General features: G+C 37.5%; 100 protein-coding genes (1 of these 100 running past the window's edge). 40 read left to right on the plus strand and 60 right to left on the minus strand.

Going from position 1 to position 115,343, the window contains the following annotated elements; genetic code table 11:
- Positions 1–88: 88 nt before the first annotated feature.
- The 8 genes from BUA89_RS17405 to BUA89_RS17440 all read right to left on the minus strand — a co-directional run bounded on the left by BUA89_RS17405 (position 89) and on the right by BUA89_RS17440 (position 7,436).
- Positions 89–880: a helix-turn-helix domain-containing protein gene (locus BUA89_RS17405; RefSeq protein ID WP_072961321.1), complete on the minus strand. Its 792-nt coding sequence runs from the start codon at positions 878–880 to the stop codon at positions 89–91.
- A gap of 29 nt (positions 881–909) precedes the next feature.
- On the minus strand, positions 910–1,884 hold the full coding sequence (locus BUA89_RS17410; protein WP_072961324.1) for an SDR family oxidoreductase: 975 nt from the start codon (positions 1,882–1,884) through the stop codon (positions 910–912).
- Positions 1,885–1,897: 13 nt separating this feature from the next.
- On the minus strand, positions 1,898–2,809 hold the full coding sequence (locus BUA89_RS17415; RefSeq protein WP_072961327.1) for an oxidoreductase: 912 nt from the start codon (positions 2,807–2,809) through the stop codon (positions 1,898–1,900).
- Between the two features lie 88 nt (positions 2,810–2,897).
- Positions 2,898–3,653, minus strand: a complete 756-nt coding sequence (locus BUA89_RS17420; protein ID WP_072961330.1) for an SDR family oxidoreductase — start codon at positions 3,651–3,653, stop codon at positions 2,898–2,900.
- 85 nt (positions 3,654–3,738) lie between these two features.
- The gene (locus tag BUA89_RS17425; protein ID WP_072961334.1) at positions 3,739–4,182 is read right to left on the minus strand and encodes a carboxymuconolactone decarboxylase family protein; all 444 of its coding nucleotides are present in this window, start codon (positions 4,180–4,182) and stop codon (positions 3,739–3,741) included.
- A gap of 66 nt (positions 4,183–4,248) precedes the next feature.
- Entirely contained in the window at positions 4,249–4,824 is a 576-nt protein-coding gene (locus BUA89_RS17430; RefSeq protein ID WP_072961337.1) for a Crp/Fnr family transcriptional regulator, read from the minus strand.
- A gap of 633 nt (positions 4,825–5,457) precedes the next feature.
- Positions 5,458–6,642, minus strand: coding sequence for a hypothetical protein (locus BUA89_RS23335; RefSeq protein ID WP_083531725.1), 1,185 nt, complete (start codon positions 6,640–6,642; stop codon positions 5,458–5,460).
- A 353-nt stretch (positions 6,643–6,995) separates the two neighbouring features.
- Complete coding sequence (locus BUA89_RS17440; protein WP_072961340.1) at positions 6,996–7,436, minus strand: nuclear transport factor 2 family protein; 441 nt, start codon at positions 7,434–7,436, stop codon at positions 6,996–6,998.
- 419 nt (positions 7,437–7,855) lie between these two features.
- On the opposite strand from BUA89_RS17440, the gene BUA89_RS17445 reads away from it, so the two are divergent.
- Positions 7,856–8,257, plus strand: a complete 402-nt coding sequence (locus BUA89_RS17445) for a winged helix-turn-helix transcriptional regulator (RefSeq protein WP_072961343.1) — start codon at positions 7,856–7,858, stop codon at positions 8,255–8,257.
- A gap of 585 nt (positions 8,258–8,842) precedes the next feature.
- Here BUA89_RS17445 and BUA89_RS17450 read toward each other — a convergent pair.
- The gene (locus tag BUA89_RS17450; RefSeq protein WP_072961346.1) at positions 8,843–9,775 is read right to left on the minus strand and encodes an NmrA/HSCARG family protein; all 933 of its coding nucleotides are present in this window, start codon (positions 9,773–9,775) and stop codon (positions 8,843–8,845) included.
- A gap of 71 nt (positions 9,776–9,846) precedes the next feature.
- On the opposite strand from BUA89_RS17450, the gene BUA89_RS17455 reads away from it, so the two are divergent.
- Positions 9,847–10,197 carry a winged helix-turn-helix transcriptional regulator gene (locus BUA89_RS17455; RefSeq protein ID WP_072961349.1) on the plus strand — a complete coding sequence of 117 codons (351 nt, stop codon included), beginning with the start codon at positions 9,847–9,849 and terminating at the stop codon, positions 10,195–10,197.
- Positions 10,198–10,633: 436 nt separating this feature from the next.
- On the opposite strand, the gene BUA89_RS17460 is transcribed toward BUA89_RS17455, so the two are convergent.
- Positions 10,634–10,963, minus strand: a complete 330-nt coding sequence (locus tag BUA89_RS17460; protein ID WP_143152375.1) for a helix-turn-helix transcriptional regulator — start codon at positions 10,961–10,963, stop codon at positions 10,634–10,636.
- Positions 10,964–11,953: 990 nt separating this feature from the next.
- On the opposite strand from BUA89_RS17460, the gene BUA89_RS17465 reads away from it, so the two are divergent.
- The 4 genes from BUA89_RS17465 to BUA89_RS17480 all read left to right on the plus strand — a co-directional run bounded on the left by BUA89_RS17465 (position 11,954) and on the right by BUA89_RS17480 (position 15,748).
- Positions 11,954–12,145, plus strand: coding sequence for a hypothetical protein (locus BUA89_RS17465; RefSeq protein WP_072961355.1), 192 nt, complete (start codon positions 11,954–11,956; stop codon positions 12,143–12,145).
- 20 nt (positions 12,146–12,165) lie between these two features.
- Positions 12,166–13,962: a fibrobacter succinogenes major paralogous domain-containing protein gene (locus tag BUA89_RS17470; protein WP_143152376.1), complete on the plus strand. Its 1,797-nt coding sequence runs from the start codon at positions 12,166–12,168 to the stop codon at positions 13,960–13,962.
- A gap of 53 nt (positions 13,963–14,015) precedes the next feature.
- Positions 14,016–14,648 (plus strand): hypothetical protein, encoded by a 633-nt coding sequence (locus tag BUA89_RS17475; protein WP_072961360.1) that lies wholly within the window; start codon positions 14,016–14,018, stop codon positions 14,646–14,648.
- Between the two features lie 446 nt (positions 14,649–15,094).
- On the plus strand, positions 15,095–15,748 hold the full coding sequence (locus BUA89_RS17480; RefSeq protein ID WP_143152377.1) for a hypothetical protein: 654 nt from the start codon (positions 15,095–15,097) through the stop codon (positions 15,746–15,748).
- Positions 15,749–16,245: 497 nt separating this feature from the next.
- Here the strand turns inward: BUA89_RS17480 and BUA89_RS23340 are convergent, their stop codons facing one another.
- Together BUA89_RS23340 and BUA89_RS17490 are read right to left on the minus strand one after the other, a co-directional pair.
- The gene (locus BUA89_RS23340; protein ID WP_072961366.1) at positions 16,246–17,148 is read right to left on the minus strand and encodes a hypothetical protein; all 903 of its coding nucleotides are present in this window, start codon (positions 17,146–17,148) and stop codon (positions 16,246–16,248) included.
- Positions 17,099–17,428, minus strand: coding sequence for a hypothetical protein (locus tag BUA89_RS17490; protein WP_072961369.1), 330 nt, complete (start codon positions 17,426–17,428; stop codon positions 17,099–17,101). The genes BUA89_RS23340 and BUA89_RS17490 overlap by 50 nt, the downstream gene beginning before the upstream one ends.
- Before the next feature lie 267 nt (positions 17,429–17,695).
- Here BUA89_RS17490 and BUA89_RS17495 point away from each other — a divergent pair, with 267 nt between their 5' ends.
- Genes BUA89_RS17495 through BUA89_RS22785 form a run of 4 tightly spaced genes read left to right on the plus strand, consistent with a single transcriptional unit; the run spans position 17,696 to position 23,355 of the window.
- Entirely contained in the window at positions 17,696–18,919 is a 1,224-nt protein-coding gene (locus BUA89_RS17495; protein ID WP_072961372.1) for an ATP-binding protein, read from the plus strand.
- 3 nt (positions 18,920–18,922) lie between these two features.
- The gene (locus BUA89_RS17500) at positions 18,923–20,002 is read left to right on the plus strand and encodes a hypothetical protein (protein ID WP_072961374.1); all 1,080 of its coding nucleotides are present in this window, start codon (positions 18,923–18,925) and stop codon (positions 20,000–20,002) included.
- Positions 19,995–21,866 (plus strand): metallophosphoesterase, encoded by a 1,872-nt coding sequence (locus tag BUA89_RS17505; RefSeq protein WP_072961377.1) that lies wholly within the window; start codon positions 19,995–19,997, stop codon positions 21,864–21,866. The genes BUA89_RS17500 and BUA89_RS17505 overlap by 8 nt, the downstream gene beginning before the upstream one ends.
- A 10-nt stretch (positions 21,867–21,876) precedes the next feature.
- Positions 21,877–23,355, plus strand: a complete 1,479-nt coding sequence (locus tag BUA89_RS22785) for a hypothetical protein (protein ID WP_083531727.1) — start codon at positions 21,877–21,879, stop codon at positions 23,353–23,355.
- A 175-nt stretch (positions 23,356–23,530) separates the two neighbouring features.
- Here the strand turns inward: BUA89_RS22785 and BUA89_RS17515 are convergent, their stop codons facing one another.
- The 15 genes from BUA89_RS17515 to BUA89_RS17585 all read right to left on the minus strand — a co-directional run bounded on the left by BUA89_RS17515 (position 23,531) and on the right by BUA89_RS17585 (position 48,765).
- Positions 23,531–24,253 carry a hypothetical protein gene (locus tag BUA89_RS17515; protein ID WP_143152378.1) on the minus strand — a complete coding sequence of 241 codons (723 nt, stop codon included), beginning with the start codon at positions 24,251–24,253 and terminating at the stop codon, positions 23,531–23,533.
- Between the two features lie 15 nt (positions 24,254–24,268).
- Complete coding sequence (locus BUA89_RS17520) at positions 24,269–25,696, minus strand: hypothetical protein (protein ID WP_072961383.1); 1,428 nt, start codon at positions 25,694–25,696, stop codon at positions 24,269–24,271.
- 294 nt (positions 25,697–25,990) lie between these two features.
- Complete coding sequence (locus BUA89_RS17525) at positions 25,991–26,608, minus strand: hypothetical protein (RefSeq protein ID WP_072961386.1); 618 nt, start codon at positions 26,606–26,608, stop codon at positions 25,991–25,993.
- A 92-nt stretch (positions 26,609–26,700) separates the two neighbouring features.
- The gene (locus BUA89_RS17530) at positions 26,701–28,563 is read right to left on the minus strand and encodes a UvrD-helicase domain-containing protein (protein ID WP_072961388.1); all 1,863 of its coding nucleotides are present in this window, start codon (positions 28,561–28,563) and stop codon (positions 26,701–26,703) included.
- Complete coding sequence (locus tag BUA89_RS17535; protein WP_072961391.1) at positions 28,556–30,547, minus strand: ATP-dependent nuclease; 1,992 nt, start codon at positions 30,545–30,547, stop codon at positions 28,556–28,558. The genes BUA89_RS17530 and BUA89_RS17535 overlap by 8 nt, the downstream gene beginning before the upstream one ends.
- A 197-nt stretch (positions 30,548–30,744) precedes the next feature.
- Positions 30,745–34,731, minus strand: a complete 3,987-nt coding sequence (locus BUA89_RS17540) for a protein NO VEIN domain-containing protein (protein WP_143152379.1) — start codon at positions 34,729–34,731, stop codon at positions 30,745–30,747.
- Between the two features lie 1,099 nt (positions 34,732–35,830).
- Positions 35,831–36,925, minus strand: a complete 1,095-nt coding sequence (locus BUA89_RS17545; protein WP_072961396.1) for a hypothetical protein — start codon at positions 36,923–36,925, stop codon at positions 35,831–35,833.
- A 230-nt stretch (positions 36,926–37,155) separates the two neighbouring features.
- Positions 37,156–37,722, minus strand: coding sequence for a hypothetical protein (locus BUA89_RS17550; protein WP_072961399.1), 567 nt, complete (start codon positions 37,720–37,722; stop codon positions 37,156–37,158).
- Positions 37,723–37,909: 187 nt separating this feature from the next.
- Positions 37,910–38,500: a hypothetical protein gene (locus BUA89_RS17555; protein ID WP_072961403.1), complete on the minus strand. Its 591-nt coding sequence runs from the start codon at positions 38,498–38,500 to the stop codon at positions 37,910–37,912.
- A 47-nt stretch (positions 38,501–38,547) separates the two neighbouring features.
- Positions 38,548–39,000 carry a hypothetical protein gene (locus tag BUA89_RS17560; RefSeq protein ID WP_072961406.1) on the minus strand — a complete coding sequence of 151 codons (453 nt, stop codon included), beginning with the start codon at positions 38,998–39,000 and terminating at the stop codon, positions 38,548–38,550.
- A gap of 468 nt (positions 39,001–39,468) precedes the next feature.
- A complete protein-coding gene (locus BUA89_RS17565; RefSeq protein ID WP_072961409.1) occupies positions 39,469–40,005 on the minus strand; it encodes a hypothetical protein in 537 nt (178 codons plus the stop codon).
- An 84-nt stretch (positions 40,006–40,089) separates the two neighbouring features.
- Entirely contained in the window at positions 40,090–40,569 is a 480-nt protein-coding gene (locus BUA89_RS17570) for a hypothetical protein (protein ID WP_072961411.1), read from the minus strand.
- A 223-nt stretch (positions 40,570–40,792) separates the two neighbouring features.
- On the minus strand, positions 40,793–41,494 hold the full coding sequence (locus BUA89_RS17575) for a hypothetical protein (protein ID WP_072961414.1): 702 nt from the start codon (positions 41,492–41,494) through the stop codon (positions 40,793–40,795).
- Between the two features lie 4 nt (positions 41,495–41,498).
- Positions 41,499–48,278, minus strand: coding sequence for an RHS repeat-associated core domain-containing protein (locus tag BUA89_RS17580; RefSeq protein WP_083531728.1), 6,780 nt, complete (start codon positions 48,276–48,278; stop codon positions 41,499–41,501).
- Between the two features lie 16 nt (positions 48,279–48,294).
- Complete coding sequence (locus BUA89_RS17585; RefSeq protein ID WP_072961421.1) at positions 48,295–48,765, minus strand: hypothetical protein; 471 nt, start codon at positions 48,763–48,765, stop codon at positions 48,295–48,297.
- Positions 48,766–49,199: 434 nt separating this feature from the next.
- Here BUA89_RS17585 and BUA89_RS17590 point away from each other — a divergent pair, with 434 nt between their 5' ends.
- From BUA89_RS17590 to BUA89_RS17610, 5 genes are all read left to right on the plus strand, one after another.
- Positions 49,200–49,889 (plus strand): hypothetical protein, encoded by a 690-nt coding sequence (locus tag BUA89_RS17590; protein WP_072961424.1) that lies wholly within the window; start codon positions 49,200–49,202, stop codon positions 49,887–49,889.
- A gap of 143 nt (positions 49,890–50,032) precedes the next feature.
- A complete protein-coding gene (locus BUA89_RS17595) occupies positions 50,033–50,761 on the plus strand; it encodes a DUF4262 domain-containing protein (protein ID WP_072961427.1) in 729 nt (242 codons plus the stop codon).
- A gap of 121 nt (positions 50,762–50,882) precedes the next feature.
- Positions 50,883–51,266: a DUF2750 domain-containing protein gene (locus BUA89_RS17600; RefSeq protein ID WP_072961430.1), complete on the plus strand. Its 384-nt coding sequence runs from the start codon at positions 50,883–50,885 to the stop codon at positions 51,264–51,266.
- 50 nt (positions 51,267–51,316) lie between these two features.
- Positions 51,317–51,775, plus strand: coding sequence for a DUF695 domain-containing protein (locus tag BUA89_RS17605; protein WP_072961434.1), 459 nt, complete (start codon positions 51,317–51,319; stop codon positions 51,773–51,775).
- Between the two features lie 210 nt (positions 51,776–51,985).
- Positions 51,986–52,162, plus strand: coding sequence for a histone H1 (locus BUA89_RS17610; protein WP_072961438.1), 177 nt, complete (start codon positions 51,986–51,988; stop codon positions 52,160–52,162).
- A 220-nt stretch (positions 52,163–52,382) separates the two neighbouring features.
- Here the strand turns inward: BUA89_RS17610 and BUA89_RS17615 are convergent, their stop codons facing one another.
- Complete coding sequence (locus BUA89_RS17615) at positions 52,383–52,799, minus strand: NAD(P)H-dependent oxidoreductase (RefSeq protein WP_072961441.1); 417 nt, start codon at positions 52,797–52,799, stop codon at positions 52,383–52,385.
- 107 nt (positions 52,800–52,906) lie between these two features.
- Between BUA89_RS17615 and BUA89_RS17620 the strand changes: the two genes are divergently transcribed.
- On the plus strand, positions 52,907–53,287 hold the full coding sequence (locus BUA89_RS17620; protein WP_072961444.1) for a winged helix-turn-helix transcriptional regulator: 381 nt from the start codon (positions 52,907–52,909) through the stop codon (positions 53,285–53,287).
- A gap of 52 nt (positions 53,288–53,339) precedes the next feature.
- Here BUA89_RS17620 and ligD read toward each other — a convergent pair whose 3' ends face one another.
- The 3 genes from ligD to BUA89_RS17635 form a co-directional block, all read right to left on the minus strand.
- On the minus strand, positions 53,340–56,048 hold the full coding sequence (gene ligD / locus BUA89_RS17625) for a DNA ligase D (RefSeq protein WP_072961448.1): 2,709 nt from the start codon (positions 56,046–56,048) through the stop codon (positions 53,340–53,342).
- 59 nt (positions 56,049–56,107) lie between these two features.
- Positions 56,108–56,278 (minus strand): DUF3606 domain-containing protein, encoded by a 171-nt coding sequence (locus BUA89_RS17630; protein ID WP_083531729.1) that lies wholly within the window; start codon positions 56,276–56,278, stop codon positions 56,108–56,110.
- Positions 56,279–56,396: 118 nt separating this feature from the next.
- A complete protein-coding gene (locus tag BUA89_RS17635; RefSeq protein WP_072961453.1) occupies positions 56,397–56,990 on the minus strand; it encodes a Crp/Fnr family transcriptional regulator in 594 nt (197 codons plus the stop codon).
- Between the two features lie 269 nt (positions 56,991–57,259).
- On the opposite strand from BUA89_RS17635, the gene BUA89_RS17640 reads away from it, so the two are divergent.
- Positions 57,260–57,538 (plus strand): hypothetical protein, encoded by a 279-nt coding sequence (locus BUA89_RS17640; protein ID WP_072961456.1) that lies wholly within the window; start codon positions 57,260–57,262, stop codon positions 57,536–57,538.
- 317 nt (positions 57,539–57,855) lie between these two features.
- Here BUA89_RS17640 and BUA89_RS17645 read toward each other — a convergent pair whose 3' ends face one another.
- The 3 genes from BUA89_RS17645 to BUA89_RS17655 form a co-directional block, all read right to left on the minus strand.
- Positions 57,856–58,344: a hypothetical protein gene (locus BUA89_RS17645; protein WP_072961459.1), complete on the minus strand. Its 489-nt coding sequence runs from the start codon at positions 58,342–58,344 to the stop codon at positions 57,856–57,858.
- Positions 58,345–58,557: 213 nt separating this feature from the next.
- Positions 58,558–59,280: a hypothetical protein gene (locus BUA89_RS17650; RefSeq protein WP_143152381.1), complete on the minus strand. Its 723-nt coding sequence runs from the start codon at positions 59,278–59,280 to the stop codon at positions 58,558–58,560.
- Positions 59,281–59,306: 26 nt separating this feature from the next.
- Complete coding sequence (locus BUA89_RS17655) at positions 59,307–59,747, minus strand: hypothetical protein (protein ID WP_143152382.1); 441 nt, start codon at positions 59,745–59,747, stop codon at positions 59,307–59,309.
- Between the two features lie 668 nt (positions 59,748–60,415).
- Between BUA89_RS17655 and BUA89_RS17665 the strand changes: the two genes are divergently transcribed.
- The 9 genes from BUA89_RS17665 to BUA89_RS17705 all read left to right on the plus strand — a co-directional run bounded on the left by BUA89_RS17665 (position 60,416) and on the right by BUA89_RS17705 (position 66,340).
- Positions 60,416–60,829, plus strand: coding sequence for a single-stranded DNA-binding protein (locus tag BUA89_RS17665; protein ID WP_072961471.1), 414 nt, complete (start codon positions 60,416–60,418; stop codon positions 60,827–60,829).
- 61 nt (positions 60,830–60,890) lie between these two features.
- Entirely contained in the window at positions 60,891–61,964 is a 1,074-nt protein-coding gene (locus BUA89_RS17670) for a DUF932 domain-containing protein (RefSeq protein WP_072961474.1), read from the plus strand.
- Positions 61,965–62,063: 99 nt separating this feature from the next.
- A complete protein-coding gene (locus BUA89_RS17675) occupies positions 62,064–62,474 on the plus strand; it encodes a hypothetical protein (protein ID WP_072961477.1) in 411 nt (136 codons plus the stop codon).
- A 30-nt stretch (positions 62,475–62,504) separates the two neighbouring features.
- Positions 62,505–62,873 (plus strand): hypothetical protein, encoded by a 369-nt coding sequence (locus BUA89_RS17680; RefSeq protein WP_072961480.1) that lies wholly within the window; start codon positions 62,505–62,507, stop codon positions 62,871–62,873.
- Entirely contained in the window at positions 62,860–63,414 is a 555-nt protein-coding gene (locus BUA89_RS17685; protein ID WP_072961483.1) for a PRTRC system protein E, read from the plus strand. Before BUA89_RS17680 ends, BUA89_RS17685 begins: the two co-directional genes overlap by 14 nt.
- Before the next feature lie 17 nt (positions 63,415–63,431).
- On the plus strand, positions 63,432–63,650 hold the full coding sequence (locus BUA89_RS17690) for a PRTRC system protein C (protein WP_072961486.1): 219 nt from the start codon (positions 63,432–63,434) through the stop codon (positions 63,648–63,650).
- A gap of 16 nt (positions 63,651–63,666) precedes the next feature.
- Entirely contained in the window at positions 63,667–64,812 is a 1,146-nt protein-coding gene (locus BUA89_RS17695) for a hypothetical protein (RefSeq protein ID WP_143152383.1), read from the plus strand.
- Between the two features lie 11 nt (positions 64,813–64,823).
- Positions 64,824–65,531 (plus strand): PRTRC system protein B, encoded by a 708-nt coding sequence (locus BUA89_RS17700; RefSeq protein WP_072961705.1) that lies wholly within the window; start codon positions 64,824–64,826, stop codon positions 65,529–65,531.
- Complete coding sequence (locus tag BUA89_RS17705) at positions 65,528–66,340, plus strand: PRTRC system ThiF family protein (protein ID WP_072961489.1); 813 nt, start codon at positions 65,528–65,530, stop codon at positions 66,338–66,340. Before BUA89_RS17700 ends, BUA89_RS17705 begins: the two co-directional genes overlap by 4 nt.
- 664 nt (positions 66,341–67,004) lie before the next feature.
- Here BUA89_RS17705 and BUA89_RS17715 read toward each other — a convergent pair.
- From BUA89_RS17715 to BUA89_RS17730, 4 genes are all read right to left on the minus strand, one after another.
- Positions 67,005–68,024, minus strand: a complete 1,020-nt coding sequence (locus BUA89_RS17715) for a DUF4365 domain-containing protein (RefSeq protein WP_072961496.1) — start codon at positions 68,022–68,024, stop codon at positions 67,005–67,007.
- A gap of 173 nt (positions 68,025–68,197) precedes the next feature.
- Entirely contained in the window at positions 68,198–69,193 is a 996-nt protein-coding gene (locus tag BUA89_RS17720) for a leucine-rich repeat domain-containing protein (protein WP_072961500.1), read from the minus strand.
- A gap of 177 nt (positions 69,194–69,370) precedes the next feature.
- Positions 69,371–70,054 carry a hypothetical protein gene (locus BUA89_RS17725; protein WP_072961503.1) on the minus strand — a complete coding sequence of 228 codons (684 nt, stop codon included), beginning with the start codon at positions 70,052–70,054 and terminating at the stop codon, positions 69,371–69,373.
- A gap of 124 nt (positions 70,055–70,178) precedes the next feature.
- Positions 70,179–71,912: a helix-turn-helix domain-containing protein gene (locus BUA89_RS17730; RefSeq protein WP_072961506.1), complete on the minus strand. Its 1,734-nt coding sequence runs from the start codon at positions 71,910–71,912 to the stop codon at positions 70,179–70,181.
- Between the two features lie 375 nt (positions 71,913–72,287).
- Here BUA89_RS17730 and BUA89_RS17735 point away from each other — a divergent pair, with 375 nt between their 5' ends.
- The 3 genes from BUA89_RS17735 (at position 72,288) to BUA89_RS17745 (ending at position 73,510) form a co-directional block, all read left to right on the plus strand.
- Positions 72,288–72,578 (plus strand): hypothetical protein, encoded by a 291-nt coding sequence (locus BUA89_RS17735; RefSeq protein WP_072961510.1) that lies wholly within the window; start codon positions 72,288–72,290, stop codon positions 72,576–72,578.
- A 128-nt stretch (positions 72,579–72,706) separates the two neighbouring features.
- Positions 72,707–73,150 carry a MauE/DoxX family redox-associated membrane protein gene (locus BUA89_RS17740; RefSeq protein ID WP_072961513.1) on the plus strand — a complete coding sequence of 148 codons (444 nt, stop codon included), beginning with the start codon at positions 72,707–72,709 and terminating at the stop codon, positions 73,148–73,150.
- 102 nt (positions 73,151–73,252) lie between these two features.
- Entirely contained in the window at positions 73,253–73,510 is a 258-nt protein-coding gene (locus BUA89_RS17745) for a hypothetical protein (protein ID WP_072961516.1), read from the plus strand.
- A 47-nt stretch (positions 73,511–73,557) separates the two neighbouring features.
- On the opposite strand, the gene BUA89_RS17750 is transcribed toward BUA89_RS17745, so the two are convergent.
- The 5 genes from BUA89_RS17750 to BUA89_RS17770 form a co-directional block, all read right to left on the minus strand.
- Positions 73,558–74,997 (minus strand): TlpA family protein disulfide reductase, encoded by a 1,440-nt coding sequence (locus BUA89_RS17750; RefSeq protein WP_072961519.1) that lies wholly within the window; start codon positions 74,995–74,997, stop codon positions 73,558–73,560.
- A 24-nt stretch (positions 74,998–75,021) separates the two neighbouring features.
- Entirely contained in the window at positions 75,022–76,383 is a 1,362-nt protein-coding gene (locus BUA89_RS17755; RefSeq protein WP_072961522.1) for a RagB/SusD family nutrient uptake outer membrane protein, read from the minus strand.
- Between the two features lie 10 nt (positions 76,384–76,393).
- Positions 76,394–79,951, minus strand: a complete 3,558-nt coding sequence (locus BUA89_RS17760; protein WP_072961525.1) for a SusC/RagA family TonB-linked outer membrane protein — start codon at positions 79,949–79,951, stop codon at positions 76,394–76,396.
- Positions 79,952–80,087: 136 nt separating this feature from the next.
- A complete protein-coding gene (locus tag BUA89_RS17765) occupies positions 80,088–81,248 on the minus strand; it encodes a FecR family protein (RefSeq protein WP_072961528.1) in 1,161 nt (386 codons plus the stop codon).
- Positions 81,249–81,319: 71 nt separating this feature from the next.
- Positions 81,320–81,904: a sigma-70 family RNA polymerase sigma factor gene (locus BUA89_RS17770; RefSeq protein WP_072961531.1), complete on the minus strand. Its 585-nt coding sequence runs from the start codon at positions 81,902–81,904 to the stop codon at positions 81,320–81,322.
- Between the two features lie 76 nt (positions 81,905–81,980).
- On the opposite strand from BUA89_RS17770, the gene BUA89_RS17775 reads away from it, so the two are divergent.
- The 5 genes from BUA89_RS17775 (at position 81,981) to BUA89_RS17795 (ending at position 87,841) form a co-directional block, all read left to right on the plus strand.
- Entirely contained in the window at positions 81,981–83,111 is a 1,131-nt protein-coding gene (locus BUA89_RS17775; protein ID WP_143152384.1) for a hypothetical protein, read from the plus strand.
- Positions 83,112–83,235: 124 nt separating this feature from the next.
- A complete protein-coding gene (locus tag BUA89_RS17780) occupies positions 83,236–84,333 on the plus strand; it encodes a ComEC/Rec2 family competence protein (protein ID WP_072961538.1) in 1,098 nt (365 codons plus the stop codon).
- Complete coding sequence (locus tag BUA89_RS17785) at positions 84,326–85,435, plus strand: trypsin-like peptidase domain-containing protein (RefSeq protein ID WP_072961541.1); 1,110 nt, start codon at positions 84,326–84,328, stop codon at positions 85,433–85,435. The genes BUA89_RS17780 and BUA89_RS17785 overlap by 8 nt, the downstream gene beginning before the upstream one ends.
- Complete coding sequence (locus BUA89_RS17790; protein ID WP_072961544.1) at positions 85,422–85,928, plus strand: hypothetical protein; 507 nt, start codon at positions 85,422–85,424, stop codon at positions 85,926–85,928. The genes BUA89_RS17785 and BUA89_RS17790 overlap by 14 nt, the downstream gene beginning before the upstream one ends.
- Positions 85,916–87,841, plus strand: a complete 1,926-nt coding sequence (locus BUA89_RS17795; RefSeq protein WP_072961547.1) for an AAA family ATPase — start codon at positions 85,916–85,918, stop codon at positions 87,839–87,841. Before BUA89_RS17790 ends, BUA89_RS17795 begins: the two co-directional genes overlap by 13 nt.
- A 100-nt stretch (positions 87,842–87,941) precedes the next feature.
- Here the strand turns inward: BUA89_RS17795 and BUA89_RS17800 are convergent, their stop codons facing one another.
- The 3 genes from BUA89_RS17800 to dinB form a co-directional block, all read right to left on the minus strand.
- Entirely contained in the window at positions 87,942–88,517 is a 576-nt protein-coding gene (locus tag BUA89_RS17800; RefSeq protein WP_143152385.1) for a hypothetical protein, read from the minus strand.
- A gap of 181 nt (positions 88,518–88,698) precedes the next feature.
- Positions 88,699–91,749 carry a DNA polymerase III subunit alpha gene (locus tag BUA89_RS17805; protein WP_072961554.1) on the minus strand — a complete coding sequence of 1,017 codons (3,051 nt, stop codon included), beginning with the start codon at positions 91,747–91,749 and terminating at the stop codon, positions 88,699–88,701.
- 9 nt (positions 91,750–91,758) lie between these two features.
- Positions 91,759–92,907, minus strand: a complete 1,149-nt coding sequence (dinB, locus tag BUA89_RS17810; protein ID WP_072961557.1) for a DNA polymerase IV — start codon at positions 92,905–92,907, stop codon at positions 91,759–91,761.
- A 139-nt stretch (positions 92,908–93,046) separates the two neighbouring features.
- Here dinB and BUA89_RS17815 point away from each other — a divergent pair, with 139 nt between their 5' ends.
- On the plus strand, positions 93,047–93,766 hold the full coding sequence (locus BUA89_RS17815) for an XRE family transcriptional regulator (protein WP_228420611.1): 720 nt from the start codon (positions 93,047–93,049) through the stop codon (positions 93,764–93,766).
- A 16-nt stretch (positions 93,767–93,782) separates the two neighbouring features.
- On the opposite strand, the gene BUA89_RS17820 is transcribed toward BUA89_RS17815, so the two are convergent.
- Positions 93,783–94,985, minus strand: coding sequence for a hypothetical protein (locus BUA89_RS17820; RefSeq protein ID WP_072961564.1), 1,203 nt, complete (start codon positions 94,983–94,985; stop codon positions 93,783–93,785).
- A gap of 94 nt (positions 94,986–95,079) precedes the next feature.
- On the opposite strand from BUA89_RS17820, the gene BUA89_RS17825 reads away from it, so the two are divergent.
- The 5 genes from BUA89_RS17825 (at position 95,080) to BUA89_RS17845 (ending at position 103,591) form a co-directional block, all read left to right on the plus strand.
- Complete coding sequence (locus BUA89_RS17825) at positions 95,080–95,634, plus strand: RNA polymerase sigma factor (protein WP_143152387.1); 555 nt, start codon at positions 95,080–95,082, stop codon at positions 95,632–95,634.
- 94 nt (positions 95,635–95,728) lie between these two features.
- Positions 95,729–96,565, plus strand: coding sequence for a FecR family protein (locus BUA89_RS17830; RefSeq protein WP_072961571.1), 837 nt, complete (start codon positions 95,729–95,731; stop codon positions 96,563–96,565).
- Between the two features lie 146 nt (positions 96,566–96,711).
- Complete coding sequence (locus BUA89_RS17835) at positions 96,712–99,774, plus strand: SusC/RagA family TonB-linked outer membrane protein (RefSeq protein ID WP_072961574.1); 3,063 nt, start codon at positions 96,712–96,714, stop codon at positions 99,772–99,774.
- Between the two features lie 11 nt (positions 99,775–99,785).
- Positions 99,786–101,147, plus strand: a complete 1,362-nt coding sequence (locus BUA89_RS17840) for a RagB/SusD family nutrient uptake outer membrane protein (RefSeq protein WP_072961578.1) — start codon at positions 99,786–99,788, stop codon at positions 101,145–101,147.
- Positions 101,148–101,149: 2 nt separating this feature from the next.
- Positions 101,150–103,591, plus strand: a complete 2,442-nt coding sequence (locus BUA89_RS17845) for an alpha/beta hydrolase family protein (protein WP_072961582.1) — start codon at positions 101,150–101,152, stop codon at positions 103,589–103,591.
- A 40-nt stretch (positions 103,592–103,631) separates the two neighbouring features.
- Here BUA89_RS17845 and BUA89_RS17850 read toward each other — a convergent pair whose 3' ends face one another.
- From BUA89_RS17850 to BUA89_RS17910, 13 genes are all read right to left on the minus strand, one after another.
- Positions 103,632–103,886, minus strand: coding sequence for a DUF6520 family protein (locus BUA89_RS17850; protein ID WP_072961585.1), 255 nt, complete (start codon positions 103,884–103,886; stop codon positions 103,632–103,634).
- A gap of 24 nt (positions 103,887–103,910) precedes the next feature.
- On the minus strand, positions 103,911–105,440 hold the full coding sequence (locus BUA89_RS17855; protein ID WP_378158223.1) for a MauE/DoxX family redox-associated membrane protein: 1,530 nt from the start codon (positions 105,438–105,440) through the stop codon (positions 103,911–103,913).
- Between the two features lie 144 nt (positions 105,441–105,584).
- A complete protein-coding gene (locus BUA89_RS17860; RefSeq protein ID WP_072961589.1) occupies positions 105,585–106,340 on the minus strand; it encodes a helix-turn-helix domain-containing protein in 756 nt (251 codons plus the stop codon).
- A 260-nt stretch (positions 106,341–106,600) separates the two neighbouring features.
- Entirely contained in the window at positions 106,601–107,065 is a 465-nt protein-coding gene (locus BUA89_RS17865; protein ID WP_072961593.1) for a DUF3872 domain-containing protein, read from the minus strand.
- A gap of 12 nt (positions 107,066–107,077) precedes the next feature.
- Positions 107,078–107,611, minus strand: a complete 534-nt coding sequence (locus BUA89_RS17870) for a conjugal transfer protein TraO (protein ID WP_228420615.1) — start codon at positions 107,609–107,611, stop codon at positions 107,078–107,080.
- Between the two features lie 31 nt (positions 107,612–107,642).
- Positions 107,643–108,527 carry a conjugative transposon protein TraN gene (gene traN / locus BUA89_RS17875; RefSeq protein WP_072961599.1) on the minus strand — a complete coding sequence of 295 codons (885 nt, stop codon included), beginning with the start codon at positions 108,525–108,527 and terminating at the stop codon, positions 107,643–107,645.
- Positions 108,528–108,549: 22 nt separating this feature from the next.
- Complete coding sequence (traM, locus tag BUA89_RS17880; RefSeq protein WP_072961603.1) at positions 108,550–109,905, minus strand: conjugative transposon protein TraM; 1,356 nt, start codon at positions 109,903–109,905, stop codon at positions 108,550–108,552.
- Entirely contained in the window at positions 109,886–110,173 is a 288-nt protein-coding gene (locus BUA89_RS17885) for a hypothetical protein (RefSeq protein WP_072961712.1), read from the minus strand. Before BUA89_RS17885 ends, traM begins: the two co-directional genes overlap by 20 nt.
- Positions 110,174–110,210: 37 nt before the next feature.
- Entirely contained in the window at positions 110,211–110,834 is a 624-nt protein-coding gene (traK, locus tag BUA89_RS17890; RefSeq protein ID WP_072961606.1) for a conjugative transposon protein TraK, read from the minus strand.
- A gap of 6 nt (positions 110,835–110,840) precedes the next feature.
- Entirely contained in the window at positions 110,841–111,857 is a 1,017-nt protein-coding gene (traJ, locus tag BUA89_RS17895; RefSeq protein ID WP_072961609.1) for a conjugative transposon protein TraJ, read from the minus strand.
- Between the two features lie 11 nt (positions 111,858–111,868).
- Positions 111,869–112,501: a DUF4141 domain-containing protein gene (locus BUA89_RS17900; protein ID WP_072961613.1), complete on the minus strand. Its 633-nt coding sequence runs from the start codon at positions 112,499–112,501 to the stop codon at positions 111,869–111,871.
- Between the two features lie 30 nt (positions 112,502–112,531).
- Positions 112,532–115,045: a TraG family conjugative transposon ATPase gene (locus tag BUA89_RS17905; RefSeq protein ID WP_072961616.1), complete on the minus strand. Its 2,514-nt coding sequence runs from the start codon at positions 115,043–115,045 to the stop codon at positions 112,532–112,534.
- Positions 115,029–115,343, minus strand: partial view of a DUF4133 domain-containing protein gene (locus tag BUA89_RS17910; RefSeq protein ID WP_072961619.1) — the 3' portion only. 30 nt of this gene lie beyond the right edge of the window; 315 of the gene's 345 nt are visible here — the last part of the coding sequence; the start codon falls outside the window, past its right edge; it ends in the stop codon at positions 115,029–115,031. The genes BUA89_RS17905 and BUA89_RS17910 overlap by 17 nt, the downstream gene beginning before the upstream one ends.

Below are 115,343 nucleotides of genomic sequence, written 5' to 3' on the forward strand. Positions count from 1 at the left end.
CAATTTGATACATTTTAAAGTTAACAGACAAGCTTACCCTGTTAAAGTGATAGGCAAATAGTTTTTCAGAATATTCTCTGATTTCGATTTAAAATTTGTTTGCTACCTCATTTGGTGTTTTTCCGAACTCTTTTTTGAACGCAAAAGAAAAATGCGAAAGATCTTCAAAACCTACTTCCAGATATACCTCGCCCGGCCGTTTGGATTGCTCAGCAATTTGAAAATAGGCTTCCTGCAATCTTTTTTTCTTGAGCCAGATTCCGGGCGTGGTGCCAAAAGCTCTTTGGAAATCCCGCTTGAATGTCGATAGGCTCCTGCCGGTAAAAAATGCAAATTTCTCCAGACTGAGGTTAAATCTAAAATTTTTGTTCATATACTCCTTTAAATTGATCTTATCTGGGACAGAGAAATTAAATAGAATATCGACCAGATCAGGATTCGATCTGAGTAGGATCATAACTAATTCCTCCCTCTTTATGTCAGCGAAATCGGCACTGATGTCCAGGTCTCCCGTATAATAGGGCTCCAGCGATGTGATAAAATTATTTATGAGATTGTTTTCCGGTATAAAAATGTATGAATCCCCACTAGCCGATGGCTTTACTTCATACACATGCCGTTCTAGGAACCTTCTCAGGAAGGCTTCATCAAGGGTAATGATAATTTTTTCAAATGCATCATTATCCTTGTATTTGGTATAACGTACCAAATGATTTTTGCGGGCGATACAGTACTCACCCGGTTGTATTGAGTAGCTTTTTTCGCCATCATAAGCCTTCATAGTCCCCTTCAATAAGTACAGGAAGTAGTTTTCCGTTATATAATTCTCGGGCGAAATCTCCGGGCCAAGATGGCAGGATTGGATGTTGTTAACTTTCATAGTCTACCAAATATACTGATCTACGCAGATTAATTCTTGGGATCAGCGATCTTATAACTGTCCACACTTGCAAGTATTGCTTCCTCTTTGGAACGGGGATGCCAGTCCAGTATTTCTACTGCTTTTCTGTTTGACATGACCGTATACTGGTCTGCCGGAGTTGGCTGCATGGCAGCGATTTTTTCGGATAGCTGCGGCCGCTCCTTTCTGATCAACTGTGCCACATCATAAAAACTCATCACTCCTTCCGATGTCGCAAGGAATCGCTGCCCCGCAGCTTGGGGATGCAGCATAGCCTTGATGTGGATATCGGCGACATCGCGCACATCCACCACGCCGAAGGTAAAAGGCGCATTTTCCGTGATCAGCCCATCTATAATTCCCTTGATGACCGTATCCAGTGAAGCTGATGAAATTCCGCCCAGAATGGGACCAAAAATTCCAACAGGATTGATGACCGTTAGTTCCATTGCTGTGGTTTCATTCTTCATAAATTCCCAAGCAGCCTTTTCTGCTATTGTTTTTGATTTTATATAAGCCTGGATCGGTGCATTCTCATCAGTCCAGTCCAATTCTGTAAAAACATGATTTTTGGCTTCGATGCTATAACCGATCGCAGCAAAGGAGGATGTGAGCACCACACGTTTAACGCCCGCTTTATTTGCGGCTCTCAGGGCTCTCAAGGTACCTTCTTTTGCGGGGATGATAAGTTCATTTTCATCTTTGGGCTGCTCCGCTACAAATGGGGATGCTACATGCAGCACATAATCACATCCCTGTGCAGCTTCATCCCAACCACTATCGGAGAGTAGGTCGGCCTGATAAAAAGAGAGCTGATCAAAAGTACTGATACCGCCTTCGCTCAGGGCATCCAATATCTCATTTTTTCGGGAAAGCGTGCGCAGCGTGGTTCTCACCGTAAATCCCTGCCCAAGTAATGCAAGAATGGTATTTATTCCTAAAAATCCGGTACCTCCGGTTACTAAAACTGTCTGATTGTTCATATTGGATTGGATCTTAAAATTTATAGGTTAACTGTATTGCGTTTTCGGCAAATTCCCAGAGCATTCCCGCAAGTGCTTCATCGTTCATTGCGGCAGTACTGTGACCGGAAAGAGCGGGATACCCGGCGTATTCTTTTTCGCCGTCCGGACCGTAGAATTTACCGCCTATAACTGATGGATCTGTGGCTGCAAACAGACTTGGCAGGGCTCCCTGCCAAGGATTCATCACCTGATCGAATGCGGCAAACATACCTTCCAGACTCTCTCCCGGGATATTCCGCTGTAGGTCGGTCCGCGTGACTCCAGGATGTGCGGCAACAGAAATGGCTGATAAACCGGCCTTCTTGAATCGCCTATCCAGCTCATAGCTGAACAGGATATCCGCCAGCTTGCTAACCGCATATTCACGCCATTCATCATAGCCTTTTTCAAGTCTGAGATTGTCAAAATCTATGCCGTCCACTAAAGTTGCCGCACCACTGGAAAGGGTGACTACCCTTGCCTGCGGAGCCTGCTTGAGCAGCGGCAATAAATGTCCAGTCAGCGCAAAATGACCAATAAAGTTTACACCGAACTGCAGTTCAAATCCATCATCCGTTTTAGATTTTGGTGGAACCATTACACCAGCATTGTTCACAAGCAGATCAAGTTTCGAATGCTTTTGCGCAAACTTTTCTGCAATTTTTTTAATATTGTCCAGATTGCCAAGATCGAGCACCCCATAGTCCAACTCTCCTTTCGCTACTGTCTCGGACTGAATTTTTTGAATGGCATTTTGGGCCTTCTGTTCATCTCTTGCGGCAATGGTCACGCTCGCGCCTGCTCCATACAGTGCCTTTGCGGTTTCAAACCCGATACCGGTGTTTGATCCGGTAACGATCACGGTCTTTCCTGATAGATCAGGTATATTATTTATTGTCCACATAACCCTTTGTTTTTATTCTCCTACAAAATTCGTGGAATAGCCCTTATGGAGTTTTGTTGTGGAGTTCAAATTTTCTTTGTTGTGAAGGTCAGTCCTGTCGGTTATTTTCTTTAAGCCACTCTCTCCAGCTGCTGCTTTCCTTTTTGCTGTTCTGAGTGGTCAGACTTCCATTGCGGAATGTTTTTCCAAGTGTACCCCAGATTGGCAAATTGAGCACAAAACGTTTTTTGTTTTTTTGTATCATCCATTGTTTTGCCAGCTCTTCTAGGGTATGGACCTCCGCCCCACCGATCTCATAGGTTTTATTGGACGCGCCATCCAAGGATAACCGGTAAAGTTTTTCGGCGACAATTGCTGTTTCTATCGGTTGCAGCAGGATCCTTTTGGGGAGCAGGCCGATCGGGTATTTTAAAAATGTCGAAAGTATCTGATCAATAAATTCATGGAACTGCGTTGCCCTTAAGATAGTATAGGGTATACCGGATCGTTTCACCGCTTCTTCTGATCCCAGCTTCTGCCTGTAGTAAGCAAAGGGAACTTTATCGGTACCAACGACAGAAATATAAATCAGATGGACTTTGGAATTTGGGTCAATTGCGCCGAGCAGGTTCTGGGTGGCTTCTGTATCACGTTTTAAGTCCGTCGCCAGATGAAAAATGATTTCCTTGCCGGATACCGCCTCTTTGATTCCCTTGTTTTCCAGCAGGTCTATCACAACGACATTTTGCTTTCCCGCTCTGTTCTGACGGCTGGCGATGGTATACTGCACGTTGTTTTCTTCCAGTACTCTGACGAGGCTTTTCCCGAGATTTCCGGTTCCTCCGGTGATCAAAATTTTCGACATGGTTATATGATTTAGGGGTTATTGGGTAAAGGGAGCTAATGAAATACTTCTGGTCATTTTCCTCAGCTCCCCGTAGGCCTGCACATTAATCTTCTATTTGCAGATGGGTGCTCAACGCAATCCGGTTCCAACCATTGATGGTCACGACAAGCATGATGATCTGCGCGATCTGGTTTTCGGTGAAAAATTCGGACGCCTTGCCGTAGGTTTCCTCGCTCAGTCCGCTATGGTGGATAAGGGTAATCTCCTCAGTCATCGCAAGGATGGTCTGCTCCTGTTCTGTAAAGAATTTTGTTGCTTCTCTCCAGGCACTTAGCAGGAAGATACGTTCAGGGGTCTCTCCATTTTTGATGGCATCTTTGGTGTGCATGCTGATACAGTAAGCACAGTTGTTAATCTGCGATGCACGGATTTTGACTAGCTCTTTTAACGTTTGTGAGATATCAATTTTTGAAAGATAACCCTCCAATCCTAACATTGCTTTGAATGCCTGTGGTTCCGTCGTGCTGATGTTGATTCGTTTTTCCATTTTTCTTTTTTTTAATTTTGATACTACAAAGTTGGAAAAATGTGAACCGGAAAAACTTAAACGGGTTTAAGAAAAATTTTTTTTTCGGATTTCGCTGAGGTACTCGGGTGTAAAACCCAGATAGGAAGCAATGAGATATTGGGGTACCCGCTGCAGAAATGCAGGTTGGTTCTTAAGGAACTGGCGGTACAGCTCTTCCCTGGAATGCTCGTAAAGCATCTTCACGCGCATCTGTGCTGCGGCATAAGCTTTCTGGTACACCATCCTAAAATACCTTTCCATGACCGGATGCTTTTCCAGTAGATCATCGTAGGCTTTCTGGCGGATAATCAGGACCTGCGACGCCTGTACGGACTGGATGTAAAACTCTGTTGGCGTTTGATTGATGTAGGAGAACGTCTCTGTCATCCACCAGTTTTCTATCGCGAATTCCGTGGTCTGCTGAACACCTTTTTCATTGATGAAGAATTTCCTCAGGATACCTTCCAGTACGAAATAGCTCGCTTTGCAGACCTGGCCCTCGGTCAACAGGTTTTCCTTTTTCTTCAGCGTCTGCATCTCAAAATATCCGGCTATAGCCTCAAATTCCCCATCGGAAACGGTTATAAATTTATTGAGGTGTTTTTTGAACTGTTCAAGCATTATCTTAAGTCTGTCTTCATCGTGATCAGTGCCTTTAAGATAACAAAAAATAATGTATTTGTTATGGTTTTATGCGCTTAGGTTTAGAGATAATAAAAACGAACATCATGACACTTTATCCTTAGTTCACTGAAGATAATTGCTGATTTAGAATTGTTGGAATTACTGCTTTCGGATAACAAAATTAAACATCCAATGGACAATTATTTTAATTCAACACATACAAAACGACTATGACTTTTCAAAGTTTCCTAATATTTTGATGTGAAGAAAATCCATTATATAATTAAAATGATCCATTTTTGAATAGTGCATAAAAATCCAAATTTGCAGCAGACAAAATTGATATTTAAAACTAAAAAATTTAAAACATGTCTGTATCCGATTTATTTAAGCCACTAATGGATTGTCATAGAATCGACGACCGTTTTATTGGGATAATCAAAAAGATATTTGCCTATTTTATCTTAAAGGTAGATTTTACAGAATTCCTCAAATCAAAAAAATTAGAGTAAAACTAAAATCAATAAAAACTGTTTTAGTATTACTTTTCATAAAATAGGTTAATATGGTAGAAAGCCTTGGGTTCCCAACCTAGGGCTTTTTCATGAATAAATTCATCAGAGTAATGTTTTACTTCTTCTGGATGACAATCCCGCCGAACCGTGCTTCCTGAGCGGTGAACTCTTTACCATCGATCAGGCAGAGGCATTCAGCTTTAGAATCATCTTCTCTGAGTACATTTCCGTCAATATCTTTATAAACGATCTTCAGTCCGCCGGACAGGTCTGTATTGTAAAATTCAAGGAGCATACCGTCCTGACTGTATTTATCTTTCGATGAACAGATGCTGCAGATATATTTGGGGTAACGTGGATTATATCTCACTTCTTTTGTGCAGTTTGAACAGAACTGTTTGACCTCCCCTGGTTTTAGGTCTTGATGGATAAAAACTTTTTCCCAGCCATAGATTTTTTCAAGCTGCTCATAACTTAGCTTTTTTTCTTTTTTTAAGCTGTTGAAAGTTTCGAGCACTTTCCTGGAAAGCACAAAGGGCTGGAAAGATTCTTGCTGTTCAATACTTAGTGCCCTGAACCAATTTGGGTCTGTTGCAATTTCTTTCCAGAAATCTTCAATACTTAAAAAGGTGCTAAGGTATGCCGGAATATTTTCTGAGTCTTTGCCGTTTAGACTGTATCTGAGGATTTCAAAATGCGTTCCGGTATGGATCAGTTTATAGCAGTAAAACTCATCGAAAAATGAAATGATCGGTTCATCTTTCTTTAGAACAGCTTTATGAATGGATTCAAGATCAGATAAGCTTAATTTTTCCGCCTCATTGAGCTGAGATTCCTGTTTCAATTTTAAAGTGGCATAATGTCTTTTCAGCAGATTCTCTCTCCTGTCCGCTGTAAAAGCAAGGGATTCTCCTGAGCTTATCAGCGTTCCCATCTTTGTATCATAGAGCTTTTCAGCAAAAAAATCATTATTCCTCTGTTTATCATGGATCCTTTGGGAGATCAGCCGCAATTTTCCATCGGGACTGTAGGATTCATTGAGGCCATAGTCAAAGTACTCCTTATAATCATCGCTAAAAAGAATCTGCAGTGATTGCAGATTTATAAGATACTGCTTTGTTTCAGGCTGTACTCCGGATTTTAAACGATCTTCCTTGCTCTTGATGGTACTGACTACAAGAAGTCCCGACTCAAAATCTATAAAACTCTGCAGGATCTCCCAGCCTTTATCAGGAGAAAGCTCAAAATTACCGTACTGGCATTTCCTTGGTCTGAAAAAGGTACTTTTTAGGATTTTCATGATAGCTTGTTTGTGCAAAAATAAAAAGAACTTTATTAGGGCGCCCCCTTCGGGCGGGCTTTTCCTTCCAATCTTTTCAGCATGAAAAGGATTTCCATTGCAATCCCTGACGCAATAAAAAAATACTTTAATAATTTTTTTAACTGTTATGGTTAAACTTAAAAACGCGCGCTAATGAGCTTATACTTTAATAGAAAAATCAGGCTATTTAAAATATTGAAACTCCCTTACAAGTCGATAAAAGCCAATCGCACACCTTAAAGTGTGCGATTGCTTGAAATGTTGCTTACAATTTAAATTATAGGCAGTACCGTAGAAAATCGACTTTTGAATTTCCTTACTGCTCAGGCAACTTATCCGTTGAATGGTCTTGATTCAATGATCAAGAAATGACCCACTCTATCTTTAATCACCCATTTCCCCTCACGCTTAACATAGTAATCCTCGCATTTTACGCTGTAGTCCGACAAGATATCCTTCCCTTCTACTTCCCTTACCATTTTGATCTGGCTGAATGATATACCCCTCGCCGTATCACCGTCGATATTGACCGTGTGCTGTCCGTTTAAGGTAAAATAGGTCTTGACCTGAGCGGCATGCATATTGAAATCCCGCTCCATATTATCCCTTCCCGATACGTCGGCAACCAGATTTCCGCCCATATACACCTTATAGGTAACATCCTCGGCAAACAGCTGCATGACCTCTGCAATTTTCCACTCATCGCTCAAATAGGCATAATTGTCGATTAGATCTCTCAGCTCCTGTTTTTCTTTTAAAATTTCTAGTGTCATAATGAATTGTATTTATTGTTATAAAATTTGTTTTCGTATGATTTTTAAATTCAATTTTTTCTCTTCAGAAAAGGTGTTATACTTTCATTTTAGATCGGTTCCTTTTCTTTGTTTTTAATGATTGCGCATCATTTAGACTTTTATCGTTTTTACTGTCTGATGGTTCAAAAGTAGATTATATCGGGTCTTATTTCATGACTTGTTACCTAAAGGTTAGTGGCTAATAAATAGGTTATAAAAAAGCTTTGATTATGGCACTGAGTGTAATAAAACGGTTATAAAGCCTTTCCAAAGGTGTCAGAGGCTAAGATTTATTGGGCTACTTTAAAAGGACTATATGGAAGAATTATGGTAAATTTGCTTACAATTTATTAGTAGTTACCAAAAGGTTATTTGCTAATATTTAAATAATTAACAGCATGGAAATGAAACAACCTGGTCAAATAAATGCGGAAAACAAGGAGTTCACGGATGAATGCCACACCATAATGAATGCAGTCAGTGATACGCTGTACGTAGTCGGTGGAAAATGGAAACTGATGATCATCATCGCCATGGCAAGGGGAAACAACCGTTTCAGCGAACTGCAAAAACAGGTCAAAGGTATTTCAGCAAGGGTACTGTCAAGTGAACTCAAGGAACTTGAACTTAATGGTTTTATCGTAAAGAAAGTATCTGTGGGCTATCCCGTACTGATCGAATACGAGCTGCTACCGTACAGTCATACACTTGAAGAACTTGTTGGCGCAATGACCAGATGGGGAATCCAGCACCGGGCGAAAATAAAGAGCGAAAGGTCTTCCGGTGGTAAAAGGGAGTAAATGTTAATATTTGATACTTCTTCAGGCGAAAAAGCATTGGGGCAGATTGTCAGAAAGTATTTGTGGAATGTTGTCTCTGCTATTATTTTTTGAGAATCGAGAACCAGTTAGGTGCACATATCTGGAAGATCAGAATCAACAAAAAGGGAAATTCCAGGATACCTAAAACGCTTTCTATGACGGCCTTTTTCGCTGTAAGGAATGATCTGCCACAATTCGGAAATCTTAGGTCCAGATATATGAACTATCAACATTAAAATGTAGGGCCTGGTTTCCGTTTAAAAAAGCTGTTAATTATATTTTGTTTTATTTTCTCTGAAAAAAAGCAATATGCCTGTGATTCAGTTTTACTGACGCAGGAATGCTATTAGTATGTTTTTGATAGTATATATAGCGTAAGACCATCTTACCAATTAAGGAAATTTCTCGTCTTATCTTAGCTCTTCATTGGAAAGCGTTAGTTTAACTACAATATTGTAATAGCTACATCACAACTTCAAAAGTACGCGTGAGCAAAACTAAGCAGTAATAGATCGTCGGATCAAAGTCGCGACAATCTATACCCAAAGCAATTTGTCTATAGTTTTATTTTAATTCACTATAAATTGTTTGAAGTTGCTCTTTATTACGTTCTAAGAAGGTTTTGAGCGATTCGGGCTGAATGCCAAAGTCTGAAATTTCCTGAGGATTTACCTGATAACCTTCAGCATTTTGCCAGAGATAGGAATCGATACCATATTTAAACAAACCGCTGGCGAGGGCTTCTTGCTGGGTTTGACTGATGGCCTCAAATCGTTTGCCCACAACAGAGGACAGCACCTCAGCAACTTCTGTCATCGTTAATTTATCACCTGTGATGGCAAATTCTTTTCGGTTAAATTTCTCCGGCTGCGCGAATGCTTCAGCAGCGAAACGTCCTATATCATTAGGAGAAACCCAATCTATTTTTGTTTCCGGAGCAATCGGAGTTATTATTTTTCCTTGTGAAATGGTAGGGAACATCACGTCAGTCATAGGCGGAAGTAAATTGATCATGATAAAAGGCGGTTTGATGATTGTCCAGTAGGTAAAGCCTGCTGCCTTAACAGTCTCAATCGCAGCGGCTTTTTCTTCCCAGTACAATGGCTCCCAAACGCCCTTGTCCCAGTCGACAAAGTTTGCATGATCTCCGGCACGTGCAACTGAAGTATGTACGATCTGTTGTATTCCTGCGGCTTTCGAGGCTGCAATGAGATTATTTGCGTGGCGCGTTTCCTCACCCTTATTTCCTGGATGGCTTCCCATTTGTACAGAAAACACACCCGTTGCACCTTTAGCTGCATTGGTCAAACTTTGTGGGTCATCGAATGTAGCTTCTATGAGTTCTACGTTTTTTTTAGCTAATGCTTTTGCTGCTTCACTGTTTTTATCTCTGACGATTGCCCTTACTGCAATGTTTTTAGCTAATAATGCTTCTACAACTGCTCCACCCTGTGTTCCGGTGGCACCTGCTACTAGTATTAATGGTTTATTGTTCATATCTGTTCGATCATATTTTTTTGTAAATTTACGATGTAATTGGTTTATAAAATATACCAGTTACCTAAAGGATGCCAGATATACAAAACGATAAAGCAACGACTGAACAGCAGATACGACATTTGCAGGATACGCTATATGTGATAAATGGGAAGTGGAAGCTGCCTATACTGGTTGCTGTCCACGAAGGGAATACTCGCTTTCGCGACATACAGCGGAGCGTTGGTGGAATTACTACTAAAGTTTTATCTAAAGAACTTAAAGATCTGGAGCTGAATAAGCTGGTGCTACGCAAGGTTTATGACACCTCTCCCCCTAGCGTTGAATATACGACTACTTCATACTGTGATACCTTACACAACATGATCGCTGAAATGATTGATTGGGGTAAAAACCATCGAAATAAGATAAAAGAGGATTAATGTAATCCATTATATGCTCCCTGATAGGTGTAATACTTGCCAGGGATTTTTTTATTGGACGTGTGCCTACTTGCACCGCGCTTTCCGTTTCAATTCCTCGTACTTGCGGGCTTTCTAATTCAATCGCTCACGCGAATTCCAACTTTTATCAAATATCTCGTGTTTTTGAAGACAGTACCTTTCCGCTATATCTTTTGCCGGGCAAAAGGATGCCGCTTCTATCGCTAACGAAAAGAATAATTGTACTGAATGACTGTAAATCGTAGGCTCAGATTATGGTTGAAAGCATGGAGCAGGAACGTGTAGAAGCATCCATGGAAAAAGCCACCAAGCAGGCTGCTTTCAATTTAAAAAATTCAAAATTCCATGATTTTAATGGTCTTTCAAATTTTCATTTTTTAAAGGAAGTCCTATAAATAGCCTAAAAATAACCTACTTATTCTTGAATAAGTGCGCGCATCCACATATTAAAATCCAAATCAGACGGGATATTCAACTTTTTCCTTAATCTATTTTTTCGAACCTGTACAGCTCGCACTGTAACAGACGTAAATTCAGCAATGTTTTTAGTGGTGAAATTGAGAAACGCCATTGCACAGAACTCTAATTCACTACTTCGCATTTTAGGATTTATTGCTAGTAATTCTTTAAAAAATTTGGGATATAGTTCATTAAACAACGTTACAAATTCAACATTGTTATTTTTTGCCAAGGTAATTAAATCTTTGTATTTATTTGAATCCATTTTGCTTGTTGTTTTTTTCATAGTAGCTAAGTCTCCTATCATGTTCTTTCGATGACTTATATCCTCGATTGAGAATTTTATTGAAATAAATATTCGGCCCTAGCTAGTTAAACGTAAACCACTTTTATTAATCAGCGCGCCACTCCGATCTATTTCCATGGGACCTCCATGTGAAAAAGAACTTCTAATAAGTTATTTAAAATCAACGGCTAAAGTCTTAAGAGACAATAACACTGTATCATTACTTGCACTTAATGTATACCTTTATTCAACAAACAAATATTGATAATTTGGCTTAAGAATTATAAAATGGAGATCTCACATTAACACCACAGTAATATCACATTTATTCAGAACTTTCTTGTGAGATCATTATTAGGACTCAGATAGCTATTTGACCGCCGGGTTTTAATTTCGAGACTGATAACCAAAGCAACAGATTTAATGTTCAGAGTCGGTAGTTCTAATTTCAATGAGTCAGTTGACGTTCCATACTATTTTACATACCTATAAATAGGTATCCCAAAGTTATATCCGGCTAAGTGAAGTTGCGGAGACACCCGTTTCTAAGCCAGCTTTGGGTTTATGATTTCTTTTTCTTTTTATAAAACCAGAAAAGAGTACCTATTAAGAAACAGGTGGTGGGTTTCCTATAAATTACATTATTAAAAATGAGAATAATGTAAGTAATACAGTGCTTCTTAAAGATTAAATCACTGATTTACAACACATTGTAATTGTGTGATATATGTGTGATATCAAGGTTTTAATGTTTCTTTTTATCCTGATGTATCTTTACTACATGAGAAGTGATATCATACACTATATCAATGCTATATATTCAAACATTTGTAAAAATAGATAGCTCGATCTAATATAAAATTGGCCATAGATCAGTATAGATTAAGTTAAACATTGATCTAATATTTCATTGAAATTGAAACAGGATAATTAACTAATACATCTCGTTTTATGACTCTAGACTAAACTATATACCAAATAATATAAAACATGAAAAAAAGAACTGAAAAGAAGATCTACATCAAACCTGTGATCGAGCAATTGCAGATTGAGATGGAACAAGGCGTGGCTGCGGGCTCGCAAGGATCGGCCCAGCCGGGAGGCGGTTCCGGTGTAACCGAGAATGACTGGAATAATGGCGGAACCGAAACCCAGGACCCAAGTGGCGAATGGTGGAACTAATTACAATCAAAACCTTTAAGATGAAAAAGAAAACAATATATCCAATTGCAAAGCTGACATTTACGCTGGTTGTACTCCTACTTTTAGCTGTTTCCTGTAAAAAGGGAAAAGATGATACTACCATTGAAGCCAGCCAAGGCGGAGTGAAATTGGCTTTAACCGAATCTGAGTTTAATGGGGACCTAGGGACAGCGACTAAAGCTTCAACAAACGCTACGGCAACAAAACCATTCAATGTCACAAAGGAAGTGCAGTCAGGACCATTTACAATCACGGCAGAACTTACTGAAAATACATCTACAGGCTCAGCACTTAAAGCATCCAGTAATAAGGCCGCTACAAAATTGCTTTCTTTGCGCGGCGCAGTTAAATATAGAATTGTTGCTTTTAAAACAGACGGCACTTATGTTGACCAGGCTGTTGGTGATGCCTCTAATCCAAACCAGGTATTTTTTGGAGATAAACTGCAAGTTGGACAGAAATATAATTTTTATATTTTTTCGCTAGGCTCGACAACAGACAATCCTCCCGCTGTTCCTACAGGTAAAAATATGTATCCAACAAGTGATCCCGAGGGCGGTTTTACTTTAAATTTCCCAACTTTTACGGAAACAAGTGGGGATTACATGTGTGCTGTGGAAAAGGATGTGACAATCCTTGGCGGTGGTGTACCCACACCGTTAACAACACCTCTTCAACATATGTTTACTCGGGTAACAATTCAGGTGGACGATAGCGATGCGATAGGAACATTTGGACAGGCCGGATACCAAAAAGGGTGTTATGTTTCTGAAGTACCTGTGCACGGAAGCATCGATTATACCCAAGGGTCTGTCTATGCGCCTATCATAAACATGAGTACCGGACAGGTGATCCCTGGTACGGGCATTAACGCCCAACCAAATTACTATCCGCTGCTAAATTTAACAACTACTCCAAAAATTGCCATAGTAAACGCACAGGGACTGACAAATTTCCAACTTAGTATTGTTATAAACGCAGGAAGTATAAAAATTGGTCACGATGTAAACACAAGCGATGCTTATTTTACTTTCTCAAATGCAGGTCAGGGGATGAAACCTGGATATTCTTACACACTAAAATTACGTTTTAACAGTGACCGCTATGTAAATGCGGCTAATGAAACCAGAAGCGCTAATGCATCCGATGCCCTGTATGCTGTGATCGGCGGCTACCGTTGGGACCGTTACAATCTTGGTGCAGATCTGCTAAACCCAGCCTCCGGAAATCTAAATGGCACATCGACGCAGGCACTACACGGTAATTTTTACCAATGGGGACAAAAAGCTGTTGTAGCAAATGCAAGTACAAGTGGAGACGGCGCTATTGCGGGATGGAATAACAATGTTTATTTAGCGTCAAATTCATGGAATAGTGGAACTGAGGCAAATCCAACAAAAGTTGCCGCCAATGATCCCTGTTCATCTGGAGCGAGGTTACCAACAAGGTCAGAATATGATAAACTGATCAGCCTTTCGCTATCGACACAATCAGGTACCTGGGGCGATTTCTCAACCCTTAATAATATGCCCGGGTATGATGCAGCTATTGTGCTCACCAGCAAAAAAAGTGGAGATATTAACTTGATGTTTCCAGCTTCGGGAAGGCGCGAGCTAAACAGCGGTGCATTATCATATAGAGGACGTGCAGGGTATTACGCGACATCTACGCAGTCCCCTACTAATAGTAATCTTAGTAACTATTTTTCACTTAGGGCAGCTCCATTTACGCTGGGATCAATCAGTGCAGCAGACAAGCCGATAGGCTACAATGTACGCTGTATCCAGGATAAATAAATTATTAGATTATAGCATCTACCTTAGAAAGATAGATGCTATACCTTTGACGTATGAACTATATAGAACAGCCGAAAACTAATCGAATGAGAAAATTGAGCGATCTTGATTTAGCAAATCTTATATCAAAAAGGATATTCGAGATAGGCGATTTGACAGAATTATCATTGGATAGTATGGCCATATTTACGGGGGTATCTTATTCAACTTTAAGAAGTATTTCCAAGGCATCTTTATCTATTTCACTCGATAGTTTCGCTCGTATTTGTTCACCATTTAATATCAGCCTTTCAGATTTCTTCGATCCCCAAAAAGTACTTTCTATTGATTGTAAAAAACTGGAGGAATTAAATCTGTTTAAAATGGCATCTTCACCTTTGCGTAATCAGAAGCGAGATCTCGTAAGCCCAATATCACTTACAAAAGGTACAAATGCGATATATAAGCAAGAGCGGGATTTCCTTGCTCAAATGATCTATACCACCGAATATTTTTCAACAGCACGTACCCTTGATCAAATTACTGCCGATTTCGGAGCAATGAACCAGATTCTGATCAGTCCCGAGCGTCTCCGGATAATGCTCAAAAAATACGTCGGACAAGAAATACTGGAGAAAAAAGTAATACCAAAAGCAGAACGCAAACCAACAGATCCGAGCAGGCCTTACTTCTATTTTAAAAAGTGATCAATGTTATTGGGAGTGACACATACCTAATTGTTGGATATAGTAAATCCACACTTAAAAAATTTTATCAACCAGGATTTTGAAAGATATGTGGTAAAAAACATGTTACTAGTTTTTGGAAAATGACAACTCCCTGAAGGTTATGATCTGGACCACGGAATATCATCGTTAGACAGTTAGCAGTGCGCCATGCTTCCTCGGTCTGAAAAGGAGGCTATGTTAAGGTGTATTTTGGCTCTTTCAATGTTGAGTGGTGCAGGAATTGGGGCGACACTATTTAATCAGACAATTGGCTATTTTAGAGGTGGAGATTTTCAAATCTTTTTCTGCTTGTTACAAGTATTCAGCATAAGGCTATTGTTATGTACCGGATAGCTGATTTAAAACTTACCTGCCACAGTGAAACGCATAAATGGTGATTCAAAGATGTACAAAAGCGCTTTCCTTTGAAAGTAAAATTTGGAATTTCCACAGATATTACCTTATTTAACCCAATGAATATTAATATGGTAAAATATCTCTTTCTATCATTTAGTTTTTTGGTCGTAGTTTCATGCAACGCACAAACAGATTTGGAAACTTTTAAAGTTGATGAAATAGTTTCAGAAAATATTATTGAAAAAAGCGCAAAAGAGACAGAACCCATTTATGGATTGTTATCATATAGGCTGGAAGATATACAAAACTATCGGTTAGGATCGGTAGGGCTTTCTGCATATTCCATTTCTAATGGCTATAATTATTCAAACAATAATCTGGCTTTAATTGTCAACAACTATCAAGAAAATAAATATTTGGGATTTATCCTAAATTTAGTAAAGGAAGAAGATGGTAAAGGAGTAACTGATTTCCTTATAAAAACTTATGGAAAGCCTGAGAACAGGCAAGCGGATAAAAATAGTCTCGCAAGCTTTTGGGATGTTTCTTCAGAGAGCAAGTGGATTTTTCTGCTTCAAACACAAGAACCCTCTCAGGATGGCAAAAAATACAAGAATGTCAAAGTATTTGTTGTAAAAAAAGGAACACGGGTTGATAATTCTACAGATTCTACGGTATTTTCTATCTTAGAAAGTTTTAATCTTGCCTACCCAAAAGATTAAAGATCCAACTGATTGAGAAAAAGATTTCAGATCGGATTAACTGTGGATTTAGACACTGAGCATCTTCTCTTTCTATCTAGGGAATCTCTTCTTGGTATTCTTTATATTTCAGTAATAACTTTTGCAATAATATACGTAAATGCAAATAGTACCACTCCCATCTTATTCTTTTCAATAGCCTGTTTTCTTACTTTATCCTGGTGTAATGTCACTGATCATATTCCTCCCAAACCTGGACTTTCCTATATGTGTGTTAATAATTGATGGGTTTTCACAGGGTAGGTTACCGTTTTATTAATATAATCCAAAAGATATTTGCCTATTTTATCTTGAAGGGAGATTTTACAGAATTCCTCAAGTCAAAAAAAAAATAGCGTAAAACTAAAATCAGTAAAAAGTGTTTTAGTATTACTTTTCATAAAATAGGTTAATACAGTAGAAAGCCTTGGGTTCCCAGCCCAGGGCTTTTTCATGAATATATTGATCAGAATAATGTTTTACTTCTTCTGGATGACAATCCCGCCGAACCGTGCTTCCTGCGCGGTGAACTCTTTACCATCGATCAGGCAGAGGAATTCAGCTTTAGAATCATCTTCTCTGAGCACATTTCCGTGTATGTCTTTATAAATAATCTTCAGCCCGCCGGACAGGTCTGTATTGTAAAACTCAAGAAGCATACCCTCCTGACTGTATTTATCTTTCGATGAACAGATACTGCAGATATATTTTGGGTAACGTAGATTATATTTCACTTCTTTTGTGCAGTTTGAACAGAACTGTTTAACCTTCCCTGCTTTTAAGTCCGGATGGATAAAAACTTTTTCCCAGGCATAGATTTTTTCATGTTGTCCGTAGCTGAGCTCTTTTTCTTTTTTTAGGCTGTTTAAAGTTTCGATCACTTTCCTGGAAAGCACAAAAGGCTGTAGAGATTCTTGCTGATGAATACTAAGTGCCATAAACCAATTTGGGTCTGCTGTAACCTCTTTCCAGAAATCTTCAATATTTAAAAAGGTGCTGAGCTTTGCCGGAATACTTTCTGAGTCTTTGCCGTTTAGACTGTATATGAGGATTTCAAAATGTATTCCTGTATAGATAAGCTTATAGCGGTAAAACTCATCGAAAAATGAAATGATCGGTTCATCTTTCTTTAGAACAGCTTTATGAATGGATTCAAGATCGGATAAGCTTAATTTTTCCGTCTCTTTGCGCTGGGATTCTTTTTGCAATTTTAAAGTGGCATAATGTCTTTCAACCAGGTTCTCTCCCCTATCCGCTGTAAAAGCAAGGGATTCTCCTGATCTGATCAGCGTTCCAATCTTTGCATCATAGAGTTTCTCAGCAAAAAAATCATTATTCCTCTTTATCATGGATCCTTTGGGAGATAAGCCGTAGTTTTCCATCAGGACTGTAAGATTCTTTAAGGCCATAGTCAAAGTATTCCTTATAATCATCACTAGAAAGAATCTGCAGTGACTGTAGATTTATAAGATACTGTTTCACTTCAGGCTGTACTCCGGATTTTGAAGGATCCTCTTTGCCCTTGATGGTACTGACCAAAAGAAGTCCTGACTCAAAGTCTATAAAAGTCTGCAGGATCGCCCAGCCTTTATCAGGAGAAAGCTCAAAATTACCGTAGGGGCATTTCCGTGGTCTGAAAAAACTGCTTTGTAGGATTTTCATGATAGCTTGTTTGTGCAAAAATAAAAAGAACTTTATTAGGGCGCCCCCTTCGGGCGGGCTTTTCTCTCCAATCTTTTCAGCATGAAAAGGATTTCCATTGCAATCCCTGACGCAAGAAAATAGCTTTACTACTGTTTTTATTTCTTCTCGTCAACTTAAAAACCGGATAATAATTTCTTCCAACCTTTTTTCTTTTCTTTAAGATAAATCCCATTTTTATTATATTTACTGCGCAACTACAATCAATGTAATTGCATATAAGCTATTATGGAGAGTATTATACCTATTATTGACAGCAATGTCAACTTCACTCCCTTAGTTTTCTATCGAGATTTTCTAAAAAAATTGGCAAATTTTTATAGGGAAAATCCAACTGAAGAAATTGCATTCAGGCTATTCGGAAACGGGGACGACGATATTTACAACTCAAGCTACAGGATAGATCCTATAGCACTTCCTCTGCTATTGAGTATCTTGGAGCAGCTGAGTAAATTTCATAAAAATCCGTTAAGATTATTTTTAAACAATAACCATGCGACAAGTTCTGCTCTTGAATTTCTATACAGGGCAAATTTTTTTAAAACTGCGGGTGATAGGGATTATTACAACCAGTATGGAAACAGTATAATTAGCTATAAAGAAGAGTATCTCGGTGCTTTCAAAGGTAAGGAAATACGAAAAGATCACTTAATCAGGTCTTATAGAAAGGATGATTACTCAAATATTGATTTTCAGATTAACGATGACATTCTTCTACGTGATCAAATAAACTCACTGACTTCATACTACGTTCAAGATCACTTTCGGGAACTGCTATATGATAACCCAAATACGGTTGATTATCAAAACACTTACATCGATATACTATCCGAGCTGATCACGAACGGTGTAATGCATTCGGGATCGACAACGTATGCGATGATGTTTGTTGACAAATTCCGGACGAAATTCTCAATTTCTGACAATGGAATCGGCCTAAAAAAATCACTTGAAGCTAAAATTACATTTCCCTTTTATTACAAAAAAGATGATTTTAAAAATTCCATTTCTCACAAAAAAACCGACTTTTCTTCCTATTATGTAGAAAACCTATTAGACATATTTGAAGCTTTGTATTATTCTTCTCTTAAGGAAAGGGAAGGAATTCTTGATTTGATGCTAAATGTAGTCATTAACTCTAATGGTTACTTTAGACTTCACACTGAAAATTGCCAGATCATCATTTCAAATAGATTCAAATACATCGCAAAGCTTCATGAAATTAGACAACAAATATTAAATGTTCATAACATAAATGAAATATCTAACATGGAACAGTCTGATTTCAAAAATAGCATCAGTCAATACAAAAAACTGATTATGGAAGTTTTTGAGAATATGTTTAATACTGCAATAGACTACTATACTGAAGAGACAAAGTTTTCCTCCATCCGATTTTTTAATGTGAAATTTAAGGGGGTACATATTGAAGTTGAAATTCCTAACACGTAAATTATGATAATATCCAAATTAGACACTGGAAGCTTTATTTATTATAACTTACATGTTGAGGAAGTTATAACATCAAACTTTATAGAAGATATAAACTTAGGCATTTACTGTGACAGGCTCCAGTCAATCACAATGGAACGTGTAATTGCCGATATTAGAGCTAGTGTTGCGGTAGGTTCCAATATTGCTTTTGATTTTAGAAAGTTAGAAGCAATCCAGTCCAATTTAAATACTTATTTTACAGAGCTTAGAACAGAGGGATATAAAATTGCATTTTTAAATGTTACACATGAGATAGTATTAGCATTGGGCTATGATTTTTTTAAACACCCAGATAATAGAGTAGCGGACATAACATTTTTTGATAAGATTACACTTGATCCGAGAATAAAAGAAGGCTATAAAAGATTCTATTTTTATGAAAGGGATAATAATTTTTATCCGGATGACTTTAAAATTGAGGATACTTTTAAAGAGTTCTTTAAAACTAGCTTAATGCCTTACTCCGATAAACATGAAGAACAACATACTTCTTCATTTGTTTATCTGACATCATATATAAACGTAAAGAAATTTATTTCGCATGAAAAACCACTATGCATCTATGCGATATATCTACTTGCAGCAAAAATATTAAGAGAATGGCGTAAAGACGGTCCAATCCCATTTTATTCAAAAGAAGATAAAGAAAAGCAAGATACGCCTATATTAGTGTGCCAGAGCTTGAATAGTGCATACATAGTTTCTATTTTATCCAACTTACTAAAATTGGATGTTTTGATCTTGGACAAGATAGGTCCTATCAATAAACTGTACAATTCTTTGGATAAAAATATCATTGAAAATAAAAACTACATAGTTGTATCAGATCTGGTCTGTCTCGGAACAGAGGTAAAGATCGTAAAAAATATTATACAGTTTCTTGGTGGCTTTTACTTAGGTAATGTTTCTCTTATAAAAACCGAAACCCTAAAAAAAGCCGATATAAAGCGTAAAGATGCCACTCTGGCCATTTTTTCCATTGACAAGACCAACTACAAAGACTTTGACTATCAAATTAAAACTGATTTATCAGATGAATGATCTAGTATTACATATTTCAGATTTACATGTTTCTGACCAGAGGGGTCTTCTCGGCTTTGCAAACAAGGATACATATCTTACTTTGGATGAAGACAAAAATGCAAATTATATAAACAATCTTTTAGATATTATAAAAGACATCCCCTTCAAAAAAAGACATTTAATTATTACTGGTGATATCTCCAATATTGCTGAAAGTAAAGAGTTCGAAGCAGCAACGAAAATAATTCGTTTGATTATGAGTGAACTTAAGATAGATCCTGAACAAACGCTGATTATTCCTGGAGATCACGACATTCATAGGCATACAGTCACAGACTGCTTTATCAAAGAGATGAAAACCTCTGAAATTCAAAAAATTAAATATAATAATTTTAACCAACTCTATTGTGCGATTAAAGGTGATGACCTTGATTCCGAAAGACTTATATTTGATCATTTTATAGTTGACGACATTATATTCCTTGCAGTAAATACCAATTTTAGTATAATGAATCAGGGAGGTACGGGATATCTTCCGACCGGTCAGTTTGAAACGGAACTGAAAAAATATAAGGAAACCTATCCAACACATGAACTGATTCTTTGTCTTCATCATAACTTAGAAGGTGAGCATGAAGAATCCTGCCACGGACAATGGGATCCTGAAAACAAAAAAGATCTCGTGACAATATTTGAAAGGCATAATATTAAATGTATTTTAAATGGAAATGAACATACACCAAATTCCAAATATTTGGCAGGCCGTGAGGAAATAATTATCAGTGACGCAGGACCTCTTTCAGCCAAAACTTCTATCGATGGCTCTTTTAAAATATATGAGATAGATCGGACCATGGGCAGCCTAAATATAATAAATAGAGTCTTTGGACTTCATTCTGTAAATGGACAGAGAGAAGGAAATTATGGAAATTGGATTGAAATGCCCGCAGATGGAATAAAAAATACTGATTTTAAAAACTTTCTGCTTCGCAACCCTCCCGTTGCCTCGGAAGTTGGCCCAACAGATTTCTTACCAGATGATGAGCCAGCTTCATTACCAACTCTAAATGTTGCACCAAGTCAAAAAATCGCTAAACAGGACGTACAAGAAAGTGAACAGCCGGTAGAAGAAATACAAATTTTACAAATTCAAGCGAAAGCGCCAAAGATTATTTATGAAGAACCTTTGGTACAAAAAAAATTGTACAGCATAATTAAAGAAAAGAAATTATTTCATCAGGGACATTTTCATTGGAGCGAAACTTCGCGGGCACATAACTGGATCGATATTGCACGACTTCTTGAGAACAAAGAGGATTTATATTTTGCGCAAAATGCCATTATTGACGTTTTAGAAAAAATGAATCTTATTGAAGGAACAGACCTGATAATCGGCCTGGGGTATGAAGGCAATATGATCGCTAGCAAGGCATCTATAAAACTTCCTGTACCATACACTTATATGCCTTATTCTTATAGGTGGCTCGATCATAACAAATTTGAAAATGAGCTTCATTACGATAATGAGGATAAGAAATACAAAAAAGTAATCCTAATTACCGATGTTGTTAATGATGGCCGAACGATCAGAAGGCTTGTTGGTAGAGAAGATAGGAAGAAAGAATTTTTCGATAATGTCGAAAAAATCGCTGTTGTATCACTTTTTTATACTGGACATCAAGAACTAAATAACGATATTCTTAATTATAATAGTTTACCAAAGGATCTTAAGGATGGGGATGAAGAGGTGAATAATATAGAATTTTACACGGTGCAGCAACTTAAGATTGAAAAATGTCCTTATGGCGATGATTATAAAACCGAATGTTTCATCTTAAGAGACAATTTACATTGTGTCCACAAGTTCTACACGGAAGAATAACTTATAGACTATGGACCATGATACGATTGCTCGGCTGATAGAAGCTGAGCCTGATACAAGAAAAAAGTTCGAGATATGGAGTAAGAACTATGAGATATTAAGGTGTAATGGTAGGATTTTTACCAGAGATACAGACGGTAAAGAACTGAAAAGAATTTATTGCTGTTGTGAAAATTGTAAAAAAGATCCACAAAATGCTTTACATGCCGATCTTTTTCGTGAATTCTATAACCGAAGCTTTGACGAACTCCAAGACGAGCTTGAAAACCAAAAGGACTATGGTAAGAAACTAAAAATATGGGTCGATAGGTTTGGTATAGATTATTGTGTGATATACAGCGATCCAGAACGAAATAAGGAACTTTCGATTATTCCCCAACCCAATTCTCACCAGGAGATATCAACTTATAATAACATGCAGTATCGCCTTTGGAAAGATCATCACTTTGGGCCATTGGCAAAAGGAAGAGTTTCCGCAAGCGATCTTCAATCAAGAATAAAATCATATAATGATCAGTTGAGTAAATCCCCATTTGCGGATAAGATCCTGGAAGATACCAAAAAACAATTGTTGGAACAATATAGTACGAAAGCAACTCCTTCCGTTAAAGTTTATTTTGATAATTTAATTCTTGGTAAACCCCTGGACTTTGAAGAAAAGGTATTGGATGTTCCTGAACTAATGAACTATATAGAAGCCAACGAAGCATACCTTTTTTATTGCTACTTACATAAAGATAATATGATTATAAAAGACGTTTTTTTGATTCATTCCGCAGATGTAATAGCGGAAACCGACAACGGAATGACCTGGGGCCAAATTGCGAAGTTTTTTACAATGAAAGCTGTAGCCAACAATGTTGATATTCCATATTCTGATAAAAATTTCATGAATCTCACTGATTCTCAAGGGAAGAAAATATCAAATAAAAGAGTAGCATTTGTTGCGAATCTAAAGGCATTTAATCCAGAGCAACAATTCCAGATTATAAACGAATTATGCGATACATATCCAGCTATTCCTGGAGTTATCGCTCTTAAACAACAACTTATTGTAGATTACAAGGAACTGCGCCAAAATTCCCCTTTGGATGAAAATGGGGAAATGATTGAAGAAGTTAAGGGGCTACTAAGCGACTATCCCCGCGCCGAAGCACCTTACAAGTCCGCAATTGAAAAATTTGAAAAAGGAATCTATGAACGTAATGCACTTGATGACCTTCGGCTTAGTCTTGAACTATTGCTAAAGGAAATGCTATCTAATGAAAAATCACTGGAAAATCAACAGGGCGATTTGAAAAAATTTCTGTCAACAAAAGGTGTTTCACCTGAAATAGCTAATATCCTGTGGGGGTATATTGAGCCAATGACAAAATATCACAATAAATATGTTAAACACGATGATAACATTGGAAAAAAAGATAGCGAAATGATATTGGAACTTACAACTACAATATTAAAACAGATAATTAAGGCTTCATCCCACTAAAATTTTCTTGGTTCAAGGAGGATACTATCACTTATGGTTCTATTTACACGAATAATAAAAAATTATGTCCCCTCCTATACTGTTTATAATAAGTGTTGTACGGTGAAACCCCTAACGTAAGTGAGTCAGGAACTAGCTCCCGACTCACTTATTTTTAACTTGCCAATGTTCTTCTTCAGAAGGTTCTCCATACCTCGGAAACTGCTTTCTGATGGTTTAAATATCTATATCCATCATGATTTGCCGGCCAGTCGTCATTGAAATAAGTTTCAACCTGTTTAAAATTGGAATGCAATGCCAGGATGTTCCTTCCTGCAAAAACAAGGTCTTTGTCATTATTCAGATTGTACCATTTCTTAATGGGCAGCTGCTCGATTGGAAACTTGATATGTGCCCTTATAAGTTTGCTGCCGATCTGTGATCCTGCAGTGACCAGGGTAATGTTTTCAAACCCTGTCCTGTTTTCATCCTGTGAAAAAAAGTCATAACACAGCAATGACCCTAAACTGTGGGCGTAGATTATGTCAGGTCTATGGAATGAAATATGCTCCCGCAGCTCATCCCATAAAATTCTTTTTAGCTTTGCATCCTGCAGGTACTCCACCACCATATCAGGGTAATCGTCCATCCAGTCCTTTATGGTCATCATCTTATTACTTCTCCTCTTAAAGAGAAAATCAAGAAAGGTTTTACCGATAAATTTTGCATAGTCAACCACACCGGCATCCTGATTATCAAAGTGGCTGTCAAACTTCATGAACCTTATATTTTCATCATACCTGATATCAAGATGCTGTTTTAGTGCATTACGCCAGTTCTCCGCCCAGCCAGGGATATTTTCCATGGTGAGGTCCTTTCCCCCTATTCCATGGATGCACAAGATTCTTGGTCTTTCCATATTTCAGTTGTTAGTTTATGACATAGATTTGGATGATGCGCTGATGCCCACGCTGAGGATCAGGTGATTCGGAAGTCTGGTAATTTTTTTCCCATTGATCACAAGTTCTTTATCCTTAAGCTGTAGATCTTCGGTTGTCACTTTTTCCTTTTTACTGTTTCTTTCTTCGAAAATCACATAGATACCATCTCTAAGGAATGCTCCGCCCAATAAGGGGGCTATATCCAGAGAAGGCATTTCATTCCAGATATGATCGTCCGCATTTTTTCCGAACGCTTTGATTATTCCGTCAAAAAGCTTGGTTGCAAGATTTAAATAAGGGATGCCGTTCAATATATCCAGCGTTCTCATTTCCGGTACTGAATCGATCACCTTTTTTACTTTATCATAGTATACGTCCACGTCTTTATCCACTTCAAACAGATCAAATTTTATATTGACAAAGTCAGTAAAGAGTACATTCTTAAAAATTCCCTTATGTAAAAATCCCGGCGCGTAATTTCCGTCCTTTACCTTAAAATCAATGGCAACGGTGACTTCATTTTTGCTTACAGCCGTTGAATTGGGATCTAATGTGTTGATGGAAACTTTGAAAAGCCCTTCTTTGGTACCTCCTAGAAAATCCGGAAGGTGGTCATTGTAAAATGCCAGCACATCTACTTTCAGTGCTTTGACTGCACTCTCGGGCACGGGAAGACTTCTCAGCTTTCCGCTGCTTGCGGGTATAATGGTATATTGTTTGCCCTGCTCCTGCCAGGAATCACCTCCAAGATCAAGAAAGGCAAGCTGTAGCGAACTCTGAGCCGATTTATCAAGATCCGATTCCACAAAAGAAGGCGCGTTTACTGTTTCAAAATAGTTATTTATAGCATCCAGATAACCCTGTCCTAAGTTTGGAGACTTTTTATCAGCTGTCGATTTGAGAATACTGCGACCTACCTCCACTGCAATTTTACCTACAACATAGTTTAGATCATTGACATCGACCGCTCCACCCTTGTGATGAAATCCTGCAACATGAAGCCATTCATGAAGCCAGTGTGCGGCCAGCGAAAGTGAATCGCTAGAACTCAGCCAATAATCAAAAAAACGTTTGTTTGTGTTGATCACAGGACTTGGAGGATATACAACCCCAACTACCCTGCGCTTTAGTTCCTTGACATTTATCGAAAGATTCACAATGCCGTCCGCAGCCGACTTCCATTCTTTCCCAGTCTGGATAACTTCGATCACTTTCTCATTACCGACTTCCTGCGCCCTTCCATGCTCATCAAGTAGAACGCAATAAGAAAATTTGGCTGCACTTACCGCCGAAAGGAATTTTTTGTGGTTAATGATTTCTGCCAGTAGAGATACTGACTTTTCTGCAAATTCTGTTTGCTGTGCTGTAGACCCTGGATAGGTAAACTGATCCAGCCCAACGTTTGTTGTTAACTTACTCATAAATATGGCTATTAGCTTAATGGTTTACTAAATATAACATAATTATTGATCACATTTTTTATTTATGGCATTAATTAATAATTATTTAATAGATTTCTACTATCCTATTGGATAGCGTTTTAAGCGCAATGATTATAAGCCATATGCCTAGCGAATACCTTTGGATTTTCAATTACCTTTAAGCTTTCGCTTTAGCTGTCTTCCAGAGAAATCTTCGCTTCATTCTGCCTGAATACCGGACTCCTTAACGATTAAAAATAGCGGTCATGTTTTAGTGATTAACTATTTTTAGGGTCAGGTATTGGGCAGTACAAACAATTTCCTTCTCATTTCTTTTACATCCGGCCAGACATTTCTTTTATATTCGCTCAGATAAGAATCGTTTAAAAATTTGGTAAGAGCTTCCCCATCGATAGTTTTGGATCGATCAATAAATTCTCTGAGAGCCAAAAGGACCTCTAATAGCTCTCTATTTGAAAAGATATTGACCAATAATTGTATCGAAATCAAATTATAATGTTGTGGCGCCACCTGCAGAACACCTATAAGCCTATCAAAAGTACTACTGAAAGAAATCATATCCCCCTGATAATAGAATTGATTTATTTTAAGAAAGAACTCTTCGGAAAGAAAATATTCCCAGGAGGGCGGACCTTCCTGCTCGTTAACAAGATCAGCTGCAAGGCCGGCAAGGTGGAGCAAACAGAACTGGTCAAGTTCTAAAAAATCCAAATCTTTTGGCTGTTTCAAATATTTATACACCAGGCCGCCATCAGAATTCGGATCAAAGGTTTTGCCATGCTCAGCATCAATCGTCACTAAGTGCAATCGCGCAAGATCACTCATCAGAAAGCATACAATGACGTGTCCCGCCTCATGGATAGCAATATCATTTAATTCAGTAAATGGCATAAATTAGTTTTTTAGAGAGTTGTTAGTTTAAAAGATGGGAACTTAAAATATCCACTTGTCTTAAGTTTTGCTGTAAAAACGTTTTTCTGTTGCTATGGCGTCAACGGATATGTTTTAGCTGTAAAAGTGTTCTTAGGGCTTCCGAACATATTATGCAAACTTGTCCAGAATTGTGAGGGCTCGTATTCTTTTCTCCAAATTCTTCCTGTTCGTGTCGGAATATTGTAAATTTTGGATCGCAGCAATATGCAGGATTTTTTTGCCCTGCTGATACAGACATAACATAATCGTTTATCCTCTGCTAGCGCGCTTGGATTATCCAGATGCTTGTAAAAGGGGAAATTTCCTTCTTCCATTCCCAGCATGATCACCGCTTCAAACTCAAGTCCTTTGGAACTGTGACGTGTTGTGATGGTTACCTGGTCCTCAGGAACGCCAAGATTCGCAAATCTTTTTATACTTGCATTTTTTAGGTTCAGAAGCTCTGCTTCCCTTAACAGGTGGTCCAAATTCTGGTTTTCATTGGGATATATTTCCGAATCCTCAAGCGTCTCCTTAAGCCTCAACTTATCAATAACATAAGATAGCCACTGAAAACAATCACTTTTAGAGCAACCATTGTTTAACACCTTGTAAAACTCTGTCTTCAGCCTGATTTCCTCCCAGCTTTTTCGGAAATCATTATGGGCTATTATGATCTTGTTTCTCCATACCCTAAATAGATCATCAAAGGACTGCGCATTTCTATCATGGCTCCATAACGCGCAATCCTGAAGCCAAACCACAACCTCACTATTTTCAAAACTCCAGTTCACAATAAAAAATGGAATCTCCCGAGCTCGTAAATATTGAGCCATACTGTGAATATTGGGATTAGAATTGATAATTATACCGATTTCGTTTAAAGGAATATTTTTCTTTAACAGATTAGGGATAACTTTCTCCGCCACGATCCGAAATTGCGGTTCCAGTTCCTCATCGCAGCTGATAAATGTAAAATCAGCCACCTCTTCCTGCCGATTTCCTGAAATATACCGTGGATAAGGAGGTAGAGGTCCAAGAGCCTCTATTGAGGCATCGATAATATGCTGTGAACTCCTGTAATTGGAAACGAGTTCTATCTTTTCAATATGGTCACTTTCGGAGAGTTCCTCCAGAAAATCAGGATATCCTCCGTTGAACCCATAAATAGACTGATTGGTGTCTCCTACCGCATACAACCGGATATCCGCGTTGAAAACCAGTTCAAGCACCATTTCATGGAGTGCTTTTCCCAGATCCTGATATTCATCCACCAGGAGCCAGGGGAACTGACTCCGCAGGGTTTTTCTGACATACTCCTGTTCATTGACTATTTTCGCAGACAGGTTGATGATATTGATAAAATCGATATACTCGGTCTGCCCTATTTTCTTTTCATAAAGTTCTGCAGCCTTGGCAATCTGCGGTGTAGATCCCAAAAAAATGTTGCTCCGCCCTCTTAAGGTGAGTGATCGATGTTTGTTGATATCAGCGAGTGGCAAAGTTTTATAATCTGTAATTTTTAGTTCCTTTAACACAGAATGGTACAGACTATTCTTTACATCATCAGGAAGTATCTTTATCGGAAATTTCACATTATACTGCGGATAAAGATGTGCAAATGGCTGGATCACATAAAGTAGGCTAAAACTATGTACTGTGCCTATAAAATCTTTACTGCTTGGTGTGTAGCCATATTGCTTTAATCTTTTTCTGAGTTCCCTCACAGACTCACGGCTATAACTTATACAAGCCAGCCCGGAAGGCTTATGGATATAGCTTTTTGCTAGAGTAACAGCTTTCAATGTTAAAATTCTGGTTTTGCCGCTTCCAGGACCCGCAAGTATTACAGAATTGTTGTTGGAACAATAGGCCTCATACTGCTTTTTATCCTTTTTAATCAGCTCCAGATCTCTAAAAAATAAACTATTCATAAGAATCCTTAATCTTTTTAATTATTTCTTCGATACAGTCCTGAACGTATTTGGGCACCAACTTCATCGTAAGCTCTGATGTCAGCCGCTGGGCAAAACGTCCTTTGCTGATTTCACTCTCGATCCTTGCTAACGCACCCCAAAAATCGCCGCTGTCCAGACGGTTTTCGAAATTCTCCTGCATTTTTTTGCCACCTGATTTCAGATCGCGGAAAATAGATTTGATGATATCCATCCCAGAGTCCCCGCAATTCTCCATCATATCGACTTCCAGTGTGTAATATCCAACGAAGCACCCATAGTCATTTAATTCCAATTCATCAGAATTTTCCTTTGGCTGTATACCTAGATCATGTAGGATTTTATTGATATTATCGTTTCCTGCCCAACCGAATTTTTTACTTCCTTCCGTTTCCATTATGTGATTTACTCTTTTGCTCACTTTTACTCCTTCATCTTCAAATTCGTGCACCTCATAGTAATCTCCATCGGTACACACCACCCAGGGAATATCTAAAGCCTGAAGTAATTGAATGTAGGGCTTAAAGTTTGTGGAATTGATATTGCAGACCACAATCCCATGATTATCCAGCGGTTCATCCATCAGTTCTGCAGCCGCGGGAATGATATATTCCTCTGTAATGCCCTCCACAAGAATAATACCCTTACCAAAGTAGATTTCACCCCGTTTGGCATCAATGTAACGTTCAATATCATTTTTCTCCCCTTCACTCAAAGACAGTCTGTTTGTTGAATATGCCTTGCTATAAAAGTCTGCTTTCCTTATGTGGACAATATACTCAAGTGGAGTAATCGATGCAAGATGCGTCGAATGTGAAGTGAAAATGACCGAAGTGTTGCTGGTGTGTAGTACCTCCCTGTAGATCAGTCGCTGCAGTGTCGGATGCAGATGGGCTTCTGGCTCTTCGATAGCCAAAATGGTAAATGGCTGATGCCGATAGTTATGCTCATCCATAAACGCATACAAGAGGTCCGAATCTTCTTTTGCTATCTCATCTGTTAAAATATATTTATCCTGCTCGCTTCTATAGTAAAGTTTAGTTAAGATTTCACCGCCTTCATTAGTCAGTAATTCATTAAACTGCTCTTCCTTAATAACAGGAATTACCGTTTTGTCTTTCAGCAAAAGCAGCATTAGCGAAATATAAAGTAAATTCGCAAGCCCTAAACTTAGTTCCGAAACTGGTCTTTCTTCAATTCCCATGTATACCTGAAGGCTGTACAGTAGCTTTTCGGTATCCATGTCAAATGTTCTAAACGTAATTTCATTATCCGTCTGAAGCCCCGATAAATTAGCAAAACGACTGGTAAGGGCCTCCTTAATATGCACAATTTCGTCCAGTTCCAACAGACCCCCTGCAGCATCTTTCAGATCCCCTGCTATCTTCTCAAGATCTTCTTTTGAAATTTCATATTGCTTTACAAGCTTGTACAATGGTGAGTTCCTATTGGATTTCAGTTCCCTCTCAACATCCCTTAAAGCTTTGATGACATAGATATTTATAAAGCTCCTATCTTCATGGGTAAACTTTTTGTCTTCCATATTACCTTTAAAAATCTGATATTGGTAATTAATGATCTTACCAAATTCATTTCTTTCGGGAGCAAACCGGTATGTGACTTTCAATGTTGGCGGATTGTCAGATATAACCGCATCTGCAAACTGCGCAACAAGTTTACTATTGTGCTCATAATTGCGGATCTCTAAACTGATTTCTATTTCTGCCCCGTTCTCCATTGCATCTTCGATGCTCTCATGGAAATCCTCCTCACCCAGCTGCCGGTCAGAATCGGAAAATTCCTTGTCCAAGATCAGCTGGATAGCCCTTAAAAAATTGGTTTTTCCAACATTGTTTTCTCCGATGATAACTTGCTTCTGCTCCAGAAAAACATCGGCATCTAAGAAATTTCTGAAGTTTTTGATCTGTACTCTCGAGATATAAGGGTTTTTGTGCGTTAACATACAGTTAGATTTTTAGTTTCGATACATCACGTTTGTGATAGATATGGCTACTTCAATAATAAATTAGTATTAAACAGTATACACGATTAAGGCTATCCTTATTTTTTAAGGGGTTCTACCCTTTAAAACATGCGCTTTTCATTGTCCTTCTGTCGGTTAGATATCAGGTACGTATGTATGCTCTAATGGCATTTTATTTAAACCTGAAGCGTTATAGGGTTTGGAAATATTACCCCTCTCTGCAAAAGATCCGCTGGATTTTCAATGATTTCAATTCTTGCCTCTTTTCCCGCATTATATACTCTGTAAATTGAATAATTTTCTTTTTTTTCCAGCATAAATTTCCACTCATTTGGGGAAAGATAAACTACGTCTTTTACGCCTGAAGGTGTCCCTTTTACATCGATAAAGTGCTCCTTACCATTCTGCACAACCTTAAAGTCATAAGGCTTACCGCTTTCCTGATCTTCGTTCATCCAGAACACTTCGCTTATAGCAGCATCACCCCCAGTTAGGTAGCTGTTAACAAATTCCTCGCACCACCTTCCAACATCTTCTCTGACATCCTCGCTTTGGATCTGTGAATAACTCGCCTCTGCTTTTTCTGATACGCCGGAAAACGTCTTTCTCTTTGCCCAAATTGTAGCTGTATCAAAAGAAGTGGAATTTACAATAGGCTCAAATCTTTCCTGTACGGGAGGATCTTCTGCAAAATAGTTATCCTCACTTTCTTCTTCGAACTCCTTATCAATCAAATCTTCCTCAAATTGGTCTGCTTGTAGAACTGCAGGGATTTTTTTCATGAATGACCTACGAGGATTTAGTTTGAGTAAGTTTATTCCCTGTTCAGTTAGCCACTCTCTGATCTCTGAGGTCTCCGTTTCCAATAACAGAAAACGCAGCTCTTCATTAAGACCAAACACTCCCAGAAAGCTGGATAGCTCTTTTATCAAACTCAAGAGAGTCCTCTCACTTTTCCATTTCCCTTTGAAATAGAATTTGTTTTCTCCCTTATATACGGTCAGTGCAGGTCCGTCGAACGTCTCCGATTGGAAATTGAAAGAAAGCTTGATTTCAGAGGCTGTAAAAAACTCAGTTGCATCCAGTAAATGATATATTCTGTCAAATTCTCCCAAACTTTCATCCATTTTTTTCTTTTCGATCAGTGCCACATAATATGGAAGGACACTTTCTAGCCTATCTTTTAGCGATGTATCGGAAAGCGGTTTATCAAAAACAGGAATAAATTCATCAATGGTCTGAACCTGAAATAATGAAATTAATTCTTTAAAGCTATCTAGGTGTTTGTCCGCGTTTTCGGGTAATCTAATAACCTTCAATTTTTCTGACTCTGAAGAAAATCCTTCCACGGTAATCCACTTGATTTCCTTTGCAGGCTCGAATTTTCCATTGATCGACAATAGCTTATTTTCGGATGCCCAATCTCTGATAAGCTGTTTCTCGTCATGGGTCATATCTGGCAATATCGCAGCAAGTTTGTTATAGATCAGTCCAATTCTTCTTAGCGAAGCAGTAATTTTTGTTTCTTTTTCTTCTTTTTCCTCTGCTTCTTGCACAATATTGGAAAGGACGCTAAGGTAATCCAGCAATTCCAGTTTGTCCTTAAACCTTAATAGGTTTTTCCAATCTTCCGTGAGTGGTTCATCAAAATCAAATACCGGAAGATAATTTCCAGCAATATCTTTTATTTCTTTGGTATTTATATATACATCGGTGGGGCTCAAAATCTTTTTTGTAGAGGTTGGAATACATACTTTATTTTTGATATACCAGGGAAAATAGTTGGTTACTGATACAGGAAAATTATTGTATCCATTTCCTATACCATACTTATAAGTAGCATATTGCGTTAATTCCTGGAGATGAGTTGGATTGCTAATGATACTTTTCCAAAATAATCTTGAATATTCAATGTTGCTGGAAATTAAATTGATAAAGGATGGCAATTTTACTGAATGGATAACATTATGATTTCCAACCCCAAAACCGTTTTTCCCAGCCACAGCCTGGCATTCATCAACCCAAGTGGCATCTGTTAATTCTCGAAGGGTACCAAGTGCATTATTCTGATTAATGGTTTCAATCTCAACCCTGTCCTTAACTTTAATTGCCTTAAAAAATAAACTCCATTCCAGTTCACTGGAACCCGAATTTAAATATTCTTCTGATACCAATGTAACTTCCTTGATCACGCCCTCAATTTTAATTTGTGGATTGTATCTGTTTGATAAATAGCAGAACTGAGCGGATTTAAAAGTTTGCTTAGAATCCTTTGTTTTTAGCTTAATTTCCCTAAGACATTCCAGCATCTCTTCGTCAAGCAGATTTTCCTTAAAAAGCCTGAGTAAATAACGCGTAACCTGAAGAAAATTGGATTCATTTATGAAATTTTCCTGCCTGATGCCTGGTATGATGACATTGCTTACGTAGGCAATTTCCGAAGGTTCTTTTACGCCAACTACTTTTAGCCAATCGTAGATCAACTTGTCACTTTCGATCTTTTCAAAAATATCCGGATGTATTACGGGAATATCACCCAGCTCAGTCGAACTTAGTCCAGTTGGAAAGCAAATTCCGTTAGAAGGGTTGTAAAGTTTTCCTTTTTCATCATAAATAAATGGAAGCGTTTTTAAGTTCTGAAACCAAATTCCACTTCTGTCATCATCCGACTTCTGCTTGAAAAATTTTATTAAACTAAAATTATCCGAAACCTTGTGCCGATCCGTAAATGATCTTGAAGCAAAAAAATCCCCAAAATTCTCCAGTTCAAAAGTATGTACCCCAATAGCTTTTAACTTTTTGGCTTCCTCTACATCCGAATGAACAAAGCAGTCTTCGGAAAAAACAAGTTGTTTTTCAGTCCTAAGATATTCGGTTATTGATTTTTGATCAATGAATTTTTGGCCGGAGAGGCCCGTTTTATCAAGAACAACTTCCGAGGCTTTCTGAACGTTACCATTCTGGGTAATAATAAAATTCTTTGAAGAAGATTCCTTTGTGAAGCTCTGGTTGAAGGATTTTTTCAATTCATTTTGCTCATTGCTGAATTTGTAGGGCAGCAAGTGAAGAATCTGAAACCTATATTTGGTAGATGAAAGTTCGACGAGCCAATCTAATATCTTTTCTGCAATAAGTTCAAAAAGCCACTGATTCCATACTTTATCTTCATGGATACCTTCCCTTGCAGCATTGGTTAAAAAGCTCCCATTGACCAGAAATGGGAATCTGAAATCATTTACCTTAGTTGGAAGATAAGTAAAAATTAAGCTTTCACCATCCTTTAAAGCTGTAATTTTACTGTCTTCTATTTTAGCAGCAAACGAAATCTCGGTCATTTCCGCATCCCTTAACTTTCTCGGAGTTTTTTCATCCTTCTTGAGTTCCTGTTTAGTTTTTTCCGGAACTGCAATATCTCCATATGTTTTTGTTATCCAGCGGCTGATCTCCTGATCATCTTTAAAAAGAATGACCTGACTGAAATGGGTTTCGATGTTAAGGATCCTTTTCTCAATTAAATAGAGCAATTGTCCGTTTTTTGAAACAGATACTTTTGAAACCCTACGCAGAAATAAAAGTATCTGACCGTTATTTAACAGTTCATCTAGATCCGTTTCAAGTTGCTCAACACCATCGATTTCAATTATTGTAGAAACCGCATACTTATTTTTTTTAACTGTTTCCTGCACCTCTTCCTGAAGCTCTCCTGTTTCCGTCCAAATTGGAATGATCTGCCAGGGTAGGGTTTCTTCAAAATGCGATCTGTCAAAACGGAACTGATATCCATCCGAAAATATGGACACACGATCCGATTTACCAAATACGGATTTAAAACCTATTCCCTTATACCCCGTTTTGGTAATATCTTCTTTTTTTGTACTTGAACCGGCACTGGTAAGTGCTTTTATATCATATTCAGAGAAAGGATTTCCGTTATGCGATACGATCAGGCTATGTTGAAAAAAATCAAAATGTACCTCATTGTTGGTATCTTTTGCCGCATCATCGGCATTTTGGATAAGCTCAAAAACAAATCTTTGACTTTCAGAATAAATATCGCTTGAAACAGTATCCAATAAATTGGACATTGTGATTGCTTGATCTACGTCCTTAAAATCCGAGCGCTTATGGAATAGATCATCTATAATCTCTTGTTTATTTTTCAAATGGAAATTAGTTCTTTATAATTAATAATATACAGGCAATATCAAAATTACAAATAAAACTGAACCATTCATACTAGTTTTACGTAAAATTCCACAATAATTAACTCTAATTAATATTGTTTTGAACGATTCAAAAAAGACAAATGCAAAGCATATGAAAGCTTCCTGTCTGACTTTCACAAGCAGTACAAAATTTCTCGTTTACTAAAAATAATATTCACGCAATAATAGTCAGCTACCATATATCTGACAGAATTCAGTAACTTCATGCCTCGTTAAGTTATATCTAATAATCTTCCTATGATAAGAATCTACATTGACTGGAACGTCATGAGTCAGATGAAATCGGGCGTACATAAAGGGCAATGCTTATTACAAATTTTACTGTTTTCATAATTATAAGTTATTAGCTAAATCTAATTTTATAAAAATAATTATGTGACAGGCGAAAATTTTTCAGATAAAAAATACTTTCTAAACATTATTTTCAATATTCCTGATTCTAAAATAACAAGCATTTGAATATTGTGTTCTTCCTTTTGTTATTTTAGTTATGATATCAAATTCCATAGAATGCTACTAAAATTAGAAAAAACTAAAAGCAATTTAGATTTAACAAGTACATAATGATAAAATTGGCCATTAAGGAAGGACTATGCCTTCCAACACGTCCGAAAGAACACGACAGCTAGCCTGCTTTCCCTGCTGTTGACTTGTCCTATATCTATTTTTTGTAACTATTTGATCTTAATGTTTGTACAGAAAATCCTTTTATTATATTTTTTGCAAATGATTCTCAAGTATAATTTGAGTTTTCATGGTTATTAGTTTTTATCCTCGAAATGTCGGGGATTTTTATTTTATACGGTAAAATCTAAAATTTAAGCACACCGGAAAATACCTTACAATATTATTTAGTTCTCAAAAGCTTGATAAGTACCATTAAAGATATTGGGATCAGTAAGCTTTAATAAAGAACAATTGGTCCACTATTTTTTGGTAATGATATAGCGACATGACGGTTAATAACTATGTGCTTATAGGTATTAAGTAATTACCATTCCTTTTATTGTTTTGCACCATCATATCGCAATTTTATCTAAACCTCTTGAAACCCGTAGTAATCAAACAGATAAGAATTACCTACAACAAAGTCGTCTGTAAACTTAAAAAGAACATTATTGAAATTTTTAGGTTTTTGATTTCTAATATACTCTCCATCATTTCCTCTGGCAATATTCAGCAATATTTCCAACGTTCTCAAAGTAATTCCAACGAAAGTCCCACCGTAAAAATGATCAAATCTATGATTATGAGGCACTAACGGAACCAGATCATCATCTTGTAATTCGTAAACACCTGTTGCTCTATATATTGGAAATTTATATTTTTTATCTTTTGAAAGTTTATCTTCTGACAAGAGAGAATTTCCAATAAAATTTAAACCGGATCTACTTAGTATGCGTTCGTAATGCGCCATTTGTATCAACTCTCCCAAAAGTCCGTCTCTATAAACTTCGCCTTCGTTTACGGGATCTTCTACATAAAGTGTCGAATTCGAAATAGAATTGTGCTCATTGGCAATAACCAGTGCCATGATATAGCCCTTGACCTCGGTTACATTCCCATTGATTTTCACCTCAACAGTTGAGAACTGCTCCCTCCAGGTTGTAAAAACAGGATCCGTAAATTCTATCTGATCGCGTCTTCCCTTAGCCTCCGCAAGGCAGGGCTTGTTCAGATTGTCCATAAAAATATAATCCGGAGAATCTCCCTTTTTACACCTATTTATTGAAATGCTTGCAAATTTGCCCGGAAATTTTTTCCCTAACAAAGGCTTCACATGCGATATAAATCCAGAACCAAACGTTTTTTCAATCACGTATCGACAAATAGTCTGACCCAGTACCTGGGAATCTATCCTTCTTGATTCCTGTTCTGCCCCCGGGTGTCCTTCTTTAAAAATAAACTCCTCTATGTTATCCTTTAAATAATGTAATGCATCGAACTGATCATAATGTCTAACAGGCCTTATTGAATCATTATAATTCTCCAAGAAATACTTGGCGCAAAGTTCTTCAAGGACGATATCTATATTATCAAAAAAACTCCCACCAACATTATCATAGATATAATTTCCATGAAAATCAGGAGGGAACTTATTCGTCTCTAATTTTATTTTTCTTACGTTCATATTTTTTTTGTTTTGTTAAACAAACCCGTTACAGACAGAAATTTAGACAATAACATCTTCTTTAACTAATTTATAAAAAAAGTTCAGACTTAAAATGTACAGATTGTTTCACTGATGTTTTTTAAGTTCTTACTTTAATCATTTGGCAACTAAATTGAAGCGCTTACGAAAATGTATTGACCCATATACTTCTTTAAAAAGATGTTTTTTAAATAATTGCATCGAAAATTTTATCGGGTTGAAATGTTTATTATTCGATTCGATTTTTCAATCAAAATATCTAGATCAAAGTCTGTGAAATTTGTAGGCTGGAATACGGTAGAATCCTTTGATTCAGCGAATTCCATCACTCCCTTAGCGACTTCATAAAGTTTTTCCAGCCATACAAAATCTGCTATGGTTCCATAATAACGCCTCCCAAGAACATGCTCTTCCCTAAAATTTATATTTGCATCAAGTGTATGTCTTGAACTTACATTATAAATTTCACTGTTATCAAGTATTGACTGCTCAAGATCTGCAAGCCCTGTCCTATCAAGGATTCTGTCGGACAAATTTTTAAGATTATGAGTCTTAATACGTTTATAAGTCATTTTTTCATCCTCCGTCGATTCAAAAAAGATCAAAGCTTTTAGGCTACATTCGATAGAAAATAAAAGATCAATCATTAATTTACTTCTGTTCGATAGATGATTTTGGAATTCCTTCAATTTTTGATAACGGAATAAAAATTCTTTGCTATCAGAAATAAAAAAATTGGCAATTTCCCGGTTAATTGTACTGGTTAAAATATCCATTTAAATGTTTTTATACTTTTACTAAATATTACAATAATCTAACGCATCGCAATAAAAGAGACTGACCATGATCTTTTTGCGTGATCACTCATTCTTTCCTTCCATCTCTATCAATTTTGAAGAACTCTGGGCACAAAAGAGACAAAAAAATACAAGGTTAAAAATAAAGACAGATCGTCCAAATAATTTACTCATAATGGGTCATTGTTATTTTATCGAAATCTGAACCATCTTCATCGATTCTCTGTCCAAAATACCTTTTTGTTAGTTTGAAAACAGCTCCTTCACTGGCATTTTCTGTGATGACAGCTTCAAAATCATCCGGATAATCCTCTTTTATTTCCGCCATCATTTCGTGATCTTCTGAGATTTCTTTATAGGCCTCAATTTCCTCCGCTAATTTATCACCGGTATCAACCGTTGTCCTCAGGTCAAAACCGACCCAGGTCCTCTCGACTTTCTGGTTCTTAAGAATACTGAAACCGTTCAGAAAACCTGTTGTCAACACCGCGATTTCCGAATCAGGAAAAGCTTGTAGGAGTTTTTTCTTGATCTCAGAACTTTCATTTTCAAGCAGGTCAAACACAAATTGCTGACTGACAATGAAAATTTTGTCCTCATACTTCCCGATCGAAACTCCCTGCTGCATATATTGGGCTTCCATCATGGTCAGTTCTTTTTGATGACCTAAATTCTGGGTTCCTAATAGCTTAGGGATTTCTGACAGTTCCGTATTAGCTGCATTTGTAATGATGATCAGATAAATCTTCCAGCTCATTCTTTTTGGTTTATAGGTTATTAGTATAATTTTTTTATGCGATTAGATTACCATTCCCGCCATTCTTCAGTTGCATCTTCACCAGGCTTTATATACTTTAATTTTTCAATGGGTATATTGATAATCTCTGCAATCAGTTCCCTTTCCCCGGTTTCAATTAGTGATCCTCCCGTCGCATCATTTAACGCATTCAGTTTTAGAACGGTAGATTTAACATGGCCTACCACCTCATCCTTGGAACTACTTTTAGGGATATTTGAAGCATAATCTTTTAGTATCAAGATACATTCATCTATATTTTGCTGCGAGTAGGATGCATTCCCGTTTTTAAGATAAGATTCCATCGATTTTTTTAGGCTACTGATAAGGCTGTCCGTTTTGGTATTTACCGCAGGGCTAGCTTCAGTCGATGTGCTAGTACTGGAATCAGGTTTAGAATTGCTCTGTGCACAACTTATCAGGCTGCAGAGCGCAAAAAGTAAGAATAATCCGGTTTTCATTTTCTTCAGTTTTTAGAACCCGAAATCTAGGGATTTTATAAATCCAATGCAACAGGGATTTTACTACTTTTATTATCCTTAAAGCAGAGCTACAATATTTTCATTTTCTGTTTGTAATATTCAATATTTTGGACCATCTAAATGCTAAGATTTAGAATTCCTATAAACCGGTAATAAATGAATTCGCTTGATTATTTTTGGCGTGCCGATCTTCGTAGCCTTGACCGGACGCGCTTTCCGCTCTATCTTTTGCCAGCAAAAGGATGTTGCTACAATCGCTCACGCTTGGTCTTGCTTACCATCAATCAGTTCATCATTTAAATGAAGGGAATCTTTACGGAGAGATTCAAATAGAAAAAGCCACCATATAGGTGATTTAAATATTGAAATTCGATTGACACAATTTTAATCTTTCGAACTAACAGTCCTTAAAGATAAAAAAGAAATATATCTAGTATTATTCTGATCCTAAAGAGTTTTAATCACTTTACCCACGTCCTTATTGATTATCTGTACCAATGCATCAACGTTTTTCCTTAAATCTAATAGAGGCGAGTAATCTACCTGAAAATTCGCATTTCTTGTTGACAGAGAATCGTTGCACATGGCGCAAGTAATATTACCACTAGGATGGCTAACGGAATCTACATGGCTATACTCTTGAGTTTTTGTTACGATATTGAGAAATCTTCCAAGGTTCTGATGAAGGACTGCACATTTAGGATGTCCTGAAATAATTTCGTCATTTTGCAATAAAAGTGGAAGTATAAATCTATTTTGTGAATATGCTCCTAACTTTTGATTTACGATTTCATTGGACAATTGTTGTTCAATAGCGATTTTAATATCGTCTAACTGGTGATACCATTCAGTAACCAATTTACCAATATCTTTGGCTGCATTTCTTACTGTATCTTCCTTTTTCTCACGTGATTTAAACCACCATGTAGCGCCTACGCCCAACAGAAAGGTTAATAGCGGAATAATAGTTTTCAATGATTCCATAAAAATGAATGTGTTTAGCTTAAAGGTATAAAAATATCAAAATATCAAAATTTGATCAACAAAATCCCTTAAAATTTATCCAGGTCAAAAATATCGCTTAATTTTCTTTAATAAAGATTCTTTTTGTTCTTCTTCTTCAAGTGTGAAATGGTCTGGTGGTTGTAATTCCCAGTAATCCTTAAAAGAGAAATGGCTCAAGTCTCCTTCAAATCTTTTAAATTTTATACTGTAAAAATTACTTCTGAATTCTTCAATGATAGATTCTTCCTTATCAATTATACTCATCCAGTTGTATATCTTTTCCAAAAACTCCGATTTCAAAATATTTTCTAAAGGAGTTTCCGACTCCTGATCTTCTAAAGCCGCTAGGCAAGAATTCAAAACTTCATCAGTCAAAATAAGATCAAACGCTGTTTTATCCTCAAACTCCCTTAATTCATATCCGAATTTTCCTTCTTGAATAAAGTGTTTTTGCTGAGGATGCATCTGTAGGAATTTATATAAAATACCTGCTTCAATATTATTAATTCTTACCTCAAGGTTGACCTCATAAATGAATTCCATAGATATTTTTTAAGTAAATTGCTATTATTTTTAGCATTAAACAAGAAGAGAAATAGGAATATTAAAGATATGATTTTACGGCCTTAAATGTTTTGACCCTTTTTAGATAGAGAGCCAATATTTTATTAAAAAAACAAAAGCAGGAAATTCCTGCTTTTGTTATCTTCTATTCGCTCATTTTTTTAATGAGAAATCTAGTTTGTATTTTGCTAAAGAACTAATTTTAGCGTAGATCCCAAATCTTTTTATTCTTTAAATATTTAGTTTCCAGCTTTTTGTAGATGTTTTTAAAAGTTATGCTGTTTTCATTTAACAACTTTCCTTCCAACATCGTGTTCAAGTCGTAGAAACTAAAATTATTCCTTTCATTATATAGACTTACTTCAGAAAATGGTTGAAAATAATAGATAGTTTCAAAGCTCCAGTTAGCATCAGGGCAAAGTTTACGTAAATCTTCTCCGATAAAATAAAGAACAGGGATAAAAAACTTGATTTTATCGTCAACAGAAAGAGTTTTCATAAATTTCTCTGCATCATTATAAAAACTTTCATTTTGATAATTAAATCCTAATTGCCGAAAGATCTCAATCATATTACTTTCAGTGAAGTCTGTGTTATTCATCAGCCCTTTGAATCGATAATACGGGGTATCATTCTCTGGAAGTACAGGGAATTTATCATTATCAAAATCTGCCAGATTCATTATTAAAGAATGCTCTGCTGAAGGAGTATTAGGATTGACGAGCAATTTTCCGTCCTCCAAAAAATATGCTAAACTTTCATTGTAAGTTGACATCTTGTAAAACTTTAAGTTTTTAAGATCATATTTTCTTTCTTCTTCTTGGCTTAACACCTTAAAACTTTCTTGCGCCATTATCATGTTAATTTTAAAAATGAATAATATTAAAAACAATGTTTTTTTCATATAGCTATCTTATATATGCACTATTAATTGTTACAAAAGGCCAGCCAGCAGAAAAACGCACTTCCATTTGACCAGAAACCATTCTATATTGGCTAGTCATTTGAGAGACAGTAATTCCATAACTAGTTCCTAAAGTATAGATTCCCGGAGAAATAATAGTATCCGAGGTTGTTCCTATAATAAACCTTCCCCCAAAACTTCTTACACCTCTATTATTATACATTGACCATAACATTGCAGAAATTTGCCCTTGATTTGAGCCACTATACAATGTTCCGTCCATTGCTTTGACTTCAGCGAATTGAACGCCTCTAAATCTTTGTTCTGACCTACCAGTAGGAACTGGAATTCGTATATTGAAAGGCCCAACCTTTACATTATCTTTTCGATACTGTATTTCATAATGTACTAAATCAAGAACTCCATCAGGAATAGTATTTCTTGGTCTATTTTTATACATTCCTGCAATTTTTGCGCTATTACTTGTATAGTTAAACTGCGCATTGTCTAAGGTCATAATTGCGTTAAAAGCATCTTCAAACATTTTACCGGCCTTTTGTTGAAGCTGTCCATATGAACAAGTCTGACAAAAATTAGTCCTTACATAATTTAATAGTATTTTTTTTGTTAAATCTTCCCATCCACCTCCAAATTGGAAAGATTCTGGTGATACTATATATCTATATGAATTACTAGAACCATCTGTTGAAGTTACACTGTTATCAAAAATATTGGTTGAATAAGTGATACCACTAATTGCTCCTCCCAAAAAGTTTGACCCTGAAAATGCTGAACTTAGACCTCCTGATACTATTCCTGGCAAAAAGTTTTTAATAGCCCCGGCATTGTTAGCTATATTTCCTAATGCGCCTCCAATGCTTGCACCTCCAATTGCACCTCCCAGCACAGCACTCCAAGTTTTTTCCCAATTCCATTTCCCTGGGTTCCAGCTTCCATTTGCCTGCACTCCATTAAGGTAACCACCAGCAGCAGCTCCTGCAAGCCACCACCAGAATTCTCCATTAGGGTCGTTGTACATCATTGGATTATTCAGTACATACCCATATTTATTATAGTTCTGGGTATTGGTAGCATCCTGAATATTTTCATCAGCATTAAGGAACCTTCTTAATAATGGATCATACAATCTACCATTCATATGGATTATACCAACATTTAAGAAATGTTCATGGCTTGTATATCCTCTATCAATTAACAGAGTGAGTTCTGCTATTGAATTTTTATTTGTATTGATAGAACCACTTCCCAGCTGCAGGTGGGTAAAGTTACCCCATGCATCAAAATGCCTTTGTTCAACTTTATTACCATCTTCATCACTTATCGCCAATATGCTTCCCAAATAGTCTTTGTGCAAAAATTTATAAGAGGCAGTATCTTGACCAAATTCCTTCAAATATACAATATTTGACTCGTATGGAGTACCTTCAATATACATGATGTGTCTTTCTAACCCAGAAGTTTGGTTTCTAATAACTTCAAAACTATTATCTTCATTATAAATTTTAGTTATTTTTGTCTGCCATACCGGAGTATTAAGATCCGAAGATTCTGCAACACTAAATTCAGAAATTGGTGGATCTCCTTCGCCTCCTCCTCCTGTAGGGTTCATTAATTTAATAATGCTGACCCGTTGTCTAGTACTTCCAAGGCCATAATCAAACTTAACACGGAATTTTTCTCCAGAAATCATAACCGGATCGTTATTCTCATTATAAGTAACTGTTTGTATTAAATCTCCACTATAATTTTGTATTCCCTGGGTATTAAGGGTCATTCCTGTGGCTTGGTAAATTTTACTTGTATTTTCAAATTTCATATGTCCAATCTGATCATTTTCAGTAATTCTACCTTTCACATCATAAACATTTCGGTTCGAACTAGGTTTTACATTAGTAACAGGATTAGTCCAATTAACCAACCTATTATTATCATCATAATCAAATGTTTCTAAAATGTTAAAATCACCTCCTGTTGTTCTTCTCTTGAGCTCATTTTTAATAGCATCAAAAGAGTAAAGAATTTGTAACATATTTGGCTTAGCCAAAGAAGAATGATTAATTGAACTTAAGTAACCATTATCATCATAAGAATCTACGATATCTACAGCTCCTAATTTAGATTTAATTACCTGACCTTTTGCATTAACATCATTGAGCTCCCACAGAATTTTTCCTGTGTTTTTATCTTTAATTTGGTATAACTCACCATTCCATCCACTATAAAGATTATCAACAGAAACTTTAGTTGTATTACCAAAAGAAATAAGCTCCTTCTCATAAGAAGTTATTTTACCACTATTATTATAAGTTAAGCCTTTTTGAGAATAGATTTTTCCATTGCTGTTTTCCACTGACGAAAGGAGTCTTCCATATGTATCATATGTATATGCAATACTAAATCCTTGTCCTTCCACTGTTCCTGATTTTAGAGTGATCAGGCCCTTGTTATTGTAAGCGTATGATGTAGTCTTATTGGTCGTCTGTCCTCCATCTATTGTAGAAAATTCAACCTGTGAAGTAAGCTGTCCTAAATTATTATAATTAAATACTTTTTCTCCTTTTGGACTAATCGTTTTTTTACTTCTACCAAAAGCATCGTACTCGTATTTATATTCACCATTGGAAGGATCAACAAATTCGGATTTCCTACCCCATGCGTCATATTTAGTTTCCACCGAATTATTTCCATAGCTAGCTTTGATCTGTTGTCCCCCTGCATTATAAAAGAATTGTATCATTCCTCCTTTATCCGTTGTAGAAATTAAATTTCCTAGAGCATCAGTTGTTTTAGTGCTAGTTTTATTATAATTATTTACCTCGGTCGTGGTAGTTGTTAAGCCTGAAATTGTAGTAACTACTTGTTTTCCGATAGATGTTATAGTGCCCGATGAACTAATTTTCGCCAATGAGGTTGCTGTTACAGTAGCCGGATAGACCGAATCATCATAAGAAATCAAATTCCATATTGTTGCATTTTGATCATCAAAGTAAGGCTCGCTCTCTTGTGTTTTTCTACCTAGCAGATCATACTTAATATCTTTTGAGACAAACTGCCCCTGCGCAAATGATTTTGTCGTTGTTCTATACAACTGTCCAAACTTATTGGTGAAACTTTTGGAAACGTTCCCATCAGGGTCATTTTTTGTAAGAGTCACGTTAAAGTTTTCATCTTTCGTATAGATATATGTGCTTATTCCTCCTAAATTATTTGAAGAGCTAATTAGTTTTCCCCATCCATCATAGGTATTCGTAATGTTATTTCCAAAATGGTCTGTTTTAGTTAATATTTGACCCCAATTATCATATGTGATCTGTGTATGAAATCCCGAGTTATCAGTTTCCTTAACAATAAACCTTCCTGTAGAATCATATTCTGTACTGGAAGTAATCGTTTGCGAATCTAAGCTATTGCTTAAAACTTTTTGTATAACTTGGCCAAAACCGTCATATACAAATGTATTAAGAGTGTAAGCGGTATTATCCCAATTCCAATTCTTTGTTGTCTTTAAATTGTTGTTCTCGTATGTATATTCTTCCTTATCAGACTTTGTATCTCCATAGGCATTTACAACATCTATTTTTGATACTAAACGTCCAATAAAATAATCTGGTCCATCCCCTGCAGAATTATGACTATATTGATAGTCTGTTGTATTTACTGAATATGAATTATTAATTCTTGATATACTTTGCGAGGGCATGTAGTAATCACCATACGTAGTTGTATTTTCTGCAATGACATTGGTTAAAAAATCCTTTGTTCTACTTGTCTTTGGAATTATTGCAGTCACAACTTTAGATTTGTCATCATCTCCAACAGTTGTTACTACTTGACCATTTAGAATTTTATCTATTTGATAAGTTGTTGTTTTTAAGCTTAACAATTGTGTATTATTTTCAGATAAATCAACTGGAAACACCTGAGAATCAACATTTGTTCTAATTGACCATTCCTTGATTGGAACTCCTTTGTTGATAGGATCTATTTCAACTCCAGACCAAATTTTTGTATTTTCAAATCCTTCTGTATACCATGATGATCTAGCTTGTTTTCTAAAACCTATCATTCCAGTTCCTAGAATATTGGAAGTTAGTCCTCTGTATTTATAATCCTGCTTTAATTTTTTGTTCGAAGTTATGGTTTGAGTCAAACTAGAGACAACGTACATACCTGCTGATTGATTGATTTCAACATTGGGATAGTTTACTGGTTGGTCTCCGTCGTATAAACCCGGATTTTTAACTTTGTCCAACTGTTTGTATGAAATTTCAGTAGTGATTCCACCTTGTGTTATACTTTTTATACGTCCTTCCATCGAAATATCATAATAGGAATGTATGTGCATACCTATACGACCATCAGAATCGACTTTTTGTGAAATCAATGCAATATTCTTTAACATTGCTCCTGCTAAATGATCCACAGGTATTGCCATTCGATCAAAATATCCTACTGCTAATGCATTATCAATGTTACTGGAATTAAGATAATTAACTAATCCCCAACTATGATTGTCACCAGAAGGAGTGTAGTCAGGATTTCCTCCAAAGGTCGAAAAAACTTTCACTCCACTGCCAGAAGTAAATCTATATTTTGTACCTGCACTTGGATTGTCCTGATTATATTCTTTTTGATAAGATCTACCAGATTGAAGCGAAATGAGCTCTGTTTTCCCATCATTATTAATATCAAAAGCTACAAACGTTCTAGGATTTCCAATTGAAATATTATCATAAGGATCTTTAAAAACGGTACGATTTCTATATTGACTATTAAAATGTTTCGGATCCTCTGAAAAACCTATTCCTTTTGAAGTGTATAAATACCAAAGAGTTGTATCATCTGCATAAGGAACCATGATATCTGTTAGCCCATCACCATTAAAATCTCCGGTCAAACCATCTTTCCACATTCCTTTAATTGCAATTATTGAATCAAAAGACGATAAATTAGATTCGTACTTACCCTGAAAATTTTTCTGGAAAGTTATAAGATATGATTTCTTATTCTGGTCTAGTTTTATAAAATCTATTAATCCATCTCCATTAAAATCTCCCGACTTATATGTTTTAAAGGGATCTTCCTGATAATTATATAACTGCATACTGTAATGCCATGCATCATTTTGAATAGACTCATCTGGATCAACTACAATAAATCTTTGAAAATTCTGACAGGTCTGGCCTGGAAGAAGATTTCCTCCATCATCAAAGATAGGCGTATTAGGATCAATACCTCCACCAGAGCAAAATCTGTAGTTTAGCTGAACAATTAGCTCGCTTAATCCATCACCATTAAAATCAAAGTTCTTTATTCCTAAAATTGTAACGGTGGATGATCCAATCGGGTCTATACTATCAGGATCATCATTATATGTGTCAATATTGGGAATTGTTTTAGTAAAATCTAAAATTAGGTTATTATCATTTGAAATTTTATAGAAGGAAAGTTTTAAATCTTTCTTTGAGGTAGAAGGATTCGCTATCAGGTTATAAGTAACAAATCCTTGACGATTGTTTACGAAATTATCCCTTTTTAAGTTTATAGCAATGGAATTTTTAAGTTCTGTTGCACTTATTGAGTTTCCAAGCAATACTGGTTCATGGTATGGACCTCCCCAAGAGTAAAAATTTTTGAAAAGATACAATCCTGGTTGATTAATTGTTGGATAAACAGGGGACGCTGCTGCTTGATATTTTATCAAATCGATCCTCCCATCACCATCAAAGTCACCAAATAAATCTGTCAAATAGTTGTGATTTACAACACTTGGATATCCCCATGATGCAACATTTGGATTAGGACGATCCAATGATTTTTCATAGGTAAATGTTACTGGATTTGACTCCTCATCCGTACTGTTTGAAACAGTAATTTTATCCAAATACCTATAATCTGTTTCTTGCAAATCCTTTTTGTATGTGACCTTATATTTTTTATATTGGCTATCGTTTGATGATACTACAATTGATTCCAATAGTTTGGATTGAACAAGGGATTCTCCTTTAATATAAGCAGTTTCTGGTGTAGGTCTTTCTTGAAATATAAAGTTAATTTTATTATAATGTGCTGTTCCTTGAATTGAATTCCCACCCCATTCTATACTACTTATCACAGAAACGTTTCCTCCTAAAAGATAATTGTACGTAATATAATTTCCATTGCGGTCTTGAAACTTAACAATATTATAATCTACTGGGCTTCTGGATGTACTGTAGCCAGTAGCAATACCCCCATACCAAGCTCGAGAGCCATCTGGGTAACTTACTTCCCAATATTCTGGTCCTTTCCAAGGCCAACCAGAGAGCGTACCAAAGGATTTGATTTTTGTATTAGAATAATTTTCAGTTACATATTCTGCTCCATCTTGTCCATATTCACCTGATTTCAGTATTAGTCTCTGACCATTGAAACTGTAATAGTCTGAATAGTCCAACTGGATTCTTTTTGTGATACCATCATTTTCAAGTGTTTTTCCAGTTCTTGAAATAGAGCTTAATCCTGCTACATTCCAATTGTAACCTGCAAGTCCGTTTTGCCCTCCACTCGTATAAATAAGGCTAACGTTGGGTGAAACATCTTTAATTCCCGGTGGAACTTCAATATTAAGTGTATATTGGAGCTGCCCTGCTTTGGTTACTTCAATATTACCTTTGGTATCATGGAATTTTGGGGGAGCGGGGGTCTGCGAAATACTGAGTATCGAAATAAGCAGCATCGCCAAGGATGAAATCAGTGTCATCCGCTTTTTATAAAATTTCATAGTTGTGTTTTTAACGTTATCTTTTGGTTATGTTTTTACTTAGAACCCTTCCATCTTTCAGGGTAAAACGCACAATATAAACTCCCCATTCATAGCCTGTCATATCTATTTTAACATGCTTATTTAAGTTGGGTAGATTCTGTTGCTGGAATTTCCAGTGAACAGTGCTGTGCTGGTATAAGGATACCGACTCTATTAATCCATCAACTTCATCGTTCCAGTCTATCGTTAGTACCGTATTAACGGGGACAGGGTAAAGTCTGACCTGTTTCCAAAAGTATTTTTCATCAATAGCTACGGAACTGGAGACCGATATTGTTTTGTCATTTTGCTTAGATGCTTCCTGTTGGGATTGCTTAGCGTTGACATCCGGTCCCCGATACCGCTGGTTACCCGCTTCATCATACTTGAAATAAATTTCAGTTGTTTGTGAAAAGCCAAAAAATCCTATTAATAAGGATGATAGGCTTAAAAATTTTCTTTTCATAAATTGTTAAATTATATATTGGTTCATCATTTAAATTCGCAAGGAGCCTCCAAAAGCTATCCGAAGTCTAGTTTCTATGCTATCAATTTTTATATATAATGGACGAAATAATTAGGTTGAGATAAAGACATGTAATTACGAATTTTTAATTCTGCAAATATCAAACGTCGCAACGTCAAAACGTGGCGTGTTATTTTTTAGTTGAAGATTTTAAGGACAGATTTTAAGGGTTGGAACTGCTTTAATAGGTTTTGTGTTTCATGGTTAGCTTTTAGCGGCCGTAAAGCTATGAATAAAATCAAGACGAGTAAATAGGGTTTTCACTATATTTTATATCCGTAAAATCACGGATGTGCCGGTAAACAGAAATTCATATTTTTAGCCCTTAAACCTGAAACCATTTAATAATATCATAGCGAATTGAAAATTTACAAATGGAGAGTAAAAACTATTACCAATTTGATGCAAGTATAGACCCCAAATTGATTGGAAGAAGCAAACTTCCGTTAACAGTTCAAATTAAAAACAAAGTCTTTCATGATCAAAGTGTAAGATATTTCGTCGATGTACAGGAATACTTTAAGGACAGAGATATCTTAATCCAAAATTTTCCAAAGGACTTGAAAGGTAAAATGTATCAAAGGAAGAAAAGTCCTATCGATCTGATGAATGTTATGCCCCATTATATCAGTATCAATTTCGCCATAACGGAAAAAGTAAAAAAAATACTGGACGGTCTGAAAATTGATCCTAAGGAACAGTATTTTGAAGAGTTTGCTATGGAAGGTTATTCTGAAAAATTTTATTTTTGGTTTGTGCCAATGCTTAAGAACTCAGAATATGTAGATTTTGAAAAAACAATTTTCTATGATGGATTAAATAATGTTTATAAGGTTTTTGAAACATATAAAAATTATATGGAGCTAAGAACTTCTGGAAACTTTAGCGCAAAAACTCTTTTTGTCTCATCGGAACTTAATAATAGAGATATTATTAGTTTGCAGGCTGGAGGACCATTTTATAGTGAACGAATTATTGATGCTTTCAAAAAGGAAGATGTAGTAGGCTTTGAAATGATTGAACGAGGATATGCTAAAAAAGAACTGCATTTTACAGATCTTTAATTAGCGACAAATTGCAGAAATTCTTTGGCACATTTTAGATGCTGAGTATGACTTTTAATAGGATTACAAAATCCCGGCTTGATCGGGATTTTGTTTTTTAGCAAAACTACATTACAAAATTTGACGCTTTACATTAAAATAGAATGGACAGAAACCAATATATAGAAAATATTAAAAAAGTTATCAGTACAAGCGGCTATTATTTAACTTCTGTAATACCATGTCCGCAACCTGGATTTGTTTATACAATAGGATTGATCAATAGTCTAAAATTTGAGCTCGTGTTCTGTGGGACTGCGAACTATGATCTTCCCGAGCTTCAAGAGATCGTGGATAAAGTTCAAGAGATGCTTTCACAGGGGCTAACAATTGATCAAAATTTTAATATAGAAAACTTTGGTAATTTCACGTTGAGGCAAACAGATGCCAGCTGGAATGAAAAAATTCTGCTCGGGGTGTTTGATATTTTTGACCTGACAGAAATAACAGCGTACCAGATCGTACCTGAAGAGAAAAATAAACTTCTAGATATTCCGGACATGACTCAAAAATGGGATCCTAAAGATCCGATTTGGAGATGGATGGATGATGAATGGAATTATCCCATTCCAGAAGGTTCCATCGTAGCAACCAACCTTGCTGCATTAAAGGGAGAAAGTATTACAGAGGTTACCAGATGGGAAGAGGATGAATGGGATATGTATGTTGGTGCAAGTCAGGATGTACCCGAGGAGGAAATCAGGATAGTACCATTTGCAACAATGCTGGGTATAGATAAATCACTTGAAGCCGCTATAAACCTGCAAGTAGAGAAAGGTTTGTGGAGAGAAAATGGGAACGATCCATGGGAGAATTGGGAAGAAGAATGCTAAAGTGAAAATCCGTAAGAAATCATTTTGATTTTTTTAAAATAAATTAGGACGACAAAATCCACGCAAGATCGGGATTTTGTTTTTTACGAATAAAATATTGATAGATCTATAATACCTTATTATGAACAGTAAAAAATTTGAAAGTATCATGGCTTTGGCGCCACAAAAACGCTATGACTATTTCATTAAAAAAATTGCGGATGCCCAGCAGTTGTGGACCATAGTTGACTCAGAGGGAAATTATGCTATTTCAATGATTGATAAACATTCCTTAATCTCATTCTGGCCAGAAGAAGAGTTTATCGCTTCCAATTTGGAGGAAAATTGGGAAGATTACAAACCCTTGCTTCTTACACTGGACGATCTCTCTGATAACGTAATAGATTACATCGCTCAGGAGGGACTTTTGATCAATGTTTTCCCTTTAAATGGAAGATCAGGTTTTGTGGTTGACCTTGAAGAATTTTCAAGGGATCTGACAACGGAATTAAAGAATTATGAATAGGTAATCTTAAAATAATATCGAACTGTTCTATTCCAAATAATAAAAAAATTATGAGTGAAATTTTGAAAAAACTAATTACAGACGAAGACCAATGGACCCTTGCAGAAGGAGAAAATAATGGTTTTCCCTTTATGCTGCGCTACCGTCCCCATCTTTATCCCTTTATTGAAGATAAAGGATTTGGTCACCGTCTTATGCTCTTCTTTCTGTACGAAATTGCTACAGAAGATAGGTCAGCTTCAGATGAGCAACTTGAATTTTTTGAAACCGTTGAAAACAAAATTATAGAACAGTTGGAGCCCGATCTTTTTGCTGTTTTATCATTTGTTTATTCAGGAAACGGCCAGCGGGAATGGCACTTTTACACTTGTGATATAGAAAAAACGGAAGAATTGATCAGCAGAGTCCTTGACGAGCTGGACTATCCCCACACAATCGAAATACAGGATGAGTACGATCCGGACTGGTCAGAATACTTTGCTGTTCTGGATGGTGCAACAGAGGAATAAGGTGATACTTTTCACCTGTGATCAATGTTTTAAACATTATTACTTTTTTTATTAATAATGACAAATCCCGCATCGTCGGGGTTTGTTTTTTGTGCAAAATGGTTTAAGGAATGCTCTAAAAACCTTATTTTTCCATAAAATAGGCTGTATGACATAAGGTAGGTTTCGAGCTATATGCTATATTTGCAGCTCAAAATAAATAATCAAACTATGAAAGAACTTATCGAAAAGATCAATGCTGAATTTGAAGCATTTTCTAATGAATCAGCACTACAGAGTGAAAAAGGTAACAAGGCTGCCGGTACAAGAGCTAGAAAATCTGCTTTAGAACTGAGCAAACTATTCAAGGAATTCCGTAAGGTATCTGTTGAAGAAACAAAAAAATAAAAATAAAATCCCAGCCATACGGTTGGGATTTTATTTTTTGGATCTTTAGTGAATTCTGACAAAGTCAGAATCTGTAATAGCTACTCTACATCGTTCAATTAAATCATAAAAGAATCGATAGGGCGTCCCCTACGGGCGGGCTTTTCATTTCAATCTATTCCCTGCGGAAAAGGATTTCCATTTCAATCCCTGACGCAAAAAATATATTGATTAATTTATTCTATACGTTTAAAACAATGCTTTGCAATCCAATATTTAAGGACTCCTCTCTGCCAAATATTGCCTGTCCCTCCGCCCTGAAAACTGCTATTACCTCAATACCGATCAGCTCAAGAAAAAATTGGACATAGTTGGTGACAAAATCATAGTCCTTTAATTTCCCTTCAGAATATACACCAGCCTTGTCAGAAAAGATAATATCCTGCCCGTCTTTTTCTGTTCTCTGGTCAGCTGGCTTAAAAAAGGCATTGATATGATTTTCGGCTAGATGCGGTATTTCCATCCGGGACAGATCATACTCAACAACCGTCCCGTCAGCGTACTTCTCCAGCAGTTGCTGTACGAGTTTTTTTTCCATTTTTCTACTGGCTGAGCTATCCTCCTTTGGACTTGACATGATGTGCAATATTTGTTTCATTCTCTATTTGTTTTATATCTCAACAAAGATATTTACATTTACTACGTTTTTAGTAGTAGTTATATAAACCTTAGTAGTACTATTTATGTTAGTACAATTCAATAGTTATGAATAAAAAAATACAGAATGCCAATCCGGCTATAGAATGCGAAAATAGTCTTTCGGCTGTGGAAGATTCTCTGTTTGTTCTGGGAGGAAAATGGAAATTAAAGATCATTATAGTCCTTATCAGCGGGCATACCAGGTTCAATGAAATCCAGCGAAGGCTGAATGGTATTTCAGCGACGGTTTTATCAAGTGAATTAAAGTCCCTTGAAATGAACCTGCTTGTTAAACGCGTAGTACACCCGGAACAAACACCTGTCATTGTAGAATACGTACCTACAGCGTATGCGGAGTCCCTGAAAGAAGTAGTTACAATCCTTGCTCGCTGGGGGGTGAATCACAAAAGAGTAATTACGCAGGATAGCAAGACAATTATAAAATGATTGAAGCGAAACGCATACAATGCAAGATCTGTATTTAGATCCTGCTGGATATTTATCGATCTAATTTGGAAAACTTTTCTATTGCTTTTTTTAGGTCAATACCCTTACCAAGCACGGGCTTAAAGATATCTCCCATTTCATTCATTCTACCTATGGCATTTTGGATATTGAAATCGCTTATCTTGAGTCCCTTTTTAACCTCGTCCCATTGTAAAGGCATGGAAACCGTAGCTCCGGGCTTTGGCCTTACCGAATAGACTGTTGCAATTGTAGCATGAGGTCTGTTCTGCAGAAAATCAAGGTACATTTTTCCGTGACGGTCTTTGATGCCACGTTCTAAACTGGTATAATCTGGAAGTTCCCTGTTGACAAGTGTTACGACCACCCTTGCAAACTCTTTGGACTGCTCATAAGTATACTTATTACCAAAAGGAATATAGATGTGCAGTCCTGTTGAGCCGCTGGTTTTGCAATAACTGTCAATGCCCATATCATCCAGAATACTTTTTGTTACCTGAGCAGCTTCAATAACCTGGTCAAATGAGTTTTTGTCAGGATCAAGATCAATGATACAGAAAGTTGGATGATCAGGCTTTTTTATGGTGCTGCTCCATGGATTCATCTCGATGCAGCCAAGATTGGCCATGTATAGTAGTGTTGCCTCATCTTTGCCGACAAGATAATGTTTATCTTCTTTTTCAGTATCACTATGATATAAATAGGTCTCCGCCCAATCCGGAGCCGTATCGGTAACGTCCTTAAAATAAAAGCCCTTCCCTTCTATTCCATTAGGGAACCTGTTCATACTTTGGGGTCTGTCTTTTATGTATGGTAAAATAAACGGAGCTGCCTGATAATAGTAGTTGATAAGGTCTCTTTTTGTATATCCTTCTTTTGGCCAAAACACTTTATCCAGATTGGTGAATTTCAGCTCGTGACGGTTTACTTTTCTGACCTGTGTTTTATCCTTTGGATTCAGTAATGTTTTTCGCCCGCTCTGTCCCCTAGCTGTTACCAGTTCCGATGAGTTTTCTTCGACAACATTTTCAGTGGGAGTTTCCTCCTCAAGAACCACTTTTTTCGCTGATTTATCTTCGCGCATCCCGTCGAAAGATGGATGACGCATCACCCCGTCGCTGGTGATTTCCGTAAAGCTCACCTCACAGACCAGTTCAGGCTTCAGCCAGGTCACCGAAGCATGGGGAGGGTTCGGACGGAACCTGGAAGGCTTATTAACATCAGGTTCACCGGCGAAAGGTGCTTTTTTTATCACAAGGGGTTTAAATAGTTCCATCATTTCACGCTGCAACTTTTCATTGAAACCTGTGCCTACTTTTCCGGTATAGATAAGATCCTTTCCTTCATACACACCGACAAGAATACTGCTGAAGAGCTTGCTGGAATCATCATTGAGCGTATATCCCCCGATCACCACCTCCTGCCGTTTGTTCGCTTTGATCTTAAGCCAGTCTTTAGAACGCACTTTGGAATAATATAGACTATCAGCGCGCTTAGCCATAATGCCTTCCAGCCCAAGCTTTCGCGCTTCTTCTAAAAAGGAAATACCCGAGGTATGAAAATGTTCACTGATCAGGATCTTTTCACTCTTGGGAAGAATTTCCTTTAGGATCGCTTTTCGATCGGTAAGGGGAAGGTCTCTTAAGTCTTTCCCTTTATGCCAGAGCAGATCGAATACATAGTACACCAGATCACCGTCAGCTTCGCTACGCCAGTTCTGCAGTGATCCAAAGTCAGCAGTACCTTCTTTTCCCAAAACAACAACCTCTCCGTCGAGTACTGCATCGAGTTTCATTGTTTTGAGCTCATCGTAGATCGGGTAGAATTTTTCGTTAAAACTTTTATTGTTCCTGGATTTAATTTCCAGCTTCTTGCCCTTTTTAAAAGCGACAGCACGATAGCCATCCCATTTCACCTCATAAATCCAACCTTCATCATCAAAGGGTTTGTCCACCAATGTAGCGAGCATGGGTTCCAGAGATTCATAAAAATCCTGCTTGGGAGCTTTTCGAAGCAGTGCGGCGACATTTGTTGTTGACTTAATTTCTTCGGTGGGTTCTGCCTGCAGCTGATCTTCAATAATCTCTGCGGCCTTTTTCGAAGTGGCTTCCTTATCTTTTACAGTCGAATCTTTTTTGATGATATTCTTTCCGTAAACCTTATCTGGAGACTTTTCCATCTGGGCGATGGTCTTACCGGAAATCACGGACTTATCTTTTAATGTGATATCCTTTTCACTGGCATATTTATCATCGAGTTTCATCAGCAGCCACCCATTTTCTCCCCTTCCGTGGGCTTTGACAAGGGCGAAATCACCTTTTAGCTTTTTGCCATGGAGCCTGAATTTGAGCTTTCCGGAATACAGCTGGTGAAGCAGACTTTTTTCTTGTTTGCTAACATCCTTCTCTTCACCCTCAACCGGTTCATAGGTACCTTCATCCCAGACGATCACGGTTCCGCCACCATACTGTCCTTTGGGAATGATACCCTCAAAATTGCGGTAATCGTAAGGATGGTCTTCGACCATCATGGCAAGGCGCTTCACATCGGGATCCGTTGAAGGACCCTTTGGCACTGCCCAGCTTTTGAGCACGCCGTCCATCTCCAGCCTGAAATCATAATGTAGGTGCGAAGCATCATGTTTCTGGATAACAAAGCGAAGTTCTTTGCCACTTGGTTTTCCTCCAAAAGGTTCGGGGGTCTTTTCCTCAGAACGCTTTTCGCGGTATTTAGATAAGCCCATATGTTTAAGTTTAAAAATTTATGTAAAATGCCTACAGCCTTATTTACTGTGTTTATCTTTCAGATATTTCTCCAGTGTCTTTCTGTCGTTTGATCCCGTGCACGGATGGCGCCGGTAACTGCTTGCGAGCTTACTCCGATCTTCTCTTTAAAGTACTCTATTTCGTAATTCTCTGAGCCGCTTACTTTGTTTCTGTCGGCTTTTCCTTTTTTTGATTTGTTATCTGCCATGATTTGTGATTTTGTAATAAAATTTCTGCATTAAGGATTATTAATGGACTGCTAAATAATAACAGGTATAATTAATAAATGGTTGGACCGTTGTGCATAATTATCTGAGATCGCTCTATCAGTATACAATCTGACGTCCTTCCAATTTAATAATCCGATCTGCTTGCATTTTCTTGACTGTCCTGATTACTGTTTCTACACGTAGTCCTGTCATATTGGCGATCTGCTGTCTAGTGAACGGAACCTCAAAGTCCGAGTTCTCGCCAGATTGGAATTGTTTGTGATAGTCAAGAAGAGACTTGATCTTTGACATCGGATCCGAAAATGAATTGCAGCTTAACATGATGTAATTATGATACATTGCATCAGAAATATATTTCAATAAGGTAACTGCTACTTCCCTGTTGTCATCCAATAGCTTTAAAAATTCTGTTTTTGCCAGCTTAAGAACCAGACAGTCTGTTTTCGCGATTGCATTCATTGGATAGGACTGATTCCCAAGAAGTACGGATTCACCGATACTATGCCCTTTCGACAAAATATTGAAGGTAAACTCTGAACCGCTGTCATTAAACTGGTTCAATTCAACCGTACCTTGGACGATCTGAAAATAAAATCGGGGACTTGTTCCCTTATAATAAAGGAAGTCTTTGGCTTGATATTCTTCATATTGAGCACCGCTCTGCAGAAGTAGATTTTCATTGATTAGCATAATGGGAATAATAAATTAATAATGAAATCTCAGTAAAAAATTGGTACACAAAAAATACAAATTACATACCATAATCACATTATTAATATATACCTACTACCACATTTATATAAATTTTCTATTATTTAATAAAAAAACAGAGCTAAGCCTCATAAAAAAATATTAACAAGAAAAACAAAATACATTACAGATCGTTATTATAATACGAGGATATTTACAACAAAGTTTTTGTTCAAAGATCGGTCTGATCAACAGAAATACCGGAAGATATGAATGGAATAATATTTCACGGAAAAAGCGCAACCGTCGGCTGTTCAGCGGAATTTATTTTTGAACCTGAAATAACTACAGAGCCTGTTCAAGCTATAGCTGAATTCAGCACTGGTGAAAAAGCATATGCCGAAATCCTTAAGGTTGATCCCTGCCAAGTTCAGGTTCGTCTCGGTGAGTACGTAAATGGTAAGGGAAAAATAGTCAGGAAGACTGTCTGTAGACTTTTTTATGATCAATCCAATAAATCTTGGCAAATTAGAAAAAATCTTTTATAGAAGTATTTTTACAGATGTTATTGAGAGTTTCTGTTAACCAACTATCAGTAATTGGGTTTAAATAGGGTATAACGCCAACAAAAATAGCAAAACTCCTGGCCGATCAAACAATCCTTGAACGTTTCTTTAAGGTGAAGGGTTCAGGGACATACCAAATAAAATTAAACTTATAAAAAAGACTTTCCTTTTTACAACTTTTGGTCACTATGCCAAAGAATTTTCTCCATGAAAGAAAACCTTACGGCTAGTAAACATGGATGGCACCCTTCTTCGACTTATATTCCTGTTCATGCTACGGACATCAATGAATATCCATATCAAAAGCCAAAATATCTTTTGATCTTGCTGGCAATTGATGGTTCAGATTCGACCTGCAGTCTTAGGTATTCGATTTCATGAAATTTTGTCCTGAAATATTTTGCAAGGCTAAAGTAATCATCTTCTTTTACGATCTGATGATATTTGAGATAATCATACTGCGTTCTATAATCCTCAATCAAATCTTCTTCATCGCAAATAATTTTTGACCACTCGTAAAATTTGTCGATAAGATCTTTTTTGGGAACAATATCTTCAACAATGTTAAAATCCTGATCTTCAAGTACTGCTGCGCAAATATTTAGTACCTTCTTTGTTAGTCTAAGATATAGCGGTTCTTCATTGACGAAGTCTTTATAATTGTATGCAAAATGTCCAATTGTAATATGTTTTTTGTAATCAGGATGCAGGCTTATATATCGGTATAATAGAGCTGCCTCTTCGGTGCTGATATAAACTTCAAGGGATACATCATAGATCAGTTCCATGAAAAATAATTTTGGTTCAATTTAGCGCTTTTTTCTAAAAATTTAGATAATAGCTCTGTGAAGCTTTTTATACAAAAAAAACTTATTTAACTTCTATGCTTCAACTCATTCCAAGATTCCAGCCCATAATACACTATATCAATCTTGGCAGAGTAAATTTGTTCTACCCCACCAAGATATAAATAATGGATCATTCCACTTTTTGGGTGTATATCAGAAAGTTTTCCAAACTTCAGAAACCGCTTTCTGATGGTTTAAATATCTGTAACCATCATGATTGGCCGGCCAGTTGTCATTGAAATAGGTCTCCACCTGTTTAAAATTTGGATGTGAGGCCAAAATGTTTCTTCCCGCAAAAACAAGGTCTTTATCATTATTGAGGTTGTACCACTTCTTGATCGGCAGCTGGGCAATAGGATACTTGATATGTCCCCTGATAAGTTTGCTCCCTAGCTGTGAGCCATCGGTAACCAGTGTGATATGTTCAAATCCTGTATTGTTCTCATCTTCTGAAAAGAAGTCATAACATAGTAATGATCCAAGGCTATGTGCATAGATAATATCCGGTCTATGTGACGCAATGTTTTTCCGCAGTTCAGTATAAAGAATACGTTTAAGTTCACCGCCCTGCAGATATTCCACTGCCATATCCGGATAATCATCCATCCAATCTTTGATGCTCATCATCTTGTTTCTTCTTCTATTGAAAAGAAAATCCAAAAAGGTCTTACTGATAAATTTTGCATAATCAACAATTCCTGCGTCCTGTCGCTCAAAGTAACTGTCAAATTTCATAAAGCTGATGCTTTCATTATTACCGATGTTAAGATGACACTTGAACCCGCTGCGCCAATTATCCGCCCATCCAGGAATATCTCCCATGGTGGCATCCTTACCACCAATACCATGGATGCATAAAATTCTAGGTCTCTCCATAATTTTCGGTTTGTTTGATAGTAGATCTAAAGGTCCGTAATTTTACCGTTGCCGTTAATAATAAGAAAGGTTCCTTGCTTCACGTTCTTTCTTACCGTGTGAGATTTACTCAGAATTCCTGTAAATACCATTTGGTTGTACTGTGTGGAATCAGAAGATTCCCACGCCGTGCCGCACGTTCCCGGTTCCGCTTTGATACTATCGGCCTTCATGTTGGAATCAGCATTAATGCGCTCAATTCTTGCGTAGCTCACCTGAAGGCATCCCCCGGCATCCTTTGAAGCGAGCCAGGAAACTTTAAGCGGTTCTTTGCTGTCCTGGAACTGTAGATCAAACTGCTTGATGATCGTGTCACCTACTACTTTCCAATCAGCATGACCTTTGGAAAAATCTTCTTCAAATAAAATTTTTGAATTTGAACTTTTGCTGCAGGAAACAGCAATCATGGACAATAGGACAATGCCCATGGCTTTTTTGATTGTTTTCATATTTATAGGTTATTAGCTGTCACTAATTTATAAAAAAATATGATGTCGAAATATGATTTTTATATTAAATATCATCAGGATAGGAGTTATAGTTAAACAGTAAAGAATTTCATGATTTTTTATGCAACAAAACCTTCAATTATACTTTACTATTTTTTTGTTGGAAATATCGCCTACAGCCAGCTCCAAAATTCCTAAGCACATTTGCTTGACCTACCCTCTCCCAAGTGGCAAAAGAGCTTATGAACTCCCCTAACATAGCAAATTGAAAGTTGCCTTATTTCCGTTCCCACAGCCACAACTTTCAATTCCCTATGAATTGATACTGCTTTTTACCCAGATATGTTTTTTAAAAAAATATGTTTTGGGAATCACTTTTTGTCAAAAGAACAGGTGAAAAAGGAAGTAAAGGTACTTCGGGTAGCCATTGCCCACATGCCGCAAAAGACTACGGCATAAACACATCCAGCCGCACAATAGCCATCCTTTATTCCGTTTCCTTTTGCCTTCCGCGTTACCCGATGTCCTGATTGACTTTCTTTTTTTCCTGTTTTTTCTTTTGAAAAAAATGATTTGGGGCCGAGGCTCGGGCAGCACAGGAAAGAAAGGAAGCTTAACAGGATTGTATAACTCAAAAACAGACGATTATGAACATTATCGGAAGGCTGACAAAAAACGCAGAAGTCAGCACAACAGCAAACGGAAAGGAAGTGGTAAACTTCTCTATCGCAGTGAACGACAGCTACAAGAACAAAGCTGGGGAACGTATTGAGCAGACCGCATTCATTGACTGCTCCTATTGGCTAACTCCCAAAGCAGTGGCTTTTCTTGAAAAAGGACTATTGGTTGAACTCTCAGGACGGATCAGCGCAAGGGCATGGATAACAGCAGACGGAACGGCAAGAGCAGGAATCAACTTCCACACCTCCACCATCAAACCGCTCGGGAGACCTGCCACGAGGGAACAACAGCAAACCGCACCGGCTACTACAGCAGGTAAAAAAAGCAAGACCGCCACAGTGACGGCAAGGACTTCGGACGATGACGATCTACCATTTTAGAACCGACCTTTTCAATTAATCAAATTCATCCAATTACAGAACAATTTAAAAATCAGAAATCATGGCACATAATTTAAATTTCAACAGCAAAACAGGTAAGTATTCATTTTTCAGCGTAAAGGAAAAAGCATGGCACGGACTCGGGCAGATCGTTGAAGACTATCCCACAAGCGCAGAAGCCATCAGACACGCAGGACTCGATTACGAGGTAGAAAAAAGCCCGTTGTTTACAAAAGGCTCGGGAATCGTACAGATTGCGGACGGTATCGTATTGCAGGATATGGAACTTGAAGTTCCCAACTATTTCGCCAATATCCGTACCGACAATAATACAGTTTTGGGCGTGGTGGGTAAAGACTATCATATCGTGCAGAATAAAGATGCATTTACATTCTTTGATTCTATCGTAGGAGGTGGAAGTGGGATATTGTACGAAACAGCGGGCGCACTCGGTCAGGGTGAGCGCATATTCATCACCGCAAAACTCCCGAACTATATCCGTATCGGCAAATCAGACGACGTGATCGAAAAATATATCTTCCTGACCACCTCCCACGATGGTAGCGGAAGTATAACAGCAGCCTTTACCCCTATCCGCATTGTCTGTCAGAACACCCTGAACGCATCACTCCGAACAATGAGCAACGTCGTGCGCATCAAACACACCGCAGGGGCAAAACAACGCCTGAGCGATGCCCACAAGGTAATGGGAATGGCAAATTCTATGACCACGCAGATGGACGGCATTTTTAACAGTTGGGCAAACATCAGGGTAAAGGACAGCGAAGTGCGCAAGCTGATCCAGTTGGCACTCTGCCCAAACAAGGAAACGTTTGATCTGCTCAAAAAAGGCGCAAACGATGAACTGTCAACCATGTTCAAAAATACCGTTGACGAAGCATTCGCATACGCCATGATCAACGACACCCAACTGATGGAAACCACCAAAGGAACCCTTTTCGGGGCGTACAACGCAGTAACGGGATATTTTCAGAATGTCCGGAAGTACAAGAGTTCGGAAGCCAAAGTACAGAGCATTGTTCTGGGCGGTACAGCACAACTGAAAACGCAGAAAGCATTTGAACTTTGCACCTCTTTTGAGAAAATCGGAGCAGATATTTTTCAGTTTAACTAGATCAAAAAAAGGTGGCAGAACTATACAAGCCTGCCACCTAATTAGACCTTACAGGATTGAAGAGATTAAAAACTTGTAAAAATCTAAAAATTTCTAAAAATGAAACCATTACATCAAATGAATAACCTCGAAAGAGCCTATTTACTTGCACGGCTATTTCCCGACGAACTAAAAGCGTTGACAGAGTTTTTTAAAAAGGAAGCTGAATTATTTATCAGCAACATTGAACAGGTTTTTAACGAATGGACTGAACAGCATATCAGCGCAGATCAATGGTTTAATTTTATCGACAACTTTCAACGTAGGTACAGCAGAAATGGTACAAGACTTTACAGAAATAAAAGAACTTTCAGGGATCAGTTATTTGACGGATATGATGCACTGTTTACCATTCACTCGGTGATACATTATACTTATCAGGAGCAGTGCAGTCAGGAACTGAAACACGCCATTTATATGCTGTTCGGTTCACAGAAACTTATCAATATCAAGTTAGAGCAAACGAGATAGGAGAAAATAGAAATAGTAAAAAATTAAGACATGGACATTCATTCAAAATACAAATTCTCGGATTGGCTTTATAACAGGTTTGTAGAGAACTTCAAAAAATCCAATATTTCGCAAGCCTTCATTTATCTGGAAATTCTTTCACAGTACCAAATGTTTGCAAAGGACAACAGAAAACTATCCGATCAGCGCAGGCACATTAAAGAACTGTACAATACCATCACAAAAGCACTGAAAGAAAAACGGGTTCATAAACTCTATTTGACAGGAGAAGAAGGAACCGAAACTTTCAACAGGGAAATGAAAGCCTATGAGACAGAGCTCAGGGAAAATGGATTTTCAGAGGACTATATAACACAATCAGTAAGCGACAGAAAAATAAATTATTATGGAAACAGCTAATTTTTTCAGACAGATAGCACAAATGGACATTAACAGCAAATTGATGCTAACCATAGCCAAAGCAACCGAAAGTACGATCATCGTTTCTATCTTGATCGAGAATGAAAATTGTTCGGATAAGGCAAAAAATATCATACCCCCTTTTAACCTTACGGGAACTCCCGAAGAATTGGATAACGAATTTATTCAGTGTATCAAAAAACCCATGCAGACTGCTGATGGTATACTATCAAACATGGAAAGTTTCATGCTACAATTGGAACATGCAAAAGCAAGTTCAGCAATGGAAAAGGGAAAAAACGATAAGCATAAAAAAGAGGGAGATTCCAAAAGCCGAAAATATACGGAAGCTATGCTAAAAGCGGATGCCTATGAAGCAGAGGGAAAATATAAGGAAGCATGGTCTGCACTTCCTAAAGTCAGCGACTTTCCCGAGCATGCGGAGAAGATCAGGAACAAACAGGAAATCTATGAACGGGAATTTGCGCCAAGTCTTTTTAACAATGCGCAGAACACAGAGGAACAAGAAATACAGGAATAACACAAAAAGCAATCATTATGTTACTACAAACAACACTTCAGAGAGTATTTATTTTAAAAGAGAAAGAACAGGAAATTATTTTGGATGACCCTGCGCCAAAATGGAGCGTTCAGGCGGTACTGAATTTTTATTCCAATAATTATCCTGTGCTGACCACTGCAAAAATTTCCCGTCCTGTCATTAAAGATGATACGGTGCAGTACAGGTTTGAAACTGTGATCGGTACGAAAGGTTAACAAAAAAATAATCAAAATGAGTCATGCTAAACAAATATCCACCAACAGTAAAAATGCCACAAGAAAAGGCAGAGCAACAGCTACTGTATCAGTTAGCCGCATTTGCGAAATGGATGCAACGTCCAAAAGATGCGGGCGAAATCCGAAAGGACAGGAAAAAGTCTGTTCCCCCACAGATGCTTCCAATGCCTTTCTGAAAGTGCAGTTTTATCCAAGATTGCAGGAGCCTGAAATTGTAGAGGATTGTAATAAAAGTAAATTGGAAAGGGACTTTTTTAAATCCCTTTCCAATCTCTCCAAAAAATTTGAACTGACCTTACAGGACTGTACAGATATACCATTTCCCTACAATCTTTCGGAATCAATAGCTGAGGTCAGAAGTCAGATGAAACAGCATAAACAGGATTGGAAAGAGATCAGGTTAATACATCATGAAAACAAAACCTATTTTGCAAAAGAAAGACGCTATGATACAGGGCATTCATTGTACTATATCCCCGTAATTCCACTTTATACAGTATTGCAGAAAAGTAAAAGTAAAGAAGTTGGTCAGTTGCTTTTATCTGTCTATGCCTATCTATTCCAAGTACTCGGAGTTTCATATTATAGAATTGATAACTGCTACCTTTTTTCAATTTATGAAATGCTGGAAAATTGGATTCTTGAAGATGAAGAACAGGAAGAAAGCCTATCCGAAATGAACGAAGCAAAAGAGATTGGTGACTTGATGAAAGATTTGATTACCGACCCGAATAATCTACAGCAATTCGATAAACGTTTGAAAAAACTTAATCCAAAAGATGATTTTGAAAATCAGGCACTTTTAGTAGCCAATTCATTCTTTGAGCTTTACAACAAATTTCCAAATTTGCGCATTGACCGCAATTACTACCCATTGCAACTTAGGGAAGAATCTGAAGAAGATCAGCGACCGATCATGCTCGACGACTATTTATCTTTTTGCGCTTCCATAAGAGGAAACTTATTTGATACCATCGTAGATACGGCAAATTCCGAATTTCAGGAATACTGTGAAATGGACGAACCAACACGTTTTGTACCAATTGATGGGAAAAAAGATAATGAGAACTTTGATTTTGAAGACAAAGTTTTTAATTCGATCAATGACCTTATCATATTGTGGCAGGAACACAAATTATAAAACTTGAACTTATGAAAGATATTACAAACAGCTTCCGCAGTTACTTCTACCCTACTACTGCTTTGGTATTTTATCAGAACGACGGAGCATTAAATGAAACCTATGTAGAACATTTCGATATGGAAGACGGAAAGCCCGTAAATCCGCATCCGCTTTCAACAGAAGCAGCCAAGAGATTGGCAACTGCTTTACAGGTTGATGAGGATAAAATCAACCTTTTAAAGTCCGATGGCATTTTACAAAATAATGTCCTTTCTTTTGATGCAAAGAAATCAGCAATTATCTGGTACACAAAATCGCAGTTAAAACAGCTTCATTTTAGTGACGGTCTCGGTATTAAATCAGGTAAGGCTAACGTTCCGCCATTGGTATGGAAAGCGGATAAAGATTCTTTGCAAATATTTGCTCTTGCATCAAACAGAAAACCCACTCTAAAATCTGACCTCCATTACGCACCATTTTTTAATATCTATCAGGATGGCTCAGTGTGCATGGGAACGGTAAGTATCAATACTTCCGAAACAGGTTCTTTAAAAGAATTAATGTCTCTTTGGGAAAACTACTTTTTTAACAGCTATTTCTCCCATTTGATGGCTGATCACAATCCCGTCAATGGAAATTGTGTACTCTTGTGGGAAAGCCTGATCGATACAGATAAACAGTTTCCTACGGATATGCTCATTAAAACCAATAAAAAACTTAAAGATATATTGTTATGAAAACGACAAAAACCAATATCCATTTTTTGGACAATTATCTTGCATCTCCGACCAACCCTATCCGAGTGATCGTAATCGGCGCAGGCGGAACAGGTTCCAAATTAATGACAGCATTAATGGAAATTAATCATAGCTTATTGGAGCTTGAACATCCCGGATTGGATGTTCATCTTTGGGATGATGATATGATTACATCTGCCAACGTGGGCAGACAGCGGTTCGCAGAATCAGAAAAAGGTCTCTACAAAGCACAGGCAATTATTAACCGTCTGAACCGTTGGTCTGGAACCAATTGGAAAGCTGTTACTAAAAAGTTTGAATCTGACTCACATGGAAATATCCCCGAAAACTCAGCTGCATCAATTTACATATCCTGCACAGATACTGTGGCATCAAGATTTGAAATCGCGGAGATACTGAATAAATTGAGCAAGGGCTACGGAAATCACAGGGACAAAGTAAAATATTGGCTTGATTTGGGAAACACAAAATTTACAGGACAGGGCATACTTTCCACAATCGGAAAGATAGAGCAACCCACATCAAAAAAGTTCAAAACATTTAGTCAGCTACCTTCTATCGTTTCAGAATACGGAACAGCTTTAAAGAGTTCAGAACAACAGGACAATACACCAAGCTGTTCGCTTGCGGAATCATTACTGAAACAGGATCTCTTTATAAACAGTACAATCGCACATTTGGGGGCTTCCCTCCTTTGGAATCTATTCAAAACAGGAATGACAGAACACAGGGGATTTTTTCTCAACCTCCAAAATTTCAGGTCACAAGGAATACCCGTTGGCAGTTAAAAACTGCCGCGGCCAAAAGCCGTTGGCTTTTGGCGGAAAAGCGGATGCAATGGCTAAAAGCAAGCACTCACCCGTTCAATTTCCAGCCATTGCGGGCTTTGTCAGGGGATACGGAAGTATCCCGTAAATGCTTCGCAAAAATTGCTGGCTAAGATTTATATTTCCAATCGAGATAAATTACCCCAATCATTATCTTTCCATACCTCCTCAATTCTTACAGGACGCTATATTTTCTCTTGCATTAATAATTATATAGGTTAAGTACGTTATGATAAAAATAGCAAAAGGAATTTGAAATGCTAGATAGTTGAACATTTCAAGTGGAACTTGTACCAATCTGCTAATGATTGGTGATAACATAAGTACGAAACTTACAATAGTAATATCAATCCTGGTTTTACCTTTAATGAGATTTAAAAAAATTCCTACAAGTCCAAATACGGCAAATAACTGGTCAATACTTCCAAAGTCAAAAGCTGAAAATACTAACCATATTATAAATGGAATTCCACTCATCCATCCTGCGAAAATGATTAATGAATAAGAAATGATTGAGATCCACCTGATAACATTTTTCATTCTTTAAATGTGCATTAACCTTATATAGTTGATTGAAATAATCGTTTCTTTATTAAATTTTTAGCTAAATAAATTAATAAAGTTCTCATATATTTAAGTCGTCTATTAAATCATAATCGTCATAATCCGTAAAGTCATCAAAGTACTTCTTTTCTATATTCATTGTATCGTTTTCATATTCGTCGTTATAGTATCTTGCGAACCAATCCGAATGAACGAATGTCAGTGGGCGAAGTTTAAGATGCACATATAAATATGGAAATCTTTGTTGGTAGTAGGTCGGGTAATACTTAATAACCAACAAATTAACTTGTCGAACAGCCTCCCGATAATCAGAGGCAAAATATTTAATGACCTGTTTAACCACTTTATACGAGAATGTAATGCCTTTACGGTTGGGGTGCTTTTGCAGTTCAAGTATCTTGATGTCATACCACTCTGAAATTGCCTTAGGCTTTTTCCCTAGAATATATCTTGATAGTAGGTAAAAATATTCGTAATGTTGAAGAAGAATATATTGAATTGTAGTTGAACAAAGTTGTGAATCGGATTTTCTCTTACACATTAGTATAAATGGTCCGAAAGAGTTGAAAAGCATAAGAGACTGTTCCATGGCATTTTCGACAGCACCCCAGCGTTTTTCTCGCAGATAGTTAAACTGAAATAGAATTAATCCATTCTTTGATAAATTTTGTTCTTTCGGTATTTCAGTATATAAAGTTTCAGATGCGCCCTTTATAAATTTATCCGTTCTATTTGCATCACGAACATTGCACCAATATGACTGTTCGCTCTCAATACAAACCACAACAAAAAAAACTGGAACAGGAAGATTAAGCCAGTAATTTAATGTTGATTTTTTAATTGTGTAAAATTTAAACTTACCGTCAGCATCAATTTTTAACTTCTCTTTTCCTTTTACCTGAATCGCAATTAAATCTCCAGTTACTTTCTTATCTTCCCTTATTATTTCAACGTATAAATCAACCCCATAATCTCTTTCGGTCATCTCACGAACTATCCACTCTTTAGGTAATTGTTGAGTTAAGATTTCTAGAGCCTGTCTTTCTATAATATGTGTTAAATCTCTTTGTGGAAAATCCATTTGTCTTTATTTTTATCTTTAATATAAATATGATTACCAAAATCCTGGCTGATTCTGACAATGTGGTGGAACGCCCTTCCTTTAGAAAGCCTTTTTAAGAATTTTTGTAGTAATCATACTATTTCCTTCTTTATTGTTTTTTGAGACCAGAGAGATCTAGAATCAATCCTTTTTTATTCAAAGTAGCTTTGGATAATCTTGTCTACTTCAATTTTATATTGTTCATATTTCTGTCTGAATTCTTCGATTTTCTGGTCAGCTTGTGGATTATTACACTTTACACGTCCAGCTCCTTTTCCTAAAAACTCAAAACATTCTGAACTTGGGTCATCTACTTCTCTTGTTCCGTTATAAATTATTCTAACCTCTGGATGTCTTTCTTTGATTATTTCGTCCGATAGTTGAAAACGAAAATCTTCTTTTGTCAACTTTATGCTATGATAAGAAAATCTACGGTAAATTTCTTTTTTTGCACCTTCAACGTTTGGTAAAGCCCGTTCCAAAAATGCGAACTCTTGGGTTGGAATCGTATTCCTTCCAATTTTAATTTTTTTTAATTTTTCTAAAGTCAAAACTGATGTGAGTGCAGGGAATGGTGCTTTGCTCGTAATCCCACCCAATGAAAATACTTCGAGATTCGGAAGTCCGCCCAAAAAATCAAAATTGTCAATAGGTTGGTTCCAATCAAATGTGCCATCGATATGTAAATAGCGCAAACTGCTCGATCCTTTTAGTCCGTCAAAATTCGAAACTTTACGAAGATTTTCAAAATGTACAGATTTTAGTTTTGGTAATTTTGACAGTGGCGTCAAATCTGAAAATCCTGAGACATATTCGAGAATTAATTCTTCTAAATTATGTAGGTCGCCGATAAATTCAATATCGTTTGCTCTAAAGAAGGTTACCCTCAAACGCTTTATTTTTGCCAATCTCCTAATTGCTTGAACTTGTTCTTTACTTGGGTCGTGCAGCGTCAGTTCTTCAAGATTTGGGCAGTCAAAAATTTGCTGCCAATGATTTTTATCTTGGGTCTTGCTTATTGTTAATATTTCTACTTCGTCCTTATTACCGATTTCAAAGTCAGCAATAAATGCAAATCTTTCTCTATTTGGAATTGTCGTCCAGTAGTCGCCTGTTCTGTCTAAAAAGTCGCCAAAGTGATGTTTCATTCTTTATGGATTCAATATCAATAGTTGTTGATGAGATAATAATTCATAATAGGCATTATCCTTGTGCAAATATATTTCAATAAAATTTCAATTATGCCAAACAGTTAAAAACTCAGACTAAATTTTCCTGGCTAATTGGTTCTTTTTTCAAAGCTTGGATGGTTGGAAAGTATGCGTTTATAAAAATAAAGGTATTAAAGCGCCTATTAATATTGTTAAAATACTGAGAAATAACATAAGTATTCTTATTGGTTTTTCCGGCGAATAATGTAAACTTAATTTAAGGATTTTCTGCAGTACGAAGTATAGGAGATTACAAAATAATCGAGCGGAATATACCAATAAAATAGTAATCATAAGTAACATAATACCGGCAAAAATGATAATTGAATCCGCAAAGTAAGGACTGAAATGAAAATCATTTCTAAGTGGATTGGCAATACCATATAAAGCCATTCCTGTATGCATAAAATAGATCCCTATTCCGACCGAAATTACTAATAATGGAAGCATTTTGACCAAATCTCGTCTATTGAGGCTGGCGAAAACAATAAAGGTTCCAACGATCGAGTATGAAAAGATTATCTCATTTTTCAATGGATTCTTTGGTGAATTAGCACCAAAAATAAGCATGCTGAAATAATTCACAATTGCAAGCCCGACAAATAAGGCTAAAATCCAATTCTGAATAACTTTCTTATTTGCACTGTAAGGATTGTTGACTATAATCAACATTTGATCTCTAACTTTCAGATGCAAATTTTCCATCTTCTGCAGAACTTCTTTATTGGTCACGGAACTTTCAAACTTCATAATAAGCAAAACTATGATGGACACAAGAGTGAGGATTAAATTTCCCATATATAATATATTTTTTCAGATTCAAATAAAGTATTACTCTCAATACTTAAAAGTTAGGTAATACAGCATATAATTTGTCAATTTTAGACTTTAATAATTAGAATACCCACAAGTCAGATTTATGTTATTGTGTAGTTCTTTTGAGATCAAAATCATTCAACTCATCTCTTTGTTTTTTGATGAACTCATTGAAAGTAATTCCATTTATTTCTCGGAATAAAGCTGAAAAATTGGATCTTGATGCTATACCGCACTCTCTTGCTAACGCTGCGCTAGAATACTTTAGATATTTAGGTTCGTTAATAAGTTTGTCAGTTATAAAAGCAATTCTGAGTTCACTTAGATAACGATTGAAACTCGCTCCCTTATGTTCATTAATTACCGAGGATAAGTTCTTTTCTGTCAATTGTAACCTTTCCGCCAAAGTCCCTAATGTAATACTGCTTTGAAGATATTCTTTATTCTTTTCAAAGTTTTCTAAACTAAAAAGAATATGGTCTACAATCTCGGAACTAAGATCTGATTTATTGTAATGTCTGATTCTGTAAGTACCTTCCTCCATAGTTTTTGGGACCTGTCCGCCAAAGTCTATTCCCAAAAAGGTGCTCTTGCCTGAAGACTTTTTTCGAGAGCGATAAAGCACAAGCCAGTAGAAACCGCCAACGAGAACTACGATTAAAATAGTAAAATACGCCCACCGTTTAAAAGACGCCATACTTTCAATCCTATTTTGCTCACGCAACAGTTTTGTTGTATCATAGTCACGAAGTATTTTGGAGGACAGATAAAAGAAATCCTGGTCTAGAACACTATCAACTTTCAAAAGCTGTTTCATATAATAAAGTACCTTTGTGGAATTGTCCCTGGCTTCATAATAGTCTATCAGATTTTCATAGACCTTACGGACTTCAGGAAGTACAAAGTTGTGTTTATTAAAAATTGAATCGACTTTCTCAAATTCTTTGATACCTTCATCAATATTGTTTAATTTCCAATGGGATTTTCCCAAATAAGAATAACAAATTGTCAGCCATGCAAAATCATTTACTTCTTTAAGATTAGGCAATGATCCTCTTATCGATTCTATTGCACCTCTAAAATTTTTTCTGTTGAATCTATTAATTCCCTGCTCTTTCAAAAAGTAACTATATTCCTGCTTAAAGTCTGCATTGTTTAAGGTACTTGAAAGTCCTAAATCAATCAATGAATCGGCTTTTTTTTGATTATTCAAATTTCTATAGCAAACCGCCATTTGATGAAGGGTATTATAATAACCACGTCGGTTTCCAAACATCAGATTTGGGTGCAAATCCTTCTTAATCTCTCTTTCAAAAAATTTTCTGGCATCTTCAAAATCTGATAGGGCATCTTTATAGTAACCCATATAGCTTCGAACCACTCCAATATGATAGTTTATCTTATTTTTATAATAAAGATCCTTACAACTTTTTGTCTTGTCAAAAGCCTTTAAATATTCATCTAATGCTAGCTTATATTTTTTGAAATTAAAATAATATACAATCCCCTTGCTCAAATAAGCACTACTTATTAAACTATCATCCCTCATTTTATTTGCAGTGTATATCGTACTATCGGCATATTTTAATTTCTTAAAAGGATTGGCTGAGTGATATCTGGCATCTTTATAACCAATATACAATTGCAGATTATTTTTTTCTCTCTTTGCCTTAGAGATCCGCTTTTGTACAAAGGGTAATGCAGTTTCATCATTCTCTGAAAGATTTTCATACTGCCTTTGAATGAGGTAATAATCACTCAGAATTTTTTTCTGTGCAAATATCGGTTGACATAAAAATAATGGTAAGATTAATAAAAGGTGGTAAAATAAAGGCTTCATTGGTAAGAATTAGCATAAAATTAAGAATTTTTCCTAATGCCAAAGCAACGGTTATCCGTATATAGAAAACCCATTATTTAAAATACTGATTTTGTGGTAATTAAATCTTTGTAAAATAAGTTTTAATTCACTGTCCGAGGAAACTAAGACAGGTTTGCGTGTTTAGATACACTTATTTGCAACTTTAAAAATGTCATTTTTTTTCAAAATTGTAGATTATTTTTTTTCAATTATTTAACACTCACACATGGTATTATATTCACATGTCCGTGAGAAATCTGAGACCACATATAGTTTCTTAGCTCCACGGAGACTGATAATTTGGCTGTCAGAAATCGATTCATCTCGGCCGAGGTAATCCTAAAATTTTTTACAATGAAAACATCTAAAAAGATTATCTCAAGTTCAATAATCATTTATGCATTATGCACAGTATTCTCCTGCAGAGAAAGCGAAGCAGATATAATACCAAATCATAACATTTTGGCGGCAAAAGAGGCAGCAGTACTGCTTACTAATAAATCTACTAATGATTCTGTTCACGCAGGTTCAAATTTAAAGCTGGACGAAAACGGTAATGAAATTATAGATCCACCACAAAAAGATAAGGATCAATGGAGACAACAAAGTGCGAACAATTTAGGACATGATCTGGAAGATAATTAGGACAACTTGTTCTTGCATCGTCACATAATGCGGTTCTACATTTGGTATTATGAAAATTCGAACCCAGGCTCGGTTTTCCCTATTTCAGGATTTATCCTAACCAAATTAAAAATCTAAAACTAAAAACTATGCGTGCAAAGAATATCATTTCAGAAGTGATTGTATTTATTTTAATACTAGTGTGGGCGTTTACCTTTGCCAGCAAGATCTTTGATTTTGACACATTCAACAGACAAATCAAAGGAGCCTATATATTGTCATTAGGAGGATCTATCCTACCCTATGCTTTACAGGCAATACACTTAGGACTTATAATTATGTTGCTGAATAAGAAATGGAAAAAGATAGGATTACTTACTTCCTTTTGCATCCTTACCCTGTATACAGGATATCTTGTTTACATCTTAAAATTTGCGCCAAGTATTCCCTGTTCCTGCATTGCAGTTTTAAGAGGTATGAACTGGAACGATCAGCTTTATTTCAATTTTGGTGTAATGGCGATCAACATCATTGGTCTGGTGGCTTTCTTTTCGCAAAGGCGAACCCCACACAGCGGTATTCAGACCACATAAGCTAAAAACTAATAACCATAAAAACAGGGGAAGCCGAAAACCTGAACTCAGAGTAGGCAAAATTAAAGTTTAGCTTTTTGATTTATAAAAGCAACCATTATCATGAAAAATTTAAGATTAACATTTGGAGTTGCAGCACTTGCAATTGGATCATTCGCAGCATTTTCATTTGCTCCGGCGAATACAGTAAACGAAGATGCGACTGGAATTTTTTACCGTAATTCCGATGGATCAATGGGAGATGCATATGATCCTGTTTCACACCCATGTTCACCTAGCCAACAAGTATGTGCACAAGAATATGACTTAGATACTCAGTTACCAACTGGTCAAGGTATTATAAGAGGTGTTAAAGACTAAATATTGCACCAATGAAAAGAGAGCATTAATTATGCTCTCTTTTCTTACTATAGACAATTTAGTATATATTTCTCAAAACCACTAGGATCTTCATAAGGATGAGGAGGCATTCCAATAATTCTTCCATCTCTATCCAAAACTATTAATGTTGGGTATGCTCGAATCTTTGCAAACTTTATAATAGGATGATCATATCTTTTCCCATCCGTGTACAGTTGTAATGCACCACTGATCGAAAATACACCTATACCAGCCTTCCATCTTTCTAATGTTTCATCAACATTAATAGAAACAAACTGAATTTTATCATTTTTTAAGTTGTTTAATTTCGTAACTTCGGATGCAGCCGTTTTACAAGCGCCACATCCAGTGAACCAAAAGTCTAAAATAACTACTTTCCCCCGTAAATCACTTAAGTTGTGATATATACCATTTGTATCTGGCAAATTAAAATTGTAAAAATGATTTCCAGGTTTTAAAATTTCTTTGAGGTTATTAAATTCATTTAAAACGTACTGAAAATAATGATTTTTCCTATTCACTTTTGCTTCATAAAAATTAAATGCATCACTCGATATTTGACTATACCAGTTTTTACGAAAAATAGCTATTGTATTATCAGAAAGTAGATAATTCATTATAAAAGGGAAATCCTTAAATTCTTTTTCAACCAAGGAACCATATTCTAGGGGGTACTTGTACCTAAATAAATCATGACGCGTTGCCAATTGCTGCATATTGCATATGTAGATATAAGCAGGAAGAACGCGAAATCCTCCAAAATAATCTATTGTTAAGCTGTCAAGTAGTGGATTGATTCGTTTCTTATTCTTTATGAATTTGTTAAATAATGTAGCTACAGAATCATCATATTGATCTACTGATTGTAGCATAATAGCATCTAGAGTTTGCTCAACCAACTGCGCTTTTGCTAGCCTAAAGTCCCTAGTATTTTTTTGAGGGTGCTCATTAAACATTGAATCGATTATATCAAGCGATCTATCAACTTCTAAATATCTTTCAGTAATATTTTGCTTATTGTAAGGCTTTTTAAATACATAGCTTGACAACATCTTTTTAGTTACTTGCTTAGTCATAAGCAACTTTTCCGCTCCTCTTCCTCCTATTTCCATATTGTTCAATCCTTCTTTATCATCACGAACTATAAGATCTAAACTGTCGCCAGGATTTATGATGATATTAAATGTACCAGGGACAAACAAGAGACCGTTTTTAGTGCTTGTGTAAATGCATACTTTTGTTGTTTCTTCTAAAGGAAATTCAAAATGAAATTTTCCGTCGTTTCTTGTTGACTCGTAATCCCGTGCAGTGTATGAAGAAAACTTACCATCATAAATTGGAAATGATAAGCTAATGGCAGAATCTCTAAAATTCTCATATTTTATATTAATTATGGTTCTTCTTTGGGCAATGGAAAACTGAGCTATAAATAAATATAGCGTTCCTAAGTATAATATTTTTCTCATAATATTTTGTTAATCGAGATTTAATCAATTTTGTTCTAAACCGTTATAGTCAATAATATATTGAGGAATTGGAAGTTGATAGCGTCCATCATTAGGAGGTAGAGTATATATTTTTGCGCCAATAGTTCTTGTCAAACTTTTGGCATACCTAGAGTCTTTATTAAGTCGCTTAAGATCCTGAAAACGTAACCCTCTTTTTAGCAATTCTTTTCTTCTTTCAGCAAGTATTATATCAAGGGCTTCCAAGTCAGAACTTGCAGTTAAAGGTTTAAAAGTTCCCGTTTTATACCTTTTTATTAGCAATGCATTAAGCAAGTCTAATGCCTTTTCTCTCTCCCCTAATCTTGCAGCACATTCTGCTTCGATGAGAAAAACTTCATTAGTCGCTGTACCAGAAAGATTATTACCTATAGGTGCACCACACCAAATACTTTTTCCATTTTGGCTTTTAAAATAAAGCACCTTTCTAAGATCATGTTCTTCATAAAGTTCATATAGCTCACGGGGTATAGAAGAGTACATATTTCCTGCAGTCCCATAACTTACAGTCATTTCAATCATTATGTGGACTTCTTTACTTTTTCCCAACAGAGGATTGGCATCAGTCATGTTAAAAGTATTATAATCATCAAGCACTGAATAAATCTTTAATGAATTTTGAGCAGCATCATAAGCTTTCCTATAGTCATTCATATAAAGATAGGTTCTTGCCAATAAAGCATATGCACCAGCATTTGTTATATGAGTTGCAGATATTGCATCTTTTGGTAATAATGTTGCAGCCAAGGTAAGATCTTCTGTAATCCTTTGATAAGTATGCTTTAGTGTACTTCTAAAAATTGGTTCATTTACATCAATATCTAATTTCAAAGGAACTCCAAGATCACTATCTGCTGATGTGACGTCGTAATATTTACAAAAGGTCATTGCAAGATTAAGAAAGGCTTTTGATCTAAAATACAAAGCAGTCCCCTTTATGCGATCATAAAGCTGACTATTGGTTGCCGTTCTGGAAATTTTATCAAGCGTATTCAAGGCTACATTGCAGCTTTGAATTTGAGAATAAGGTAGTTCCCACTCTTCGTAATTAGTTCCCAAGCCTAATTTTGGAAAGACATCTACAGTCCATGTTAATAATTTGCGTTCAAAATCGTCCCATAGTGAATTATATTGCTCCATTGTCAATTCAAAATCATCGCATGAAGCCTCCATAGCACCTCGTCCATCATAAACAAACTGACTGGAATTCATTAACAAACTCAGATCATTTAGTGTAGTGGGAACTATCAGTTTGATATCTTGTTTTTCCTCAAGCCATTCTTTCGAACAAGAAGGCATAAATAATATCATTGCCAATGGTAACAATAGTTTTATTCTCTTTTTCATAGTAGTCTGATTAAAGGTTACAATTAAGACCTACAGCAAAAGTCCGTACGGGCTTATTCGTTGGAAAATCAGGATCTAAATTATCCTTGTTAGCTTTCCAAATCATGGCAACATTATTTACATAGCCAAAAAGACGTAAGTTTTTAAGATGAAGCTTTTGTGATATTTTAGAATCAAGATTGTAGCTTAGATTTATATCCTGAAGCCTAATATGATCACCTTTGCTTACTAACACCTCAGAATTAAGATAATATTGATCAGCAACGTTTACACCTGGATAAACCATCGCAGGAACATTTGTCGTCAGCTCGTCCCCTGGATTTTGCCACCTCTTGTAATAATCTCCATGCCCACCGTAATTATTATAAAGTGCTGTATACATGATACTATTACGCTTAAAATAGTAACCAAAACGGTACGTAATATTAAACGACAGCTCAACATTTTTGTAACTTATAATATTTCGTAAAGCCCCAAAATATGGAGCTAACGCATTACCGTGATAAATAAGTCTATTCTCAGGATCTTCAGCCAATTGCTGAGTTATCTGCGCATACTGTGTGGATGGCTGACCATCTAAAAAACCTCTAGCCTGACCAGTTTGGGGATCTAATCCCGCCCAAGGATAACTATAAATACCAAACAAAGATCTCCCAACTACAGGGTTGTATAAGGATGGATTTCTAATAATGCTGTTATCGGAAACAAAATTGGTAATGCTAGTTGGTCTCTTGTAAGCTGTGATAATATCTTTAGCATAAGAAAAGATTGCGGTTGTTTTCCAGCTAAAGCTTCTGCTTTGGATATTGGAGGAATTAAGCTCAATATCGACACCTTTTCCATTCATGTTCGCAACATTTCCACGAAAAGATGAAAAACCCGTTGTAGGATCTATATCTCCGTTACCAATCAGATCCTTTCCCCTACGGTTAAAATACTCTATACTTCCTGATAGTCTATTGTTTTTTGAAGCGAAATCCACTCCGATATTAAACATTCTATTCCGCTCCCAGCGAAGTTCGTTATTGGGAGGTGTTACAAGGTCGGCATTAGGTAAATTGTTGTATAAGTTTCTTGAAAGACGTGCAGTAGTGTATGCTGTTGTTGTTCTATCAATGTTTCCACTGACTCCATAAGTAGATCTGATACTTAATTGTGGAAGCCAATCCAAATGGTAGAAATCTTCTTTATTTATATTCCATTTCAAGCCTGTTGACCATAAGGGAACTGATTTTTGGTTGGTCTCAACACCAAAAAGATTTGATTGATCTATACGTGCACTCGCAGATAAAACATAACGAAGATCATAATTATAGGCTCCGTTTAAATAGTATGAACGGATACGATCGACTGTACCAGAGTAGTTATCAAAATTTGAAATCGTAGCCGTCCCAGTCCGTCCGTATTGCGAAAATCTGGTAATATAATCTACCAAAATGCTTGATCCTACATTTGGATCAAAACCATATTGCCTCGAACTGATTCCATTTGCCTTAGTCTCACGAACTTCAAAACCTGCAATCGCATTAACCTGATGTTTATTCCATTGTTGATCGTAGTTTAATTGAAACCTACCATTCAATGCATTTAGTTCTGTATTTGTATTATCAAGCCGTCCTCCCAATGGTATATTACGAGTCAAAACTCCATTATTAATGGTAGTAAATCTATTGATCTGATCACGCATCAAGTAACTCTCCTGATCATAATAGTTTCTGCGTCGTCCTAATTGATTTTCGTATTGAAATCGTACTTCAGCAGATAAAACTGGAACAATTGTATACTTTATGGAAGTATTGAAGCGAAGCTCTGACTGTTTAAATTTGTTATTCTGATAATCCAATTCTTGAAGTGGTACAAAATCCCAATTTAGCAGTCCTGCAGTAAGTGCTTTTTCTTTTAGAACAGTACTTGCATCTTTAATAACTACAGCCGGATTCCCATTATCATCAACTAACCTTGCATATGGATACATTAATTCGGTTCCCATATTGTTGAGCATGGAAATAACATTGGAGGTAGATTGATTATTTTGATTGTAAGCTAAACCTGCGGAGATTTCCAGATTTTTGATTGGGCGGAATACCTGATTGCTGTTTAAACTAACCCTGCTAAATCCGCTTCCTTTTTCGGTATTTTGGTTTTTATCGAAACCTGCAGAGAAATAATAAGTGTATTTACTCGTACCTCCGTTAAAGTTCAGGGCATACTGCTGTTTGATACTGTTTCTGTAGAGATACTTACTTATGTCATCTCTAAGGTTGTATTTTCTTAGCTGGTCAATTTGATTTGTTGCTTGTTTTTCAGTGATTAGTCCATTCTTCTGGTCGTTGAGAATGCTTACTACTGGAGAATAGGGTCGGTTGCTTGCTGTATTGCTGATAATGGTATTGTAGTAGCCTTTTTCAAAAAGTATTTTTTCAATATCAATGAAATCAGTGGGCTTGATCTGTGGGATGTAGTTAAGGTCTGGCTTCTGTCCTATTGTTAGGTTTGAGGTAAAACCAATGTTCATCGGCTGGTCTGTTCGTCCTTTTTTAGTTTTTATGACGATCACACCATTTCCGGCACGAACGCCCCAGATGGAAGCTGCGGCAGCATCCTTTAAAATATCGATGTCCTCAATATCATTCGGATTGATATTGTTGATATCACCCTCGTAAGGGAAATTGTCAACAACAATAAGCGGCTGATCGTTCCCAAAAATCGTAGCCTGTCCACGTATAGTTAGTTTCGGGGAGCCTGACCGCTCATCAAACAGGATCGAAGGAGCAATACCCTTCAGTCTGCTGATCACATCCGTTGAAACCTGTCTATTGAATGTCGCATTATCTACTTTGGAAAAAGAACCTGTAGCTCTTTCCTTTGGTATGCTCTGATAACCGCTGGCAACAACGGATACTTCATCTATCCTGTTAGCATTGGTGTACAGTGTGATGTTTTTCGCATTTTTTGAACTTGTCTCGGTTGCTGTGTAACCTATATAGGAAATAATGATGATTTCATTTTCATATTGGTCGGGAAGTTCGAAAAAACCATTACTGTCGGAACTGGTAATGAAATTAGTCCCTTTGACCTGAATGGTGGCACCTGATAAAGGGGTACCGTTTTCACTGACTACCCTGCCCTGTATATTTTCTTTTTTTGTTGGGGTCTGGGTAGGGGTTTGATTATTCGGTTTGTTTGTTTTCTTTTCCTTTAGAATGATAATGCCATCGGCAATCTCATAGGAAATGGGCTGATCAGCAAACATCTTGCTGAGCATCTCCTGAATGGTGCCATTCTTAATATTGACAGTAATGGGACTTGCTTTTTTGAGCAGTTCATTGTTATAGGCAAAATCAAACTTCGTCTGTTTTCTGATCTCGGCAATAGCTTTAGGCAAAGAAGCTTTCTGCAGATTCAGACTGATCTGCTGTGCCTGTGTAGCCGAGCAGCTCAGAGCCAGTAGAAAAAACAGTACGCTTTTTTTACTTTTTTTGCTGATGTGCAGGGATTTCCTGCTGTGGGTGGATTCTGCCGAGGGTGGCGGAATGTTTTCCCATTTGGAAACATCATGATAATTCATACATTTGTAGTTAGGGTTAAAAATTTAATTTTCGTTGCTGGAAATTTATAATGTAGACCCAATGGCCGGAGTGTTCGAGACTCCGGCTTTTCCTTTTGGGCTCTACTACATATGAAACAACTTACTATATTTAGTTCTATCGGATAATCTTTAGTCTCCTTTCGTTTGTTACCTGAAATTTTAAATCCGTGATCTTCTCAAGGGTGTATAGCACACTTGAAAGTTTCTTCTGTCTGCTGATGGTTCCGTGGACGCTGACGTTAGGGATGTTGCTGTAATCGACATCAACATCATACCAGCGCTCCAGTTGTCGGAGCACCTCAACAAGTGGCGCTCCTTCAAACTGAAACTCATTAGTGGTCCAGGCAGTAAAAATATCTGTATCAACAAATTCTGTGGTAAATTTGGATTGATTTAGTTTCCCCTGCTGACCAGGTTTTAATTTAATGGATGCTGTATTTTTTTCATTGCTTAGCTCTACGCTTCCGCTGATAAGCGTAGTTTTTGTAGTCTCTTCGTTGCTATAGGAATTGATATTGAACTTTGTTCCAAGTACCTTGACCCGTTGTCCTTTTGAAATAACAATAAAAGGCTTGTTTGCATTATGGGCAACTTCGAAATACCCCTCTCCTTTTAATTCAACAAGCCTTTCATCTGTGGTAAACTGTGTCGGAAATTTCAGCTCCGATTCTGCATTCAGCCATACCTTTGTTCCATCGGGAAGCGTTGTTTTATATTGCCCTTTTCTCGGAGTTGATAATGTTGCTGTTTGATTTGTGTTTTCTGAAATGGCTTTATCTCCCAGAAAAGATGTTCCGCTTTGATCTGTTGTTAAATCCTTACCGTTCAGCGCTACGGTCATTCCATTACCAAATGTCAATGTTGCCTGATCTTTGCCGGGATCAACATCAGTTGCCACCATCTCGACCGTTTCATTGGTAACATTTGTGGACTGATAATACCTATATAGTAACAAACTGAGCGAAAAGAAAAGCAATACCGCAGCAGCAGATGACCAAATAACAACACGCTTATAATTGGACTGGCTTTTCTCCAACCTGCCGTGCAATTTTTTTAGCCTTTCTTCTGTAGTAGAATTTAGTTTACCAAAATCAACAAGATTCTTTGCCAATATTTCGTTATCCACTAATTCAAGGTAAACGGCTCTGTTGGCTTCACTCCGATCTATCCATATCTCTATCGTTTTCAGCTCCAAAGAAGTCAGCTCCTCACCTCTCACGTAGCTTGTTAGAAGGGGGATGATAAATTGTTGTTCAAAAATCCGTTGGTCTTCCATTGGTTTCTTTTAATATAGAAACCGAAAAGCTTGGTGCCTTGTCCAAAAGAATTTGAAAAAAAATGAAAATTTTAGAAATAAAGTAATAAAAGTGCGATTCCCGCACCTGAAAGCCGTTTTTTTAAGATGGAAATTGCTCTCGCTTTTTGGCTGTTGATGGTACTAACACTGATGTCAAGTTCCTGTGAGACTTCTTTTGGAGTTTTACCCTCCATAAGCTGTTGCATAATGATCTTGCATTGTTCGGGAAGTAATTCAAGCGCCTGATATAATTCCTTATAAACTTCTGAAAGTACGATCTGGCTTAAAATATTGTTTTCGTCAGGCTCTTCAAAGTTTGCTGTGAAGCCTTCAACTCTTTTTAACCGCACCTTTTCTTTCTCAATTGCATTAAAGCAGGAATTTTTGGTGGATATATACAGAAAAGCTTTAATGCTGCTTAAGGATTCAAACGATTCTTTCCGCTCGTAAAGCTTCAGGAACACATCAAGAACAATTTCCTGGGCATCAATCTGATCGTAATTTACTATAAGTCGGTTTGCAAAGAAAACCAATGAAGCATGGTGCAGGCGGAAAATCTTATCAAAAGCCATTCTATCACCGCTTTGAAAATCAGTGAGCAGTGCCCTTTCTTCGATCTCGTGGGTGGATTTCATAATCGGGCTAATGGTAATGCAAGAGTAAAGGTAGATAATATTTATATAATTCAAAAAATAAATAAAGTTTGCTGTGATGGATGAGATCCTATTTTTTATATTTACACTTGCCATTAGCCAAGAGCCTATATTAATGTTAGATCTATTCGAAAATTTACCGGAAATACCTGAAGAAAAATTACATGCAAAGTTCAAATTTTTAAAAGATAATCTCTTTCCAGAGAAAGCTATATTGTCCGGTTGGGTTAAAGGCTTTATTGACAAGGACAATAAGATTGTAGCGGAGTTTCAGGAAAGTTTTCATTCAAGTTTTTGGGAATTCTATCTCTTTGCTGTTTTCTCAGAATTGTGTTTGAAAGTAGACTTTTCACATTCCAGTCCTGATTTTATCATCTCTTCTCCCCAGCGGATATTGATCGAAGCTGTTGTGTCCAATATCAGAGATGGTGGCAGAGGAGAACATGACAGAAAAGATAGGGATATCTTATCCATGCTTGTTCCACAACATCTTGCAATAGATTTTAACGAAGTTCTGGATGAGGCAATCGTAAGGCATTCTAGTGCGATTATCAAAAAATGGAACAAGTATAAAACTGATTATTCTGTGCTGGATCACGTCGCTGGTGATGAGCCTTATATTATCTCCCTTAGCTCCTATGCCGAGGTCAACTACGGAAGAGAATTTGTCTACCCAATGATGGCACTCTTGTTTGGGCTTTATTATGACCCTATGGTGGATGATTATTTGCCGAGAAGTTCCATCAAAATGCCAGGGACTGAATCTGAAATTCCCCTTGGTCTATTCAGTAATTCAGCTTTAGAAGATGTTTCGGCGATATTGTTTTCCGCAACCACAACGCTGGGCAAGCTCACAGCCTTAGCCAATTCCGATAATGATTCAGAGCAGCTCAATCACGTTGTTAATGTACGGCAGATCTCTGATGATCCATCCTATAGCATTAAAAGTGTTTCACCTACTGAACCGGAACATCTTTCCGATGGCCTGTTCTTATTTCATAATCCCTTTGCAAAAAATATAGTGGACAGGAACATGTTTGGGAATACGAATATTGTACAAATTTTTCTCGACGGGGATCAATTCAGGTTTGAAGGAAAAAAAACACCTCTTTTTTCCAGATATAATGACATCGTCAAATTACCTGAAGAATTTTTAGCAAGCATTATTAGACGATTCAATCGCCTTTAGCTGAATAAAGCGATTTGATAGAAACATCAGTTATTACAGTAATTTTTTTAATTGAGGGTTGCATTTAAAGATTATAATTACTACTTTTCGACGAAATATAACCATATTAACTCTGTTTTATCAAGTGAAGCATCCTCTAAACGAAAGTCTCAGGACGCAGGTATTAGTTCTACCTGCCAAGTATGGAGATTGTATAATCGTAAAAACATTTGACAGTCAAGAAAATCCGTTCAATATCGTTATTGATGGAGGAACTCCGGGAACTTTCGATGAAGTTCTCAGAAAAGAACTCAAACTTATCCCAACAATCGGCATAATGATCTTAACCCATATCGACTATGATCATATCGGTGGACTCATAAAATATGTAAAGCATGCCCACTTTGATCCCGATCAAGTTAAAAGATACTGGTTTAATTCAAAAAATATAAAGTTTACATACGTTGGAGATAATATTCACAGCGGTCATGCCAAATCTTTTGAAGAACTTCTTATTGACAGAGGAAATATAAAGGATAAATGGGCAGAAGATATTATTGTAGGTAGTGAGGTGAAAATGCCTGAAGGCATTACTGTAGAAATTGTTTCTCCTTCAAAAGAAATCCTGGATGAACTATACTCGAAATGGCCGGACCTTAGTGAGGAGTATAACAAAAAATTGGAGGACCTTTCGATATCCGCTGTAAAACCTTCACAGATATTACGAGGCTCATTGGAAGACCTTGCTAAAGCGGATGATACACCGGATAAAACTATCCTCGATGATTTATTTAACAGCTCTTCGATAGCATTTGTCCTTAAAACTTTTGATATGTCCGTTCTATTTCTGGGAGATGCGCACCCCAATTTCATAGAAGAGACTTTGAGATCAAAAGGATATTCTGAAGAAAATAAACTGAAGGTGGATTTAGTAAAAATATCCCATCACGGTAGTAAAAACAATACCACAAATGCCCTCCTTGACTTGATTGAATGTGATAAATTCGTAATTTCAACGAACGGTGGAAATTCAACACATACGCATCCTGACAGAGAAACAATCGCCAGGATAATTCACCATCCTGAAAGAATTAAATCTAAATACAGCAAGAAGCGAACAATATATTTGAACTACCCACTAGCCAGCATGGAACAGAAGGCCGGCGAATTTGTAAATGCTGCTGACCTGCTGTTAGGCAACTGGGAACTGATTGATAATACTCGTGTTTTTGAAAATGAATGAAGATGTAATTAATAAACTATGTGTGCGGATAACCCTCCATGTAGGTGGGAAAGTCGTTAGCTACGGTTCCGGTACACTGGTAAAGGGGAAAGATTGTTTTTATGTAGTAACGGCACATCATTGTATATATGGTGATAAAAATGCTTATCCTAATATACAGCCGGACCAAATAGTCTTCCAACGACAGCAAGCCTTTAATGCGCCATTTGAGGATATTGAAGTATTGGAGATAATTGGTTCGGATTTAAAAGAGGACTGGGCAGTTATTAAGGTCAATCATGTGGATAACGATGGTACCCATCCTCATGTTTTAGCAACTGTTAATTTCAAACGGAACGATAAAATAATGTTTTCAGGGTTTCAGTTTGCGAACAAAAATGAATCCAGATCATTTAATAGTACTGTTCAAAATGGGATAGCCAGCGGTGAATTCCGCATTACTTTAGCCGACAAAGATACCTTTAAAGCAGGTAGAGATGATGCAAAAGGCTTGTCTGGCAGTGGTGCATTTCTAATTGATGGTCAGAACTTTCTACTGACAGGTATCTTAAAAAATGTGAAGGGAGATGAAGCATTAAATGATGATATCAAATGTTGCTGCATGGAGAAAATCGTTCCGCTAATCGGTCTTGAATTATGTGAAGTCTTGAATGATCCAACGATCGATACTTTCGGAACTAAGAAGTTCGGTGAAATTATTATTACAGACAATCGAAATCTTATGGAGAAGATCTTGGCTGTTAATGCTGATTTTTCCGCTAGGATGATGAAAAGATATCGTCAGCAGCTTGCGGTAGGAAAAGACGAATTGAAGGTGATTCCTGAACGTGAAATGAGCGCTATAAAATATCGTTTGTTCATTAAATGCCAGGAAGTACTTGACGATTTTGTTGCTGAGAATCGTGGCACAGTTTTGACTGAGAAACAGATTGAAGACCTCATCAAAGATTTTACCCACAGCGGAATTGAAATAATAGATATAAAATCCAAAAGGTATAACTATCCAATAATTGATGATGATCTGATGCGCAAGATCATTCTGGACTTGATCAACGAGTGTTATCTTTCATTTGACAAAGAAGGTTTATATGCAACAGAATAGAAGCTCAGCAAAAAAAAGATTGATGTTCATCCAAAAGGAGGACTACAATTATTTGGCTTATAGTACAATAATACTGTTGAAAGTTTTAGACTGTACAAACGAAGAAAAAAGATTTAGAGATTTTAGGAAAATTGCCTACCTGGTGGATTTTGTTAACGAGGGCGGAGAACCTAGCCTATTTGAAGAACAGCAGCTGGCCGATATCTATAACAAAGCACAGATAAAGAAAAAACTGCTTCATCATTTGATTATAGTTCTTAAAAACAGGGAACTCATCAGTGTCTCAGTGAACAAATCATCACAGACAATCGATCTTTGGCTAAACAAAGAATTTATACCCGGAGACTTCTTTGACACAGAAATATTTGAAAATGAGATAGCAAATGTCACAGAATTAAAGAGAGTCATGACGTTAAAGGTTAGAAGTATGCCGATAAAATCTTTAGTAAAAAAAATATTTGATGATAATAATATACTTACGTGGGGAGTTTAATTGTTAAAAAAGTAAAATATTCAGGTGAAAATTACTCTTACGAGTCTCCTGAATTAAAGAAAGGAATCAACATCATTCTTGGTGATAATGGCTCTGGAAAGAGTACATTCAGTTATTTTATTGAATATGCGTTAGGTGGTAAAGTAAAGCCGTTTGATAACAATGATGAGGAGTCTCGCTATTCCTTAATTCTTGACGATACAAACAATTTTGTTCAGGTTGATATTCTTATAGATGATATCCCCTATTCTTTAAAAAGGTTTATAGGCATGCAAGACGTTTTTGTCAATGACGGAACAACAACAGTGGCCTATCCCATTAGTAGGCAATCTGCTCCATTCATTTTTTCGGACTGGTTGTTGGAAAAACTTAAAATACCCGTTTTCGAAATTTATCTAGGCGCAGCGCACTGGTTTTTTAATTTTAACGATCTTTTCAGATTGCTAAATTATGATCAGAATACTGAACCCAGGAAAATCTATAAATCTCCTGTAGCAGAAAACTTTATTGCTGACTCCATCATTATCAGAAAATCAATATTCGAAATTCTTCTTGGAATTTCATCTATTGATTATTTTGAAAAATTAGAAAAATTAAAGCTCGCAACTAAAAAAAGGGATGTCGCAAAAGCCTTGTTCCAAAATTATGAATCGACTCATGAGAAGCCAGAGGATATGGAATCCTTGGACAAGCGTCAATCAGAAATTAAAGCTGAAATCGCAAAATTGGAACAAGATAGACAAGCCTACCAAATTAAGGAAACCACAGTTGATGATAAAATTGGGGAGTTAGCCGGGATACAGTCTATTCTCATTGATCTAGAACTAAAGACTTCTAAAGAAAGAATTTTGCTGAAATCATTGGAAAATGAACAGATTAAGGTTGACCATGTACATCGCAATCTCCTTGATGAAATAGCACAAATTCAGAAGATTATTTTCACACATGAACGTCTTGATCTCTTTTCAATGGAAGTTTGCCCATTTTGTATGGATAAAAAGAAAAATAAGAAAGGTTACTGTATCTGTGGATCAAAATTCAAGGAAGATGATTATGAAAAGTTTGTCTACAATGCGAGCGAGTATAAGGACATCCTTTCCCATCGGCAGAAAAGCATCGAAGCAATCACTCAGGCAAAGAAAGATTATGCATCGGACGTTCAGGAAGTGACAAAAAAAATAGAGAAAAATTCTAAACTTATCCAAGAATATACCGCGAAGCTTAAAATGGTAATAGAAACGGCTGAGTTTGCCGGAAGTACAACTGTTATTGACGATTATAATAATCGGATACTTGTACTAAAAGAGCAATCACTGAAGTTAGATTATTCGCTAAAAACAAGCAAAGAATGGCAAAGGTTAAGTACTGACCTTGAGGAAAAAATTGCGGAACTGAAAAAAGCTCAAATTAAATATAATAAGACAAAAACCGAGTACGATATAAATAATGCAGCAACAATAGAGGCTTTCAATACAATATACAGCAAGTTATTAGCAAAATCCTCATATAAAAGTAAAGAAGCTCATATTGATGAAGATTACATGCCTTACATTGATAACCGTGAATACAAAGCTAATAGCAGTGACGTTCCAAAGAGATTGATGTATTATTTCACAATACTTTCCTTAGCGATGAAATTACCATCGGTAAAACACCCCAGATTCCTTCTGATCGACACACCGGAAGCTTCAGGAATAGATACCGATCACTTAAACCAAAATCTTGAACTTTTAATAGATGCTCTCAAAATGGGAAGACAGGATGATGGAACTTTTAAAGATTTTCAGGTAATTCTTACTACAGGATACGGAAAATTTCCTCCTTCCTTTGAAAAATATGTTGTAGAACGATTTTCAGAAAAAGAAGGTAACTTTATTTTAAAGCCAAAGACGCCAGGTATTTCAAATGCATAAAAATTAAAGCCTCTTTTTAAGGGGCTTTAGTTTTTCTATTATTCTTAGTTATAATTTTTTATAATGTATTAATACACAAAAATCATTAGAGACGTTAATTTTAGTAATTATTTTTTCCTGTTGCCGCTGTCAAAAAATCGATTTCATATTTCTGTTCATTGACCACTTCTGAATAGAGATCCAATAGGTTTAAATTAACCTGATAGTGGGCTAATATCTGTCTGTTTTTAAGATGTATCTGACGTGTAAGTCGGGCAATGTACCAGAACGCGATTGTAAACACCACAAATAGTATCTGTAGCGTAGTAATAGAGATATCATAAACCTGGTTCACCAATTTGTTCTGCAGATCAGCACGGATTTCTTTTGTAGCTTTTGTTCTAATAATCTTTTGATCTGTTGCCGAAGTTTCTGACACCATTACCTCTGAATGGGTACCAAAATTATCATTGAGAAACTCTGTTACAACTTCATCATAATGCTCGTCAAAGTACCTGCGGTACTGATCTGGCGCCATAAAAGTACTGACCAATATCAAAAAGGCAAGTGACGCTAAGGAGATAAAAAATATTCTTTTAAGTACGTAATAGAAGTTATGGTACCAGCGAACCGGTTTTTGAGCTTTCATGTCGTCCAAGAGATTCTGAGCAGCCTGTATTTCTCTCTCAATATACATTCTGCTCTTTTTCTTAGCAGCTATAAAAGCGCTAATTTCAAGATTATTCATTGATGTTTATAGGTTATTAGCTTTTAACTATCTTCCGGGGTTTTAACCAGAGATAAACACCAAATTTATTAAAAAAAATGTTTTCCAGGTACGGAAAACCGTAATTATTAATTAAGGAAACATTGGTAACTTAGGAAATTGCTTTATGTCTGGGCAATCCAATTTCATGTTGTTGCGGATAAGGTGCACGGAAAGTCATGCTGACATCCTCCTTGATCCGCTGCTGCACTTCGTATTTCTTTTCCTCGTCATGGTAATAACGGGGATCTGCAATGAAAGGCATCTTCGCCATCTTACTGACAGTAACAGTAGGAAAGTTAAAATTTACTTCAACATTACCCAATAACAAATAGCACCCCCCACCCTGAAAAGGATATTTTTCAAGACAGTCGGCAAAATGGGCCGTGTCAAAGTAATCACCATTTACATCAATCCAGGTTCCAAAAAACATTGTCCCCCTATTGGTTGGAACGTGCTTTCTTGAAATGAGATACCCAAGCATCTTGACCTGCTTTTTATGGCACGAGGTCAGATCCTTAGCCATTGTGCTACCCCTGTATTTGGTCCGTAAAAGATCAAAAGGTGTACACGATACCGGGAAACTGAGAATCTCGATTTCGTCAAAAGCATCCTCAAAGATATTACGCTTCAGCTCAGGAAACTTAAATTCTTTGATCGGCTCCTCAAAAAGCGTCTGTAATTTATCCTGAGGTTTACATTCTCCCAATAAGAGACGTGCCCTGATCAATAGCTCATTCTTCGGAACCCCTGTAAACCGGAAGGCCCCGATCAAAATAAAAGTCTGCAATGTCTCTATTCCAACAGGTATGCGCCTGATAAAGGCTTCCATCGACCTGAACTCTCCATTTTTCCTTCTTTCCTCGGGGATCAACCTTGCGATTTTAGTTTCAACGTTTTCCAACAGCATCAAACCCAGATAAATGTCATTATCAAATATCGTCGTTTCATACTCGCTTTTGTTAACGCACGGATTAAGGATCTTACCTCCGGACATTTTTGCCTCATGCACGTAGACTTCCGTCCTGTAAAACCCACCCATATTGTTGATGGCAGAAACCATGAACTCTAATGGGTAGTACACTTTCAGGTATAAACTCTGGTAACTCTCCACAGCATAAGATGCCGAATGTGCCTTGCAGAATGAATATCCTGCAAAAGATTCAATCTGCCGGTAGATTTCTTTGCTCAGTTCTTCAGGATGCCCCTGCTGCCTGCAAGATGCAAAAAAATCGTCCTTAACTTTCTGCAAAGCCGAAAGTGACCTACCTTTTCCGCTCATAGCCCTTCTGAGGATATCGCCATCGGCTGCAGATAAACCACCATAATGCAGGGCAATTTTTATCACATCCTCCTGATAGACCATAATGCCGTAAGTTTCACCAAGCTGCTGTTCAAATACAGGATGGAAATATTCAAACTTATCCGGATTGTTGTGCCGGAAAACATATTCAGTCATCATCCCGCTCTGTGCAACGCCCGGACGGATGATAGATGATGCGGCAACCAGCACCTTATAATTATCACATTTCAATTTCCGGAGCAAGCCCCGCATGGCGGGTGATTCAATATAAAAACAGCCGATGGTACTTCCCCTGCTCAAATACTCATTGCATAATTTTTCATCTTTTGAGATCGTTGTGTCTTTGATGTTGACCTTGATACCGCGTTTCTCTTCCAAAAGCCTTACGGTATCATATATGGTTCCAAGACCACGCTGGGAAAGGATATCAAATTTCTCAAATCCAATTTCTTCCGCAACGTGCATATCCCATTGAACGATCGGAAATCCCTTAGGTGGCATTTCCAAAGCGGTAAAATTTGTTAAAGGTTCTTCAGAAATAATAATTCCGCAGGAATGCATGCTCCGCTGGTTCGGAAACTTCTGCAGGAGCATTCCATATTTTTGTACCTGCTGAATTACTTTATCGCTAAAAACACGTTCGGGATTTTTGCTCAGGGTATCCAGTTCATCTTTTGGAAGTCCGAACGCTTTTCCTACTTCACGGATGATTGACCGGTATTTGAATTCGACATTGGTTCCACAAAAGGCAACATAATCCTTTCCATAACGGTTAAAGATATAATCCAGGATAACATCCCTTTCCTGCCAAGACCAGTCGATATCAAAATCGGGCGGGCTCTTACGGTTCAGATTTAAAAACCGCTCAAAATAAAGATCTAGTTCAATTGGGCATATATCGGTAATGCCAAGGCAGTAAGCGACAATTGAATTGGCGCCACTCCCCCGTCCCACATGCATGAATCCCATGCTATTGCTGTATCTTATAATATCCCAGGTGATCAGGAAGTAACCGCTAAAGTTAAGCTCATCTATAACCTTTAGCTCTTTTTCTACCCGTTCGGTAGCTCGTTGGTGTTTTCTGCCGTACCTTCTTTCAAGTCCTGCATATGCTAATCTGGTGAGCAGTTTCAGGTCATCGGCTTTAGTACCTGTATAATGCTTTTTATTTCTTGGGGTTCCAGCCTGAAATTCAAAATTGCAATCTGCGAGAACCTTTTGTGTATTTTCAATAATCTGCGGATAATGTCGATATGTTTCTAAGATAGTTTCTGGAGATTCAAAATATTCTCCTTTTGTACAAACTTCATTTTCTGGCAACATGGAGAGCAATATATTATTATCGATTGCCCGCAAAATACGGTGCAGGTTATATTCTTTCTTTGTGCTGAATGTGATAGGGTGAAGAATGACCATTTTCGAAATGAATTTTTTCAGGTTTGGCCTAATAAGCAGATTCAGCTCTTCTTTGCGTATGCCAATGAATTCATTTTCCTCCAGTTCTTCTGGAAAACAGTTTAATGAATAAATTACAAAGTTGTTTTTGAGATCAGGCTGTCTGGGAAGTTCAATGCCATCACAATTATAAGAAGTTAAGATTTTATTCACTTCCCCTAATCCAGCGAAATCTTTGGCAACAGTTATGTATAATAATTCGCTCTCATTCCTTACTTCAACCCCAACAATGGGCCGGATATTGTTCTCTTCACATTTTCGCTTAAATTCGTAGATTCCAGTCACGGTATTAATATCTGTAAGAACAAGTTCTTTTATACCCAGGGCGAAAGCCTGGGAAACAAGATCGTCAATGGAAAGTGTTCCATATCGAAGGCTGTGATAAGAATGACAGTTCAGATACATAACAATACTTTAGCGTGAAAAATTAAACCCAACGGCCCTACCGACCGCATCTTTACCAAAACGGTTCTTGATATTATCCATAGCCTGATACAGGCTAATCAGCTGCGCACTGTCCTCAAACAGGCTCATCTGATAACTTCCGGGAACAAGATCGGTAAGCCTGAGTCCTACCAGCCTCAATCGCATCCGTCTTGTATAAAGTTTATTAAAAAGGTCAAGCGCAACTCTCGCCAGCGTATGATCGGATGAGGTATAAGAAATTTTGCATTGCTTGGTTTCTGTATCAAAATTTGCGTATCTGATCTTGACTACTACGGTTGAGGTCAGCCATTTTTCACTGCGAAGCTGGTGGGCAAGCTGCTCAGCCATTCCGGAAAGTAAGCTTTTCACCTCAGCGACATCCATGGTATCGCTGCTAAATGTCCTTTCTTTGGAAATAGACTTTCGCTCGGAAAATGGAATAACGGGCGTATTATCAATCCCATTGGCTTTCTTCCACAGATCTACCCCATTTTTCCCGATCATCTGCTGCAATACCTCAACAGGCATTTCCGATAGCGTACCGATGGTTCTGATACCAACTCTTGAAAAAAGTTCAAATGTTGCTTTTCCGACCATGGGTATTTTTTTAATCGAGAGCGGATTAAGAAAGGATTGAACACCCACTGGCAATATTTCCCGGTGACCATGTGGCTTGGATTCCCCAGTACCGATTTTACTCACTGTCTTATTCACCGATAGTGCATAGCTGATCGGTAGCCCCGTCTCCTTCTCGATCCTCGCGCCCAACTCATTTGTCCATTTATACGCACCAAAAAATCTGTCCATACCCGTAAGATCCAGGTAAAATTCATCTATAGATGCTTTTTCCATCAATGGAGCGCTCTCTTCAATGACCTCGGTAACCATATGGGACATTTTGGAATACAGCTCCATGTCTCCCTTCACAACCCTTGCCTGTGGACAGAGACGGAGCGCCATTTTCATGGGCATGGCAGATCTTACTCCAAAAGTTCTCGCTTCATAACTGCAGGAAGAAACAACTCCCCGATCCCCACCTCCAATAATCAGCGGAATCCCCTTAAGCTGGGAGTTTACCAACCTTTCGCATGATACAAAAAACGTATCCAGATCCATATGTACAATCGCACGCTCCATTTTTTTACTAAATTATTTAGCAAAATTGAGAAGATTTGTCACAAATAACAGTACATTTGTTGTGAAAAATATTCACAAAATGTCAGCACTCTCGATTTTAGCCCATAACATCACATATTTGCGGATGCAGATACCAAAAATGTCACAGCAAAAGTTCGCCGCTCAATTGTTTATCACAAGAGATGCCTACGCAAAATATGAAAACGGCAAAGTCAATCCCCCACTTGATGTGCTACTAGCGATCTCTAAATATTATCATATCAGTACTGATCTTCTAATGACCGTCGATCTGAGAAAATACAAGCTGGAAGAAATGCTCAATCTGCCCGATAACAGAATCTTGCTGCCGATAAAAACAGATGCTACCGGAGAAAACAAAATTGAGATTATCCCCTACAAAGCTTCAATGGGATATCTTGCGGGTTATGCCGATCCGGAATATATAGAAGGCCTGCAGACCATGTCGCTTCCATTTCTACGTAATGGAAAGTACAGGGCATTTCCTGTTGAAGGAGATTCAATGCCCCCATACAAAGACGGTACTTTTATTATCGGTGAATATGTAGAAAGCATTGAGGTTTTAAAAGTTGGTAAAACACATTTACTTGTTACTAGAACAGGCTTTACATTTAAACGTATCGAAAGCGTTAATCTGAATTCGATAACAGTAAAATCAGATAATTCATTTTACGATAATTACGAGATTCCATTTTCCGATGTTTGGGAAATCTGGCAATATGCTGGGAGTTTTTCTAAGCATGAACAACACTTGCTAAAATATAATGATGAAAACATAAAAAATGTATTATTACATTTAGTAGAAGAAGTATCTGCGCTTCAACAAATGATCATTAAATAGCCTATTATTAACTTATCTATTTTTGATTTGTATTAAAATAAAACACATTATATCGAATTAGGCCTGTACCAGGCGTAAAGTTCCAACTGATTGGTATGTTTGTTTGAAGTAAGTTCATTGTAGGATATTGACCTGTAACCAAATCACTTTTAGAAAAAGGTTCATCAGTAAAAAAACCAAGGTCATCTATTTCTGAGTCAGTCGCCATTCCATTACTCCACGATTCTGAATATAGAAATTTACTTAAAGTAGACCAAAACTTAGACGTTAAATCTTTATGAGAGGAATTCTTCGAGAACGCATTACCTAAATAATTTTTCGATTCCTTATTCAAATTTAGTAGTGCATAATTTAACAACATTTTATCCCTTGCACTTAATCTGTTAAAGTCAGATTTTTTATTCCCAAAATTATAAATGTAATCCGCATATATCAAATAATCTCGGCTTTGGGGAAAATACATTAGATAGTCTGTTAAAAGACCCAACTGGTTTAAATCAAATTCTGTTAGATCGAAATCGAAACCAGCAATACTCCTATATGCTTCTGCAGGATAAGACCTAAACATAAGCTTTTTCTCAGAATGATTGTACTTCATTCCACCCTCTTTATATCGCTCTGGATTTGCAATAATATCTCGAATTCGTAACCACATCTTATGTTCCTGATCTTTGTTCTTTATTGAATTAATTAAATTTTCTTCAATTAGTCCAACAGCTTGAGCACGCCATGATCTGTTCCATCTATCTGGAGCAGAAAGGCTTAATAAAACTTCCTCACTTGAAAAAGTAGATAATTTAAATCTAGCATCCAAATTGGAAAATCCTTTTTCTAATGTAAAGAGATCAAATAAGGAAAAAATTGAAGCAACAGCAGCGACGTATTTTCCTACAGTGCCATTTGTTTTATAATGATCTATAAATTCAGCTACTCTTTTCTCTGCGTCAGCGGAAACAAGAAACTCTTCGCCATTTATTGATACTTTTGACTTGCGCGTTGAAGTTGCTTTTTTAGAACCAGATCTACTATTTCCACCACCTCTAGCTTCAATTCTACCAGATAACTCAGGCCTTTCAATTTCTCTCCCCCCATATTCGGCTGAAACGTTAATAACTTGCATTTGATAGGTCTCTCTTGCCATTCCTCCATCATTTTGCGCAAAAGTAGAATTCGGAATTATTAATATTCCAATAATTATTTGAAGTAGGTTAATTTTCATGGCATAATATATTTCTGGTACATTGGTAATTAAATTACAAAAAAATGGTCAACATTCTTTTTGTTAATAGAAATAATTTAAAATATTTAAATTTGTGAATTACGATTTTCCCAAAAAATCTGGTATGAGCCTCTTTTCTAACTATCCAAGCCTAGCCGATCGTATGTTTCAGGAGATTTATGAAACATACAAGAATCGTGTTTTTGCTGTAGTGGGTTCTAAGATTAGGGATAGAGATGATGTACTTGATATCATGCAAAACGTATTTTTTCATCTTTGGATCTACAGGGAATCGCTCACAAAGGAAAATTCCGAAAGCATCATCATAAAAACATGCAAACAGGAGATTTCAAATTTCATATCTCTACAAAAAAAGCAGCCCATTACCCAGGAATCAGCTCATATTAAATTATCGGACGAATCGGATGATATGCTGGAGGCAGCTCTTGAAAAAGAGGAACAATTAAATGCTGTACAGCTTAGCATGGAACTCCTCCCAATTTCGAGAAAGCAGATTTTGACCCTGAACAAAATGGAAGGCATCACACAGGAAAAAATTGCTGATCAATTTGGCCTATCTAAAAAAGCCGTTGAAAAGCAAATTTCAAAGGCAGTGCAATTTCTGAGAAACCGTCACAAAAACTCTTAAATTAAGTTAATATCAGTTAAATTTCGTTAATATTTCATGTTAAGGGGGGGGGATTTTTATGTTTTCCCGGTATACTTAATAAAGCCACCTTATTATGAAACCACAAGATGACGATATAGAACCACTAACCGACCAGGAAGCAAAGCAGGTCTGGGAGCAACTTACTTCCCGAATAAAAGCACACGAAGAAAAAAAGAAAAAAAATAAAATCATCAAGCTAACTTCCATTATGGTGGCAGCGACCGTGCTTTTAATATTCAGCATTGTAGCGTATAGGAACATTTTTGTTCCGCAAGTTTATCAGGCGGATCGTCATGATTTATATATCACCTTAAAAGACGGTTCAAAAGTAACATTGCTTAAAGGGTCAAGCTTAACAATAGAAAAATCCTTCCCTGCCGAAACAAGAGATGTTTATCTTCAGGGAAATGCGATATTCAATGTGGCCAAATCCAAAGATCACCCTTTTATTGTCCACGCAGGAAATTATCAGGCTAAGGTCCTGGGAACAGTCTTTAAGGTTTTGCAAAAGGGATCAAATTTTAATATCGACCTCTATGAAGGAAAAGTCCAGGTCTCGCAGCGAGAAAAACCGCAGGAATCCTATATTATCACTCCCAATGAAACGTTCTCCAACCTCGGTGATAAAAATGTTGCCGTTATAGCCCCCACAGCACAAAACGCTAAAGATCCTGAAAACAAAACATTCAGCGCAAGCCTGGCATTCAAAGATTTCAATTTAAAAAAAGCGATTGCAATAGCTGAACAGACCTATCATATCAAAATTATCTATCCTTCTGACAGGGATTCATCCAAGATATCAGTTCTCTCGCATAAAGAAACCGCAGAAGAATTTATTGAACGAATTTCAATACCGTTAAACCTAAACATAAAAAAAATCAATGAAAACACATTTCAACTTCAGGAGTAGACTTCGCTCCCTGATTACTGTGGACATGATCCCGGACAATTAGAAAGTTGACGGTTGGAAAAAATAGACCGACGGGGGCAACCGTCGGCCCGGTATCCAACTAATAAAACTTCTCGGAATTATTAATTTTAAATACATGCAAAAATATGAAAATTTTATGCACAGCTACCGTATTTCTTTTATTCGGCTGGCAGGGGCTTCATGCCCAACAGGACCTTTCTAAACTGAAGGTCGATTTTGAAACTGGAAAGACTACTGCCACTCAAGCAGTCAATAAGTTTCTCTCACAGCATACTAAAGAATATGCCTACTCTAACGATGATCTTGAGAACTACATGGTTCAACCACTCAAGTGTAAAAATGAGCTTGTCCTTGAGTGTTTGAATAAAATATTAAAGGATATTCCTGTTGAAGCGCTGATTTATAAGAATGGCATTATCATTCGGGCCAAGAAAAATAAGTCAAGCAGTAACTTAGAATCGCCATCAGTCAACATTGCGAAAACAGATACAATCAATAGGCTTTCCGAAATTCACTCAATCGAAGAACTTACATTAAATGCGGGCTACTACAAAGTATCCGATAAAAAACGTACCGGAAGCATCGCAAAGGTGACAGCAAAGGATATCGAAAACCAGCCAATTAACAATGTTCTTTCGGCGGCACAGGGACGAGTTGCCGGGGTTAACATTATTCAGAACAGCGGGGTTCCGGGAAGTGGCTTTCAGGTACAGATCCGAGGCAAGAATTCTCTTCGAAATGATGGAAACTATCCTTTGTATATCGTAGATGGTGTTCCTATCGGAAATGAAGTAAAAACCTTCGGATATACTGCTGCAATATTACCTACGGGCAATATTAATCCTCTAAACAGTATAAATCCAAATGACATAGAAAGTATTGAAATTTTAAAGGACGCAGACGCAACCGCCATATATGGTTCGAGAGGAGCAAACGGTGTTATTCTGGTGACGACAAAAAAAGGAAAATCGGGCAAACTCAGTGTGGGTTTAACTTCTTCCTACGGCATCAGCAATGCGATCTCAAATTTAAAAATGATGAATACCGAGCAATATCTGAATATGCGAAAACAGGCATTTATCAACAGTGGAATAAGCTCATATCCTGCCGTAGCATACGATGTCAACGGAACATGGGATTCAGACCGATTTACAGACTGGTCAAAAACACTCATTGGAAATACGGCTGCTCTATCAAATATGCAACTTCAGCTGTCAGGTGGAAGCGAAACAACCTCATTTTTGCTCAGCTTAGGAAACAGCCAGCAGACCACCGTTTTTGGGAATGATCAAAAATATAAGACAGGTAATATATCCAGCAATATTTCCCATCACTCCAAAGATAAACGGTTAAATCTTAGTATTTCAAATATGTTCAGCATGCAAAAAAATAATGTCATCAATTCGGACATTACCAGAAGAGCGTATACCCTTTCTCCAAATTCTCCAGCACTATATAACGCAAGTGGTGCTTTAAACTGGGAAAACAATACTTGGAGCAACCCGGTCGCCGCGTATAATGCAACATATTCAAACGAGAATATTCAATACATGAGCAACCTTAACTTAGGATATGAAATATTTAAGGATATAATCCTAAAGCTCAATGGTGGAATTAATTATCAGGCCTTTGAAGAATGGAACATCAGTCCACATACGATTTACAATCCTGCCTATGCCAGCGGACAGTCAAGCGCAAATTCCAGTGCTTTCAAAAACAATCAAAAAAGGCTTTCCTACATACTAGAACCTCAGGTCAACTGGAAAATACAACGTAACATTCATGCTTTAGACGTACTTATTGGTGGGACATTCCAGAGCGAGAATAACTCTTCAGGTTCTATGAGCGGATACGGCTTTGAGAGCAATGCCCTAATTCATAATATTGCAGCTGCCAGAACGAAGAACATCGAAGATCAGTTTACTACTCAATATAAATATGCCGCTGTTTTTGGAAGGATCAATTATCAACTAAATAACAAGTATATTCTTAACGTAACAGGTAGACGTGACGGTAGCAGCCGCTTTGGCCCAAACAAGAAGTACGCTAATTTTGGAGCTGTTGGAGCAGCATGGCTTTTTTCAAAAGAAAACCTACTGGAGAAAATTGATTGGTTGAGTTTCGGGAAATTGCGTGGAAGTTTTGGAACAACGGGTAGTGACAATATTGGAGACTACCAATATCTGAATACTTATACAGTTTCTTCCTCTATTTATGACGGTACGACTGGCCTCGCTCCTTCTCGCCTTTATAATCCTGATTTTAGCTGGGAAAAAACCTCCAAACTTGAGACTGCGGTTGAACTTGGTTTTCTAAAAAATAGGCTAAACCTGACAGCAGCATGGTACCGCAATCGGTCATCAAATCAACTCGTAGGTTATCAGCTTCCAGCAATAACCGGCTTTTCAACTGTTCAGGCTAACCTTGATGCCACGGTGGAAAATTCAGGCTGGGAATTCGAGCTCAATGCCAAACCACTTTCGAAAGGCAGATTGCTTTGGGAAACTTCGTTTAACATTAGCTTTCCGAAGAATAAGCTCCTATCCTTTCCCGGCCTTGAAGGCTCAACGTACAGTAACACTTTTATAATCGGCCAACCAACCAGTATTGTGAGGCTGTACAACCTTGAAGGAATTGATCCTAAAACAGGAACTTATATTTTCACAGATTATAATGGTGATGGTAAAATTTCATCTGCTGATGACAGACAGGTTGTCGAAAATATTGGGGTTAGATTCTTCGGTGGGTTCAGTAGTAATTTACACTTCGAAAATTGGGACTTATCCTTTCTTTTTCAGTTCGTAAAGCAAAAAAGCAGGAACTACAATTCTATTTTGCCGTCACCGGGTCTGATGAACAATCTGCCAGTTGAACTGCTAAATGTTTGGTCGAGCAGTAATCCGGAAGGGTTGTATCAGCCTTACACGTCAACCCCTGCGGCAAACCATTCCATATTTCAGAGTAGCACGGCATCTGTTTCAGATGCTTCCTTTATCCGTCTCAAAAATGTTGAACTGGCTTATACCATCCCACTTAGAAATACATTTTTGAGCAATGTTAAAGTATATATTCAAGCACAGAATCTGATAACCTGGACAAAATACTTTGGAATTGATCCCGAGTTTACAACGATCGGATATTTACCTCCCCTGCGCACTTTTGCATTTGGACTAAAGTTAAACCTCTAAATTTTAAAACAATGAAAACCTATAAAATTATATACATATTATCCTTATTGCTTTTTGTTTCTTGCGAAAAGCTCCTTGAAGTTGATGTGCCGGAAAACCAGATACCAAATGAAGCGGTATTTGAAACAGTACAGACAGCCAATGCAGCACTTTCGGAATTATATGCCGGATTGTGGAACAGTTCTCCTATCGCAGGCGATCAGTCAGGTACTTTACTTGGAAGTTATACAGATGACCTTACGTTTTACGGCACTAACTCAAATTCAGGCCTTGCTGAAATAAACCTAAACCAACAGACCGAAAGCAATACGACGATCAGCACGTATTGGGCGTCTGCGTATCGCCTGATCTATCTCTCAAACGCCATTATGGAAGGTACAGAAAAATCTGTATCAATCTCTTCAGCTGATAAAGAAAGAATAATTGGCGAAGCTCTGCTAGCCAGATCAATATTGTTCTTTTACCTTCAACAACTCTTTGGGGATATTCCCATACCCACCTCAACAGATTACCAGCTAAACCAGTCTTTATCAAGAACTCCATCTGCAACGGTTTTAGCACAACTAAAAGATGATCTAGCCATGTCCGTAACAATGCTCCCCGATACCTACCGCAGCTCCGAACGCGTTATACCGAACCGTAAAGTAGCGCAATTGATGCTGGCAAAGATATATATGCTTCAATCGCAATGGTCACAAGCAGAAAATCTGCTGAAATTGATTGTACAGAACCCGATGTATCAATTCGAGAATGATATAACAAAAGTTTTCCTAAAATCAGGAAACCATATAATCTGGCAACTTAAACCAAAAAATTCAGGAGATCCGACCAAAGAAGTAAATATCTACTATTTTATTAATGCTGCGCCGTCCAATTACGCCCTCTCCCAAAATCTGACAAATGTCTTCACAGTAAACGATAAAAGAAAAGCCCAGTGGACAACAGCAGTAACAGTCGGAACAAATACATGGTACAGAGCCGATAAATATAAAAACCGGACCAATAACGCTAATGAATATTCGATTGTTTTCCGATTGGAAGAGGCATATCTGCTCCTAGCTGAAGTTCTTACACAACAGGACAAAATCGTAGAGGCACTATCTTATATTAACGCTACAAGGCAAAGGGCCCAGCTTACCGCACTGACGATGCCCATCAGCAAACAGTCGCTTTTAAATGAAATTTTACTGGAAAATCGTAAGGAATTTTTTACCGAAATGGGGCATCGCTTTTTGGATCTTAAAAGGCTGGGTCGCTTAAATGATTTATTGATCACAAAACCTAACTGGCAGAATTTCCACATGCTATGGCCATTACCACAAAAAGAACTTTTGCTTAACCAAAATCTGAACCCGCAAAATTCGGGTTATTAGCCATGAAAAAAATATTTATTATACTTCTATTTTTCATTTATCCATTATGCTCCAGTCAGGAAAAAGATGACACCTTACAATTATGGATTTCCAAGTTTCATACAATCAATAATCTTACCTCTTCCCCGAATGGTCAATTGGCAACATTCAGAAAAATGTATCCCAATAATATTGATACTGTACTTGCAATTGACCTACAAAAAATAAAGACAGTTGATACCATATTACAGATGTCCGGTCAAGTGTTCACGAAAAATAGTAGTCTGCTTTCGTCTGGAAATGGCAAAGCGCAGATTAACAATTTTCATCAGGGTATTAAAAAGAAATATGAAAACATTAGAATTGCGGAAGCGCTGTTTTCCCTTAATCAATTCCTTATTTTAGATAAGCAGGGAACTTTAGAACTAACTGATGATAGTGGTAATCCAATCAGGAAAATCCCCGATACACAGCTATTTGCGACAGATAAAAGCAAGGCTCTATATGCATGTCAAAAAGTAGGAAAACAGCACCACATTATAGATGTTCTGGACAATCAGAGCCAACCCTTGTACACGACAGATAGAACAGTAAAGCAAATATTATTAAATGCTATGGGATCTCAACTTATACTAATTGAGTCGGAAAGTAATGCTACGCTCAAAATCATCTTCCTAGATACTTTAACCGGCAAAATAACTTATCCTAAAGGTATCCCCGCAGAAAGTGCAGACCATATCGACATCAGTGAAATAATGCAAGGGAAAGGCTATCTGATAAATTTTGTCACTTATAGTCCGCCGGAAAAAAATAGGTTAGTTGACATTTGGTACGGAAGCGACAATAACCTGGCAGCCAAACAGGCCGGAAAAGCAACAAATAATTATTACCTGTGGAATTCATCTATAAATCAAAGTGTAAAGTTACCCGATGACTACCCTATCTATTCCTCCATTGATAGTGATCGTTACGTGTTGGCCTTTAACCCTCTGGAAGAATTCCAAAATATTACGCTGCATCCTTATCTTAATATTTTTTTATATGATACCAAAAATCAGTCCTTTCAAAAAATATTTCATCAGATAAAAAAGGATATCGTACACTCCAACCAAGGAAAGTACATCATTGGATTAGATCCAAAAGAGCAAAAATGGCTATTGTACAATGTCCAGTTGAATTCGCTTTCAACTATTGATAAACATGGTTTAAGAAATCCTTCTTTTAGTAATGATCTTAGCACTGTTTATTTTGAAAGCGATTCTGAGCTTTGGAAATACGAAATCGAAAGCGGTAGATTATTTCCACAGGGCTTTAACAAAGCTACTGAGATAATCGGTCTAGAAAGGAAAATCAGCAATCCTCAATTTGGCTTTAAAATGAACATGTTAAATACTGATTCGGCACTACTGATTAAATCCGTGGATAAGGCGAAAAACCTGACTGATTTCTCGTTCTTATATAAACGAAAAATAATTCGTCTTACATCACCAACTCAAAACAGGATCAAAGAGTTCAAATACTATAAAAATGCGAAGCAGTTTATAACGATTGAAGAGAATCATAATATGGCACCACGGGTATATCTAACCAATTGGCAAAAGGGCAATCGGGAAGAAATCTACCGCGTCCAGGATCCCCCTGCAACTTTATTAAAACAAGAGATAATTTCATTCAGAAATTCAATTGGTATACCCTTAAAGGGCATTCTGTATTATCCCAAAAACTTTGATGCCAGTAAAAGGTATCCAATGGTCACGTATATCTATCAGATCAAAAGTTCTGCAGCAAATGTATATTCTCTGCCCAACAACGAGGCTACAGGTGTCAACAGGCGAACATTGCTGGAAAACGGTTACTTTGTTTATGAACCGGACATTATTTTTGACTCAAGAGGAACCGGAATTTCAGCTTTAGACTGCGTGCACTCCGCACTTGATGCTCTTAAAAATAATCCTTCCATCAATTTATCAAAAGTCGGCTTGACGGGACATTCCATGGGCGGTTATGAAACTAATTTTATCGCAACCCAAACCAATAGATTTGCAGCATTTATATCCGGAGCAGCATTAAGCGATATGGTTTCAACCTATTTTTCATACGATTATGCCGAGCAGAAGCCCAACCATAATAGGTTCGAAACCGGACAATTTGAAATGCAGGTTCCTTTTTCTGAAGATAAAGATCTTTACTTGAAAAATAGTCCGATCCATCATGTAGAAAATGTAAAAGCACCTGTATTGTTATGGAATGGCATGCACGATGATGTTGTTGTGCCAACACAAGCAATGGAATTCTTTATTGGTTTAAAGCGCAATAATTTACCTGTTATTGCATTGTTCTACCCAAACCGTGGACATGATCTGGGGCTAAATACCCGAGAAAGCAAGGAAATGAACAAAAAGGCGCTCCAGTGGTGGAACCACTTTCTCAAAGAAAAGAAAAACAAAACCTGGATAAAATTATAATGAAAAGGGATGCTCTCAAGCATCCCTTTCAATTTTTCTACTACGGCTGGATCTCGTAAAGAAGCTGTCCACAAGAAGTGGAAGAACTACCGATTCGGTGTAATTGGGTAACACCGTCTGTCCATGTACAAACAGGATTGTTGGCATCTTCACCGCACATTTTCTCGGTGACAACACACAGATTTTGAGCTTCATCAAAGCGATAAGCAGTTTCATCAAATTTTGCCATGTTGCCAGCAAATGCTGCCCCTGCTCCCACTGCTACAATGAGTGCAGGTAATAATAATTTTTTCATCTTAATTTGTTTATAATTTCTCGCCTACTCTATTGTAAGGTTTTCAGCTTCCCCTTTTTTTGTATAATGTTTCGAAATATTATCCCTTATCCTATATTTGAGCACCTCATCGCCCATGATAACATAGCAGTAGTTATTTGTTAGCAGAAAGTCTTTCATTTTGCTCTCTTTTTTATTGTAGATATAAAAACTGCCAAGATATTCCTGCTTATCCGTACGATAAACGTCAATGACCTTCGCTGACTTCCATTCTTCCCTTGATTCATGTTTACCCATTAAATCTGACTGGTTGAAAAGCAGGCCTCGATGGGCGACTGACTGGCGATTTACTTTAAATGGTGGTGCATTCATTTTATGCCGGCCATCACCAAGCTTGGTAATTTTGATCTGTGCAATCCTGGTAGTATCTATCGTATTGAGCCTGCGGTCAATATTTAAATTAGTATCCATTACGATGAACTCGTTTCTGTAGAGATACGTGTATATTAGGGTATTATCTGATCGATCAATTGTTAGATTTCCATCTACATCAAAAACACCATCAATCTGTTTTTCGAGAATATTCGGATACAACTTAACCCTTATTTGTGGCAGAAGATCAAAGGATGCAAGTGCAAACTCTTTAGTGTTTCCACTTTGGGTTCTCAGAACAAACCTTGTTGAATCAATCACTACAAGCTGGTTAAAAAAAGCATCTCCCAAACTTAAAGTTTTAGCATTTTCACTTCCAAGCCTGCCTTTAAAAATTACGGGAACTGAGCCGTCGTAAAAATAATAGTGTGGAGGAAACACTTGGATCTTTATACTGGCAAATTGATGCTTCATATTATCGGGAACGACTTTTGTCAACTGCTGTGACTGAAGTCCCGTATCAACTGTTAATAATATCTGTGGAAAAATCCTGTTTCCTAGGTAAATATGACCGTCATCGGAGCCTGCAAAATAATAATCTGGATTATCAAGAACGAGAACTTTATTGTCAAGAACAACAGGATGATTTAAAAAGCGTCGAGTGAAGTTGTTTTCTTTTTTAATGATATGTTCCGAGCCTAAAAACATAATTACCACTACCCCAATACTCAGAACAGTTGTAATGCTGACCAATCCGAGTATATTTTTGAACTTATAACCACTTGCTCTACTCAGCGTAAAGATTGCAACAGCAGCTAACAATACAACCAAAATATTGAAAATAAGATGCTCCTGCCATCCCATTTTCTCCAAGATGCCACCACAACTACAGGGAATAAATTCACTGTAATTCAGTATAAGATAAATGTAGGTGGTAAAAGCTACCATTAGGGCAAAAGAAGCATATAGAGCAATTCGCCTCGTAGAATTTATACAAAGCAAAATTGTAATAATTACCTCACTGATAATAACAGCATAAGAAACAAATCCGGCATAAGCACTCAGCAAAGGCGACTGCGCAAGCTGTACCTGGAAATTCTCGAAGTCCAGCATTTTACTGCTCGAAGCATACATAAATAGTAGTCCAAGAAGTATGGCAACTGTCTTAACAAAGTATTTCCTAACAAGTGCTATCATAATCATCTGTAATTGATTAAGACAAATTTCAGCAACTTATTAGCACAAAATATTGCCAATAGTTTTAAATGTATTGCCAATGGTTACAATTATATTCCAAATAGTACCGGAAATATACCAATCAGTAATTATTGGTGTTAACCTTAGAATTTATAGGTTACCGAGACGGGGAATCTGGGTCGGGTTTATTCCGTATCTCACAAAGGTCTTGTACATATTACCGTAATCAAGAAATTTGTTTTTAAAAGCAATCTCTTTTAGGGTCATAGTTGTAAACACAATATCAGCGACAGATTCCATCATCCTGAGCTTTAAGGAAAAGCTGTAAAAGGTATCGCCAAAACATAACTTACAGTCCTTTTGAAATTGATTGTAATTGAGCCCTTTTGAACTTACCAATTCGCGTAGTGACTGCTTTTGATTTGGGTCATACGATTTTATAAGCTCTATAACATAATGCGAATTATGGGGAACATTCTGAATGGCACTTTTAGCAATCTTTAGGTCAACCAACATAAAATAACCAAACTGTCTTCTTTCAAAACGTACCAAACCGGCGGCAAAATGGATATTCTCTTCATCCATGTAATGGGTGTGGATCGGAATTGCTTCCTGAAGCGGCACATCACTCACATTGATTTTGTCAAGAACATGCTGTACAGTTAGATCTATATTCCTGTTATTGAGATCAAACTCGCCAAATCGAAATTCCTGAAAACTATTTTTAGGTAGAAAATCGATCTTTACCAGAAAGTCGTAATAAAAATCAGCCAAGCTTTGTAACTTGATCGATAACTTTTGGATATCACACAGATAAACAGCAGACTTTACGAAGTTCAGTAAAGAAAAAATAGAAAGATTCTCCTGGATCAAGGTTTCCAGTAGTGCAATGATGTATAAGTTCATCACAATTAAGTTTAGTTAAAACATAAAGGCCTCCCCTTAGAGCTTAAAAACAATATGTTTACGTATAGTATAATTTAGACCTATCTGGCTTAAAACTAACATTTTTTGTTTAAACACGAAATTTTTGGAAAATTTTAAAATAAAAATCCGTTCAGTTAAATATTTTTGGATTCAATTGTAACAAAAAAGACAGCCATTCGGCTGCCTTCCTTAAGTTTCCCTCTGGTAGTATAGGATCACATGTTGCAAAGATAGAAAGCTTAGCGAATCGGAGGTGTAAGTTTTTTGTTGTTAAACTGAAAATTCAGCTGCTTCTCATTTCCAAAACCATCCACGATCCAAACATCAAAGTTCTGAGAGACGATTGACTTTGATAAATAATACAGTCGAAATTCCCTATCCAAAAGCGGATACAGATCATTCGGCAGATAGGGCTTTAAAGGAAGCTGCCGCAATGAACCATCACCCTCATTTTGAAAGTACCGTATATAAAACTGATTACCATTATAATTTCCATTTGATACGATGGTGATTCTAATTTCGACGGTTTCACCAGTACCGATTTCTTTTGGCACCGGCATAACCTTTACTTCAAATGGAAACACCTCCTGGACATCCAGATTGTCCTTCTCACAGCTGTAACACGACAGGATGAATAACATTGCCGCTACCCCATACCACAAGCTGTATAATCCCTTTTTACTATTATCTATAACATTTTTCATAAGCTAATATTTTTAAAAATTAATGCGGAGCCCTACTCCTGATGATGGTCTGAATTTTTCAAGGTCCGTACCCCAGAGCACCCTGAGACGACCTTGCACCATAAAAACTATCCTGTCTGAGAGATAGGTCTCCAGCGATAATCTGCCTGCCGTACCAAAGACAAACTGATTTTTGCTATGCAGCACAGCACCATCAATTAGTGTACTGTCACCCTTATTCACCACTTCAAAGCCGCCAACTGCCGCCAGTCCGGCATTCAGGGTAATAAACTTTCTGTTGTCTGAGAAGAGCTGAAGACTGTAACCCATCTCGCCAAGATAGCTTTTGATAGGAATCTTCCACTGCTTATAATCCGTATTTCGACTCTGAAATTCCGCAGCCCAGATCCAGTAATTTCCATACCTTCCGAAACTGTTCAGTGTGATATTGAAGTAATAATTATTACTAATATCCTTATCAGATAATATTCCGGCATTTACTTCAACAGCCTTTTGTCGGTATATCATGCGCTGGGCATATCCGCTGATGCTTACTAGTCCCAACATTAAAATCATGAGATATTTTTTCATAGCCTGTCTATTGATTTACTTTGATGTTCATTTCGGATACTGGCTTCGCATTTACGAGATCCGAATTTTCAATTTCCAAAACCTGACTCCTTGCACCATTCTGTTCAAATATTTCTATTCGCAGCAACTGGCTGTCAGTAATTGTAAACTGGTCAAGCAGAACAACATTACCGGCAGTACTTTTATCCGGTACAACCTGTAACATCGGATACTCACGCAGGAGTAGCAACTGTCTTTCCTGGGATACCGTTCTTTTTGCGACCTGCTTATCGACAATTTTAAAAGTGCAGAAGTCCACAGCAAACGGAACATTGGATTTATTCTTCAATACCAAATGAAAATAAAATTTCCCGTTATGTACATAGATCCCATTCAAAAGCAGCTGAACGCCATATGAACGCGAAGCAATATGACGGATATATCTTCTGTTGCGATCGTATATCGTTTTAAGAACGGCTTCGGTAAGGGATGGGGCATTAAAACCAAGTTCCTCAAACTGTACACTGCTGCTACCTTCCCGCTCCCCTTCATGTTGCATTTTGACCAGATCATAATTTAAATTTGGCGGATCCGGGCTGTAAGTCACATTGAAACTGTAAAATTTACCATCCTCGGTGATGACACTAAAGTTCGTTTCCTCCTGAAAATCTTTTACTGCAGCTTTTACCCGAAGGACATTCTGCGCGTCCTCCGCTTTTGCAGCAATCAGGTAATCTGATCCCAGATCAGCGTACCGGATAGCTACGGGGAAAATAAGGTGGCTGGTTTTGTTGTAGGTAACTTCTAGCCTATAGGGTTCTACCCTTCCCGCTTCAAGGGACTGCTGGCCGAAAGTTTTGAAAAACAACCCTACAAAAAGTACCATTGCCAGGATATGTTTTATTGATTTCATATTGTAAAATTTAGTTTTATTATTATTTTTTGGTCAATAGCAGAACCGGAAGTCCTGCATTCAGGGTTACTTTGGTAGCTCGAAGCTTTTTGGAAAAAAAGCCGGAGACACCCTGTATCAGTCCACGGCTAAGATCTCCCGTAATCTGTTGCCCTGCCGATCTGGACATGGAGATATTCATCCCGGAGCTTTGACTCATATTGGCAGCTATCTCAGCCGCTGCGCTTACTTCATCGGACCGTGGTATGGCGAGCCCCAGCTGACCATCAAGCCCATACACCAGAATTTCTACAGGAATTATATTTCCCTTTACCTCAACAGAAGATACTTTGAGCTGCAGTCTGTTTCCCTGGAATTTTGTTTCCGCCACGATTTCGGTTCCCTTTAGAACAGATTTTCCAGCGATCATCGCGCTTTCAGAAAGCCTCAGCTTGACAGATCCTTCCCCGGTAATCGTCTTGGTTTCCATCACGATCGCCCGGATGCTGTTCTTTTCAATTTCACCAGCATTGATTTCACCGGTCGTTATAAAACTCCTATTACGATCCTCATGCAATCCTGCCAAGAAACTTGAGTCGTCAGGCTCCCTGTAAAGCGCTGAGACGACATTTTTTTTTGCATTCTTTAAGCCTTCTGTTTTTTTCACTTTGACGATCTCACTGTATTTTTTTGTTCCCACAGTATCCACCGGAACTTCCGCTTTTGCAGTTCCATTCATCAGACCTTGCGGTACCGAACCTGTCGGTAAATATTTAGAGGCCATTTCATAGGACTTTTCCATTAAAGTCAGCTGATCCTTTATCGTTGGGGTCGCAGGGACATCTCTGTCGGAAAGCCTTTCCTTAAGCTGATCGACCTGCCTGCGCAACTGCAGCTTCTCTCTATCGTCATCTCTGTAAAATGAACTAAGGGTCTGCTGTGCATTTTGGTAACTGTTCAAGGAGCCGCCCGCATATCCTGAAGAATTTGAGTTGCCCGAAAATCCCGAACTTTGATTTTGGAGGGGATTTCCTGAATTCGCACCCGAATTGCTGTCTGCACCACTGTTCCAATAGTCAGACAGGGACATCAGAGCATTTCGTTTTGCCTCCTCCCTTTCTTCGATCATTTCCTTTTCATATGCTTTCTGCTTATCAGACTGCAAACCCTTATCTGTTGCCTCAGGTACTGCATTTTTCAATCCTGCATCCAGATTTTCCTGCTGCTCTGACTTCGGTTTAAAAATCAGATAAAGGCAGGCAAAAAATACAATCCCCATCAGTCCAAAAATTAAAGGTTTCTTTAGTTTCTCGCCTTTTGAGCCCTCCCCAGCACTGTTTTCTAAAGAACTGCCATCATCTACAATCAGGCTCACTCTCTTATTTTCTTTCTCTTCCATTTTCGCTATTTTTTGAGTTAGTCAACACAGAGTCCTTATCCTCAGACCGATCCTTTAATACGCCAGAGGAATTGATATGCTCAATGGTCATATGGCCCTCTTCACGCCCGAGATCATAACATACCTTAACCAGTACACCGATTCCTACGATCAGATAAAAACCAAAGAGCAGGATGACATACCGGAACTGAGTTTTTAAAGGCAGGTCACGCCATTTCAAATCGAGCTTTTCTAATGTTTCTTCTATTTTTTTTCTAAAATTTTTCATACGTTCTGTCTTATTGTAAGTGAATGTTTGGCTGTTATTACCTCTCGATAACTTCTTCATCTTTATTGGAGATCACTGCAAACTTCAGGATCTGAAACCCCTGTGGATTACTGTCCGAACGGACACTGTTCAAAAGGTTGCATGAAGTCACAAGGCTCCTGCGGGTAAGGTTGCTTGACCGGATGATAAACTGCTTGGCATAGGATGTTACGGTGTACGGATAGGTATTAAAGTTGCAGACCACACTGTCAACCTCAACTCTCTGCTGGACATTCCCTGAAATAATCCTATTGTAGTATCCCTTTTCAGAAAGATCCCGGTAATAATCAAAGGCACTTTTGTCAGCAAGATCAAAGGCTCTCTTCATATTGCTTTCAATGGCAGCTTTGTCAGGTGCCAGCGTGAAAAACAGTTCATGGAACCTTCGTACATGCTCCCTGGCTTCAACCGGTCTGTTAATGGAGGCATCCTGAGAAAGTGCCAGCATCAGTGATTTTCCCTGATCCAATACATAGATCTTCTCACGTTGCTCTTTGGCAAATGCATAAGATTTCCAAATGGCAAAAACAGTCACCCCTGCACATAAGAATGCGAATACTATGGCATACAATCTGATCTGCTTAAAGCTGTTTTCTATATTTCTAAGTGTCTTGAATTCCATGGCTCACTAGTTTTTTTGTTCTCCACCTTTGTTCTGCAACAGTTCACCGGAAATACCACCCGCTACGGCTCCTGCTCCTGCTGCCGCCACATTTCCACTTCGCATAGCCGTCTGACTCACATTTCTCGTAAAGTTACCTGCACCTCCGGCCTGAATGATCCAACCGGTAACTGTAGGGATCGTGAAGTATCCTACGATACCGATAATCATAAAAATGACGTAGACCGTATTGCTGGTATCCGGAATAAAGGTGGGGTCATTCAGCATTTCGATATCCCGCTCTAGGATCAATGACTGTATTTTGGCCAACATCGCACTGAACATATCCGCGACAGGTAACCATAAATAAACACTGATATATCGCGTTAGCCACTGGGTGAGTGTACTCTGAAAACCATCCCAGACAGATATCGCAAATGCGATGGGGCCAAGAATGGATAGAACGATCAGAAAGAAGGTTCTTATTGTATCGATCACTAAAGCGGCAGCCTGAAATAAAATTTCTAAAAGCTCCCTGAACCATCTTTTTGTAGCCTGTTCCATATTGTAAGCAGAGCGATCCATATACATGCCTGCCATCGTAACCAGATCATTCGGTGACCATCCCAGGTCATCGAGCTTCTTGTCAAATTCTTCATTGTTCACCAGATAGGCTGTTTCCGGATTTCGGAGCATGGCTTCCTTTTCGAGCAGATCTTTCTGCTGCTGTAATTTATTAAGATCAAGGATCTGGCTGTCCAGCATTCCGTGTGTTCCTTTTACCACCGGACTTAAAACACCGTTGATCGTTCCAAGTACGATGGTCGGAAAAAACATGATGCAAAGTCCAATCGCAAATGGTCTTAACAGCGGAAAAACATCAATCGGTTCTGCGCGGCTCAGTGCCTGCCATACCTTGAGGGCAACATAAAAGAGCGCTCCCAGACCCGCTACCCCTTTTGCTACTGTAGCCATCGTTGCCGACAGCGGCAGCATTTCATCATAGAGCCCTCGTAGGAGCTCATGTAGATTATTAAATTCCATAGCAGCTAAGTTTACCAGTATTTTTGTCCTGAAGTCCCATACAGTTCCATCACCCTTTTTGTATTGTTCTGCTTTTTAGCTCGAAGGATACTCACGGATATGTTCTTACCGGTATAATATCTTACCAGGCTGTGATACTCTTTGACTTCCTTGTATACCCTGTCAATGATTTCCATACGTTCCTTGTCATTGAGCGAAAGAGTACTTGATGTGACAATTTCCTTGAGTTCCTTTAACAATGCCGTACTCTCATTGAGCAATGCCGAATATCCGTTCCCGATTGCCATAAGCTCATCGGCAGAAAAATTCTTATCATTGAGCATTTTGCCGAAATTATTGACATACATACTGCTCACATCGCCTACAAGGAGCACCGTCTGCTGAACTTTTCGCGCATCTTTGACCAGATTGTTCACCTCTTTCAGTTTGTCATAATATTCCTTACCCTGCTCATAGACTTTTTTAACTTCATTGAAGTTCTTGACCACATTGGAAACGGTACCGGAGGTCTGTACGATCTCATTGGCACTGTTGAGCACACCGGAAATCAGGTTTCCGGGATCCGTTACCACCCATTGTGCATTGGCTTTTTGTGAAATGGTGAATGTGATAACCATCATCACAGTTAGAATTAGATTTTTCATTGCGTAATTTTTTTGATTGTTATTGATTGATTAATTGTCTTTGGATTCAAGCCCCTTGATTCTTTTCAGGGATATTTTCTTAATAGCACCTTCCACATCACCGCCCATCTCATGGGCAAGGTTCATAACCTCCATTTTCTCGGATTCCTCTGTGGTGTAGGCCAGATATTCCTGAGTGCTTACCTCAGTAGCGTAAACGGCCGAGTGCGTTCCGCCAAGTCCGATCCAGACCTCTTTGTAAAGCCTTGATGGGTCATTATCCTGATTGATGGATAGAATTTGAGACTTTTCGCGTTCCGTTAGCCCCAGCATGTTCTGGATCTCATCAAACTTATTGGCATACTTGCGCTGGTCAAGAAGAATCTTGCAGTCTGAATTGTTGATGATGCTTTCCCTGACGATCGGCGAATGGATAATGTCATCCACTTCCTGGGTAACAACTACCGCCTCACCAAAGAACTTTCTTACCGTTTTAAACAGGTATTTCAGATATTCAGCCATCCCTTCTTTGGCAATGGCTTTCCAGGCTTCTTCAATTAAAATCATCTTTCGGATCCCTTTCAGCCTACGCATCTTGTTGATAAAAGTCTCCATAATGATGATGGTCACAACCGGAAAGAGCACCTTATGATCCTTGATGGCATCGATTTCAAAAACGATAAACCGTTTGGTCAAAAGATCCATCTGTTTTTCGGAGTTTAAGAGATAATCATATTCTCCGCCACGGTAATAGGGCTCCAGCACATTCAGGAAATTCGCCAGATCAAAATCCTTTTCACGGACCTCTTTCTGTTCAATGATCTTTTTGTAGTCCCCTTTTACATAGTCGTAGAACCCGTTGAAACAGGGATATTCATTACTGCTTTTTATGCGCTCAATGTATCCCGAGACCGCATTGGACAGTGCCACCTCCTCGCTCCTTTTGGGAGCCTCATCATCACGCTTCCACAAAGTGAGAATAAGAGTTTTGATACTTTCCTTCTTTTCGATATCAAAAATTCCGTCGTCAGTGTAAAAAGGATTGAAAGCAATCGGGTTGTCTTCCGTATAGGTGAAATAAACCCCATCCTCTCCTTTGGTCTTGCCTCTGATCAGCTCACACAATCCCTGGTAACTGTTTCCGGTATCCACCAGAAGCACATGGGTACCCTGTTCGTAATACTGCCTGACCATATGATTGGTAAAAAATGACTTGCCGCTTCCACTGGGTCCCAAAATAAATTTGTTCCTATTGGTGATGATCCCTTTCTTCATCGGAAGGTCAGAGATATCCACATGGATCGGTTTACCGGTAAGACGGTCAGCCAGCTTGATACCAAATGGTGAAAGTGAATTCTGGTAATTGGTTTCCTCGGTAAAGAAGCAAAGTGCAGGTTCAATAAAAGTGTAATAACTTTCTTCTGCAGGAAAGTCGCCTGCATTACCCGGAATTCCTGCCCAGAACAGCGTTGCCGCATCAATGGTATTATGCCTCGGTTTACATTCCATTAGCGCAAGTGAACTACCAACGTCATTCTTAAGCTGCTTGAGCTCTTCGCGATCCTCCGACCATGCAAAAACATTGAAGTGCGCACGGATGGACGGCGAACCGTGGGAATGGGCTTCGTTGAGATAACGCTCAATCCATTCCTTGTTGATCTGGTTAGCCCTGCTGTAACGCGCAAGGGAATGCATATTCCGGGCTGACTTTTCAAACTTCTTTAGATTCTCGGTACTGTTATCTATAAAAAGATACTGGTTGTAGATGTGGTCACAGCTGAGCATCAGGCCTACCGGTGCGGAGAATGATAGCATACAGTCACTCCGGTCAGTCGATAAACGGTCATAGCGTTTGGATTCTGAGACAGTCACGGGAAGGTCATCGGTATCTGAAAGCGTGTGAAGCACCATCCTTTTATTTCCGATCCGAAGTTCTTCTGCTCCCAAAGCCATATCCTGCAGCGGCACATTATTCCTTCGGTCCAGACTAAAATACTGCGCTAAAATACCACTATCGTGTTCTCCTCCTAAAATAGCATCTTCATTAAGCTGATGCATTTTCACATAACCACTGTCATTGATGATCCGCTGGAACTGTGATACTGCCTCTACAAAATGACGCATACCCTCTTTATCCTTGATTTCCTTAGGAATGAGATTGCCTTTGCACAGACTACTGAAATTGCTCTGCATCCGCATTCTTTCCCTGGTTGTTTTTGTCAGGAACAGATAACAGTAATGATTTAAAAATGGACGCTCATTAAAGTGCTGCTGGTAGGATCTTGAAAGAAAACTGTGCTCCTCCTTTTCCAGATCAGGACTATAACTTTCCTTCAGATACCAGTCCTGTTTATGGACAATACTGAAATCCGGCAACGTTTTAACCGCCTTATTCCAGGATGAATGGATGGCTTCATAAACATCCGCTCCTACGGTAAAAAGCTCGGGAAGCAAAACCAGAAAACATAAGGTGATATCGCCTTCCTTGGAAATGATACAGTTATTTTCCACTGCCAGCAGCGGAAATCTGCTTTCCAGCGTCGTTGTTCTACTGCTGTTTCTCATGATCTCTGGATTTTGATTTTACACGCAATAATTCCTGTACAGGCTTACGGCAGCTGATATACTGCGGATGTTTCCGTTTGGCACCAAGCTTCATCAATCCGTATTCGCCGTACCTGCTATTCAGGGAAAAGGTTTTCCAGATGATCAGTGAAGCGGCGCCGATGCCAAATGATAGGCAGACATACATATTGGTTCCGGCCATGTAAAGGATCATCAGCAGAATTAATACGGTCAGCAAGCCGCCTGCAAAAATGAACAGATACTGTGCTTTCAGCCCTTTGAACTCGACCGTCCTTCC

This window comes from Chryseobacterium arachidis, assembly GCF_900129245.1.
Lineage (GTDB): Bacteria > Bacteroidota > Bacteroidia > Flavobacteriales > Weeksellaceae > Chryseobacterium > Chryseobacterium arachidis.

What these genes read in the sequence shown, in the direction of transcription:
- BUA89_RS17405 (WP_072961321.1), bottom strand. Translation starts at nt 880, where the DNA reads ATGAAAGTTAACAACATCCAATCCTGCCATCTTGGCCCGGAGATTTCG.
- BUA89_RS17410 (WP_072961324.1), bottom strand. Translation starts at nt 1,884, where the DNA reads ATGAACAATCAGACAGTTTTAGTAACCGGAGGTACCGGATTTTTAGGA.
- BUA89_RS17415 (WP_072961327.1), bottom strand. Translation starts at nt 2,809, where the DNA reads ATGTGGACAATAAATAATATACCTGATCTATCAGGAAAGACCGTGATC.
- BUA89_RS17420 (WP_072961330.1), bottom strand. Translation starts at nt 3,653, where the DNA reads ATGTCGAAAATTTTGATCACCGGAGGAACCGGAAATCTCGGGAAAAGC.
- BUA89_RS17425 (WP_072961334.1), bottom strand. Translation starts at nt 4,182, where the DNA reads ATGGAAAAACGAATCAACATCAGCACGACGGAACCACAGGCATTCAAA.
- BUA89_RS17430 (WP_072961337.1), bottom strand. Translation starts at nt 4,824, where the DNA reads ATGCTTGAACAGTTCAAAAAACACCTCAATAAATTTATAACCGTTTCC.
- BUA89_RS23335 (WP_083531725.1), bottom strand. Translation starts at nt 6,642, where the DNA reads ATGAAAATCCTAAAAAGTACCTTTTTCAGACCAAGGAAATGCCAGTAC.
- BUA89_RS17440 (WP_072961340.1), bottom strand. Translation starts at nt 7,436, where the DNA reads ATGACACTAGAAATTTTAAAAGAAAAACAGGAGCTGAGAGATCTAATC.
- BUA89_RS17445 (WP_072961343.1), top strand. Translation starts at nt 7,856, where the DNA reads ATGGAAATGAAACAACCTGGTCAAATAAATGCGGAAAACAAGGAGTTC.
- BUA89_RS17450 (WP_072961346.1), bottom strand. Translation starts at nt 9,775, where the DNA reads ATGAACAATAAACCATTAATACTAGTAGCAGGTGCCACCGGAACACAG.
- BUA89_RS17455 (WP_072961349.1), top strand. Translation starts at nt 9,847, where the DNA reads ATGCCAGATATACAAAACGATAAAGCAACGACTGAACAGCAGATACGA.
- BUA89_RS17460 (WP_143152375.1), bottom strand. Translation starts at nt 10,963, where the DNA reads ATGAAAAAAACAACAAGCAAAATGGATTCAAATAAATACAAAGATTTA.
- BUA89_RS17465 (WP_072961355.1), top strand. Translation starts at nt 11,954, where the DNA reads ATGAAAAAAAGAACTGAAAAGAAGATCTACATCAAACCTGTGATCGAG.
- BUA89_RS17470 (WP_143152376.1), top strand. Translation starts at nt 12,166, where the DNA reads ATGAAAAAGAAAACAATATATCCAATTGCAAAGCTGACATTTACGCTG.
- BUA89_RS17475 (WP_072961360.1), top strand. Translation starts at nt 14,016, where the DNA reads ATGAACTATATAGAACAGCCGAAAACTAATCGAATGAGAAAATTGAGC.
- BUA89_RS23340 (WP_072961366.1), bottom strand. Translation starts at nt 17,148, where the DNA reads ATGGAAAACTACGGCTTATCTCCCAAAGGATCCATGATAAAGAGGAAT.
- BUA89_RS17490 (WP_072961369.1), bottom strand. Translation starts at nt 17,428, where the DNA reads ATGAAAATCCTACAAAGCAGTTTTTTCAGACCACGGAAATGCCCCTAC.
- BUA89_RS17495 (WP_072961372.1), top strand. Translation starts at nt 17,696, where the DNA reads ATGGAGAGTATTATACCTATTATTGACAGCAATGTCAACTTCACTCCC.
- BUA89_RS17500 (WP_072961374.1), top strand. Translation starts at nt 18,923, where the DNA reads ATGATAATATCCAAATTAGACACTGGAAGCTTTATTTATTATAACTTA.
- BUA89_RS17505 (WP_072961377.1), top strand. Translation starts at nt 19,995, where the DNA reads ATGAATGATCTAGTATTACATATTTCAGATTTACATGTTTCTGACCAG.
- BUA89_RS22785 (WP_083531727.1), top strand. Translation starts at nt 21,877, where the DNA reads ATGGACCATGATACGATTGCTCGGCTGATAGAAGCTGAGCCTGATACA.
- BUA89_RS17515 (WP_143152378.1), bottom strand. Translation starts at nt 24,253, where the DNA reads ATGGAAAGACCAAGAATCTTGTGCATCCATGGAATAGGGGGAAAGGAC.
- BUA89_RS17520 (WP_072961383.1), bottom strand. Translation starts at nt 25,696, where the DNA reads ATGAGTAAGTTAACAACAAACGTTGGGCTGGATCAGTTTACCTATCCA.
- BUA89_RS17525 (WP_072961386.1), bottom strand. Translation starts at nt 26,608, where the DNA reads ATGCCATTTACTGAATTAAATGATATTGCTATCCATGAGGCGGGACAC.
- BUA89_RS17530 (WP_072961388.1), bottom strand. Translation starts at nt 28,563, where the DNA reads ATGAATAGTTTATTTTTTAGAGATCTGGAGCTGATTAAAAAGGATAAA.
- BUA89_RS17535 (WP_072961391.1), bottom strand. Translation starts at nt 30,547, where the DNA reads ATGTTAACGCACAAAAACCCTTATATCTCGAGAGTACAGATCAAAAAC.
- BUA89_RS17545 (WP_072961396.1), bottom strand. Translation starts at nt 36,925, where the DNA reads ATGAACGTAAGAAAAATAAAATTAGAGACGAATAAGTTCCCTCCTGAT.
- BUA89_RS17550 (WP_072961399.1), bottom strand. Translation starts at nt 37,722, where the DNA reads ATGGATATTTTAACCAGTACAATTAACCGGGAAATTGCCAATTTTTTT.
- BUA89_RS17555 (WP_072961403.1), bottom strand. Translation starts at nt 38,500, where the DNA reads ATGAGCTGGAAGATTTATCTGATCATCATTACAAATGCAGCTAATACG.
- BUA89_RS17560 (WP_072961406.1), bottom strand. Translation starts at nt 39,000, where the DNA reads ATGAAAACCGGATTATTCTTACTTTTTGCGCTCTGCAGCCTGATAAGT.
- BUA89_RS17565 (WP_072961409.1), bottom strand. Translation starts at nt 40,005, where the DNA reads ATGGAATCATTGAAAACTATTATTCCGCTATTAACCTTTCTGTTGGGC.
- BUA89_RS17570 (WP_072961411.1), bottom strand. Translation starts at nt 40,569, where the DNA reads ATGGAATTCATTTATGAGGTCAACCTTGAGGTAAGAATTAATAATATT.
- BUA89_RS17575 (WP_072961414.1), bottom strand. Translation starts at nt 41,494, where the DNA reads ATGAAAAAAACATTGTTTTTAATATTATTCATTTTTAAAATTAACATG.
- BUA89_RS17580 (WP_083531728.1), bottom strand. Translation starts at nt 48,278, where the DNA reads ATGAAATTTTATAAAAAGCGGATGACACTGATTTCATCCTTGGCGATG.
- BUA89_RS17585 (WP_072961421.1), bottom strand. Translation starts at nt 48,765, where the DNA reads ATGAAAAGAAAATTTTTAAGCCTATCATCCTTATTAATAGGATTTTTT.
- BUA89_RS17590 (WP_072961424.1), top strand. Translation starts at nt 49,200, where the DNA reads ATGGAGAGTAAAAACTATTACCAATTTGATGCAAGTATAGACCCCAAA.
- BUA89_RS17595 (WP_072961427.1), top strand. Translation starts at nt 50,033, where the DNA reads ATGGACAGAAACCAATATATAGAAAATATTAAAAAAGTTATCAGTACA.
- BUA89_RS17600 (WP_072961430.1), top strand. Translation starts at nt 50,883, where the DNA reads ATGAACAGTAAAAAATTTGAAAGTATCATGGCTTTGGCGCCACAAAAA.
- BUA89_RS17605 (WP_072961434.1), top strand. Translation starts at nt 51,317, where the DNA reads ATGAGTGAAATTTTGAAAAAACTAATTACAGACGAAGACCAATGGACC.
- BUA89_RS17610 (WP_072961438.1), top strand. Translation starts at nt 51,986, where the DNA reads ATGAAAGAACTTATCGAAAAGATCAATGCTGAATTTGAAGCATTTTCT.
- BUA89_RS17615 (WP_072961441.1), bottom strand. Translation starts at nt 52,799, where the DNA reads ATGAAACAAATATTGCACATCATGTCAAGTCCAAAGGAGGATAGCTCA.
- BUA89_RS17620 (WP_072961444.1), top strand. Translation starts at nt 52,907, where the DNA reads ATGAATAAAAAAATACAGAATGCCAATCCGGCTATAGAATGCGAAAAT.
- ligD (WP_072961448.1), bottom strand. Translation starts at nt 56,048, where the DNA reads ATGGGCTTATCTAAATACCGCGAAAAGCGTTCTGAGGAAAAGACCCCC.
- BUA89_RS17630 (WP_083531729.1), bottom strand. Translation starts at nt 56,278, where the DNA reads ATGGCAGATAACAAATCAAAAAAAGGAAAAGCCGACAGAAACAAAGTA.
- BUA89_RS17635 (WP_072961453.1), bottom strand. Translation starts at nt 56,990, where the DNA reads ATGCTAATCAATGAAAATCTACTTCTGCAGAGCGGTGCTCAATATGAA.
- BUA89_RS17640 (WP_072961456.1), top strand. Translation starts at nt 57,260, where the DNA reads ATGAATGGAATAATATTTCACGGAAAAAGCGCAACCGTCGGCTGTTCA.
- BUA89_RS17645 (WP_072961459.1), bottom strand. Translation starts at nt 58,344, where the DNA reads ATGGAACTGATCTATGATGTATCCCTTGAAGTTTATATCAGCACCGAA.
- BUA89_RS17650 (WP_143152381.1), bottom strand. Translation starts at nt 59,280, where the DNA reads ATGGAGAGACCTAGAATTTTATGCATCCATGGTATTGGTGGTAAGGAT.
- BUA89_RS17655 (WP_143152382.1), bottom strand. Translation starts at nt 59,747, where the DNA reads ATGGGCATTGTCCTATTGTCCATGATTGCTGTTTCCTGCAGCAAAAGT.
- BUA89_RS17665 (WP_072961471.1), top strand. Translation starts at nt 60,416, where the DNA reads ATGAACATTATCGGAAGGCTGACAAAAAACGCAGAAGTCAGCACAACA.
- BUA89_RS17670 (WP_072961474.1), top strand. Translation starts at nt 60,891, where the DNA reads ATGGCACATAATTTAAATTTCAACAGCAAAACAGGTAAGTATTCATTT.
- BUA89_RS17675 (WP_072961477.1), top strand. Translation starts at nt 62,064, where the DNA reads ATGAAACCATTACATCAAATGAATAACCTCGAAAGAGCCTATTTACTT.
- BUA89_RS17680 (WP_072961480.1), top strand. Translation starts at nt 62,505, where the DNA reads ATGGACATTCATTCAAAATACAAATTCTCGGATTGGCTTTATAACAGG.
- BUA89_RS17685 (WP_072961483.1), top strand. Translation starts at nt 62,860, where the DNA reads ATGGAAACAGCTAATTTTTTCAGACAGATAGCACAAATGGACATTAAC.
- BUA89_RS17690 (WP_072961486.1), top strand. Translation starts at nt 63,432, where the DNA reads ATGTTACTACAAACAACACTTCAGAGAGTATTTATTTTAAAAGAGAAA.
- BUA89_RS17695 (WP_143152383.1), top strand. Translation starts at nt 63,667, where the DNA reads ATGAGTCATGCTAAACAAATATCCACCAACAGTAAAAATGCCACAAGA.
- BUA89_RS17700 (WP_072961705.1), top strand. Translation starts at nt 64,824, where the DNA reads ATGAAAGATATTACAAACAGCTTCCGCAGTTACTTCTACCCTACTACT.
- BUA89_RS17705 (WP_072961489.1), top strand. Translation starts at nt 65,528, where the DNA reads ATGAAAACGACAAAAACCAATATCCATTTTTTGGACAATTATCTTGCA.
- BUA89_RS17715 (WP_072961496.1), bottom strand. Translation starts at nt 68,024, where the DNA reads ATGGATTTTCCACAAAGAGATTTAACACATATTATAGAAAGACAGGCT.
- BUA89_RS17720 (WP_072961500.1), bottom strand. Translation starts at nt 69,193, where the DNA reads ATGAAACATCACTTTGGCGACTTTTTAGACAGAACAGGCGACTACTGG.
- BUA89_RS17725 (WP_072961503.1), bottom strand. Translation starts at nt 70,054, where the DNA reads ATGGGAAATTTAATCCTCACTCTTGTGTCCATCATAGTTTTGCTTATT.
- BUA89_RS17730 (WP_072961506.1), bottom strand. Translation starts at nt 71,912, where the DNA reads ATGAAGCCTTTATTTTACCACCTTTTATTAATCTTACCATTATTTTTA.
- BUA89_RS17735 (WP_072961510.1), top strand. Translation starts at nt 72,288, where the DNA reads ATGAAAACATCTAAAAAGATTATCTCAAGTTCAATAATCATTTATGCA.
- BUA89_RS17740 (WP_072961513.1), top strand. Translation starts at nt 72,707, where the DNA reads ATGCGTGCAAAGAATATCATTTCAGAAGTGATTGTATTTATTTTAATA.
- BUA89_RS17745 (WP_072961516.1), top strand. Translation starts at nt 73,253, where the DNA reads ATGAAAAATTTAAGATTAACATTTGGAGTTGCAGCACTTGCAATTGGA.
- BUA89_RS17750 (WP_072961519.1), bottom strand. Translation starts at nt 74,997, where the DNA reads ATGAGAAAAATATTATACTTAGGAACGCTATATTTATTTATAGCTCAG.
- BUA89_RS17755 (WP_072961522.1), bottom strand. Translation starts at nt 76,383, where the DNA reads ATGAAAAAGAGAATAAAACTATTGTTACCATTGGCAATGATATTATTT.
- BUA89_RS17760 (WP_072961525.1), bottom strand. Translation starts at nt 79,951, where the DNA reads ATGAATTATCATGATGTTTCCAAATGGGAAAACATTCCGCCACCCTCG.
- BUA89_RS17765 (WP_072961528.1), bottom strand. Translation starts at nt 81,248, where the DNA reads ATGGAAGACCAACGGATTTTTGAACAACAATTTATCATCCCCCTTCTA.
- BUA89_RS17770 (WP_072961531.1), bottom strand. Translation starts at nt 81,904, where the DNA reads ATGAAATCCACCCACGAGATCGAAGAAAGGGCACTGCTCACTGATTTT.
- BUA89_RS17775 (WP_143152384.1), top strand. Translation starts at nt 81,981, where the DNA reads ATGGATGAGATCCTATTTTTTATATTTACACTTGCCATTAGCCAAGAG.
- BUA89_RS17785 (WP_072961541.1), top strand. Translation starts at nt 84,326, where the DNA reads ATGAATGAAGATGTAATTAATAAACTATGTGTGCGGATAACCCTCCAT.
- BUA89_RS17790 (WP_072961544.1), top strand. Translation starts at nt 85,422, where the DNA reads ATGCAACAGAATAGAAGCTCAGCAAAAAAAAGATTGATGTTCATCCAA.
- BUA89_RS17800 (WP_143152385.1), bottom strand. Translation starts at nt 88,517, where the DNA reads ATGTATATTGAGAGAGAAATACAGGCTGCTCAGAATCTCTTGGACGAC.
- BUA89_RS17805 (WP_072961554.1), bottom strand. Translation starts at nt 91,749, where the DNA reads ATGTATCTGAACTGTCATTCTTATCACAGCCTTCGATATGGAACACTT.
- dinB (WP_072961557.1), bottom strand. Translation starts at nt 92,907, where the DNA reads ATGGAGCGTGCGATTGTACATATGGATCTGGATACGTTTTTTGTATCA.
- BUA89_RS17815 (WP_228420611.1), top strand. Translation starts at nt 93,047, where the DNA reads ATGTCACAGCAAAAGTTCGCCGCTCAATTGTTTATCACAAGAGATGCC.
- BUA89_RS17820 (WP_072961564.1), bottom strand. Translation starts at nt 94,985, where the DNA reads ATGAAAATTAACCTACTTCAAATAATTATTGGAATATTAATAATTCCG.
- BUA89_RS17830 (WP_072961571.1), top strand. Translation starts at nt 95,729, where the DNA reads ATGAAACCACAAGATGACGATATAGAACCACTAACCGACCAGGAAGCA.
- BUA89_RS17835 (WP_072961574.1), top strand. Translation starts at nt 96,712, where the DNA reads ATGAAAATTTTATGCACAGCTACCGTATTTCTTTTATTCGGCTGGCAG.
- BUA89_RS17840 (WP_072961578.1), top strand. Translation starts at nt 99,786, where the DNA reads ATGAAAACCTATAAAATTATATACATATTATCCTTATTGCTTTTTGTT.
- BUA89_RS17845 (WP_072961582.1), top strand. Translation starts at nt 101,150, where the DNA reads ATGAAAAAAATATTTATTATACTTCTATTTTTCATTTATCCATTATGC.
- BUA89_RS17850 (WP_072961585.1), bottom strand. Translation starts at nt 103,886, where the DNA reads ATGAAAAAATTATTATTACCTGCACTCATTGTAGCAGTGGGAGCAGGG.
- BUA89_RS17855 (WP_378158223.1), bottom strand. Translation starts at nt 105,440, where the DNA reads ATGATTATGATAGCACTTGTTAGGAAATACTTTGTTAAGACAGTTGCC.
- BUA89_RS17860 (WP_072961589.1), bottom strand. Translation starts at nt 106,340, where the DNA reads ATGAACTTATACATCATTGCACTACTGGAAACCTTGATCCAGGAGAAT.
- BUA89_RS17865 (WP_072961593.1), bottom strand. Translation starts at nt 107,065, where the DNA reads ATGAAAAATGTTATAGATAATAGTAAAAAGGGATTATACAGCTTGTGG.
- BUA89_RS17870 (WP_228420615.1), bottom strand. Translation starts at nt 107,611, where the DNA reads ATGTTGGGACTAGTAAGCATCAGCGGATATGCCCAGCGCATGATATAC.
- traN (WP_072961599.1), bottom strand. Translation starts at nt 108,527, where the DNA reads ATGAAATCAATAAAACATATCCTGGCAATGGTACTTTTTGTAGGGTTG.
- traM (WP_072961603.1), bottom strand. Translation starts at nt 109,905, where the DNA reads ATGGAAGAGAAAGAAAATAAGAGAGTGAGCCTGATTGTAGATGATGGC.
- BUA89_RS17885 (WP_072961712.1), bottom strand. Translation starts at nt 110,173, where the DNA reads ATGAAAAATTTTAGAAAAAAAATAGAAGAAACATTAGAAAAGCTCGAT.
- traK (WP_072961606.1), bottom strand. Translation starts at nt 110,834, where the DNA reads ATGGAATTCAAGACACTTAGAAATATAGAAAACAGCTTTAAGCAGATC.
- traJ (WP_072961609.1), bottom strand. Translation starts at nt 111,857, where the DNA reads ATGGAATTTAATAATCTACATGAGCTCCTACGAGGGCTCTATGATGAA.
- BUA89_RS17900 (WP_072961613.1), bottom strand. Translation starts at nt 112,501, where the DNA reads ATGAAAAATCTAATTCTAACTGTGATGATGGTTATCACATTCACCATT.
- BUA89_RS17905 (WP_072961616.1), bottom strand. Translation starts at nt 115,045, where the DNA reads ATGAGAAACAGCAGTAGAACAACGACGCTGGAAAGCAGATTTCCGCTG.